This window comes from Gimesia chilikensis (assembly GCF_007744075.1).
GTDB classification, from domain to species: Bacteria; Planctomycetota; Planctomycetia; order Planctomycetales; family Planctomycetaceae; genus Gimesia; species Gimesia chilikensis_A.
Genome location: NZ_CP036266.1, coordinates 4,311,233 through 4,426,575 on the forward strand (window position 1 = coordinate 4,311,233; position 115,343 = coordinate 4,426,575).

General features: G+C 53.5%; 81 protein-coding genes and 1 tRNA gene (2 of these 82 running past the window's edge). 44 read left to right on the top strand and 38 right to left on the bottom strand.

What is annotated here, in order from left to right; all coding sequences use genetic code 11:
- From HG66A1_RS16215 to HG66A1_RS16250, 8 genes are all read right to left on the bottom strand, one after another.
- A protein-coding gene (locus tag HG66A1_RS16215; protein WP_232106589.1) for an efflux RND transporter permease subunit crosses the window boundary here: on the bottom strand, window positions 1–1,910 show its 5' portion. The gene continues 1,273 nt to the left of window position 1, outside the view; only the first 1,910 of its 3,183 coding nucleotides appear in the window; its start codon is at window positions 1,908–1,910; its stop codon lies off the left edge, out of view.
- Between the two features lie 67 nt (window positions 1,911–1,977).
- Window positions 1,978–3,234: an efflux RND transporter periplasmic adaptor subunit gene (locus HG66A1_RS16220; protein WP_197996619.1), complete on the bottom strand. Its 1,257-nt coding sequence runs from the start codon at window positions 3,232–3,234 to the stop codon at window positions 1,978–1,980.
- Window positions 3,235–3,310: 76 nt separating this feature from the next.
- Window positions 3,311–4,039, bottom strand: a complete 729-nt coding sequence (locus HG66A1_RS16225) for a TetR/AcrR family transcriptional regulator (RefSeq protein WP_145186035.1) — start codon at window positions 4,037–4,039, stop codon at window positions 3,311–3,313.
- Window positions 4,040–4,330: 291 nt separating this feature from the next.
- Window positions 4,331–5,767: a sigma-54-dependent transcriptional regulator gene (locus HG66A1_RS16230; RefSeq protein WP_145186037.1), complete on the bottom strand. Its 1,437-nt coding sequence runs from the start codon at window positions 5,765–5,767 to the stop codon at window positions 4,331–4,333.
- A gap of 161 nt (window positions 5,768–5,928) precedes the next feature.
- Complete coding sequence (locus HG66A1_RS16235; RefSeq protein ID WP_145186039.1) at window positions 5,929–6,663, bottom strand: sensor histidine kinase; 735 nt, start codon at window positions 6,661–6,663, stop codon at window positions 5,929–5,931.
- Window positions 6,664–6,927: 264 nt separating this feature from the next.
- Window positions 6,928–9,063, bottom strand: a complete 2,136-nt coding sequence (gene pnp, locus HG66A1_RS16240; RefSeq protein WP_145186042.1) for a polyribonucleotide nucleotidyltransferase — start codon at window positions 9,061–9,063, stop codon at window positions 6,928–6,930.
- A gap of 55 nt (window positions 9,064–9,118) precedes the next feature.
- Window positions 9,119–9,388 (bottom strand): 30S ribosomal protein S15, encoded by a 270-nt coding sequence (rpsO, locus tag HG66A1_RS16245; protein ID WP_145041487.1) that lies wholly within the window; start codon window positions 9,386–9,388, stop codon window positions 9,119–9,121.
- Window positions 9,389–9,698: 310 nt separating this feature from the next.
- A complete protein-coding gene (locus tag HG66A1_RS16250; RefSeq protein WP_145186045.1) occupies window positions 9,699–12,020 on the bottom strand; it encodes an NfeD family protein in 2,322 nt (773 codons plus the stop codon).
- A gap of 449 nt (window positions 12,021–12,469) precedes the next feature.
- Between HG66A1_RS16250 and HG66A1_RS16255 the strand changes: the two genes are divergently transcribed.
- The 13 genes from HG66A1_RS16255 to csrA all read left to right on the top strand — a co-directional run bounded on the left by HG66A1_RS16255 (window position 12,470) and on the right by csrA (window position 35,104).
- Window positions 12,470–17,041: a DEAD/DEAH box helicase gene (locus HG66A1_RS16255; protein WP_145186048.1), complete on the top strand. Its 4,572-nt coding sequence runs from the start codon at window positions 12,470–12,472 to the stop codon at window positions 17,039–17,041.
- Between the two features lie 39 nt (window positions 17,042–17,080).
- Complete coding sequence (locus HG66A1_RS16260) at window positions 17,081–20,032, top strand: tetratricopeptide repeat protein (protein WP_145186051.1); 2,952 nt, start codon at window positions 17,081–17,083, stop codon at window positions 20,030–20,032.
- A 164-nt stretch (window positions 20,033–20,196) separates the two neighbouring features.
- Window positions 20,197–20,463: a MazG nucleotide pyrophosphohydrolase domain-containing protein gene (locus HG66A1_RS16265; protein WP_145193808.1), complete on the top strand. Its 267-nt coding sequence runs from the start codon at window positions 20,197–20,199 to the stop codon at window positions 20,461–20,463.
- A gap of 146 nt (window positions 20,464–20,609) precedes the next feature.
- Window positions 20,610–22,388, top strand: a complete 1,779-nt coding sequence (locus HG66A1_RS16270) for a HEAT repeat domain-containing protein (protein ID WP_145186054.1) — start codon at window positions 20,610–20,612, stop codon at window positions 22,386–22,388.
- Between the two features lie 35 nt (window positions 22,389–22,423).
- The gene (locus HG66A1_RS16275) at window positions 22,424–23,323 is read left to right on the top strand and encodes a hypothetical protein (RefSeq protein WP_145041492.1); all 900 of its coding nucleotides are present in this window, start codon (window positions 22,424–22,426) and stop codon (window positions 23,321–23,323) included.
- Between the two features lie 20 nt (window positions 23,324–23,343).
- Window positions 23,344–24,000, top strand: coding sequence for a MotA/TolQ/ExbB proton channel family protein (locus HG66A1_RS16280; protein WP_145186057.1), 657 nt, complete (start codon window positions 23,344–23,346; stop codon window positions 23,998–24,000).
- A 20-nt stretch (window positions 24,001–24,020) separates the two neighbouring features.
- Window positions 24,021–24,497, top strand: coding sequence for an ExbD/TolR family protein (locus HG66A1_RS16285; RefSeq protein ID WP_145186060.1), 477 nt, complete (start codon window positions 24,021–24,023; stop codon window positions 24,495–24,497).
- A gap of 100 nt (window positions 24,498–24,597) precedes the next feature.
- On the top strand, window positions 24,598–25,818 hold the full coding sequence (locus HG66A1_RS16290) for an ExbD/TolR family protein (RefSeq protein WP_197996620.1): 1,221 nt from the start codon (window positions 24,598–24,600) through the stop codon (window positions 25,816–25,818).
- Between the two features lie 62 nt (window positions 25,819–25,880).
- Window positions 25,881–29,564 carry a PQQ-binding-like beta-propeller repeat protein gene (locus HG66A1_RS16295; RefSeq protein ID WP_145186067.1) on the top strand — a complete coding sequence of 1,228 codons (3,684 nt, stop codon included), beginning with the start codon at window positions 25,881–25,883 and terminating at the stop codon, window positions 29,562–29,564.
- Complete coding sequence (locus HG66A1_RS16300) at window positions 29,561–32,107, top strand: ABC transporter substrate-binding protein (protein ID WP_145186070.1); 2,547 nt, start codon at window positions 29,561–29,563, stop codon at window positions 32,105–32,107. Before HG66A1_RS16295 ends, HG66A1_RS16300 begins: the two co-directional genes overlap by 4 nt.
- A 22-nt stretch (window positions 32,108–32,129) precedes the next feature.
- On the top strand, window positions 32,130–33,833 hold the full coding sequence (locus tag HG66A1_RS16305) for a hypothetical protein (protein WP_145186073.1): 1,704 nt from the start codon (window positions 32,130–32,132) through the stop codon (window positions 33,831–33,833).
- Between the two features lie 34 nt (window positions 33,834–33,867).
- Window positions 33,868–34,662, top strand: coding sequence for an MOSC domain-containing protein (locus HG66A1_RS16310; RefSeq protein WP_145186076.1), 795 nt, complete (start codon window positions 33,868–33,870; stop codon window positions 34,660–34,662).
- A gap of 244 nt (window positions 34,663–34,906) precedes the next feature.
- Window positions 34,907–35,104 (top strand): carbon storage regulator CsrA, encoded by a 198-nt coding sequence (gene csrA, locus HG66A1_RS16315; RefSeq protein WP_145041500.1) that lies wholly within the window; start codon window positions 34,907–34,909, stop codon window positions 35,102–35,104.
- A gap of 38 nt (window positions 35,105–35,142) precedes the next feature.
- On the opposite strand, the gene HG66A1_RS16320 is transcribed toward csrA, so the two are convergent.
- On the bottom strand, window positions 35,143–36,033 hold the full coding sequence (locus HG66A1_RS16320; RefSeq protein ID WP_145186079.1) for a sugar phosphate isomerase/epimerase family protein: 891 nt from the start codon (window positions 36,031–36,033) through the stop codon (window positions 35,143–35,145).
- A 274-nt stretch (window positions 36,034–36,307) separates the two neighbouring features.
- Between HG66A1_RS16320 and htpG the strand changes: the two genes are divergently transcribed.
- Entirely contained in the window at window positions 36,308–38,218 is a 1,911-nt protein-coding gene (gene htpG, locus HG66A1_RS16325; protein ID WP_145186082.1) for a molecular chaperone HtpG, read from the top strand.
- A 17-nt stretch (window positions 38,219–38,235) separates the two neighbouring features.
- Here the strand turns inward: htpG and HG66A1_RS16330 are convergent, their stop codons facing one another.
- Window positions 38,236–39,708 carry an NAD(P)/FAD-dependent oxidoreductase gene (locus tag HG66A1_RS16330; protein WP_145186085.1) on the bottom strand — a complete coding sequence of 491 codons (1,473 nt, stop codon included), beginning with the start codon at window positions 39,706–39,708 and terminating at the stop codon, window positions 38,236–38,238.
- A gap of 102 nt (window positions 39,709–39,810) precedes the next feature.
- Here HG66A1_RS16330 and HG66A1_RS16335 point away from each other — a divergent pair, with 102 nt between their 5' ends.
- The 8 genes from HG66A1_RS16335 to HG66A1_RS16370 all read left to right on the top strand — a co-directional run bounded on the left by HG66A1_RS16335 (window position 39,811) and on the right by HG66A1_RS16370 (window position 50,439).
- The gene (locus tag HG66A1_RS16335) at window positions 39,811–41,394 is read left to right on the top strand and encodes an aldehyde dehydrogenase (NADP(+)) (protein ID WP_145186088.1); all 1,584 of its coding nucleotides are present in this window, start codon (window positions 39,811–39,813) and stop codon (window positions 41,392–41,394) included.
- 275 nt (window positions 41,395–41,669) lie between these two features.
- Window positions 41,670–41,742: transfer RNA gene (locus HG66A1_RS16340), tRNA-Lys, on the top strand.
- A gap of 202 nt (window positions 41,743–41,944) precedes the next feature.
- Window positions 41,945–43,432 carry a protein kinase domain-containing protein gene (locus HG66A1_RS32720; RefSeq protein WP_145186092.1) on the top strand — a complete coding sequence of 496 codons (1,488 nt, stop codon included), beginning with the start codon at window positions 41,945–41,947 and terminating at the stop codon, window positions 43,430–43,432.
- Between the two features lie 245 nt (window positions 43,433–43,677).
- Window positions 43,678–47,007 (top strand): hypothetical protein, encoded by a 3,330-nt coding sequence (locus tag HG66A1_RS16350; RefSeq protein ID WP_145186095.1) that lies wholly within the window; start codon window positions 43,678–43,680, stop codon window positions 47,005–47,007.
- Window positions 47,008–47,249: 242 nt separating this feature from the next.
- On the top strand, window positions 47,250–47,819 hold the full coding sequence (locus tag HG66A1_RS16355; RefSeq protein WP_145186098.1) for a hypothetical protein: 570 nt from the start codon (window positions 47,250–47,252) through the stop codon (window positions 47,817–47,819).
- 99 nt (window positions 47,820–47,918) lie between these two features.
- Complete coding sequence (locus HG66A1_RS32035) at window positions 47,919–48,104, top strand: hypothetical protein (protein ID WP_197996621.1); 186 nt, start codon at window positions 47,919–47,921, stop codon at window positions 48,102–48,104.
- A gap of 507 nt (window positions 48,105–48,611) precedes the next feature.
- A complete protein-coding gene (locus HG66A1_RS16365; RefSeq protein WP_145186101.1) occupies window positions 48,612–49,244 on the top strand; it encodes a sigma-70 family RNA polymerase sigma factor in 633 nt (210 codons plus the stop codon).
- Window positions 49,237–50,439 carry a hypothetical protein gene (locus HG66A1_RS16370; RefSeq protein ID WP_145186104.1) on the top strand — a complete coding sequence of 401 codons (1,203 nt, stop codon included), beginning with the start codon at window positions 49,237–49,239 and terminating at the stop codon, window positions 50,437–50,439. The genes HG66A1_RS16365 and HG66A1_RS16370 overlap by 8 nt, the downstream gene beginning before the upstream one ends.
- 25 nt (window positions 50,440–50,464) lie before the next feature.
- Here HG66A1_RS16370 and HG66A1_RS16375 read toward each other — a convergent pair whose 3' ends face one another.
- Both HG66A1_RS16375 and HG66A1_RS16380 read right to left on the bottom strand, forming a co-directional pair.
- The gene (locus HG66A1_RS16375; RefSeq protein WP_145186106.1) at window positions 50,465–50,923 is read right to left on the bottom strand and encodes a hypothetical protein; all 459 of its coding nucleotides are present in this window, start codon (window positions 50,921–50,923) and stop codon (window positions 50,465–50,467) included.
- A 294-nt stretch (window positions 50,924–51,217) separates the two neighbouring features.
- Complete coding sequence (locus HG66A1_RS16380; protein ID WP_145186109.1) at window positions 51,218–52,306, bottom strand: DUF1559 domain-containing protein; 1,089 nt, start codon at window positions 52,304–52,306, stop codon at window positions 51,218–51,220.
- 655 nt (window positions 52,307–52,961) lie between these two features.
- On the opposite strand from HG66A1_RS16380, the gene HG66A1_RS16385 reads away from it, so the two are divergent.
- From HG66A1_RS16385 to HG66A1_RS16395, 3 genes are all read left to right on the top strand, one after another.
- A complete protein-coding gene (locus tag HG66A1_RS16385) occupies window positions 52,962–53,231 on the top strand; it encodes a hypothetical protein (protein ID WP_145186112.1) in 270 nt (89 codons plus the stop codon).
- A gap of 17 nt (window positions 53,232–53,248) precedes the next feature.
- Complete coding sequence (locus HG66A1_RS16390) at window positions 53,249–53,500, top strand: hypothetical protein (RefSeq protein WP_145186115.1); 252 nt, start codon at window positions 53,249–53,251, stop codon at window positions 53,498–53,500.
- A gap of 132 nt (window positions 53,501–53,632) precedes the next feature.
- A complete protein-coding gene (locus tag HG66A1_RS16395; RefSeq protein WP_145186120.1) occupies window positions 53,633–55,978 on the top strand; it encodes an arylsulfatase in 2,346 nt (781 codons plus the stop codon).
- Window positions 55,979–56,144: 166 nt separating this feature from the next.
- Here HG66A1_RS16395 and HG66A1_RS16400 read toward each other — a convergent pair whose 3' ends face one another.
- On the bottom strand, window positions 56,145–57,188 hold the full coding sequence (locus HG66A1_RS16400; RefSeq protein WP_145186123.1) for a DUF1559 domain-containing protein: 1,044 nt from the start codon (window positions 57,186–57,188) through the stop codon (window positions 56,145–56,147).
- A 604-nt stretch (window positions 57,189–57,792) separates the two neighbouring features.
- On the opposite strand from HG66A1_RS16400, the gene HG66A1_RS16405 reads away from it, so the two are divergent.
- Window positions 57,793–59,421, top strand: a complete 1,629-nt coding sequence (locus HG66A1_RS16405; protein ID WP_145186126.1) for a sialidase family protein — start codon at window positions 57,793–57,795, stop codon at window positions 59,419–59,421.
- A gap of 103 nt (window positions 59,422–59,524) precedes the next feature.
- Here the strand turns inward: HG66A1_RS16405 and HG66A1_RS16410 are convergent, their stop codons facing one another.
- The 3 genes from HG66A1_RS16410 to HG66A1_RS16420 all read right to left on the bottom strand — a co-directional run bounded on the left by HG66A1_RS16410 (window position 59,525) and on the right by HG66A1_RS16420 (window position 64,970).
- Window positions 59,525–60,163, bottom strand: coding sequence for a hypothetical protein (locus tag HG66A1_RS16410; protein ID WP_145186129.1), 639 nt, complete (start codon window positions 60,161–60,163; stop codon window positions 59,525–59,527).
- Between the two features lie 34 nt (window positions 60,164–60,197).
- Entirely contained in the window at window positions 60,198–61,535 is a 1,338-nt protein-coding gene (locus tag HG66A1_RS16415) for a Gfo/Idh/MocA family protein (protein WP_145186132.1), read from the bottom strand.
- Window positions 61,536–61,859: 324 nt separating this feature from the next.
- Entirely contained in the window at window positions 61,860–64,970 is a 3,111-nt protein-coding gene (locus HG66A1_RS16420) for a tetratricopeptide repeat protein (protein WP_145186134.1), read from the bottom strand.
- Window positions 64,971–65,215: 245 nt separating this feature from the next.
- Between HG66A1_RS16420 and HG66A1_RS16425 the strand changes: the two genes are divergently transcribed.
- Window positions 65,216–66,652 carry a sulfatase-like hydrolase/transferase gene (locus tag HG66A1_RS16425; protein ID WP_145193809.1) on the top strand — a complete coding sequence of 479 codons (1,437 nt, stop codon included), beginning with the start codon at window positions 65,216–65,218 and terminating at the stop codon, window positions 66,650–66,652.
- A gap of 348 nt (window positions 66,653–67,000) precedes the next feature.
- Here the strand turns inward: HG66A1_RS16425 and HG66A1_RS16430 are convergent, their stop codons facing one another.
- The 6 genes from HG66A1_RS16430 to HG66A1_RS16455 form a co-directional block, all read right to left on the bottom strand.
- Window positions 67,001–68,575 (bottom strand): hypothetical protein, encoded by a 1,575-nt coding sequence (locus tag HG66A1_RS16430; RefSeq protein WP_145186137.1) that lies wholly within the window; start codon window positions 68,573–68,575, stop codon window positions 67,001–67,003.
- Between the two features lie 332 nt (window positions 68,576–68,907).
- Complete coding sequence (locus tag HG66A1_RS16435) at window positions 68,908–70,869, bottom strand: protein kinase domain-containing protein (protein ID WP_145186140.1); 1,962 nt, start codon at window positions 70,867–70,869, stop codon at window positions 68,908–68,910.
- The gene (locus HG66A1_RS16440) at window positions 70,850–71,656 is read right to left on the bottom strand and encodes a PP2C family serine/threonine-protein phosphatase (RefSeq protein ID WP_145186143.1); all 807 of its coding nucleotides are present in this window, start codon (window positions 71,654–71,656) and stop codon (window positions 70,850–70,852) included. The genes HG66A1_RS16435 and HG66A1_RS16440 overlap by 20 nt, the downstream gene beginning before the upstream one ends.
- A complete protein-coding gene (locus HG66A1_RS16445; RefSeq protein WP_145193810.1) occupies window positions 71,638–72,336 on the bottom strand; it encodes a VWA domain-containing protein in 699 nt (232 codons plus the stop codon). The genes HG66A1_RS16440 and HG66A1_RS16445 overlap by 19 nt, the downstream gene beginning before the upstream one ends.
- Window positions 72,337–72,525: 189 nt before the next feature.
- On the bottom strand, window positions 72,526–73,062 hold the full coding sequence (locus tag HG66A1_RS16450; RefSeq protein WP_145186146.1) for a hypothetical protein: 537 nt from the start codon (window positions 73,060–73,062) through the stop codon (window positions 72,526–72,528).
- 252 nt (window positions 73,063–73,314) lie between these two features.
- Window positions 73,315–75,735: a fatty acid cis/trans isomerase gene (locus HG66A1_RS16455; protein WP_145186149.1), complete on the bottom strand. Its 2,421-nt coding sequence runs from the start codon at window positions 75,733–75,735 to the stop codon at window positions 73,315–73,317.
- A 650-nt stretch (window positions 75,736–76,385) separates the two neighbouring features.
- Here HG66A1_RS16455 and HG66A1_RS16460 point away from each other — a divergent pair.
- Complete coding sequence (locus tag HG66A1_RS16460) at window positions 76,386–77,858, top strand: aldehyde dehydrogenase family protein (RefSeq protein WP_145186152.1); 1,473 nt, start codon at window positions 76,386–76,388, stop codon at window positions 77,856–77,858.
- A 354-nt stretch (window positions 77,859–78,212) separates the two neighbouring features.
- Window positions 78,213–79,589: a sialidase family protein gene (locus HG66A1_RS16465; protein ID WP_145186155.1), complete on the top strand. Its 1,377-nt coding sequence runs from the start codon at window positions 78,213–78,215 to the stop codon at window positions 79,587–79,589.
- Between the two features lie 230 nt (window positions 79,590–79,819).
- Here the strand turns inward: HG66A1_RS16465 and HG66A1_RS16470 are convergent, their stop codons facing one another.
- Window positions 79,820–80,092 (bottom strand): hypothetical protein, encoded by a 273-nt coding sequence (locus HG66A1_RS16470; RefSeq protein WP_145186157.1) that lies wholly within the window; start codon window positions 80,090–80,092, stop codon window positions 79,820–79,822.
- Between the two features lie 322 nt (window positions 80,093–80,414).
- Here HG66A1_RS16470 and HG66A1_RS16475 point away from each other — a divergent pair, with 322 nt between their 5' ends.
- From HG66A1_RS16475 to HG66A1_RS16485, 3 genes are all read left to right on the top strand, one after another.
- Window positions 80,415–81,299, top strand: a complete 885-nt coding sequence (locus HG66A1_RS16475) for an RNA polymerase sigma factor (RefSeq protein WP_145186160.1) — start codon at window positions 80,415–80,417, stop codon at window positions 81,297–81,299.
- An 89-nt stretch (window positions 81,300–81,388) separates the two neighbouring features.
- On the top strand, window positions 81,389–82,144 hold the full coding sequence (locus HG66A1_RS16480) for an SDR family NAD(P)-dependent oxidoreductase (protein ID WP_145186164.1): 756 nt from the start codon (window positions 81,389–81,391) through the stop codon (window positions 82,142–82,144).
- Between the two features lie 65 nt (window positions 82,145–82,209).
- The gene (locus HG66A1_RS16485) at window positions 82,210–82,692 is read left to right on the top strand and encodes a TIGR03067 domain-containing protein (protein ID WP_145186166.1); all 483 of its coding nucleotides are present in this window, start codon (window positions 82,210–82,212) and stop codon (window positions 82,690–82,692) included.
- 35 nt (window positions 82,693–82,727) lie between these two features.
- Here the strand turns inward: HG66A1_RS16485 and HG66A1_RS16490 are convergent, their stop codons facing one another.
- Window positions 82,728–83,753 (bottom strand): WD40 repeat domain-containing protein, encoded by a 1,026-nt coding sequence (locus HG66A1_RS16490; protein ID WP_145186169.1) that lies wholly within the window; start codon window positions 83,751–83,753, stop codon window positions 82,728–82,730.
- 99 nt (window positions 83,754–83,852) lie between these two features.
- On the opposite strand from HG66A1_RS16490, the gene HG66A1_RS16495 reads away from it, so the two are divergent.
- From HG66A1_RS16495 to HG66A1_RS16510, 4 genes are all read left to right on the top strand, one after another.
- Complete coding sequence (locus HG66A1_RS16495; RefSeq protein WP_145186172.1) at window positions 83,853–84,167, top strand: hypothetical protein; 315 nt, start codon at window positions 83,853–83,855, stop codon at window positions 84,165–84,167.
- A gap of 25 nt (window positions 84,168–84,192) precedes the next feature.
- Window positions 84,193–84,690, top strand: coding sequence for a DUF1877 family protein (locus HG66A1_RS16500; protein WP_145186174.1), 498 nt, complete (start codon window positions 84,193–84,195; stop codon window positions 84,688–84,690).
- A 232-nt stretch (window positions 84,691–84,922) separates the two neighbouring features.
- On the top strand, window positions 84,923–85,270 hold the full coding sequence (locus HG66A1_RS16505) for a hypothetical protein (protein ID WP_145186177.1): 348 nt from the start codon (window positions 84,923–84,925) through the stop codon (window positions 85,268–85,270).
- Window positions 85,271–85,540: 270 nt separating this feature from the next.
- The gene (locus HG66A1_RS16510; protein ID WP_145186180.1) at window positions 85,541–86,074 is read left to right on the top strand and encodes a hypothetical protein; all 534 of its coding nucleotides are present in this window, start codon (window positions 85,541–85,543) and stop codon (window positions 86,072–86,074) included.
- A gap of 74 nt (window positions 86,075–86,148) precedes the next feature.
- Here HG66A1_RS16510 and HG66A1_RS16515 read toward each other — a convergent pair whose 3' ends face one another.
- A complete protein-coding gene (locus HG66A1_RS16515) occupies window positions 86,149–86,541 on the bottom strand; it encodes a hypothetical protein (RefSeq protein ID WP_145186183.1) in 393 nt (130 codons plus the stop codon).
- A gap of 731 nt (window positions 86,542–87,272) precedes the next feature.
- On the opposite strand from HG66A1_RS16515, the gene HG66A1_RS16520 reads away from it, so the two are divergent.
- Entirely contained in the window at window positions 87,273–88,265 is a 993-nt protein-coding gene (locus tag HG66A1_RS16520) for a S1/P1 nuclease (RefSeq protein ID WP_197996624.1), read from the top strand.
- Between the two features lie 7 nt (window positions 88,266–88,272).
- Here the strand turns inward: HG66A1_RS16520 and HG66A1_RS16525 are convergent, their stop codons facing one another.
- From HG66A1_RS16525 to HG66A1_RS16555, 7 genes are all read right to left on the bottom strand, one after another.
- Complete coding sequence (locus tag HG66A1_RS16525; protein ID WP_145186190.1) at window positions 88,273–88,728, bottom strand: hypothetical protein; 456 nt, start codon at window positions 88,726–88,728, stop codon at window positions 88,273–88,275.
- Window positions 88,729–88,879: 151 nt separating this feature from the next.
- Window positions 88,880–89,203 (bottom strand): hypothetical protein, encoded by a 324-nt coding sequence (locus tag HG66A1_RS16530; RefSeq protein ID WP_145186192.1) that lies wholly within the window; start codon window positions 89,201–89,203, stop codon window positions 88,880–88,882.
- 95 nt (window positions 89,204–89,298) lie between these two features.
- Window positions 89,299–89,634: a hypothetical protein gene (locus tag HG66A1_RS16535; protein WP_145186195.1), complete on the bottom strand. Its 336-nt coding sequence runs from the start codon at window positions 89,632–89,634 to the stop codon at window positions 89,299–89,301.
- A gap of 172 nt (window positions 89,635–89,806) precedes the next feature.
- On the bottom strand, window positions 89,807–92,083 hold the full coding sequence (gene eutB / locus HG66A1_RS16540; RefSeq protein ID WP_145193811.1) for an ethanolamine ammonia-lyase subunit EutB: 2,277 nt from the start codon (window positions 92,081–92,083) through the stop codon (window positions 89,807–89,809).
- Between the two features lie 144 nt (window positions 92,084–92,227).
- Complete coding sequence (locus HG66A1_RS16545; RefSeq protein WP_145186198.1) at window positions 92,228–93,646, bottom strand: DUF1501 domain-containing protein; 1,419 nt, start codon at window positions 93,644–93,646, stop codon at window positions 92,228–92,230.
- A gap of 3 nt (window positions 93,647–93,649) precedes the next feature.
- Window positions 93,650–96,610: a PSD1 and planctomycete cytochrome C domain-containing protein gene (locus HG66A1_RS16550; protein WP_145186201.1), complete on the bottom strand. Its 2,961-nt coding sequence runs from the start codon at window positions 96,608–96,610 to the stop codon at window positions 93,650–93,652.
- Window positions 96,607–97,371 carry an IclR family transcriptional regulator gene (locus HG66A1_RS16555; protein WP_145186204.1) on the bottom strand — a complete coding sequence of 255 codons (765 nt, stop codon included), beginning with the start codon at window positions 97,369–97,371 and terminating at the stop codon, window positions 96,607–96,609. Before HG66A1_RS16555 ends, HG66A1_RS16550 begins: the two co-directional genes overlap by 4 nt.
- Window positions 97,372–97,813: 442 nt before the next feature.
- Here HG66A1_RS16555 and HG66A1_RS16560 point away from each other — a divergent pair, with 442 nt between their 5' ends.
- The 3 genes from HG66A1_RS16560 to HG66A1_RS16570 all read left to right on the top strand — a co-directional run bounded on the left by HG66A1_RS16560 (window position 97,814) and on the right by HG66A1_RS16570 (window position 99,957).
- The gene (locus HG66A1_RS16560; protein WP_145186207.1) at window positions 97,814–97,996 is read left to right on the top strand and encodes a hypothetical protein; all 183 of its coding nucleotides are present in this window, start codon (window positions 97,814–97,816) and stop codon (window positions 97,994–97,996) included.
- A gap of 141 nt (window positions 97,997–98,137) precedes the next feature.
- Window positions 98,138–98,425, top strand: coding sequence for a transcriptional regulator (locus tag HG66A1_RS16565; RefSeq protein WP_145041565.1), 288 nt, complete (start codon window positions 98,138–98,140; stop codon window positions 98,423–98,425).
- Between the two features lie 839 nt (window positions 98,426–99,264).
- Complete coding sequence (locus HG66A1_RS16570; RefSeq protein WP_145186210.1) at window positions 99,265–99,957, top strand: response regulator transcription factor; 693 nt, start codon at window positions 99,265–99,267, stop codon at window positions 99,955–99,957.
- A gap of 49 nt (window positions 99,958–100,006) precedes the next feature.
- Here the strand turns inward: HG66A1_RS16570 and HG66A1_RS16575 are convergent, their stop codons facing one another.
- The 3 genes from HG66A1_RS16575 to HG66A1_RS16585 form a co-directional block, all read right to left on the bottom strand.
- The gene (locus HG66A1_RS16575) at window positions 100,007–103,102 is read right to left on the bottom strand and encodes an efflux RND transporter permease subunit (RefSeq protein ID WP_145186213.1); all 3,096 of its coding nucleotides are present in this window, start codon (window positions 103,100–103,102) and stop codon (window positions 100,007–100,009) included.
- A 61-nt stretch (window positions 103,103–103,163) separates the two neighbouring features.
- Window positions 103,164–104,624, bottom strand: a complete 1,461-nt coding sequence (locus HG66A1_RS16580; RefSeq protein ID WP_145186216.1) for an efflux RND transporter periplasmic adaptor subunit — start codon at window positions 104,622–104,624, stop codon at window positions 103,164–103,166.
- Window positions 104,625–104,748: 124 nt separating this feature from the next.
- Window positions 104,749–105,198 (bottom strand): hypothetical protein, encoded by a 450-nt coding sequence (locus HG66A1_RS16585; protein WP_145186219.1) that lies wholly within the window; start codon window positions 105,196–105,198, stop codon window positions 104,749–104,751.
- A 468-nt stretch (window positions 105,199–105,666) separates the two neighbouring features.
- On the opposite strand from HG66A1_RS16585, the gene HG66A1_RS16590 reads away from it, so the two are divergent.
- On the top strand, window positions 105,667–109,182 hold the full coding sequence (locus HG66A1_RS16590; RefSeq protein WP_145186222.1) for a mechanosensitive ion channel domain-containing protein: 3,516 nt from the start codon (window positions 105,667–105,669) through the stop codon (window positions 109,180–109,182).
- Between the two features lie 6 nt (window positions 109,183–109,188).
- Here HG66A1_RS16590 and HG66A1_RS16595 read toward each other — a convergent pair whose 3' ends face one another.
- Complete coding sequence (locus HG66A1_RS16595) at window positions 109,189–109,650, bottom strand: YiiD C-terminal domain-containing protein (protein ID WP_145186225.1); 462 nt, start codon at window positions 109,648–109,650, stop codon at window positions 109,189–109,191.
- A gap of 110 nt (window positions 109,651–109,760) precedes the next feature.
- Entirely contained in the window at window positions 109,761–110,552 is a 792-nt protein-coding gene (locus tag HG66A1_RS16600) for a hypothetical protein (protein WP_145186228.1), read from the bottom strand.
- Between the two features lie 356 nt (window positions 110,553–110,908).
- Between HG66A1_RS16600 and HG66A1_RS16605 the strand changes: the two genes are divergently transcribed.
- The 3 genes from HG66A1_RS16605 (at window position 110,909) to HG66A1_RS16615 (ending at window position 115,095) form a co-directional block, all read left to right on the top strand.
- The gene (locus HG66A1_RS16605; protein ID WP_145186231.1) at window positions 110,909–111,649 is read left to right on the top strand and encodes an alpha/beta hydrolase; all 741 of its coding nucleotides are present in this window, start codon (window positions 110,909–110,911) and stop codon (window positions 111,647–111,649) included.
- A 201-nt stretch (window positions 111,650–111,850) separates the two neighbouring features.
- Window positions 111,851–114,172, top strand: coding sequence for a hypothetical protein (locus HG66A1_RS16610; protein WP_145186234.1), 2,322 nt, complete (start codon window positions 111,851–111,853; stop codon window positions 114,170–114,172).
- Window positions 114,169–115,095 carry an ABC transporter ATP-binding protein gene (locus tag HG66A1_RS16615; protein WP_145186237.1) on the top strand — a complete coding sequence of 309 codons (927 nt, stop codon included), beginning with the start codon at window positions 114,169–114,171 and terminating at the stop codon, window positions 115,093–115,095. The genes HG66A1_RS16610 and HG66A1_RS16615 overlap by 4 nt, the downstream gene beginning before the upstream one ends.
- Before the next feature lie 66 nt (window positions 115,096–115,161).
- Here HG66A1_RS16615 and HG66A1_RS16620 read toward each other — a convergent pair whose 3' ends face one another.
- Window positions 115,162–115,343, bottom strand: partial view of a prolyl oligopeptidase family serine peptidase gene (locus tag HG66A1_RS16620; RefSeq protein ID WP_197996625.1) — the 3' end only. The gene runs 625 nt beyond the window's last position; 182 of the gene's 807 nt are visible here — the last part of the coding sequence; its start codon lies beyond the right edge, outside the window — the gene reads right to left on this strand; it ends in the stop codon at window positions 115,162–115,164.

Consider the following 115,343-nt stretch of genomic DNA (forward strand, 5'->3'; position numbering starts at 1 on the left):
TGCGCTGAGTTGAGTTGCACCAGTGCCTGGGCGAAATTGGAACTGTTCTCCCGCTTGGCGATGATGTTGTAATAGAACTGAGGAGCACTCTCGCCCAGAAACCATTCAATCCCTCTGACCTGGGGATGTTCGAGCACGACCTCACGAATGGCCGCGATGGTCTCCCGTGTTTCCGCCAGTGAAGCATGAGCGCTGAGTTCCAGCTCAATGTTGATCTGATCTCGGTCGGCGGGGGGAAAGAACTGTTCGGGCAATGAACCAGCCACGATGAAACCACTGATCGGCAGGATGCAGCCCAGCCCCACGCCAAGTAACGGTTTAGAAAACAGAAAATCGAGTGATTTGGAATAGGCGTTCCGCAGACCTGCATGGCTGAACCCCACCTGCCACCAGTGACCGGTCTCCGGATCTTCTTCAGGATCAGCAAACAGGGCCGCGATCGCGGGAATGACTGTCATCGCGAGGAAAAACGAACTGCAGATCGCCAGAATCACGCTGATCGCGATTGAGCCCACAAATTCCCCCGCCGGTCCGGGCATGAGTGCGATTGGCGCAAATGCCAGAGCGGTGGTCAGGGTGGAACCCAGCAGGGGAACCGCCAGATGCCGGACCGTCGAAATCACGGCATCCTCGGGAGCCATGCGAGCATGCAGCTTGGTACGGACTTCATCGACCACTACAATCGCGTTGTCGATCAAAAGTCCCAGCGCGATAATCAGCCCGGTCACTGACATCTGGTGAATGGGAATGTCAAGCATCCGCAGCCCTGCGAGAACCATGAAGGCTGACAGGGGCAATGCGGTGCCAATCACCAGGGCATTCCGCCAGCCCATCATGAAGACGATCACCACGATCACAGCCAGTCCGCCAAACAGCAGGTTCCAGATCAGTCCACTCAAACGGGCTTCAACGTAGCGGTTCTGGTCGAACAGCATCTGTACCTGCACATCGTCGGCAAGTGACTGTTCAAACTCGCGAATGACGTTTTTTGCATCCTGGCTCCAGTGATCGATGCGCATGCTGTCCCGAACGAACATTCCCAGGGTCACCGCGGGTTTCCCATCAGCGACCACCAGGCTGCTCAAGGGCTGCGCCACCCCTTTGTGGATCGTGGCGATATCTCCCAGTTGAACCGAATGTCCTTCCGAGCCGAACTGCACCGGGGTCCGGGCGATTCGCGCCAGGGAATCGAGTTCGGAATCGACGTCGATCAGCAGATCGCTTTTCTGTCCCCTGAGTAGTCCTGCTGTCAGTTTGGCGTCCGAGGCTTCCACCTGCCGGGCAATTTGCTCAACACTCAAACCAAGCGTCGCCACCCGGTCCGGTTGAATCTCAACCAGGATCTCTTCATCGGGATCACCAAAGGTATCGATGTCTTCGGTACCGGAAACCGCCCGCAGGCGGTCTTCCAGCTGTTTCGCCGACCGACGGAGTACGGCGTAATTAACCGGGTTTGGATTATCCCAGACCAGCGCTACGATCAGGGCATAAGCTTTGACGTCCATCTCTTCGAAGTCGGGCTCTTTCGCTCCCGAGGGGAACTCGACGCGGGCATCATCGATTTTATCGCGAATCCGCGACCAGACTTCGTCTACCTCGTAGACATCATCGCGGAGTTCGATGGTAATCGTGGACATTCCCGAGCGGGAGATGGACCGCAGTTCTTTGATTTCGTCGATCTCGCGGAGTTCTTCCTCGATCTTCTCAGAGACCAGCGATTCGACGCGTGTGGCATCGGCACCGGGGAAGCGGGTCTGCACCAAGGCCGAACGTTTGGTGAGCACGGGATCTTCCATACGGGGCAGTATATAGAAGCTCGACAGTCCGGCGACGGCAATCAGGGCCATCAACAGAATCAGTAAGCGGCGGTTACGATAGAATAAGCCTTCCAGCATTTCTGATTTTCCCATTCTGTCCTGAAAGGTTACAGGCTACGGCACAACGTGCGCTATTGAACTGGATCAGTGATTCCGTGAATCAGGAATCGGACTTGATCACCACCCGTTGATTATTCGCCAGTTTATGAATTCCATCTACGACCATCCGGTCTCCTGATTTCAATGTCCCCCGGACGAGGACCCGGTCACCTTCCGTGTGCAGAACTTCGATCTGCCGTTTCTCCAGAATCAATTCCCCTTCCACTTTCCCCGGTACGACAGCATACGCCGACCAGAGGCCGCGTTCTCCCCGTGCCAGGGCACTGAGTGGCAGCCAGAAGCCCCGCATTTCCACAGGCTCTTCCATCGCAAGACGAATCACCTGCCCGGGAATCAACTGTTCGGCAGCCTGTTTATCGAGTGCCAGTACGACTTCACGGGTGCGGGTCACCGGATCAAGTTCGGGCAGGACCGCTTTCAGAGTTGACTGGAAAGTCTTGCCATTGAGTTGTACCTGCTGACGGGCACCACGCTTCAGACCTGGTGTCATTTCGACCGGCACACCGATGTGGGCTTCAAGCTGTTGATCTTCTACCAGTCGCAGCAGTGGCGTCTCGGGAGAAATCACGGTTCCTTCATCTGCATAGCGTTTCGAGATGCGTCCGGAGAACGGTGCCTTGAGTACCGTGTCTTCCAGATCAATCTGGTTATCTGCCAGCTGAGCGTCCAGGTTGGCGACGACTGCTTTTTGAGCAGCGAGCTGTTCCTTGCGCGTCCCTTCCTTCAGTTCCGAGAGTTGACTCTTCGCCGCATCGAGCTGTGCCTGCTGCTGCTGGACATCGTATTGCGAAGCTTCATACACAGACTTGGAGATTGCATTGCGTTCCAATAGTTGTTCGTTGCGGGCATGGTCCGACTGCAGATTTTTCAGCCTGGCTATCAGCTGCCTGACAGCTGCCTCGGCGGCGGCAATGGTCTGGGGACGGGGACCTGCCAGGAGTTCATTCAGCCTGGCCTGAGCCGCATCCCGCTCTGCCTGGAGCTTCTGACGGACAATCTTCAGGTGACGGGTATCGAGTCGGGCCAGGATCATATCGGCTTTGACCGGATCTCCTTCGTCCACATTGATCTCAATCAGCTTGCCGCTGCGTTCCAGAGAGAGTTCGCTGGTGCGTGCAGCTTCAACTTTACCGGTATAGGTGCGTTTCCGCGCAAATGAATCGACGGGTTTCAGCTCTAAAACTTCAACGGGAATCCCCTGCTCCTGAGACTGCTGTTTCGCGGTGACTTCTGTGGAGAAGGCCTGCTTATGAAACAACCAGTAGCCGCCGGTCAGACAGACCATCAGCGCGAGCATCAACGGGAGTCTCAGTCGCCTGAACAGGTGTGAGACAAATTGACGATTCGTCAACTTTGGAACAAAAAAAAGCGTTTCAGACAGAGATCTGCTGGAGTTCATTTCCAAACACCTCCTCGCTGACACGATCAAAGACCGCATCGTAGTCGACGGTAGAACTGAGCGGCTGCCAATCGATTCCATCCAGAAAACGATTGAAATTACGACGCAGCATTTCGAAGGGTGCAGAAATTCCGATTTCATCCAGCGAATTACTGGTAGCGATGATCGAGTAGCCTCCGAAAGAGAGCGACCAGAGCCCGAAGACGATTTCTTCGGGAGTTGCGTGGTCATCCAAAACAAGATCATCCCGGGCGATGGCATCACGAACGATGCCTCCCACAACACCCATGCAACGATGTTCACAATTGGCCATAATCTTCCGCCGTTCCTCTGAGGTCTTTTCCCAGATGGAATCGAGTCGAATCGTCTGCTCGACCCGGAAGTGATCGGGGTAGAGTTTCACAAACAGTTCAGCAGCGGTTCCGATGGCGGCAATCCGCTCACGCGAGGTCCCCTGGAAGAGAGACGCCTTTTCGAACATCGCCAGTCGCTTTTCCAGCGTCTGGATCGCGAGGGTGATAATGATCTCTTCTTTGCAGGAGAAGTGATTGTAGATCGTCCCCTTGGAGTACTCGAGCATGCTGGTCAGGCGGTCCATATTCAGACCGTTATAGCCACCCTCAATGAACATGGGACGGGCGCATTCGAGGATTTTGGCCTCGCGTTCCTGTATTTCACGTTGTTTGCGTTCTCGTGTACTCATAGCGTTCTTATTTTGACGGATCGTCAATATTTGTCAAGATGTCGCAGGAAATTATTCATTTTCCCGCCGAAGCTGGGCAGAAACTGGGCTCATCTACTGCGGTGAGAACGGAGCAACACAATTCCTATAATATTACTATGAATACACTTACAACCACATCAACCAAGCAGGCACTCGGAAGACGGACAAATAAGAATTGGGGGGCTACTGAATAGGAAGACAGGAACAAGGTCTGTTCACTGCGTCAATTCGAGCGCGAAACAGGGCTGTTGGAGAGGCTGGCAGCGAGGGTCAGACGCCCCCCTGCTCCTCTTTCTGCTTCTGATACTCTTTGAGCTTCCGATAGAGGGTCCGCTCACCGATGCCCAGCATCTTGGCTGCTTCTTCCCGCTTGCCGTCCGCCAGATCGAGGGCCCGCTCAATGTAGTAGCGTTCTACCTCAGAGAAAGGGCGACCAATGAGAAAATCGGCTCCGGAACGATCCGAGGTATAGCTGCTGTCTCCATCCGGTCCCGCGACAGGTACGATCTCTTCAGGCAGGTCGTCCAGATCCAGAATGCCATCGGTGTCCAGCACCAGCATTCGCTCAGCGGCATTGCGGAGTTGACGGATATTGCCAGGCCAGTCGTATGACATCAGCGCGCGACGGGCGGCCCGCGAAACACCCTCGTAAGGCTTGTCGTACTGGGCGGAAAGTTCTTTCAGGAAATGATCGGTCAGCAGCGGTATGTCCCCCCGCCGCTCCCGCAGTGGGGGCAGCTCGATTTTTACCACTGACAACCGGTAGTACAGATCCTGTCGGAAAGTGCCCGTCTTCACCATTTCGAGCAGATCCGCATTCGTTGCAGCCACCAGGCGAACGTTGAGACTGATCTCTTCATTGGTTCCCAGGCGGGCGATCTTACGGTCTTCGAGAACACGCAGCAGCTTGATCTGAGTCTGCATGGGCATTTCGCCAACTTCATCCAGAAAGAGTGTTCCCCCGTTGGCATGCTCGAACTTACCAATCCGCTTTCCGACGGCACCGGTAAATGCCCCCTGCTCGTGTCCGAAGAGTTCACTCTCCAGAATACTGTCCGGCAGTGCCGAGATGTTGAGAGGGACGAAAGGCTTGCTCTTACGCTCACTGTTCTGATGAATGGCTCGGGCAACGAGTTCTTTCCCGGTACCGCTCTCGCCTTCGATCAGCACGGTGCTGTTCGTGGAAGCGACATTCTTCAGCTTTTCGACAATCTTGTGCATCTGGGGCGTGTTGCCGATCACTCCTTCGAAGCCGAATTTTTCATCCAGGCGGCGATGCAATTCAGCATTGCGTCGCATGAGACGGACACGTGTGGACGCCTTTTCGACCGCGTTGCGGAGTTCGCTGATATCCAGTGGCTTGGTGAGATAGGTGTAGGCCCCGAGCTGCATCGCAGTCACAGCGGAGTTGATCGAACCGTGCCCGGTCAACACGATGACTTCGGCATCGGGAAGTTCTTCCTTGGCAGTGCGGAGGATTGAGAGACCATCGACGCCATCCATGCGGAGATCGGTGATCACGATATCTGCCGTTTCGCGTTCGATCAGCTTGGCACCCTGCTCCCCTGATGTGGCGATTTTACACTCGCAGCCAACCCGCTCCAGGCTTTCTGCCACCGCCTGGGCATGTGCTTCATCGTCATCAATGATCAGGACACGAATCACGATTGATTCAAGATCAGTTTCCGGGGCGTCTTTCGCGCTCATCGAGCAGACTTTCTGCCTTCTATCAGTTACGAACCTATAATATTGTTATCAGGGGCTGACCGCCGTAGCCATGTTTTCCTGCAGGAAAGTACACAGCCGGACGGACAGAATACATCTTATTCAAGTCGAAAATGTAATGAAATTGTGCAGGGAACCATTCTTCAGCAAACGGGGAAGGAAATGGTAAACCGCGTCCCGCGACCGGGTTCACTGTCACATTCAATCGTGCCGTGATGGGCGTCGACGATCTTTTTGACCGTGGGCAGCCCCAGGCCACTGCCTCCCGCTTTCGTGGAAAAGAAGGCGTCGAACATCCGCGACTTCACTTTTTCATCGATGCCTTTACCGTTATCGATGATATCCAGATAGACGGTGCCATCCCGATGCGATGTCTGTAATTCGATCAGACCGCCATCGGGCATTGCCTGAACCACGTTCAACGCCAGGTTCATCAACACCTGCCGAAACAAGGCTGGATCAATCTGGACCGCAGGCAGGTCCGCGTCGAAGTGCGGGCTGATTTCAATGCAGGCTTCATTGGCCTGAGGACGGAAGAAGTCGATGAAGTCGCTCACCAGGGAATTCAGGTTGGCGGTGGTCAGTGCCAGCTTCCCTACCCGGGCGAACTGCAGGAAGGCATCCAGGATCTCCTGCAGGTGCTTGCATTCCCGCTGCACGCTTTCAACTTTTTTCAGCATGCGATGACGGGAAGGGACATCCAGTGTCTCCAGATCTTCAGTGAGCAGTTCGAGGTTCATGCTCATCGTGGAGAGCGGGTTTTTGATTTCATGCGCCAGGCCACCGGCCAGCGTTGCGATTTCGGAATACTGGGCTTCCAGCTTTTCCCGTTCAGCAACACTCAGCGGGCTCTCGTTGACTGCGGATGGTCTCTGCATGGTTACTTCCCAACCGGACGGACAAAATAGTGGAGCACGATGGTCTGCTGCTCCACTCTTGTATCAGAAACTGCTGTTTCAAAAATAAAACGATGAAGTCATCTCAAATCGAGCTCCTTCATCGTTTTATATTTATCTCAGATCAAAAAGAGTGACTGAGCCATTGTCTGTCAGACCTGGAATGACGGGGGTTTCAGCAGTTCAACACACTCGCTGGTGTGTGGTTTGCTTTGCCCCCCGGTCAATTCAGGTGATCGATGGCCCTTACTCTTCTTCCGCTGCAACAGCGTCGCCATTTCCTTCCGCACCAGCCTGTTCAGCCAGAACGGCTTTGCGGGAGAGTTTAACGCGGTTCTGATCATCAACGGCGATGACCTTCACCTGCAGACGGTCGCCCATTTTACAGATGTCACTGACCGATTTCACGAACCCATCCGACAGTTCGCTGATGTGGCAGAGTCCATCTTTACCGGGAGCAATCTCAATGAATGCACCGAATTCTTTGATCGAACTGACCACACCATCGTAAATCCGTCCGACACGAATTTCTTCGGTCAGGGCTTCGATGTGAGCCAGAGCTTTCTCAACGATTTCTACATTGCCACCAGAGATGGTAACGGTTCCGTCGTCCTGAATGTCGATAGTCGCACCAGTGTCTTCCTGGATCGCACGGATTGTCTTACCACCCGGACCGATGAGCAGACCAATCTTTTCAGGATTGATCTTGGTCTGGTGCAGACGTGGTGCGTAGGCAGAGATTTCTGCCCGGGGACGACGAATGGCGGTAAGCATGGTTCGCAGCAGTTCCAGACGGGCCTTTTTGGCGGCTTCCAGAGTTGCTTTGATAATGTCTTCACCAATACCATCGTTTTTCAGGTCGAGCTGAATCCCGGTAATCCCTTTCTGGGTACCGGCGACTTTGAAGTCCATATCGCAGAAGTGGTCTTCATCGCCAATGATGTCAGTCAGAACTTTGAAGTCGTCTCCCTGAGTCACCAGACCGATTGAGATCCCGGCAACGGGCTGACGCAGCGGGACGCCAGCATCCATCAGCGAGAGAGTCGCCGAGCAGACAGAGGCCATCGAGCTACTACCGTTGGATTCCAGAATATCGGAGATCACGCGGATGGTGTAAGGGAAGTCTTCTTCGCTGGGCAGTACCGGTGCAACGGAACGTTCTGCCAGACAGCCGTGACCAATTTCACGACGTCCTGGTCCACGAATCGGGCGACATTCACCCACGGAGAACGAAGGGAAGTAGTAGTGCAGCATGAACCGCTGCAGTTCTTCTTCAAACAGACCGTCGACCCGCTGCTGGTCACGTGATGTGCCCAGGGTAACGGTTGCCATCGACTGAGTTTCGCCACGTGTGAAGACGGCAGAACCGTGCACGCGAGGGAGTGTCGATGTCTCACAGGCGACATCCCGCAGCTGATCGGGAGTACGACCGTCCAGACGACGACCGCTCATAGCCAGTTCGCGAACGGCCCGTTGTTCCAGATCATGGAAGGCTTCTTCGAACTGAGCGCGAGTTGCACCGTCTGCTGTTTCTTTTGCTTCTTCGGGGAAGAACTTTTCTACCAGTTCGTTGTGAATGACTTTGGTGCCTTCACGACGTTCTGCTTTGACCGTGCTCTGCATGGCAGCGGCCAGTTTCTGGTAGATGGGATCATCCAGTTTCGCGATGAAGGGATTTTCCGGAGGTGCTTCGTACTGGAAGGGCTCAATACCGGCCTTTTCACGCAGTTCCAGCTGCAGATCAATGATCTTCTTCAGCTCAGAATGAGCGTGCATGATTGCTGCAGACATTTCGTCTTCAGGAATCTGGCTTCCGAAACCTTCGATCATCAGAACCGATTTGCTTGAGCCGGCAACGATCAGGTCCAGGTCGCTTTCAGCGATCTGTTCCCGAGTCGGCAAGGTAATCAGTTCGCCATTGATGCGTCCCAGGCGAACGGCGGCGATTGGTCCCTGGAAGGGAACCGGAGAGAGGCACAGTGCCGCACTGGCCGCGTTGATTGACAGCACGTCAGGATCGTTAAATCCATCGCAGGACATGACGTTAGACATGACCTGCAGTTCATCTTTAAATTCTTTGGGAAACAGGGGACGAATCGGACGGTCGGTCAAGCGTGCCGTCAGGATTTCCTTGGTGGTAGGACGTCCTTCCCGTTTCAAAAATCCACCGGGGAACTTGCCTGCAGCAGCAGCCCGTTCCCGATAATCAACTGTCAGAGGGAAAAAGTCAGTCCCCTCTCTTGCAGGGCCTGTCGCCGTTGCGACAAAGACGACAGTTTCACCATACTGAATAAGAACAGACCCTGCGGCCTGCTTCGCTAACTGACCAGTTGTAAGACTAAGTTTCTGTCCGCCAACCTCACATTCAACAACTACTTTCACAATAATTTCCTAATTCTTTTCCGACAAACCGACAAAGATCAGCGAACAACCGAAATTACTTTCGGATATTCAGCCGATCGAGAATTTCCCTATAGCTTTCTGCATTCTTTTTGTGCAAATAATCCAGCAGACCACGGCGGCGGCTGACCATCTGCAGCAGGCCACGACGACTCGCGTGATCTTTAACGTTGGACCGGAGGTGCTCGGTTAAATTTACAATCCGTTCGGTAAGCACAGCAATCTGCACTTCAGCAGATCCGGTATCCCCTTGTTTCGACTGATACTCTTGAATCAATTCTGCTCTTCGTTCCTGAGTGACTGACATTCTTTCACTTAAACCTTTACAACAAACAACTTGACAAACAGAGAAGATCGGGGACTTCCCCATGCAAAGACAGCCACTACGATCCTTGTCTGGACTTTCTGAGACGGGTAATGGCGAGAGAAAACAAAGCTATTACGCTAGCTTTCAGGGTATTTAAGGTACTTAATGTAGCAATTTGAATAGATTATTCAATGGATACACTACACGGTTTATAAAAACGTTTCTGAATCAATTTAAACCGTCAGCATACCCTGACAACCGGAAAAGCATACACATAAGCCCACCTTTACCAGCAAGAAACCGCATTACCCTAAGCAGTTTCCTCATCGGGACTTACTTCACGCACCACAATTTCATTCCCTTGAATCTGGGAAATTTCTACCGGTACACCGACCTGAATATAGGGGCCTTCGCTGATCACATCGATCCAGACTCCCTCAATTTCAACCCGTCCAGCGGGTCGTAAAACGGATGTGGTGACCCCCTGCATGCCCACTTTTAACTCCAAGCCGTGGCGCTGGACACTGTCAAAGTTGCCGAGCAGTTCGGGGTCCAGCCGGATCTCGTGACCACCAGGACGTTGATTGTCGCCCGGGGGTGCGAGAATAATCGAACTCATCAGCCGCGACTCGGGCAGAAATCGATTCAGAATCAACGCCAGCACAATAACCGTTACCAACGACGCACTCATGGTGCCGACCGTGTTGGTCATGTTGGTGAAATCGGAACCGGGGCGCAATGTATTGAAATCCCCGAAGGTCTGGCTGGCAAGAATAATCGAAGAGACGATCAGCAGCCCTCCGGAAACGCCGAAGATCCCGAAACCGGGAATGACGAAGATCTCCATCAGAATGCAGATCATGCCGATCACGAACAGGACGATCTCGAGGTATCCAGCCGTCCCTCCCAGGAATTTGCTCCAGAAAAACAAGCCGAAACAGACGGCTGACATAATTCCGAACATCCCGGTCAGCGTATAAAGTTCGAGGTAGATGAACAGGGCACCCATAAAGAATAGCAGAAAGGTCACCGCTCCCGTGTTAAGGTAAAAAACGAGGGTATCGACCCAGGTACGCCCAACCGCTTTCAAGTTGACACCAGCGGCAATTCCCAGTCGCTGCTTGAGTTCATCCATGTCACGCACGGGAGGTTCCGCGAGCTTGAGTTCGTGAGCCCGGACGCCATTAACGGTCAGCAGGTTGCCTTTCTTCGACTCGGGAATCATCGGGCCTTTGATCCATTCCCCATTCGATTCATGAATTTCAGTATCGGACATGAACCAGAGCTGACCGGTTTTGCTGTTGGTGACTTCAAAGACTTCCAGGTCTTTATCCATCATCGCTTCACAGACCGCTGGTGGCCGGCCTTTCTTTTCTGCGAGATCGCGAATCGTCACCCGGATCGGACTCAGAATTTTTTCCGGTACGAATTCGAACTGCCCATTTTTGTTCTCATGCATGACCCCCGCGTCGCCAATCTGGCCGTTGGGTTTGAGAAAAATCTCGTCACAGCCCAGGGCAATAATCGCCGCACTGCTCATGGCACGTTCGGGAATATACGCAACGGTGCGAACCTTACTGGATTCGAGATCGGCAATCCGATTCGCCAGATTCATCCCGGAAAGCAGGTATCCACCGCCAGAATCGATTTCAAACACCAGCATATTGGCCCCGGAATTGACGGCCCGATTGATCTGCCGTTCGATGAATGTTTCCAGAATGGGTGAAATCATCCCGTCGACCTTGATCAACATTACTTTAGGTGCTTCTCCCACCGTCGGATCGTCGCGCAGCTTTTCCCGTGGAATGCCGTAGAATTCGGAAAGATCTCCCCGGGAATGGGCCAGTTGCTGGACCAGAACATCGACGGCCCGGGCTTTGCTGCCCGAAAAAACGCCCAGCGAACCGACTTCTTTGATGGTTTCCACATCGGTGATCACAGCCTGATTGTCCCGCAGTCGCTTCAGTTCTTCGGGAGTGACCACCCGCGATTCGACCTGCTTATTCTTGCCTTCGCCCTGCTGGATTTTCACTTTCAGCACGGCCTGCTGCGGATCCATCATGCCCAGAGCCAGTGCCCGGCTCAGTTTGGGATTGTGCCGTTTTTCCACGATCGAGAGCACAAACTGCTGTTCGTCCCGATCCAGTGCTTTACCGTATCCGATATCACCCAGTTCCGCATCGGGGTGCATCACGATTTCATCACAGGCCAGCGCCAGAACCACGTTGTTACCAATGACCGTTTCCGGGATCCACGCAATTGTTTTCAAGCTGGATAATTTAGACGAGGCCAGAAATTTCGCCAGCCCCTGCACCTGGTGAAAGGGGCTCGAACCGGGTGTGATTTTAAGCACCAGATAGCCTGTCTCTCCGGCTTGAGCGGCTTCGTTCTGCAGTGCCAGGGCGGCATTGGTCACGCGTCCGTAGGTGACCTCACCCACGGGACTTTCGATTGACATAAACTGTGCGGGAATCGATGGGGGCCCGTCGGGCTCGGCTTTCTTCGCAGGTGGATCCGCTGGTTTATCGGATTTGGGAGCCTGTTTGGCAGGATCAGCCTGGAGTGCAGAATTTCCGTTGAGCACTAAAAGTCCCAGAATCAAGGCCAGGAACATCTGGTTGACGTGTTTCATGATGTGACTTTCAATCAGGTCTGAACTGCAAAGGCTGAAAACAAAATCGCGTTCTCAGCTGTCGGCCTCAAGATGGGACAGCGCCCCGGCTCTACTACTATAATCAGTTTCGGAAGAGGGGGTGTACTCATTTAACGGTATTTTATCCCACAGGGATCATTTCCTGCACAAAAATTATAGATGATTTTCCCATTCGAAATAAGGCCCTGCTTTTCATTCCAGCCCGAACAGAATGAATCTTCACAAATCGTGACGTTTCTCTATAGACAGATGGGAGACACTTCATGTTCATCGCAAAAGCCTCGATTACGTTCACTGGTGAGAGACGCGTGCGGCTCAACAATCCTGACCTGTGAAACCGTAAGAATTTCGGAGAAAACAGGTTAAATTTTCAGCGGTCACTCCTTACAATACTGGGACGAATCGTATCAGCACCCTAAAGGGCAACCATGTCATTCTACGGCTATCACCCCATCATCGAAAAGTGGTTTCGCAAACGCTTTGCGGGCCCTACCGAACCGCAGCAGCAGGGCTGGCCCTGCATCAACCGGGGTGAGCACACACTGATTTCCGCCCCTACCGGTAGTGGTAAGACATTGACGGCGTTCCTGTCAGTGATCGATCGCATCGTGAAACGCTCACTGGAAGGCGACCTCGATGATGAGACCGTGGTCGTCTACGTCTCCCCCTTACGGGCGCTCTCCAATGACATGCATCGGAACCTGACCGAGCCGCTGGAAGAAATTTCCGCACTGCTCGAAGAAGAAGGCTACCTGTTCACACCGATCCGCATCGGATTGCGCACCGGCGACACCCCTTCCTCACAGCGGACTGCGCTGGTCCGGCGTCCGCCCCATATTCTTGTGACGACTCCTGAATCGCTGTACCTGATGCTGACCGGCACCAAAAGCCGGGAGACATTGAAAACCGTCGAGACTGTAATCGTCGACGAAATCCATGCTCTGCTCCGCGACAAACGGGGATCGCACTGGTCGTTGACCCTCGAACGACTCGAAACACTGGTCGAGCATCCGTTGCAGCGAATTGGGCTGTCAGCGACGCAGAAGCCGCTGGAACGGGTCGCACAATACCTGGTAGGAAACCGTCCCGAGATAGAGATCACGAGTTCTGCTCCTCCGGAACAGGAGAATGCTCACCCCGAACAGACCTGCCGGATTGTGAATATCGGCCACTCCCGCACACTGGATGTGGCAATCCAGGTTCCCCCTTCGGAACTGAGTGCGATCTGCACTCACGAACAATGGGCGGAAGTGCTGGACCAGATCGTCGCGTTGATTGAATCGCATCACAGTACGCTGATCTTTGTCAACACACGGCGTCTGGCCGAACGGATTACCCATCAGTTGACCGAGCGACTGGGAGAAGAAGTCGTCGGCAGCCATCACGGATCGTTGTCCGCCAAAATCCGGCATCGTACCGAGCAGAAGCTGAAAACGGGGGAACTGAAGGCGGTCATCGCTACCGCGTCACTTGAGCTGGGAATCGACGTCGGCTACATCGACCTGGTGGTACAGATTGGTTCGCCACGGGGCATCGCGACCTTCCTGCAACGGATCGGTCGCTCGGGGCACTCACTGGGACTGGTGCCTAAAGGACGGATCTTCGCGCTCTCCCGCGATGAATTAATGGAAAGCATGGCCCTGGTTCGGTCGATCAAGCAGGGAATCCTGGATACGGTCCGCATGCCGGAAGCCCCGATCGATATTCTGGCCCAGCAGATCGTGGCGGAAGTCTCCAGCCAGGAATGGAACACCGAGGAACTGTTTGCAGCGGTCACACGGTCGTATTCCTATCGCAATCTGAAGCGGACCGACTTCGACAGCACGATTCAATTTCTGAGTGAAGGCATCAGCAGCACAGCCGGCCGCAGTCGCGTCTATCTGCACCACGACCAGGTACAGAAACGAGTCCGCAGTCGCAAGAATGCGCGTCTCGTCTCGACGATGAACGGCGGTGCGATTCCGGAAATCGCCTCGTACCGTGTCGTCACCGAAGACGATCAGACGGTGGTCGGATCGGTGGATGAAGAATTCGCCGTGGAAAGCATGGCCGGGGATGTCTTCCTGCTGGGCAACACGTCCTGGCAGATCCGCTACGTGCGTGGCGGCGATGTGACTGTCGTCGATGCCCACGGTGCGCCGCCGTCAATTCCCTTCTGGTTTGGTGAAGCACCGGGACGTTCGCTGGAGCTCTCGACCGAGATCTCGCATCTGCGGGAAGAACTTTCGCAGCGGATTGAAGATCCCGAACAGGCGATTCTCTGGCTGACGACCGAATGCAATGTCGATGAGTGGGCGGCTAAACAGACGGTGGAATACATTCAGGCCCAGAAAGCGGCCCTGGGAATGGTGCCCACGCAGAAACGAATTGTCTTCGAGCGGTTCTTTGATGAATCCGGGGGCATGCAGCTGGTGATTCACGCCCCTTTTGGTGGCGACATCAACCGGGCCTGGGGTTATACAATGCGCAAGCGGTTCTGCCGCTCTTACAATTTTGAGCTGCAGGCGACCGCCGACGATAACGGTATCATTCTCTCGCTCGGGCCGCAGCACAGCTTTCCGCTGGAAAGCCTGTTTTCGATGCTCAATACCAGCAACGTGCAACAGCTGTCCGAACAGGCCATTCTGGATCATCCCATGTTCCACGTCCGCTGGCGGTGGAATGTGACCCGCTCCCTGCTCGTCTCCCGCATGCAGAACGGAAAAAAAGTTCCACCTCCGCTGCAGCGGTTTCGCGCCGAAGACCTTTTGACCGCCGTTTTCCCCCGACTGACCGGCTGTCCGGAGAACGAGATCGGCGAGATTGTCCGCCCCGATCATATTCTCGTCGACCAGACACTCTATGACTGTCTTAACGAACAACTCGATATCGACGGGCTCAAACAGGTCTTACTGGAAATTGAGCAGGACCAGATCAAGCTGATCCCCCGCGATACCCGGGAGCCGTCCCCCTTTTGTTATGAGCTTTTGAATTCCAGCCCCTATACCTTCCTGGACGGGGGCGAAGCCCAGGAACGACGCGCCCGAGCCGTGGCAACGCGGCACACACTGTCTGTGGAAAGCGTGGAAGATCTGGGACGTTTGTCGCCCGAGGCGATCGCGCAGGTCTGTCAGGAAGCGCAGCCCCTGGTTCGCAATGCAGACGAATTCCACGATGTCCTGCTGGGACGGATTCATCTTCCCATCAACCAGTGTCCCGACTGGGCCGACTGGTATCGGGAACTTGAAGCCACAGGACGCGCGACGACACTCACACGTGCGATTGACAATACAATTCCAAGTTGGGTAGCGACCGAACGACTGCCTGCAGCCCTGGCCGCTTTCCCCGATTCCTCACATGCACCGGCAGTCGAAGTTCCTGCAGGCGTACAGCAGGAATGGGAGTCGACCGAGGCCCGCACGGCCATCATTCGGGGACTGCTGGATACCTGCGGCCCCCTGTCGGTGGCGGAGCTTGCGGATCTGGCTGGCATGACCGAATCGCAAACCGAAGCGGCCCTGTATGCACTCGAAGGCGAAGGCTCTGCCATGCAGGGTTACTTCCGCGTTAAAGATCCAAACTGGGATCAGAGTGCAGCTGAGGGTCAGGAGCAGGCGGAAGTGAAAGAGTCAGACAACGTCGTCCCGCCCAAAGAATGGTGTCATCGCCGGCTGCTGTCCCGTATTCATCGTCTGACGCTGCAGGGACTAAGGGCCCAGGTACAGCCTGTTGATCCCAGTGTGTTTATTCGTTATCTCACGCATCATCATGGACTGGCTGGCGGCGAGAAACGGACCGGCACGAATGGTCTGTTCGAAGTACTCTCGATGCTGCAGGGGATCGACATCCCGGCGGTCTGCTGGGAACGGGATATCCTGCCGGCACGCCTTTCGAACTATCAGAGCAGTCAGTTGGACGAACTCTGTTTCACCGGCGAGATTGGCTGGGGGCGACTCTATCCTCCCAAGCGCAACCCGGATCAGGGGAAACCGATGACCGGCATCACCCGCAATGCGCCGGTGTCGTTCTTTCTCCGCGAGGATATCCCCTGGCTGACCTGTTTTAACCTGGTGCAGTCAGAGAGTGAATCAGAAGAATCCTGCCTGAGCAGCCCGGCACAGGAAGTACAGGAACTGTTGACCCAGCGTGGTGCCCTGTTTGCCACCGATCTGATGACGGCGACCGAGTCACTCCCTTCGCAGATCGCTGATTCACTAGGCGAACTGATTGCCCGCGGTCTGGTCACTTCAGACAGTTTTTCCGGCATGCGACAGTTTACGCAGGACCGCGCTACACAGAAACGGCGTTCTTCGCGGAAATCGCGGATCGGTCTGGTCCGCAAACGTTCGACTCCCAACAACACCGGACGTTGGTCAATCTGGCGACGCGAGCCTGAGGAACCAATTGAAGAACGGGGACTCAAGCATTACGAAAATGTCGAACAGTGGGCGTGGCAGCTGCTCAGGCGGTGGGGCGTGGTATTCCGCGACCTGCTGATTCGTGAACCCGGTGCGCCGCGGTGGTTTGAACTGCTGCAGATCTTTCGTCGGCTCGAAGCCCGCGGTGAAATCCGCGGGGGGCGTTTTGTGACGGGCGTAGCTGGCGAGCAGTTTGCCATGTCGGGTACGATTCAGGAACTGAGAAAGTTACGGGATGAATCGGGCTGTGATGAACTGACGATTCTGTCCGCAGCCGACCCTCTGAACCTGGTGGGCATTCTGACCAAAGACGCACGCGTTCCCAGCACGGCTCACAATCGCCTGGCTTACTGGAACGGAAACCTGATCGCCTACTCGAAGAGCGAAGAACTGTTCCTGGTAACCAAGGTCAACGACAAAATTAAACGGGAACTCGTGCTCGGCTTCGGGCTCCCCTTGCCCGCAGGATCCAGTCCGGAACAGAACACAGTCGAAGATGAAACGGACTCCTCAGACGAGTTGCAGACAGTCGAAGCAACAGAAACCGAGAGCCCGGTTGAAGAGTCGACGCCACGAAAATCACCTCGCCCCTCATTTCTCTAAACGCAGGAATGTCCCGGGGATTTTAATACGGAAGAGCGCATGCGGAAATATGTCATCTACTTTGCCCTGATTTACCTCATCACGGGACTGCTGCTCCCTGCTTCCCTGCCTGTCAGCCTTGTGCGTGCTGCGGAAACAGAGAAACCATCTGCGGTCGACGAACAGTTACAAACCGCTTACGAGCACCTGCAGCATGGGCGATACGCAGAGGCACGTGAATCTTATGTAGAGGTGGAGAAGAAGCTGGCTGACGTCTCTCCCCCAACCAGCGAGGCGCATTGGAAGCTGATGCAGGGCCTGATGCGGATTGACCTGGAGACGGGCGACACAGCAGCTGCATTCCGTCGCCTGGAAACCGCGTTGAAACAGGATCCGCGTCGCGCAGAACTGCAAGCCTGGGCCGCGAAACTTTATTTTGAGGCGGGGCAATATGAAGAGGCCGAAAAGCACGTCGCGACGGCGTTGACTCTGGACGCCGATCAACCGCGGGCGCATCTGATACAGGCACACCTGCTCACCGAGGCAGGTAAGATTGAAGAAGCCAACGAAGCCTTCCGCTGGTTTGTCCGCTATTATAATCGTGCTCAGCCGGAAGATGCCGAGACGCTGCTGATCATCGCGGACGGCGCAACGCAGTACGCACGCTGGAACAGCGTTTCGCAGATCTTTAATTTCGTGGTCAACACGCTCTGTCCGGATGCACTTAAAGATGATCCTCTGGCCTGGGAGGCGTCTTTCCTGAGCGGTTCCATCCTGCAGGAAAAGTACAATCGACCACAGTCAGCCGAAGAATTTCAGGCGGCACTGACGACGAATTCGCAGGCTGCGCCGGTTTACGTCGCACTGGCAGAGACCGCGGTTGAAATTCGGGAGTTCGACACCAGCAGCGAACTGCTGGAAAAGGCCTTGAAGATCAACCCGCGTCTGCTCTCCGCTCTGTTGCTGAAATGTGACCTGGAACTGATCAACGGACAGTACCCACAGGCTCTGAAAACAGTTGCAGAAGCGGAAAAGGTTAATGCCCGCAGTCAGCTGGTGCTGGCACGGAAGGCGGCCTGCTTTCTGCTGCTGGATGGTGTTCCCACCACCGACGAACTCAAGCCCTTCTTCGACAATACTGAAACGAAAACAAAACCAGCGGGAAAATCTTCCCGGTTTAATCAGCTATTGACTGACCTGCTGGCAGAGAATCCCAAACCGGGCTACTTTCTGTTTGAGCTGGGGAACCTGCTCGAATTCAAACGGCAGTTCGCGTTTGCAGAATTTGCGTACCTGAAAACCAGGGAACTGATGCCGCAACTTTCCGGTCCTCAGACGTCCCTGGGAATGCTCTACATGCAGATGGGCCGGACAGATCTTGCTCAGGAAACCCTCAACGCTGCTTTCCAGGCCGACCCCTATCATGTACGGGTCAGCAACATGCGCAAGGTCCTGGGCGTACTGGAGTCATATGGCTCGATCGTGACCGATCATTTTGTAATCCGCTATGATTCGAAAGCCGATTATATCCTCGGACAGTACATGGCGGACTATCTGGAAGAGATCTACCCGGAGATGGTAGCGCAGTTTGGCTACGAACCGCCGGGCAAAACGCAGTTTGAGATCTACCACGACGCCAAAGGGCTCTCAGCCCATCAGTGGTTCAGTGCGCGGATGATCGGTCTGCCCTGGATTCAGACGATTGGTGCCTCAACCGGTGCTGTCGTCGCGCTGACTTCTCCAACGGCCATGCAGGAACCGTTCAACTGGGCCAGTGTCCTGAAACACGAACTGGTGCATGTATTCACGCTGCAGCAGACGAAGTACAAAATCCCGCACTGGTTTACCGAAGCCCTGGCTGTTCGCAGTGAGAATTCAGCCCGACCGCAGAAGTTCAATCAACTGCTGGTCGAACGGGTTCCTAAAAATGAAATCTACAGTCTGGATGAACTGGACGGCGTCTTCGTCCGTCCTAAATCGTCCTCAAACTGGAACTTCGCGTACTGCCAAAGTCTGCTTTGTGCTGACTTCATGGTGGCCGAATTCGGAGACGACGCACTGAAAAAGCTGCTGCTCTCCTATCAGGAGCAGGGATCGACAGCGACCGCCATCCAGGATTGCTTCGGGATCAGTCAGGAAGAGTTCGAAAAACGTTACCATGCTTACCTCAAGAAGATTACTGCCTCGCTGAAGGGGTATCAGTCCGAGGAAGCAGACCTGAGCTTTCGCGAGCTTCAGAAGCAGTACGAAGCCAATCAGAGTGATCCGGATCTCGCGGGGAAATACGCGTATCGCCTGCTCCGCCTGCGTAAGAAAGGGGAAGCCCGCAGCATTGCCAGGAAAGTGCTGGAGACGCATCCCACTCAGGCCCAGGCGGCACTGACCATCGCGCAGCTGGAACTGCTGTCCGAAGATCTGGACTCGGCACTCGACGTTCTACAGAAACCGCTCTCCGTCAAAACACCAGACGTCGATGTGCTGAGTCTGGCCGGAAAGATCCTGCTGAAACAGACGAAGTTCGACGAAGCGCTGCCCGTTTACGAACAGGCTCATCAAACCTATCCTTACCAGACCGAATGGTTACAGGGGCTGTCGATTATTTATCAGCAACAGAAGAAAGAGAAACAGCTGCAGGAGGCGCTGCTGAAGCTGGTGCACCTGGATCCCAACGATGAAACCAGTATGAAGCTGCTGATGGAAGGCTACCGGAAACAGGGTGACCTGGAACAGGCACTGCGCTGGGGACAGGCGGCTTTACAGGTAGACGTGCTGGATCCGGAAACGCATCAGCAGCTTTCCGAAATCGCTTTGAAGCTGGACCGAATATCGGTTGCCATTCGCGAACTCAAGATGCTGCTGCACCTGCAGGAAGACAACGCTGAACAGCGTTACCTGCTTGCTAAAACACTGCTGGATGCAGGACAACGAGAGGCAGCCCGGACTGAGCTGGATCTGCTCTTAAAACAGAACCCCACACACGCCGAGGGGCTCAAACTGAAACAGAAACTGTAACACGCCCGACACGCATGGCGTATGATGATCATCATTTGAACTGACGCAGACAAGGAACCATTGTGACCAACGACCTCCCCCCCGCTTCGGAAACTTCCTCGACAGACGCAAACCCGCGGCAACCAGGCTTATCGGTTTCCCAGTTCCAGGCGGTGATTCATAAAATGTTTTTCGAGAAGGACCAGTCACGGGGGATCGAAGGCACGTTTATGTGGTTTATGGAAGAGGTCGGCGAACTCTCTTCTGCGCTGCGTGAAAACGACGATCCACAGAACCTGGAAGAGGAATTTGCAGATGTTCTGGCCTGGCTGGCGACCATGGCGAATGTGGCGGGTGTCGATCTGGAACAGGCCGTCAGTCGTAAATATGTCCAGGGATGTCCACGGTGCAATCAGGCAGTGTGTACTTGTGATCTCTCCTGGAAGCCCTGAATCGTAAATGTGAATATCGTAATGATTTGGGGCATAAAGATTGACACTGCTTTATATCTGAATTTAGACTGGAGAGATGCGGAGAAGTTTCGGCTTCTTTCTCCTGTCAGCAATATTCTCTCATCTCAGATTGCTAACGCATCAACATGGAAAATCATTGCGCCTTAATCAGACGGAATGCGAGCCCGCACCGTACCAGCCTGACTGGTATCTGGTGCCTCTGTACTTTCCTTCTGCTCGCGTGCTTTGCCGAGCAGGCAGCAGCCCAACCTCCTCAGGCGGAGATTGACGCCGCCATCAAACGCGGAGTTGCTTTCCTCAAAAAGAAGCCCGACTATGGCCGGAGCGGCATGAATGCCTTTGTGGCATACACGCTGTTGAAAACGGGTGAATCCCCCGACTCCCCTTACATCCAGAACTGCCTGAAAAACATCATGGCAGATCATAACCAGAAGAATTCCGACGGCGAAATCGTTTATACTCCGGGCGGAGATTACAATTACACTGCCGGCGTGCAGCTGATGGTGTTCGAAGCGATCAGCCCGGAAAAGTATCATAATGAAATCAAGACCACGGTTGATTTTCTGATCAAGACCCAGCAGCCAGCCGGCAGCTGGTATTATCCACAGCAGGAACCCAATAATGGCGACACCAGTATCACGCAGTATGCGATTCTGGGGCTCTGGGCTGCGGAACGGGCCGGGGTAATGATTCCCACCCGCGTCTGGGACAATGCCGCCCGCTGGCATCTGACAACCCAACTGCCAAATGGCGGATTTGGATATCATCCCGGGGGCCAGACAGACCGGGGTGCCAAACACACGATGGGTGTGGCGGGGACCGGCAGTATGTATGTGATTTCCCGCCAGTTGTATCCCAACGGACAGCCCCGCACCGCGCCGACCACCGGTAAGGAAGGCGAGCCTAAAAAGAAATTCGGTTTCCTGGAAAAAGTGAACCTCACCGAAAAAGATAAAGAGGGTGAGGAGAACCTGTTCACAAAACCGACCATTGCCCTGTCAGCGCTTGAGACCGGCAAAACTCGAGGCGCGAACTGGGTCGTCAACAATTACAATTATCGTAACCCGACCGGCTGGCCCAACTATTATCTGTACGGGATCGAACGTCTGGCCGCTTTGGCCGATGCGAAAAAACTGGGGCCTCACGACTGGTACGCCGACGGTGCACGACACCTGTTGATGATGCAACTGGAGGATGGTAGCTGGAAAGGTTCGGGAAATATCGATGCAGCGACCTGCCTGGCAATCATATTTCTGGCCAAGGCAACCGTGAAAACCATTGACCGCAAGTATAAGCCCGATCCGGTAGGCTCCGGTCTGCTGGCCGGGGGACGGGGACTGCCCAAGAACCTGGCCGAGGTTCAGATGCGGAATGGTAAGGTGGAAAGCAAAACCCTGTCTGGAGATCTCAGCGAACTGCTGGCCCAGCTCGAAGATCCGGCAACTGCGGATCTGGACACAACCCAGGAAACGCTGGTCGAAACAATTACCATCGGGAACCGGGAAGATCTGATCAAACAGAAAGACCGGGTCTTGAAACTGATTGATGCCCGCTCTCCGGATGTCAGGCGGACTGCTGTCTGGGCACTGGCACGAACCAATGACTTTCGTATGGCTCCCTATCTGATTCGATCATTGAAAGATCCGGATCTGAGTGTGCGGATCGAGGCGAGGAACGGTCTCTGCACCCTCAGCCGAAAAATCCGGGGACTGGGGATGCCCGAAGATCCCCTGGCCGATGTGCCGGAAGACCTGACAAAAGAAGAACGCGTGATCATCGCCGATCAATGGGCCGATGAAGCCACCCGACGCTGGCAGAAATGGTACAACAGCGTGAAACCCTTTGATGAAATATTCAACCTCTACGAAGTTCTCGACCAGCTCCCCAAGTCAAAGTCCAAATAACCACCAATAGAAAACTCAGAGGATACTTTAGTACGATGGCCCAGAGCACATCACAAACCGATCACCGTAAATCGCCGGTCATGCGGGTCACCCAGTATGACCAGGTGAGTTCATCGTTGATCGCGGTTGTGCTGGCGTTGATCGTGGCGGTCCTCTGGCTCTCGATTGTCTGGTTTACCAATCGCCTCCCCCAGACAGAAAACGAGGTCGCCTTGGAAATGGTGGACCTGGCGGGTGGAGCCGAGGATGGATCGCCGGATGAAGAGCTGCTGGTGGAATCCCCGGAAGACCCCGTGGATGATCCCTCACAGATCGACACGCCGACCGAAGAGAACCAGGTCGAGGAAATGCTGGACAGTGTAGTCGAACTGTCTGACAAGGCGACTCAGCAGGTACAGCAACAGATGCAGACCGACCTGACCAACTCCGGGAAAGTCGGTAGTGCCGCGGGTACGGGAAAGCGGGCCCTGGGTTTCGGTCCGGGCAAGAAGGGATTACCCCGCGAACAGCGCTGGTTCATCAAGTTTTCCGACCGAGGATCTCTAATCGATTACGCCAGCCAGCTGGACTACTTCAAAATCGAGCTTGGCGCCCTGCTGCGTAATGGCAAGATGGTCTATCTCTCAAATGTTTCTTCCGAAAAACCGACCAGCCGAACGGCCACTTCGGGTGAAGATGAGAAGCGACTGTATATGACCTGGCAGGGAGGCGAACGTCGCACCAGTGACCTGAGCCTGTTCAAAAAAGCGGGCTACGATGTGACCGGGGCGATCCTGTTTCATTTCTACCCCAAAGAGGCCGAAAACCGACTCCTGCTCCTGGAGAAAAAATACCGAGATAAAAAATTCGACGAAATCCGGCGTACCTATTTTACTGTACGTGGTAATCGTGGCAGCTACGATTTTGAAGTGACCCGTCAAACTTATTTCCGATAACGAGTGCAAAGCAGGCATCCATGAACTACTCACTAGCTCCGATTTTAAACGCAGCCGGGATCGCCATCTATGTCGCCCTGGGTCTAACGGCCCTGTATGGCGTCTTCTGTGTGATTCTACTCGTCCGCCAGATCGCGCAGAAGCGATTCCTGACCCAGAACGCGGCCAATGAATTCCTCGACCAGGTCCATGAAGACATCGAACGGAAAGATTACGAAGCGGTTGTGAATCTCTGCGATTCGCCTCCTTACTGGAGCAAAGCGGTACCCCAGCTGATTCTGGTTGCCATGGCGAATATGGAACGCCCGGCCAAAAAGCTGCGACAGCTGCTCGCGGAGAAATTCGAACGTGACATTCTGGCCGACCTCGAATACCGCATGTCCTGGATCAGCACGATCGTCAAGAGTGCCCCGATGCTCGGGCTGCTGGGAACCGTGATCGGGATGATCAACGCCTTCGACAAGATCGGCAACATGCAGGAATCGGGGGGCGATCCGAGCCAGCTGGCGGGCGAGATCAGCTTCGCGCTGTTCACAACCGCCGCGGGTCTGTCGGTCGCGATTCCGCTGGTGATGGCCGGCGCTTTAATCCATATCCGCATCGCTAAACTGCAAGACTCGGTGCAGGAACACACGGGTGAGTTTCTGGATATTCTGGAAGCCTCACGTAAGTCCTGAATCGAGAAGGTGACGGGCGCATGGCACGTAAAAAATCATTATTCAATTCTGACGATAGCGGCTGGAAGAAACGTCCCGCCTCCGGTGGAGGCGACGATCTGGACATCACCCCCATGATCGACGTGACTTTCCTGTTGCTCATCTTCTTCATGGTCACATCGACGATGCAGGCAACACAGGACTCGGATGTTCCGATCGCCCGGCATGGCGTCGGTGTGGATACCCGCAGTTCTACGATTGTACTTGTCCATAATGACGGTAACGGTCTGAATGGCCAGAGTGTTGTCGAGATCAAAGAATCGGGCGGGGCTACTGAAGTCACCCTGGATGAACTGACCGCACGCGTCCGCGAACGGGTTCAGGGAGGTGTAATGGATGTCATTATTAAAGCAGACCGGAATGTGCCGCACGGGTTCGTCCAGGAAGTCACCCGGGCCGTTACCGATGTGGATGGTGTGAAGTTCTATATTGGAATTGAAGAAAAGAAAAACAGGTAATTATTTTCAACTGGTGCATTGCCGCCTGCTGATATTTAAGACTGAATACTGAATTATGCCGATCAAGTTTTACTGTAAACACTGTGGCCAGAGATTGAGCGTGGCCAGCAAGAAAGCCGGGAAGAAAGTTGCCTGCCCGGCCTGCAAGGGTCGCATTACGATCCCAGTGGAGAGTGAAGCCCGGCGAATGGAGAAAACACCAGATCCGAGTGAAACACCTGGCAAGAAAGCATCTTCATCAACAAAAAAGAAAAAACCAGCCAAAGCCGCTCCACCCACAGAAGCGATGCTGGATGCGGACCAGAACCAGTTCCTGGAAGATCTGGACGACATGGGTCCGCTGGGCGAGAGCTGGGATGAACTGCTGGATGGGGACTGGGACGCCGCCGCATCCGCAGAAACAGAAGAGCCAGCGATCGAAGAGGAGGAATCGGCCCCTGAACCAGCGCCCCAGCCGGAGAAACAACCGACAAAAGCGAAGAGCTCTCCCCCACCGAAACCGGCGATTGAACCTGCTCCCGAACCCGAACCTGAGCCAGAGCCCTCTTCTCCTGTGACACCAGCTGCAGAAACAGAGGTTACAGCTGAAACGAGTCCTGATCCCGAGACTCCTGAAGATGACGACCTGCTGGCAGCCTCGGAGTGGCTTGAAGAGATTGAATCGACCGAAGCTGATGAAGACCTCGCGACAGAACCGGTCTCAGAGCAATCAGCCGAACCTGAGCAAGACGACTCGGCAGAACTTGAGGAAGTTGCGAGCACAGAAGAACCAGGACCGGAACCAGAAACAGCTCCGAAACCGGTAGTAGCATCTGCCCCCAGCCCCCGCTTTGTTGTGGAAGAGGAAGAAGACGACGAAGATGATGACGACGAAGGGTTTTCCATTCGCTCGGCCGAGTCGGAGTTTGAGGAGATGGATCTGACGCCGATGGTCGACGTGACCTTCCTGCTGCTGATCTTCTTCATGATCACCGCTTCCTTCAGTCTGCAGAAAAGTATTCAGGTTCCTCCGCCCAATCCGGATGAAGACGGCGTTTCACAGTCGTTGCAGACGCTGGATGATTTCCGGGAGGAATCCATTATCGTTGAGATCGACAGTAATAACGGCATTTATGTCGATGACACCAAGCTGTCCAACCCTTCGGAGATCGTACAGGCGATCCTGGATCGACGTGATGAGGGAGGCAGACCCAAATCAGAACTCGTTCTCAGTGCACACAAAGCGGCGCGGCATGAGACGGTCGTTGCCGTTGTGGATGCGGCGAACGAGGTTGGCATGCAGAAAATCAGACTCGCATCGTACAAAGGACCTGATGACTGACAGTAGCACTCGTGATTGTGTCTTCACCGCGTTCTACAGTCCTGAAAAGATAAGTAAGCTTCATGGCCAGATTAGAAATTTCATTCTTATCCGGAAAAACTCAAAACATCGAGCTCTCCAAGCAGCAGCCGATCTCGATTGGCAGCCATTCGTCCAATGACCTGCAGGTGGACGATGTGGCTTCCATGCAGTGCCGGATCAGCTGGAACAAAAAAGGGTACGAATTGATCGCCGCGACCAGCGATGGCGTGGAGATTAACGGCGTGATGTCGGGGCGTTCTCAACTGAATGACGGGGACCTGATCCGAATCGGTGAAGCCGACATTCTGTTTACCGACGAAGTCGATCTGCTCGATCTGGACGCCCCCCTGCCCGATGTCACGGGTGGTGAAGCAAGCTCGATGTACGACCTTAAGCCGGTCAGTTCGGAACAACTGGATTTCAACCGTCCCCAACCGGAACCTGTGATCCCCGATAAATCAGGGCCAGAAAAGTCGTCTTCTAAAACAGGTTCGAAAAAGAAAAACGGTTCCAAATCCAGCAAGCAGAAATCGTCCAGGTCTTCAAAAGCACCCACAGCAGCTCCCGAAGAGAAACCAGAGGATGATTTTCTGGAAGATGACGACCTGGACCTCGCCTCTGCCGCAGAGCTGCTCACGGAAGCCGAACCCGAGGCAGACAGTTCACCCGCTCCGAAACACTTTTTATCCCGTACCAACGAGAATTCCGCGGCGACCAGCGAGGAAGAAGACTCCGCCGACAAAGAGAAAGCGGAGTCGCTCTCACTGAAAGATCGGATCCGCCATCGATCCTCACGTAACGCTGTCCGTCCTGGCGAGCGTCAGATTGTGCGTTCGCCTATGATTCTCTCCCTGGTCGGCGGTAGCGTTCTGCTTGCACTGACGGCCCTGGTCTTCTGGTTTATCATTGGCCGCGATACGGCAAAACGGCACTATGATGCTGCCGTCCAGGAAATGGAAGCGGGCAAGTATTCACAGGCGATCCAGCTTTTCGAGTACTTCCTGGAAAATTACAACAAGAGTGACTACGCCGAGGAAGCCCGGATTTTACTCAGCAAATCTTTCGTCGAAAAAGAGATCTCCGGTTCAACCCCCGCCTGGCAGGCCGGACTCGAAGCCACCCAGGGCTTTATCAAGAAACACCGCGATGATTCCGACTTCAAAGAGCTCTACCCGACACTGACCGATTACGGACAGCGGATCGCACTGGGAGCGGTTGAAACCGCGAGTCGCACCAAGGAGCGTGAACTGCTGGACGTCTCTACGGAAGCCGAAAAGATTCTCACCCGCTACAGTCCACCAGATGCACCGCCGACCGAAGCACTGGCAAAAATCAAAGCTGGCTACGAAAAAGCAGAAGCGGAGATTCTGCGGAAAGAGGTCTTCGATGTAGCCGTCAAGGAGATCGAAGAAGCGATCAAACAGAAGCAGACCTTGAAGGCACTCGAACAGCGCAGACACCTGCTCGACCGCTATCCCTATTATCAGAACGATCGTAAGATGTCGACGGTACTGACCCGCATCCTGGAAGCGGAACAGGCGCTGATCCAGTCCAGCAATGAAGCGATCGCCGGTTCAACGAAAGATTATCCGGATGCCTTTCCGCAGGCGGTCACTCTGTCGCTGCACACCCGCTCAAGGTCCAATGAAGTTTCTGACGGACGCAATGTTTTCGCGCTGGCCAACGGCAGCTGTTTCGGCATTGACTCTGTGACCGGCGATCCTATCTGGAAACGCCCCATCGGCCTCGATTCGCCGTTTCCCCCCGAGACGGTCACCGTGAAAGAGCCATCGCTGCTCCTGTATGACACGCGCCACAACGACCTGCTCTGCGTCACCCAGAAAAGTGGCGAACTGGTCTGGCGACAGCAGATGCCTTCACGGCCCACGGGCCCTCCCCTGGTCAACCAGGGCACGATCGTCGTTTCCTGCCAGGGTGGCCAATTGCTGAACCTGGATCTCCAGACGGGATCCATAGCCGCACAACTCAAGTTTGCCCAGCCCCTGGTGGGGGCTCCCGGCCTGGTTTACGGCGAACAGTCCGTTGCGGTCGCCGGTTATGAGGGGATGCTGTACCTCGTCTCGCTGCGTCCCTTTGAATGCACGAAGGTCGCAGCTCTCGGACATCGTCCCGGCACCATTCAGATTCCGATTATCCCCATGGGTAAGCTACTGATGGTCTGCGAAAATGACCAGGCTGACGCCGCCCTGCTCCACGTACTGGACGGCGATGGTCAAAACGCAACTTTGAAAGAGCTCGAACAGTTCCGCATTAAAGGTCAGGTTCACAGTCAGCCGATCATGCGCGGGAAGCAACTGTTTTTCCCAACCGTTCCCGAACGAATCACTGCCTTCACCGTCACTGATGAGGAAGGAAAACGAAAGCTCACGGAGATCGGCTCTTACCAGCTGCAGGATCCCCTCTCCTGTCAGATCTATCTGTCCGCTGGTTCTGGTGGGCAGCTCTGGATGAGCAGTTCGGCCCTCCGTAAATTCACCCTGCTCAGTACCGGCATCAAAATGGATGACCAGAAAATCGCCGACGGACTGGGATCACAGCCGATGCAGCTGATCGGAAACAACCTGTACCTCGGACGGCGGTTGCTCTCTTCTAATTCGGTCATTTTCACGATCGCGAACCGGAATGAGATGACCAGCACCTGGAAATCGATTCTGGGAACCGACATTCTGGCCGTTTACCCTTATGGTGACGACAAGGAGCCGCAACCTGGTCTGCTCTGTATTACTTCTGATGGCGATGTATTTCGATTGCGGGCCAATGACTTCGAATCCTCTCCCGCTGGTTTCATGGAACGATCACTGACGCAGCTCAAGCTGCCGGAGAACCTGAAAGCACCGCTGCAGACAACTCGTCTGACCGATGGTAAAATCGCCGTGAGCTGTGGCGCACCACAACCGACTTTGTGGATTCTGAACAGATTTGGTCAGCTGGAACAGACTATCGAGCTGTCAGAGCCTCTCGAGGCACTGCCCATTCAAATCGGCGATGGCATTGCGTTACCGTTAAAACGCAAGGTGGCTGTCTTCCGGAAAGGGCGCGGTTTGAATACGGTTCAGGAATTTGCCCTGCCCGGAAATGTGGACGAGGATGTTCGCTGGCGTCAACTGATCCCGACTGGCAAAGATCAGTGTCTGGCCATCACCACTGCTGGGCAGATTATTACACTCCAATATCGCAACAACCCGGTTCGTCATCTGGCGGCCCTCTCGACCATCGACCTGAAGCAACCAGTCGATGTGGACGCCGGTATCAGCCAGACTGACATCGCGGTTACAGATGCCTCAGGTCAACTGCAGGTGTTGGATGCAAAAACGGGCCAGTTGAAAACCAAGCTGCAACTCTCTGCCCCTGCCTCCAATGACCTCTGGATTACAGACAACCTGCTGTTTGTTGAATCTCGACAGACGCTGACCTGCTACGAACTCAAAGACAGCCTGCAGCAGCTATGGCAATTGAAACTGCCGGGCCACTCCCTGGCTGGTTCTCCATCGAAAGATGGCAGCCGCCTGTTCCTGTCACTGCAGAATGGCAGCGTCCTGGCAGTCGATCCCCAAACGGGCCAGGTCCAGTCCGAAACCACGGCACCGCTTCCCAGCAGTGGTTCCGTCGTCACCCTTGAGAAACTGTTACTGGTACCAAGCGTGGATGGCAGTCTGTATCGCATCGATCAGGGTCTGCAGCAGAAAGGACAGGCTTCGCTATGATGAAATGCGGCAAGTTCCTGATTCTGCTGATGTGCGTCATCGGCCTCACCTGTTCCGTGGGGCTGTCCGACAGCTTTGCGCAAAATGAGAACAAGACAGATCCCCCGAAAGCGAAGCAGGATGGAAAAACCGAAACCGAAGAAGAATCGGCAGAGTCATCACTGCCCAAAATCGAGGAGATGCAACTCCCGTCCGTGGAAGACTTGTTAAAAAAGCGTCCCGTCGACTGGATCGTCCTGGAAAATGATTATGTGCTGATCGTCGATCCCGTCTATCCCCGACCCGATACGCTGGGACAACTCGAAGCATCCATGAAAGAGAGTTTCAGCTGGCCGCGTCCCAAGAATAAAAAAGAAGCTGATGAGCAGCGTCAGAAACGGGCGACATTCAATTTCATCAACCTGACGCTGGTCGGCGAAAAAGAAGATCCAGAGTACCGGGTCCAACGACAGAACATCAAACAGATCGTGCATTACGAAGATCAGATCCTGCAGCGAATCGATCTACTGCTGAAAGACGGTGATCTGAAAACGGCGTTTGAAATGCTGCTCTTCCTCGACCGCAGACACCGGGACTGGCCCGGCTTTGAACAGCGACAGCATCGGCTGCTGTTTCTGGAAGCCCAGGATAAACAGAAGGCAGAACAGTACGTGAATGCACTGGCATTCGTCGAGGACCTGCAAAGTCGTGTCCCCGATTACCCGGGACTGAGTAAACTTGCCGGTGAAATCATCAACAGCATGATCACCCGGGCCGTAAAAGTGGAGGATTATCGCGAGGCCCATCACTACCTGAATCGACTGGCAGCGATCTACCCCCGACAGGAAACCGTCGCGAAGTGGCGAGAGACGTTTCTGAAACAGTCCAATGAGATCCTGCAGAAAGCGAATCAGAGTGCCAAAGCTGATCAGTATCAGCAGGCGTTCGACCTGGTGATGGAAGCCTCAACTGTCTGGCCCGCTAATCCCCGTTTAAGGGATGACCTGCGGCGGTATCAGGCGCGATACCCGGTCATCAATGTCGGAGTGCTGGGAACGGCTCTCGATCAGAGCCCCTATTTCCTCGAACACAATGCGACCCGCCGTCATAAAAAGCTGACGCAGATCCCCCTGTTCGAAGTCGGAAAAGTAGACCAGACACCTCAGTACCAGAGTCGTTTCTTTGAACAATGGGAACCGACCGACCTGGGCCGACGGGCCGACTTCGTCCTGCGTCAGTCGTATGCCACCTGGGAGTCGCATCCGATGCTGCTGGCTGCCGACATTGCCCAGGCGGTCCGGGCCAGACTGACTCCCGGTTCGAGCACTTATGACGAACGTTTCGACAGTTACGTGCATTCGGTCACATCCACAGCCCCGTTTGAATTTCGCATTCATTTTGACCGGGTCCCCTTGAGCACCGAATGGCTGCTCTCATTCCCGATTACTTCCCCACCCGCATTCAGCGCAGTCGTTGCTAATCCTGAAGACGTACGCCTGGAGACGGAACAGAAAATCGGTGCGACCAGCCGCTTCGTTGTGGATGAACAGGAATCAAAGGACTCTGATCAGGTCAGTTATGTGCGGGCCGTCCCCGAACCAAAGGGACTGCGTGACTATAATGTCGCCCAGATCAACGAGGTTCATTATTCCAACTTTGAAAAATCCTTCCAGGCCCTGCTGCGTGGTGAAGTCGCGGTGCTTCCGTTCCTGCCGGCCGGTCTGGTCTCCTATTTCAAAGAACAGGATGAGTTCAATGTCGTCCAAAGTGCGATTCCGCTGACTCATGTGCTGCAGTTCAACCCGGAAAGTAAACCGCTGCAGATTCTCGAACTTCGCCGGGCGTTGGCCTATGCCATCGATCGCCAGAAGATTCTCAACGAGAAACTGCTGCATGAAAACAACCTGTTAAACGGTCGCCTGGTGACGGCCCCGTATTACACGGGTCTCCAGGTCTACAATCAGCAGGTGCCTCAACGCGAATACAATTTTCCGCTGGCGGTGGCCCTCGCGGTGGCATCGCAGAAGAAACTGGGAGGACAATTCCCGCGTCTGCATATGCTGTGTGATCCTAATCCCGAAGCACAGGACGCTGCCCAAGAGCTGATCAGGGCCTGGCAACGGATTGGCGTCAACGTCACGCTGATTCCCAATACGCCTGAAGAAGCAAAAAAAGAGAAACTGGAATGGGACATCGTCTATCGCACGACCGCGATGACCGAACCAATTATGGAACTCTGGCCTTTCCTGACCGTGGGGAGAGGCGCTGAGATTAAATCACTGGAAATCTTCCCGGACTGGATGCGTCAGAAACTGATTGAGCTCGATGAAGCGACCGACTGGGAAACTGCAACCGCGCTCTTGAAGAAGCTGCAACAGCAGTTGTACTCCATGGCGCATATCGTTCCGCTTTGGGAAATCGACCAGTTTCACGTGTTTCGCACGAATATCAAAGGGTACGCCGACCGGCCCCTGAATTTTTATGATAATGTCGAACAGTGGATCACAACCCCCGTCTACCCGCGGGTGGAAACACTGACGTCGACACAGACCACCTCACCCTAGACTCAGGAATCAGAATTACTCCATGCGTTGGTTTGATGCTTTCATATTTGGTTGCTGCCTGACATTGATCGGGATGTTCTGCCTGCCGACAGAGAACGCCTACGGTGCGCAGGCAGAGACTACGACCACGGAGCAACCTGAAACCGAACCAGATTCAGAGCCGAAATCTGAACCAGAGACCAAACCCGAAACCGAACAGAAAGCCAAGCCAGAATCTAAGCCCGAATCAAAGCCAACTGCCCAGCCTGACACGCGACACATCAGCTTACGGCCTTACCGAATCCGCATCGAACTGGCTTTTGCGTCTGACTGTCGTCTGACCGATTTCGACCGCCGGCAGATATTCACACGCTTGCCCCAGATTATTGAACGCTCCGCTGGTGAGAAATGGGAATTGACCGTCCTCAAACCGGGTGACAACACTGCCGGTATCTTTGAGAATGCCTGGCTCACACTCCCCACCAGTGCCGGTCTGAACCGCCTGTCTGCAGCGCAGGTTCTGCAACAGTATCCCACACAGGCTTTTGACAAGCTGTTTCTGCTGACCGTGGAATCTGCGGGAATCGGATACCAAATCGCGGGCCGGGAATTCGATATCGATTCCCAGCAGTTAGGGCCACTGGTCGAACAGACGACCTATGCACGACCGTTTCTGGCAGAGACCAGTTTTCAGATTCTCCGCGACCTGTTTTCCGCTGTTGTCACAATAGAAGCGGTCGAAGGTGACCAGGCGATCGTCAGCGAACAGGGGAGCCAGTACCTGACACCTGACCCCGCGATCGGCACACTGCAGAAACGGGACTTCTTTGTACCGTTCTTTCGCTATCTGAATCGGGATCGTGAAGTCAAAGACATTCAGATGATTCCCTGGACCTATCTTATTCTGGAAGAGGTCGACCGCAAGCATGCCCGCTGTTCGATTTCTTCCGGCTTGCGAGGCATTCTGAGCAGCAGTCGGCGGCGGGTCGAAATGCAGGCCATCCGGGTCGTCCCGCGTTTTCCCGAGACGGAACTCGCCTTGGTTCCACGGGGGACTTCGACTCAGTCTTACGCCGGGATGCGTGTCCAGATTTCTCCGCTGAATCCGCAGGAAGTCCGTCAGTTGCAGGTCGCAGCGCAGAAAGAAAGCGAAGAAACCGGCAAAAAAGTTTCTTTCGAGAAGGAATACATCACTGAGGAACTGCTGACCAACCGGGAAGGAACGATCACCGTCAAAGCCGATCCGTCCGATCCGTTAATCTGGCTCTATGTCCGCAGTGGTAAAGCACTGGTGGCGAATGTGCCTTATATTCCCGGCATCGCACCGCGTACTGCGATCCAGGTTCCCGATGACCGGATTCGTCTGGGCGTCGAAGGGGAACTGGCAGTACTCAACGGGGAATTAATCGAAGAGGTCGCTTCCCTCTCGATGCAGATGTCCCGCATCCGTAGTTGGGCGAAAAAGAATGACTGGAAGAAAGTGGACGGCGGAATTCGCGAACTGGAGAGCGGTATTTCTCCAAGACAGATCTTCCAGGACAAGTTAACCGTGATCCGCGTAACCGCGACCGAAGCCGCCCAGGAACAACGGAACCGGGCCGCCGAATCCCGGATCGCCACTCTGTGTCGGGAAGCGGAAACCCGCATCAACCGTTTTCTGGATCCCACGGGGATTATTGATTTCAAAGCCGAGATCAAAGACCTGCGTGATCTCCAGGAACAGGAACGTCCGAAACGTCGCAGATGAAATCCCCTGTCCCCGCTCAGGATAAACTTACCTAATGTGGACTCTCTCTCGTATCGCCTTGTATCCGGTGAAATCTCTTGATCCGGTGTTTGTTGAACAGGCCGAAGTACTCCCCGGAGGAGGCCTGGCCTGGGATCGGCAGTATGCTCTGTTTGATGCGGACGGAAAGGTCATCAATGCGAAGAAGCAGGCCACTATTCAACAGATCCGGGCCCGTTTCGATCTCGCCGGGCAGACGATCACTGTTTCCGCCCCTGACCGTGATCTCGCCGCGGAGCAGTTCGTGCTCTCAGAAAACCAGCCCGGGCTTGCAGCGTGGTTCAGCGATTATTTCGATCAGCGCGTGACGCTGAAATCAAACACATCTACCGGCTTTCCCGACGATCTCGAAGCCTCGGGGCCGACGATCATCAGCACGCAGACGTATGAAGAACTTGCCCGCTGGTTTCCAGGGATCTCGGTCGATGAGTTGCGGTTGCGATTCCGGGCCAACCTGGAATTCGCGGGGGACCTCCCTTTCTGTGAAGACCGGCTCTACAATCAACTGGATCCGCCGGTGCTGTTCCGGGCAGGAGCGGTGACGTTCGCCGGTTCGAACCCCTGCAAGCGGTGCGTGGTTCCCTCGCGTGTGCCGACGACAGGCCAGACCGATGCCCAGTTCATGAAAACGTTCATTCGGAAACGGGAGGAAACATTTCCCTCCTGGGGCGTGCTGTCACTGTTCCGGAACATGTATCGACTGGCGGTCAACACGCGTCTGCATGAGCTGCCCGAGGGTCAACCGCCGCGAATTCAGTGCGGTGACACACTGGAAATTCTTTCCCGATAGTACGGGCTGCAGCGAAAAATCAACAAAAATGTCCAGGTGCAGAATCGCGCTAACCGTTATATCCCTGTGCGGGAGACAGGTGGTTAGAGGATTCCCCTGCTTTTTTTGAAGATCCAGGCAGACTGTTCAAAAACAGTACGCTAAGTTTCAAGTGTCGCTTTTCAGAAACAGCTGCGAAAAAAACACGCGCTGTTTCCCAAAGAAAGCTTTGAAAAACCTCCCAACTTATTCGCAGGGAATCGCGATGCTTGTTCTCAGCCGTAAAAAAGACGAAAAAATTATGATTGGTGATTCAATCACATTGATGGTGATTGAAATCAAGAACGACAAAGTCCGCCTTGGAATCGAAGCACCGAAAGACGTTACCGTCCATCGGGAAGAAGTCTATGCTGCGATCAAGGAACAGTCTGCACACGACAGTAAAGACTTTACATCTCACTAGTCGTTTCTGACCGTCTTTCTACCAGCCGCCCGCAGGAATCAGCTGTCTTGTGCCTGCGCCCACATTTTGTCGAACAGTTTACTCTGTTCTGCCAGGGCCTTCACGGGATCACCTTTGGGTAGCACGCCCTCTTCCAGCATCAGCCAGCCGGTATAGTTCGCTCCCGCCATCAGTTCGAAGAACCGTTTGTGCGGATAGGGATTATGAATCAGGTCGTGAATGTGTGTCGTATCGCCCAGGCGATCTTTCACCATCGCGAAGTTCGCATCCAGGCCCGCCCCTTCGAGATCCTGCTTGTTGCAGTTCCAGCAGATCGCCACATTGGGATGATCGGCTACATCCAGAATTTTTCGGATCGTAGGCAGATGAGCACATTTGCCGTGCACTTCCAGACGAATCTGCTGTCCATAGTCGGCACCGAAGGCTCCCATTTCATTCAGTGACTTGCCGATCTGTTCGATGGTCACTTCTTCGGGAACGTTCTTGTGAAATGAATCGGGCTTAACCTTAACGCCAGTTCCCCCGACATCGTGGCTGAGTTTGATGAACTCTTTCGTCGCTTCTTTGGCCTGCTTCAGCACGTCAGCATCCGGGTTGTCGTAACGCTCGTTGCTGCCGATTCCGACCAGGGTGACTGGGCTGTCCATGAATTTCTTCGCGACTTCGCGACGTTCGGTTTTGTTCAGATCGCGTTCGACGCCGTGCTTGTGTGTGGTCCGCAGTTCGACGCCGAGGACGTTCGCGGTTTCACAGTTTTTCAGCAGGGTAGGCAGATCCCAGTCTTTGGCCCACTGATAGGTGACCAGACCGTATTGTGCCTGGGCTTTCTTTTCTTCGGCACGAGCGAGGGCCGGCAGGCCTCCCCCCATTGCCAGCATTCCCCCCAGTGCACTTGTTTTCAAAAAGTCGCGGCGGGAGTAAAATACCATATCAGTGTTCTCCGTTGTGTAGGAATGCTGTGTCAAACGCCTCACTGTCGCGGGCTGCCTCTATTATTACGCAGGTCGCTCACAGATTACAAACGTCTTTTGAGCGGTTTTCTGAGTTAAGTCAGCCTGCAGCCGATTGGGGCAACTTTACAAGTCATTCCGTTCCCTTTATAAACGGAGCACGATCTGTCCGGCTGCCGTCTGTTGACCAGCAGGACATCAATGTTGATTGATTCGTTACTCTATTTGTCTGTTTTCGATTCAGAGAAAGATCATGAACGAAAAAACCGCACCAGAAAAATTCACGTTTCAGGCAGAAATCAAAAAACTTCTCGATCTGCTTTCCCACTCACTGTACCAGAATCGGGAAATCGCCATCCGGGAGCTGATCTCAAACGCCTCGGATGCCCTGGACAAGTACCGGTTCCTTTCGTTGACGGATGAATCCCTCAAAGATGAGCAGCCTCTTGAGATTCGTCTTGAGCCGGACAAAGAAAACCGCGTACTGGCCATCTGTGACAACGGCGTCGGGATGACTCACGATGAGTTGATCGAGAACATCGGTACGATTGCCCACAGTGGTTCGCTCGACTTTCTGAAAAACGCCCAGGGGAATGAAAAGGAAGAAGTCTCGCTGATCGGTAAATTCGGCGTCGGGTTCTACTCCGCCTTCATGCTGGCCGACAAGGTCGAAGTCCTGACTCGCAGCTGCCGGGAAGAAAAAGGCTGGAAATGGGAATCGGACGGTTCCGGCGATTTCACCATCGAACCGCAGGAAGACATCGGCCGGGGAACATCCATTCGCCTACATCTCCGCAAAGATCTGGATGAATACACCCAGGACACGCGGCTCAAATACATCCTCAATAAATATTCGACCTTCGTCCCCTACCCGATCAAGCTGGGTGACGAACTGGTTAACGATCAGAAGCCGATCTGGATCGAGCCAAAAACGCAGCTCACACAGGAGCAGTACGACGGCTTCTACCAGTACCTGGCTCACAATGGGGAAGAATCGGCCCGTTGGCACCTGCATCTCAGCAGCGATTCACCGTTCCAGTTCCACGCCATCCTCTATTGCCCGCAGACCAACCTGGAACTGATGGGCTTTGGCCGGACCGAGCACGGCATCAGCCTGTGTGCCAAACGGATCCTGGTACAGAATGATAACCGGGACCTGCTCCCCGAATACCTGCGGTTCCTGTATGGCCTGGTCGACTCAGCCGACCTGCCGTTGAATATTTCACGCGAATCACTGCAGGACAACACCGTATTTCGCAAAATTAAAAAGGTACTCACCAAACGAGTGCTCTCTCACCTGGCGTCGATGGCCAAGGACGACGAAGATAAGTATCTCGAGTTCTATCGCCAGTTCGGCAGTGCCCTGCGGGAAGGCATCGGCACCGATTTCGAGAACCGCGACACCCTTGCCAAACTGCTGCGGTTCCCCTCGTCACGAGGGACCTCTGAAAACGAGCTCGTTTCGCTGGAAGCCTATCTCGAAAAGGCCGACGAGAACCAGAAGCAGATCTATTACCTGGGCGGTAACGATTTCCATACGATTTCCCGCAATCCGAACCTGGAAATCTTCCGCAAGAAGGGGATCGAAGTCTTCTACCTGCCTGACCCGATGGATGAGATCGTCCTCTCGAACCTGGCGAAGTTCGAAGACTTTGATATCGTCTCGATCGACTCTGCCGAGGTAAAACTGCCGGGCGACGAGAAAGCCGAAACGGACAGCGAAGAAAAAGAGGACGAGAAGAAGGAAGAACAGGAAGCGCTGACTCCCGAGTTTGAAAAGGTCCTCTCTCTGTTCCAGGAAGAACTCAAGGACGACGTGGAATCGGTGACCAAATCGGATCGTCTGACTGACAGCCCCTGCTGCCTGGTGATGCCGGAAGGGGCCATCAGTTCGCAGCTGCAGAAAGTCCTGAGCATGAACAACAAGGACTTCCCGACCAGCAAGCGGATTCTGGAAATCAACCCGGACGCCGAGCTGATCAAGCGGCTCTGCACGCTCTCGTCGAACGCAGATCAGCATGCCTTCATTAAGCAATGCGGTCGGCAGCTGTTCTGGAACGCTTCCCTGATGACGGGGATCGCAACCAGCCCGGAAGAGATCACGTCCAATATCCAGAGCATGATGGAAGAGCTGGCACAGAAACGCTCGCCCATCATTACTTAATTTAGTCGATCTATTGCTCACCGCGGTTCCGCTTCCGGGGCCGCGGTGTAGTAATACATGTGAGGCACCGCTGGCTCGAACAGCCCCACGCGATCCCAGGGCGCGAGCAGTTCACGCGCTGTCTGCAGCCAGTCAGTTTTGTGTCCTGCAGAATGATCTTGGCGGGAAACGAGCTGATACCAGTCAGTGACCGCCTGTCGAAAACGTTCATCGTCGGCACAGAGGAGCCAGGGCCGCTGCTGTTCGTGAAAGCGGAGGTGCTCATAGCTCGTCGCGGCGGCAAAATAGAAGAGCGTACTCAGCCAGAACCGTTCGAAATCGTGCCGACTGCGATAACAGCAGGCGACCAGTGTATCGATCAGCGAGCGCTCGGTCTGCAGTGAGTGCGAATATGTGGCGAGAGCTTCGGTCAGCGTCCCCTGCCCTGTATGCTGTTCCAGGACGGTAACGAGCCGTTCGATGCCACACAGCGTGTGAGCGATGCCTGTGCTGTGTAACGGGTCGATGAAACCGACAGTGTGAGGCAGCAGCGCCCAGTCCGGCCCGGCACACTCTTTCCAGCCCCGCTGCAGGCGGCCGGTGGTCTGCAGTCCGTCTTCCGGATCTACACATTCTGCAGAAACGAATTGAGCCTGGATCGAGGGATAACGGTCCAGCAGTGTTTCCCAGTTCTGCTGCCCTGTTTCTCCGTCGAGAACGAAGCCGGCGCTGGTGATGCCGTTATTGAACCGCAGCTGCCACATCCAGCCTTCATCGAGGACATGATGCAGTGCGCTATGGTCGCAGTAGAACGGATAATTGTTCTGCGAGATGCCCTGCCCGTTCAGGATGGTCTGCCAGGGAGCGACATTGCGAAAATGCCCGAAAATCGCGGACGAGTGGGTTTTGAATTCGGTTTCCGCTTCGATGCCCAGCGCGCGGGCAACGATACCCGCGGCCCCGGTGGCATCGATCAGAAAGTTTGCCTGTAGGTCGATGCACTCGCCAAGTCGGGTCCCCTGGATCTGCCAGCCCGGGGCGTTGTGCTGTAATTCAACTTCGGTCTGATCGCGATAGACGATGCCGGACGCTGCCACCTGCCGGGCGAACCAGTGATCGACGTCGGCCCGGTACCAGTGTGTGTCGGCGAGGGTGTCACTGAGGTTGGCGGTCACCAGCAGTTCGCTGCCATGCGCGGGCTGCGTCTGAAAGGGCTGATGCGGCGTGTGGGCAAAGTAACTGAAGCCCCGCTTGATACCGCAGCTGATGTCGGGATGGGCCTGCTGCCAGGTCCCATACTTGCAAAATGGCTCAAATTGTGGAAGATCGTACTGTGCAGCCAGTGACTGGAGCAGATAGCCGGCGGCGGGCGTGGAGGATTCCCCAATCGCGAAACGGGGATGGGTGCCGCGGTCGAACAGGGCGACGGAGAGGCCAATGCGATCGAGCAACAGGGCCGTCAGACTGCCGCCGAAACCGGCTCCCAGGATCACCACATCAAATTGCTGCATCAGAGCGGACTGCCTCTGCTCAAATCGAAAGACAAACGAAAACACACGCTTCACATACTAACTGATTGCCCCGCAAAAAAGCAGGTTGAAAAAGGATAGATCATGGAAACACAACCGGTTCTGATTAACGGAGAATGGACGACCTCGACAGGGTCTCAGACGTTTCAGGGAGTGAACCCCGCGACCGGCGAAACGCTGGCCCCGCTGTTCCCCGTCAGCCCCTGGGATGAAATCGAATCTGCCATCATCGCGGCCGCCGAAGCGTCCAAGGCGATGCGAGGCTGGCCGGGCGAACGGTTTGCCGCCTTCCTGGAAGCGTACGCGAATGAGATCGAAGCCCGCGCCGACGCCCTGGTGGACGCCGCCCATGCGGAGACTGGCTATCCCGAATCACCGCGGCTGCGTGACGGCGAGCTGCCGCGAACGACAAATCAGCTGCGTCAGGCCGCCAATCATGCCCGCGAAGGTTCCTGGGCGCAGCCGACCATCGACACCGCCGCCGGCATTAGTTCGATGTTCGGGCCGATTGGTCCCGTGACCGTGTTTGGCCCGAACAACTTCCCGTTTGCGTTCAACAGCATCGCCGGGGGTGACTTCGCCGCCGCGGTTGCCGCGGGGAACCCGGTAATCGCCAAAGGACATTCTTCGCACCCGGAAACCACACGCATCTTCGGAGAGGCCGCCGACGCAGCTGCTAAAGCAACTGACATGCCGGCCGGTTTCGTGCAGCTGATCTACCGAACGAGCCACTCGGACGGCTGCCGTCTCGTGTCGCACCCGCTGATGGGGGCCATCGGTTATACCGGCGGACGGAGTGCGGGGCTGACCATCAAGGAAGCGGCCGACAAGGCGGGCAAGCCGGTCTACCTGGAACTCTCCAGCATCAACCCGGTCTTCGTTCTGCCGGGTGCACTGGCCGAGCGGAGCGCGGAGATCGCGGAGGAATTCAAGGGGAGCTGCCTGATGGGAACCGGTCAGTTCTGTACGAATCCGGGGCTGGTGGTCCTCAAAGGGGGCGAAACCGCGGAGACCTTCATCGATCAGGTCAAACAGCAGTTCGAAGCGGCCCCGGCCGGCGTGCTGCTGAGCGAAGGAGTGCAGCGTGGCTTCCTGTCCGGTATTACCGCGATTCAGGAAGCAGGGGCGACACTCGTCACCGGCGGGACTTCCACTGAGGGCGACGGGTTCTCCTGTGCGAACACACTGCTGCGGGTCTCGGGGAGTGCCTTCCTGAAAGATCCCGAAGCTTTGCAGGCCGAGGCGTTCGGCAACAGTTCGCTGTTTGTCGTCGCGGAGAGTGATGAGGAGCTGGTTCAGATCGCCGAGTGCCTGGAAGGGAACCTGACCGGCTGCATTTACAGTCAGACCACAGGTGAGGATGACGGGTTGTACGATCTGGTCGCCCCGGCCCTGCGTCAGAAGGTGGGCCGACTGCTGAACGACAAGATGCCCACCGGCGTGGCCGTCAGCCCGGCGATGAATCATGGCGGCCCCTTCCCTTCGACGGGACATCCGGTCTTCACATCAGTCGGAATTCCGGCAGCGATCCACCGGTTCTCGATGCTGCAGTGCTACGATAACGTCCGCCCCGGGCGTCTGCCGGCAGCTCTGCAGCCAAAGAATTCAAACCCGGCCCAGTGGCGTTATATTGATGGAATGTACACACAGGGCGATTACAGTGCGTAGTCAGGGGACGAAACGGGCCGTGGACGGCGGCCCTGCAGTCACTTTAAAAACGTTCAGAGGCGGGAATAAGCGAACCTGTCAGGGAGCAGAGGCGTCTGAACGACTAAGGGTTGAGAAAATATGAATTTAGAGAGATTTTTTTTGCCCGTAACGTTGTGAAGTGATTGTGGTTGTTGCTATTATCCTGACTCAGTCATCAAACGGCCTGTCGAGCAGCGGACACCAACCACGCCGCAATAAATGCTCCGGCCGATCAAAATACAGTGAGAACAAATGAGGGCGTAGCTCAGTTGGTAGAGCAACGGACTTTTAATCCGTAGGTCCAGGGTTCGAATCCCTGCGCCCTCATTCTTAAGAGCCTTAAGCTTCTATAGCTTAAGGCTTTTTTGTTTTACGGCCTGCTGGTTTCATTTGACCTCGCTGGTTATGACGAGAGTTAAAGGCATTGCTCTGAGACTGGCTGATGGCAGTCAGTAATGGATTTGCCTGTTAAATTGGAGTGCCTGCGTTCGTGTCGCGTCTTTGAGTCTGAAGTGTCAGGGGAGATTGAATGAACTCCGTACAAAACTGTGTCGTTGGTTCACAGGTTCGACCATTTCAATTGAGCGTGGTTACCCCCGACCTGCAACACGCGCAGATCCAGTCCGCAGATTACCAGGGACGCTGGCTGGCGTTGATCTTCTATCCGCATGACTTCTCCTTTGTCTGCCCCACCGAACTCACCGGATTCAGTGCTGAGAAACCGCAGTTTGATCAACTCAACTGCGATCTCTTGGGGGTGAGCATCGACTCCCTCGAGACTCACGCGCAGTGGCTGAAAACTCCTGCGAACGATGGAGGTGTCGAAGGACTCCGCTTTCCCCTGGCCTCTGATCCCCAGGCCACGCTATGCCAGTATTTTGGTGTCTGGCGGGAGTCCGACGGTCTGCCGAATCGCGGATTGTTTCTGATTGACCCGGAAGGGATCCTGCGCTTTGCCGCGAGTTATGACTTGAGCGTGGGTCGGAATGTACAAGACGTCCTGCGTATCTTGGATGCTTTACAGTCCGGAGGACTCTGTCCGGCCAACTGGAAACGTGCCGATGGTGTGCTGGATACCGTGTCGCTTTTGATGCCGGGCCGGGTTCTCGGCCATTACCGCATTGAACGCGAGCTGGGCCGGGGTGCTTTCGGGCAGGTTTTTGCAGCCGAAGACTTGCGTCTCGGTCGTAAAGTTGCGCTCAAAATCATCGTGAAACAGGATGATCAGACTGAAAAACAACTCCTGCGTGAGGCACGGTCGGCAGCCGGCATCCAGCACCCCAATGTCTGCACGATTTATTCTGTGGATACGATTGACACCATACCGACGATTGTCATGGAGTACATCGATGGTGGCTCACTTGCAGATCTGATTGGCGACGGATTCGATGACCGTCAGTTCCGCAGGATCGCGCAGCAGATTGCTTCAGGACTGGCTGCCGCTCACGAAAAGGGAATCGTACACGGTGACCTGAAGCCGGCCAATATTCTGCTGCGGGGAGGAGACGAACCGGTGATTGTCGACTTCGGGCTGGCTCGTTCTTTTCGACACCAGGAGGTCGTCACCAGAGCCGGCTCCGATACCGGACCGCAGTTTACGGTCACGACGAACGCAGATGTCGCTACGGAACCGGAAGCAGCAGAGCTGGAGTTGGATGAAACCGTGGTACTCAATTCCAATCCCGTCGATGCTGCCACCGTCTCGGCCGCGGACTCCAACGGGATCTCTGGTACCCCGGCTTATATGTCCCCCGAACAGGCCCGCGGTGATCGATTGACTGCAGCCAGCGACATTTTCTCCTTGGGATTAATTCTCGTCGAGATGCTGTGTGGTGCATCAGTAATGCGCGACATGTCGGCTCTGGAAATCATCTCTGCTTTATGGAGATCGGATTTCGTCGAATCACTGACCGAGAAGATTCCCCCTGAGTTCCGCAGCGAGCTGATTGATCTGTTGGCGATGGAGCCTGATAAACGTCCTAGTGCGAAAGAAGTGAGCAGACGGATGGGAAGCTAAAATGGGGCGGGACTCATATCTAATTGAGTCGCTGCCCCCTTAACTCACTACCAACGAAGTGAGGTGATTTGGACGAGTTGAAGTTCGCTTTAAAAAAATAGAATGCGGGAAGACAACCCGCGTCTTGTGTCGAGATAAGTCGCATTCAAGAAGAGCTTGACGAATCGAAAGGGAACTATACAATTGCTCAACCCTGAATCTGTTCTCTCTCACTCAAACTCCCTCATAGGGACATGAGGTCCGCGATGCGCACGAACACTCTCCGTTTTTTTCTGAGCCTGATTATTTCGTGTTTCTTTTTGGTGCCACTTGCCTTCATTTTTGCTTTTCAGGACAAAGAAGAGTCTGCTGTGCGAATTGAGCAGGGAGCCATTGATATTGAGGTTCAATTTACTCAACAACAATATTTGAACACTTCGTTTCGCGTTGCTTATACGCTGCATAACCCGTCAGACAAACCTGACAGGTTTACGCGAACCTTTCCCGTGTCTGCTCCATTAAGCGCGCTGTATAATACCAAAAAGCCGTGGTGCCGTATCCTGGTTGATGGTAAGCCAGTGAAGTATGAAACTCAGCCGGTCTTAAAAGCAGCAACTCCTTTTACTGGATATCGGCAATTTAAAAACCAGGACGAGTGGGGGGATCGGCTTGAAGCCCTGATTCAGCAAGATGCGGAACTACTTGGTTTAGTTACCAAATATCGGCAACTCATCAGAGACCCCGAAAATCTCAGGGAAATTTCCACGACATTTGAGAGTCGTGTTAAGAATCATTTGATTTATAAAAGTGCTGATAATGTATCTGCTGCGTATCATCTTGCCAGGGGAGATGCTTCTCTTCTCGATCTAATCGAGTTGATGCCTGAGATCGATCCGAAGTTTAGAATTGACTTACCCGATACTCAAAGGAAATACGTTTCGATTCTTGCTCAAAGTTATAGTTTCGCTCCCTATGATAAGGAATGGCGTGCGCAGGCTGACCAGTGGTTAGCCTCTAAGCCAGATCTCGCAGAACTTGTACCGAAGTTACGTCAGGCCTGGGATATGCAGCGTGAGCCAGAGGAACTGCTCAATGGTCCGCTGCTAAAATACGTTCACGACCATATGGGCTTAAGCCTGCAACTGTCAAAGCAGTTTGTCGGATATATCCAGGCCGATTCTTACCATCCGCAACCCCATCTCCCGAGTGTATCGCTCATGAGAACCTTGTTTCCTGATATCGATCAAGAAATAAAAACAGAGGATATCGAAAGATCAAAAAAACTCGCTCAATGGGGATTCAATGAGTCACTGGTGAGCCCCTACACGGGGAAATTGATAAAGTATGACACTGAGCCGCGCAGGGAAAGTAACGATTTTTATTCTGACCCAACTGTGCTGGATGCAATTGGTCGGCCACAGCAGGCGGAATTTTTATCGCGCAGATACCGTTTAAATCACAATTGTCAGCCAGTATTAATTTCCTTTGCCGCACCATTACAGGCCAAAAGTCATAGTAAAATCGTCGTTGAGTATGATTGTCACACGGATTCATTTCCCAATCCGTGGAGCTCTATCCAGCCCAATGACATAACTGAACTATCGGCTGTATTTCCGGCGCTTCAAACTGTACCTGTGACAGTTACATGTCCTGCAACCGTCCAGCCAATTATTGCTCCTGCTCCCCAATCAGTTACAAAACTAGAAAATGGTGGCTGTCGCTTTGAGACTCGGCTCACCAATAAGGCAACGATGCTGCATTTTATTGCGGTCAATTTAAGTCCTAATGGTAACGGCTATTCTCTTGGCAATAACCCTGTTGATTTGGCTGACATTGAGACCGTTCTTGAGAAAACCATAAATATAACGGTCAGACCACTGTTAATGACTAAGTTGTTTTCCAGGCTAAGAGAAAAACAGGCCTATCAATTAGTAGTTAAGATCCAGCAGGAATACCCTGACTTCCAGTCCAAACTTTCGCGATTACTGAATAGCAAACCTGGTCGTGATGCAGAAACCGATGAATGGATTGAGGCTAAGGTGAAGTCGCCTAAAATCATATCCGACAGTGACTTCGAAAGATTTAGAATAATCTACAACTACAGGGGGATTGAGGCAAGATTAGAGTTGATCAAGCGACTCGATCAACTTGATGTCGCGAAGCTTGATGTGCAGGAGCAAATGGGCCGCCTGTTTATGCTGTGTACTGCTGGAGTTGACTCAAAGCAAAACTTCGCCACGTTGTTGAAGCTCGCTGAATCGAACCCAAAACGAGTTAATGAATCGCTGAGGTTCATTCGAGAATTGCAAATGGATAAGTCAGCCGCATTACCGTTTGTGCTCAACCAATTTGATCCCGATCTTCCTAAAAAAATGCGTGCTAAGAAACTCACTGCTCCAGCAGAAGTCTGGCAACGACGAAACCAGGCTCTCCGCACACTTGGTTCCTTTCGATCCCCCCAGACTGCAACACGGATTATTGCATTGATTCAGTCGACCGATGATTCATTATCGATCCAGGAAGCCATGGAAGCTTTATCTCAGATGACTCTCCCTAAGCATTTTGAGGAACTCGCTCGCATTTCTGATCATATTGCAGAATCTTCAGCAAGTGATTTGATTCGGTATCTCGAGTTATTAGTTCGGTCAGATGATCAAAAAAAGGCACCACCGGTATTAAATCGCCTGCGCAAACAATATCCTGAACTGGCAGCACGTATTACCCCGTTTCTTGCTCATTATCAGCCGTCTGAGGAACTCGCTCGTGCTCAAACTGTCTATCAGAATACCAAAGCTCAGGAAGAGGATCTGCAAGCAGCCATTAATGTTTTATTCAAGTATGCTGAACCGACTGATATAGTAAAACTTGCTTATAGAAAAGGATTACCCCAACGGATGAACCAACGGCTCGTCAGGGCCATTGCGGAAAAAGGGGGGGATGAATCCGCCTATCCATTTGTTGAAGCTTATTATCTGGAGTTTATCCAAGGACAGAAAGCAGACAATGACTTGACCTGTGTTTCAGCTTTCGAAGAGATAGGAGATCAACGCGCCATTCCCTACTTGAGAGAGATTGTCAAGAAATCAGAACGAAAAGAAGATGCAGCACACGCCATTGGTAATATTATCTTTGACAAGCGAATCAAAAAGAAAATTGATTACCATAAGTTGGAAAAGTTGGATGAGAATATTCGCACACTCTTTCGAGATCCCGCATACATAACTGAGAAGGAACGCACTCAGGCACTCGATGTTTTGCTCAAAGACCCTGGTGAATCTATCGAACGCATGTTTCAGCGTGGAGATTTGCAATCAATCATTGATAGCCCCGACTCTCAAAGGTATATGATGGATCGCCGGGTATTTTCCATCCTCAATCGATTTGGCGATTTGCCGACCCTTCTGATTCTGGAAAAAAGCGATGGTTGTTCATTGGAGAAGCGATACAAGATTGCAGAGATACTCGCGGTCTTGCTGCCCGAATCTCGTCCGCTGATCGAGGCAGCTGCCCTCGACAAAACTGCTGACATCGATCGCAGAGCAACGGCTCGGCTTGCTTTGAAAATGTATCAAGACCGCTTGAAACTGGCGCACTGAGAATATCAAGAGTCTGATTTCTTTGGACGCCTTCGGTGATCGTTTAAAAATTCGTTTTTTCGAACTGCTACTGAAACGCTCGACATCCGCCCTGAAAACCACGAACAGAGTCCGACTTTGTCGTGTGCGATATCATAATTCCCGAGAAGATAAAAAGGGGCAGCGACTCATGTCGAATTGAATCCTGCCCTCTTAACTGACTGTCCTTAATTTCAATCATCATTCTCAATGGGAGACTACAGTTGTCATATTTTAAAACAGCCATTCGTGCTGCGACTGAGGGGGTCATTGAGAGACTGAAAACAGCTCACAGTAATAACGAGGTTTATGCCCTGGTTTTTTATCCGACATCAGGCTTTGGTGATATTGATGTTTTATACGCAACCAAAGGTTGGTTGAGCAAACAGCCAGTTGGAAAAGGTCCGCAACCTGACGAAGAAATGCTCGAGTTGCTTAAATCACATCCGGACTTGTTACAGCAGGTAAAATCCCATCGGACATCGGAATATTACTTCGAAGTGAATGCGTATGAATGGGATTCCCCCATCTCTTTCTTCGACCTTTTTACTGCTGTGAATGAGATACTCCATGAAATGGAAGAGAACGACTCAATTGAATCAATACTGACTGAGGTTTTGCAGGATCTGCGAAGCTCTGGTCAATTCGAAAGTGATGCGTTTGCCAATGATGTGTTACTGGGGGTTCAGTTTTCTGATCCCAGTCCCAACGAAGTTGATCTGGTCACAAGAATCTCGCTGGCGGTCAACTCAGCAGAGACGCATGCAAAAATCTGTGACGGCTATGGTATCTAGGTTACTATTATTCACCGGCTACGGTAGTCCCTACCAACCCAATACATAAACCTCATTCCCATGCTTTTAGAGAATGAAGAAATTGTATAGAACAAGAAGATGGCGATACTTTCAGAAAATGATAAGCAGCTGATACTTGATCTGGCAGTTAACAAGATCGAGCTTGATGAATTTTACGAACGGTACTCGGTTAATATTTCAGATGATCACAGTTACGTTCTGCGGATGCTTGAGCTGGCAGAACAGGCACAGGATGCAGAAACAATCTGGAGCGAGATTTCTTGATCACCCGTGCTCACTCTGGCATAGCCAATCAAACGCAGTTGTTGAAATTCATGAGATACCATTTTGAATGTTCCTCTACAAATAGAGGAGTCTGGCAACATGTAATTGTTCCATAGCTGATGTTAAAATTTTCTGGAGTTGAAAAATAACTAAATGTGCCGAGTATTCTTGTTAAACTGTTGAACTTTAGACTGAACAATCCGACCATACAGTGTCAACGCGTAGAGGCGCAATGGACCGACGCACTTTACGGGTTTTCCGAAACTGCGTCTGCTTCATCGTACGACGTTACTTTGAGAGTAGCCTCAAATCTCCAAAACGCCGCCTTTTCTAAGATTTCATAATTGGCGAATTAGAAACATAAATAAAGCCAGACAACGCAACTTAGTATTATCTATTTTTCACAATTGTGTCACTGACAACCGTTTTGCCTTCTGTTAATATAATTTGTCCTGCAATAGAGGAGAAACGCAAAGTTACACTTATTGATCGGATGTCAGTGCCAGTATGAATATTCCTGAGGATTCAGAGCGATTTCAAAGCCCCTCTTCCCATCCATCAGGGGAAGTTGACACGGAGTCTTCGCCTCCCACGCTGGCGCGTCATCTGTCGCGAGAGGACTCGCGAGAACTGTTGACCGTGAACTGGTCCAAAGCCCAGCCTTCACTGATGGCATTTCTTCTCGCTTCAACCCCTCAGTTCTCGGATGCGGAAGATCTCCTTCAGGAAGTCGCCATCGAAATCTCCCGGCGTTTTGATGACTACGATACCGCCCGTCCGTTTCTGCCCTGGGCGCTGTGGGTCGTCAAAATAAAAATTGCCGACTTTTATCGCACACGGGAAAGGCGTCCTGTCAAATTCATTGGTGAGTCAATTGATGCCCTGGCCCTCGCCTGCGATCGAATTCAGGAAAATCTGACTGATGAGAAGTGGGCACTTGAATCATGTCTTAAAAAACTGACAGGTCGATCTCATCAGCTACTTCGATTGCGTTACTACGAAGGCCTGAAACCTCAGGAAATCAGTCATCGACTTGACATTCCTGCAGGGACGGTACGAACGGCTTTGTCGCGTGTACGTTCTGCACTGATTTCGTGTGTTAAAACCACCCTGGCGAATGAATCTCGATCTCATGGATGACACTAAGGCATACGAACTGATCGATGCGCACCTTGATCATCTGGAACTGACAGAGGAACAGTCAGACGAACTGTCGGCCTGGATCAAGGCCTGCCCTGAGAATACAGATGATGCTTTTTATCGGATTTTCCTGCACTCCTACCTGCGGATGCGATATCAGACAGGAGCCCCCGACCTGGGCTACGATCAGAATACATTAAACAACGCCAACATGGATTATGCTGACGAGGCGCTTGCTTTACCACCTCCGCCGCAAAAGTCCAAATCTGGATTACGTAATAAAATCATTCTTGGCGTTGTGATAACCTGCCTGTTATTAAACATCATTATTGCCGGAGTTCAGTTCGCCTTCAATCAGCCTCCGGTGCCTGAAGAAGTGGTACCTGACCTGCTGGCGTATGAACCCTTTGACTATCCGGCGACACCGTATACTGTCACTCGCGAAGGTGACATTATCTGGCCTGTAAGCGGGGGGCTGCATGGTCTGAATGGCGGACGAGGGTGGTCTGAACCGTGGCGGGAAACCAATTCGAAAGTAGCCATCATCGCCAGCTACGATGAAATAGACTTTCCCTGGGATTCCAATGATATGCGAAAGTTTGGTCCTTTGTCGTTCACCGACGAAACAGGACATTCACTGAAGATCCGGGGGAATCTGATGCGAACTGCAACCAGTCCCCGATCGATCACCGCCAGACGCTTTGATTTCCAGAATTTCCCTGCTTCTATCAAGGACAAGGCCGGCTTAGGACGTGACGGCAGTGTGGTCTGGTTCAGTTTTCTGGCTCAATCTTCCAAGAGCTCCGCGTTTCATAATTATTATTCGTACCTGGTAATTGGTTCAAAAGAAGTCTCTGGACTTCGGATTGGTAAACTGGGAGCCGCCCCCACTGGAAACTGGACTGCAGTTGGCCTGCTGACAGGAGCCGAGGTGAATCTGCAAACCAGCAATATCCCCTCTGGTCAGCCGGTCTTTCTGGTGGCCCGTATTAATTTCGAAAAAGGTCCGGAAGATTGCTTCATCTGGATCAATCCGTCCCTCGAAACCGAACCTTCAGAGGATTCCGCAACGATGCACCTGAAAGTTCCCGACTTTCGGTTCGATGGTCTGGCAATTCATGCCAACCATTCTTCCGACTTCGATGAGATCCGGTTTGGCACCACCTTTAAGGCGGTTGCCCCCATCTCCCAATAAGCCAGCCTGAACAGGTACTGTTCCTTTAAGGAGTCAGCTCGAAGTCAAAGTCCTTACTTGAGCTTTCATCGGTTACAGTAGCTCGCAGCGGAGACTTCAAGCGATTGCTGTACTGTTCCGGCAAAAGATGTTGACTCAGATTTTTTGCGCCTGGGTATCCGGAGTCCTCCGCCCCCTCCGGCGTCTTTTGGGGTACCTTTATCTTGGTTACTAACACGACATATTCCCCCAGTCCTGCTCCATCGTCCGCATCATAGGTAGTCAGCGAATATGTTCCTGTCGAGTCTGTTTTACCGGTTGCAACCGGATTGCCATCCTCTGAAACAAAATTGACAATCGCACCTTCGACCGGATTTCCTTTAAATGAAATTGTGCCGGATACTGGTGAAACCGGAACTCTCCCTTTCAGGTGTTCTGAAGAAGAACACCCCATCACCAGTAATATCAGGGAAAAGGCAATCCAGCGGATTCGGATTTGAAACATCGATAGAAGATCCTGCGCTTTTGTGAGTGTATTACGTGTTCAATCTGAAACGGGGACAAGCTCCCTTTTCAGATTGGGCAGATTGGAGGTAACGTCGGCGACTGCAAATCATTAACAGAAAAGAAGCAGTGTCGGGTAAACGGTCATTCGTTTGCTCTACAGCCCCTGAAATGACTGGTTCGACTTCTATAGCAGTCTCTAAATCGCCTCTCATGAACCATCGCGTTTTCGTTCTGAAGATGCTGAATCCCAATGGCTCTGGAGACGGACGCATTCGTTAACCCGGATCCCAGTCTAGTATTCTGCTATGACTTCACTTCCGGAAATGGAACCTAATGCGCCCCAGATCCCATAAGGACTTTTTCCAGCAGTCACAGAGCCAGACGTTGTATTGCCGGTATCAATGTTTTCACTGACAAAACGAACGGCTCCGTCTCCCATCAGGCAGTGGACACCGCCGGTGTGTCGACTGGACGGATCAAAAACACCATCAGCCTGGTCGCTGCTGCTGTTCAGGGCATTGGGAGTATTGGGGCCCAGAGTAGTGGTACAGCCGGTATAAGCTGGGGCACCATCTGCCCAGCGGGTTCCTGAAACGCGAGCAACACTGCCAATAATATTCCCGCTGGAATCGACCTGACCATAAATCAGAGAGGGATTGCCGCGAAATGCATCTCCAAAATTCATGGGCATGGCACCATCGCGAATGTTAGTAGAATTTGGTTGGGCCTTGACCCGTTCCGACATGGAGATGGTATTGCTCAATCCATCCAGCACATCCCGAAATCTGACGCAACGACCAAAAGTACCATCGTTCCCGCTATCGCCGATGGAGGAAAACATTCCCCTCAGGCCCCGACCTCCGTTGCCGGCCCAGCGATTGTTATCCTGTATGGAATCTCCCCTGCTGAAAACATAATTTGTGTCGGCCAGTTCTGCGGTCTGACTGGATTCCGGATCGGAGGGGCACAAAAACATGGGAATCTGTTGCCGAAATGGCAGATAATTCGTGTCCCAGGGGTTACCACCAAATGCAGCGTAGTTGGTCGTCCCATTGACGGCCGTTGCCGTTCCGCCACCTGCGATTAAGTTAAACAACGGAGCTTGTTCAAAGAAAGGAAGTAACGAAACATTGGCGCTGTAACGTCGTGAATAAGTCCCTGCGTCTGAAAGATTTGCGGCCATGGGCAGCACTCCGTATGTTTCGTGATAATTATGTAAAGCAATTCCGAACTGTTTCAAATTGTTTTTACACTGAGAACGGCGGGCTGCCTCACGAGCCTGCTGAACAGCAGGCAACAGCAATGCAATCAGGATCGCAATAATCGCAATCACAACCAGTAGTTCAATTAAAGTAAATCCAGATTTCCTGTAACTCAGCATCGAATCGAAACTCCACAAACAAAAATAAAGGCAGATTGATGTGTATCAGGAATTTCCCCTGAATCCGCCCGGGATAATCGCAGGTTCCCTCATGACCCAACATTCCATTCACTTACCTGGAGTGTTCCTGTAACACCCCCCTAATGGTATGTCGCTCTCACTTCCCGAACGTTACAGACTCGGGGTACTATTAATCTAAATTTAACAATAGTAAAGTTAAGAAAATCAGGCCTAGTGTTGCGCGCCAGGAGTCGTATCAAACTCACCCTGGCATGTCCTATCACACGAGTAACCCTGCTGTTATTTCCAATTGAAAACCACTTTGAGTCAGTAGTGTATCTGAATATTCTCCGATCATTTCAACGCGCGTAAGAATCATGGGTACAAGTCTGGTCAGTAGAAGATATCCACTCTTGACAGGCACGCGGTACACTCGGCGGACCGAAAAGGGGGCAGTATCCGAATCTAATCAGTTTACCTGAGTCAACAGGCGAGGCTGCCATTCTCAGTATGGCGGTTCGTGCTGCGTTAGGTGAGGAGCGGAGGACGACGATGAGCACAGAGCAACCGCGCAGGAACGTGAAGAATCTGCTTTCATTCTGCTTCGCTTCAGGTAAACTGAAGTTGTTGCTTCCCTGCTGATTGAGGTTGTTTTATGGCAGAAAAAAAGAAGGCCAGGCTCCTGCGGGCGATCTCGTATTTCGTGCTGCTGTTGCTGGTGATCTATGTATTAAGCATCGGACCTGTCGTTGCATTTTTGATTGATGCAAAGGGCAACGTGATCCACCCGGAATATGTGAATGGCTATTCCGCCTTCTATGCCCCGGTGCTTCTGCTGATTGATCATGTTGGATTCATACAGCGGTATTACTGGTGGTACGTCAATCTTTGTAATGGCTCAGAGATTCACATTGTCTATCAATAGCCAGGGTAAACGTGCACATGGCTGACAAGAAAGAGTCTAAAACCATCCGCTTTCCCGTATTCGTGGTACTGCTCCTGCCGTTGGGTTATGTTCTCAGCATAGGGCCTGTTGTTGCATTAATGACCGATTCCCAATGGAACATTACGTATCCTGAATATTACAGACTGGTAGAAGCTTTCTACACGCCTGTTGGTCTGATTGAAAACAGCAATGAAATGTTGCGATCCTGTTTTTCTGCTTACATTGATTTCTTCGTCCAGCGATTCTGAATGTCTTCCACTTCTCAACTGTTAAGATCATGCAGTTAGCGGGTATTTCTGCTGGACATTTCGTTTCCCATGGCTGACAATTGACTGACGTTCTCTTACCGCAGGCACTGTCTCTAATCAGGAGGTTCCTCCATGAGACCTTGGTTATCGTTCCTCGCTGTTGTCGTGCTGTCACTTCCCGTCTCTGCGATTTGTTCTGCACAGCAGATTGATCGTTCCCAGCTTCCGCTGCCCGATGCTCCCTTTAAAGGCAAAATCAATAAAACCTTCGAGGGTTCCGAGCAGGACTACCCGCAACCGGTCGCGCCTCCGCAGGGGGCACCGAATGTGTTGTTGATCCTGATCGACGACCTGGGTTTTGGACATCCTGCGACGTTTGGCGGGGCCATTCCGACCCCTGCCCTGGATCGACTGGCGGCCTCGGGAATTAAGTACAACCGCTTTCACACCACCGCCATCTGTTCGCCCACCCGGGCTGCGCTACTGACGGGGCGGAACCATCATCAAAGTGGCTTCGGCACAATCACGGAACTGTCGACGGGCTACCCCGGGTATCACAGCATCTGGCCGCGGAGCTGTGCGACGATTGCCGAGGTGCTGAAGGACAATGGCTACAGCACCGCCGCGTGGGGGAAGTGGCACAATACACCGGATTGGGAAACCAGTCCCATTGGTCCGTTTGACCGCTGGCCCACAGGGCTCGGCTTTGAATATTTCTATGGCTTTCAGGGGGGCGAAACCAGCCAGTTCTATCCCCAGTTGTTCCGCAACACCGTGCCGGTGGAACCGCCAGAAACTCCTGCAGAAGGGTATCATCTGACGGCAGACCTGGCAGACGACGCGATCGCGTGGATCAATCAGCAGCAGTCGATCAGTCCCGACAAACCGTTCTTTGTCTACTTCGCGACGGGGGCGACGCACGCACCGCTGCACGCCCCGGAAGAGTGGATCGACAAGTTTAAGGGGCAGTTCGATCAGGGCTGGGACAAGGTTCGTGAAGAAACGCTGGCCCGCCAGAAAAAGATGGGGGTCGTTCCCGAGAATACGAAACTCACCCCGCGCCCCCAGGAAATTCCCGGCTGGGACAGTCTGCCAGCCGACGCCCGTCGGCTCTACGCCCGTCACCAGGAGGCCTTTGCCGGTTTCCTGGCGCACACCGACCATCACGTCGGTCGCCTGATTGACGCCGTGCGTAAGTTGCCCGACGGCGATAATACGTTGATCATTTACATAGCCGGTGATAACGGCCCCAGCGCCGAAGGCAGTTTGACGGGAACCACCAACAACATGATGACTCAAAATGGCATCCCCGATACGGTCGAAGGGCAGCTGCATGAGATCAAAGAAATTGGTGGACCAAAACACGAGAATCATTACCCGGTCGGCTGGGCCTGGGCCGGCTCATCGCCGTTCCAGTGGATGAAGCGCGTTCCCTCGCACTTCGGAGGTACCCGCAACGGTCTGGTGATCTCGTGGCCTGCCAAAGTGAAGGACGCTGGTACGGTGCGGAGTCAGTTTCACCATGTCATCGACATCGCTCCGACCATCTATGAGGCGGCTGGAATTCCAGAGCCCAAGACAGTCGCTGGAGTCAAGCAGACGCCGATCGCCGGTACCAGTATGGCTTACACCATTTCCGATCCCAGTGCCGAAGGGCGACGCAAGACGCAGTACTTCGAGACCGGCGGGCACCGCGCCATCTATCACAATGGCTGGGTCGCAGCCGCCTTTCAGGGGGTTCCCTGGGAACTGACCGGTTCGAAAGGTTTCGACAATACGAAATGGGAACTTTATAACATCGAAGAGGACTTCTCCGAGGCGGTCGACCTGGCGCAAAAGCACCCCGAAAAGGTCAAGGAACTGCAGGCGATTTTCGATCAGGAAGCAGAAAAGTACAACGTCTATCCTCTGGATGACCGCTTTTCCGAGCGGGCCCTCAATCTCGAACGTCCCTCGGTCACTCGTGGGCGAACTATTTTCAGCTACGCGCCAGGCACCAATCGCATTCCCGAGGGGAGCGCCCCTCCGATCTATCAGCGGACCCACAGCATCACCGCGTCGATCGATGACGGTGATGACGCAGCCCAGGGCGTGATCGTGGCCGAAGGGGGTAGCGCGGGCGGTTATTCGCTGTACGTGGAAGAGGGCAAGCTGGTCTACGAGTACAATTTCTTCGGCAAAGAACGAACGAAGATCGTGTCCGCAGCGAAACTTCCCTCTGGTAAAGTCAAAGTCGAAATGGATTACCAGCAGAAACCGGTCACCAAAACGAATCCGGCAGTCGGCGGGACCGTGACGCTCTCCGTCAACGGCAAACAGGTGGCCCGGGGCGAAGTGCCACACGTTGTGCCTTCTCGCTTCTCCGCTACTGAAACGCTGGATATCGGGGCGGACCTTGGTTCGACGGTTTCAGAAGGCTACACGGCGCCACACGCCTTTAATGGCAAAATTGAAAAGGTGGACATTGAGCTCAAGTAAAAGTGCCTCGCTTAGCATGCGATCTCCTGCTTAGTCGTTGCGATGTTTTGTGGCGAGATTCCTTGCCAGGTGTATCTCGTGAAACCCGCTAGAAAAACAGCCTTCAGCTGGAGGTCCGCTGAAGGCTGTGAGTCTTTGGGATTAGCAAGTGAGTTGCTGTTGAGGATTAATACTCGCCGACGACTTCGCCGTCTTTGGGGTTGCAGAGGCGGCGGATGATGTGGACGTCGATGTTTTCCGACAGGAAGTGGACGCTGCCATCACCCAGCAGAGCGTGGCAACCGCCGACATGGGCACTGAAGGGTTCATCGTTGGGTCCGCAGTTATTGGTGGCCCAGGGACAACCTGAAGGGCCGTTAATCGGCGAACTGTTGTTATTGATGATGTTCTTGCGATTTCCGGCCGTCATGTTCGGAGGACCGGATACGCCACTGCCGTTATCGGGGTCAGCCCAGCGGTTGGGGGCACCGTAAGGTCCACCAAAGGTTCCGGGAACCACGTCGGCCGTAGCGAACAACTGTGTTGTATCCAGGCCGTTAGCACCGTTGACGATTTTCTGGGTCTGGTTGTAGTGTCCGGCGGTCTGGGTCGGGCGGTTGCCGTCTTCGATCACCAGAATGGTGTTACTTAACCCGTCGATGGAGGTCGTGATGGGATTGTAGGGTCCCAAAGCACCACAGCGGTCCGCGTTCAAGGCACCACTGCCACTCGGGTTTCGCAATCCGGTGGTCGGGTCGAGGTCGGTATAGGCAATCGGCATGTAGTCGGTGATTCCATAACCGAGGGAGTCGACCTGAGTCAGCGAACTGGAAGGACAGACATAGACCGGCAGCTTTGTCTTACACAACGGAGCATTGACGGCATTGGTATAGTGGAAGTTGAAGTTCCACTTCTGAGCCAGCGGCGCCTGGTCGGTGTAAGGCAGAATTGCGACGTGCATCGACACCGGCATCATGCGACGGGTAACGGCGCGTTCGTCGGTGTATTCACCTGATGTGGGAAACCGGGTATAGCTTGACTCGTAGTTTGCGATCGCGAGACCGATCTGCTTCAAATTATTTTTGCACTGTGAACGACGGGCGGCTTCCCGTGCCTGCTGAACAGCGGGGAGCAACAGTGCGATCAGAATAGCGATAATGGCAATTACCACCAGCAATTCAATCAACGTAAAACCTCTGTGGCTGACGCGCAGCCCGGACTGTGAACGCATAATCTTCCTTTCATTGGATGTAAAACCACCGCCCTCAATTAAAACGAATCGTCCAAGGGCAGATAAAACCTACGGCGTGTATAGACCGTGGGCGTCCAGGTGGCGGGTAGCAATGGCCGATGACGTACGTAAGGCGGGTGATCGAGGACCAGGTAGTCCCATGGCGGGCAGCTAAAGCCGAAAATGTACGGATGGCGGGTGATAAAGTTATTGGGCGTACCAGCGGCGGGTGGCAAGGACGGAAGGTGTCCAGGTGGCGGAAGCGAGTACCTTTTGGCGGGAAATTGAAAAGCCGGAGTCGCGGATTGATAATCCACGATTTCCGAATTTTTCCTCATTGTACGAGCCGAAATGAAGTCTTAATGTGCAATATGTGAATATTGGGTGAAGCAACTAGATGGGATAAGGGCACTCTGAATCCCTCTTAAAACGTGTTGTAAACACCATGCACGGTGCGGCTTTGTGGAAACTCGTGCACCGTGACTGTACCATGGACTGATGTTGTCGGGAGTGTTTGAGTACCTGTTTCCAGTTGGATATTTATAAATGACTTCCTGCCCCCTCCCAGGCGACACGATTTTTACATTTTCCAAAGGTTGCCACCATGAGACTTTCCCTGACGCTCACCTGCCTGCTGCTGTTGATGACCTGCGGTTCTCTTCATGCGGAATCGAAGGACACTCCCGTTGACACTGGAGAGTTGCTGAAGGATTTCGTTCATCCGCCGGTCAATTTCCATCCGGGTGCGGAATCAAATTCGGAGGCACGCAAATATCAGGGAATCCCCACGATTGAACGGACGCCCGGCGGTCGCCTGTGGGCGGGCTGGTACGCCGGACCGATTCATGAAGACCGCTTCAACTATGTGATGGCGGCGACCAGTGACGATGATGGCAAGACCTGGAGCGATTTGAAATTCGTCATCAACCCCGACGGAGACGGGCCTCGTCGGGCTTCGGATCCCTGTTTCTGGCTGGATCCCTCGGGCAAGCTGTGGCTGTTCTGGTGGATGAACGGGGGCGATCTGAACGTGACGATGTCGATCACGACCGAGAACCCCGATGCGGAAAATCCCACCTGGACCAAACCGCGGGCGTTGTTCCCCGGTGTGATGATCAATAAGCCGATCGTGACGAAGAATGGGGAGTGGCTCATGCCGGCTGCGATCTGGCATCAGGATGACAGCGATCGCGTTATGGTTTCAAAGGATCAGGGACGCACGTGGGCATTGCGGGGTGCCGCCAACGTTCCGAAGGACCGCCGGAACTGCGATGAACCGATGCTCGTCGAACGGAAGGATGGCTCTTTGTGGCTGCTGGTTCGCACCGCTGGTCACGGGATTGGTGAAGCGGTCTCTACCGATGGCGGCCGTACCTGGACCGAGGTGAAAGATCATCTGCAGCAGACAACGTCCCGTTTTCATATCCAGCGTCTGGCATCCGGTAATCTGTTGATGATCAAGCACAATGGAATCGATGAACGGGCCCGCGGGCGGAATCATCTGACTGCTTATCTCTCCGATGATGACGGCAAGTCGTGGAAAGGCGGGTTGCTGCTGGACGCACGGGACACGGTTTCTTACCCGGATGCCACCCAGGCCCCGGACGGTACGATCTACGTGATTTATGACTGGAACCGTGCGGATGAGAAACATATTCTGCTGACGACATTCACGGAAGCCGATGTGCTGGCCGGGAAGTATCAGAGTTCTGCGGCGCGTGAGCGGGTGCTCATCAACCATGCGACGGGCGTTAATCCGAAGCCCTGGCGGAAGAAGCAGCGAGTCACATCTTTGAAAAAGAATGAAAAAGGTGCCGCACTGCTTGAGGAGTCGGGTGCACAGTTGAAACCTGTGAAAGGCGAAATGCGCAACGTGAAGCTGGGCGAGGTGATCTTCAGTAACCGCAGCTATGCCTTTCACGACAAGCTGCCTCGTTTTCTGCAAGGCGGGCAGTTTGTCTTCAGCCCGATGGAGCAGACCGAAGTCGTCTGTACCTCACCGGGCGTGGTTTACGCAGTAACTCCGCTTCCGGACCGTAACCAGGATAACGTGACGGACGAATTACAAAAGCAGGGATTCGAACTGGCGGCGGTTCCTGAATTCGTACTGTTCCTGATGCCGGGCGGACGCGAGATTCCCGGGAATGTCTGTTCGGTCTATCAACGCCGGGTGGCGGCCGGTGATCGGATCAAGTTCGGTAAATGGGGCGTCGTGATCACAAAACCGGAATGATCGTAGAGATTATTGGTCTCACAACGCGAACCTGATCAGCCCCTGGCGGCCGGCGGGGATCACGTCTCCGATCACATCCTGGCGACTAAAGTCACTTTCTGTGTTATCGAGAGAGATTGCGATAGAATGTGTCGCGGATGTTTTGCATTGACTGCCAGATGTTGGCTTTCATCTCCTGCGGCGAAACGCAGGCGAACAGATAGCCGGTCCCGGTTGATTTGTCGGTCCAGGTCTGGATGCTCAGATTCAACGTTTGCGGTTTCTGGGTAACGAACGGTTCCGTCCAGTCAACCTGTGCCGCATATTCTGTGAGACCCTGCGGGTAAATCTTCTGAGGATCGACGGGGGTGGCTTTGGTCAGTTTGCAGGTAAAGCCGCTGGTATCGATTTCCTTCTTCCGGCTTTTGAAGATGGCACTCGACAGTCCCTGATAATAGGTGAGTAATTCGCGTTCGATGTTTTTTTGTGTCAGCTCTGTGCCGGGGTCGAGTTTAAATACGAAGAAGTAGGAGAAAAACGAATTCGATTTTTCCTGAAACATGCCCGGCGAAAAGCGGGCTTCTTCGATTCCCTTGAACTGCATTTCCCTGGCGAAGGAAGGGGGCAGCGGAATCTGCTCCCCCCTCCAGCCAGCTGGTACTGTGATATTCTTCGCCAACTCGGTATCAGCGGCCAGCACGGCGCTGGCTCCAGACAGAATTACCATTAAAACAGCAAGACGGCGGAGATTAAAAAACTGCATACGAGGCGTTTTCTATCTTGAGGAATACAGGAGTCTAGATCGAAGCGATTTCGAAGCCGGTGCGGTAGTCCCGTGTCAGGTATTTGTTGGCAGCCGAGTTGTTGGTGATTTTGAGGGCTTTGCCATCGAATTCGAGGGTTTCGCCCGGGAAGTATGCGGCTACGTTGCCTAACTGCACGGCTTCGGTCAGATGGCCGCCGTATTCAAACCCGTCGCTGGGCTGTTTTCCGGACAGGCAGCCATCGACCCAGCCGTGATAATGATCGAGACCTTCTACCGGCTCGATAGTCATACCTTCGATGTTGACGAACGGCATGCCGACGTGGGGCAGAATCAAGTTGCCTTTTTCACCGACAAAGATCGAACCGCCGCCTGGCAGCGACTGGCCGGGTAACAGTTTGGCGATTCCATTCGCAGGACGCCGACCACCATCGTACCAGTTAATAGGCAGACTGCGACCAGCGGTATACTGCGTACCGGGGATGATGTATTTGATGGTTTCCTGGGCGGGCCAGACTTCATCATTCATGCCGGTGTGTTCCGAGTGGACGCTGATCGGGTCACCTGTAATTTTGAGGGCCGTGTAGACCGGATCGAGCAAGTGACAACCGAAATCGCCGATGGCTCCGGAACCGAAGTCCTGCCAGTCTCTCCAGGTGAAGGGATGGTAGACCCGGTTTCCGCCATAGGGACGCATCGGGGCGACGCTGACCCAGAGGTTCCAGTCGAGTGTTTTGGGGACGGCTTCATTTGTCTTAGGCGGTTCGAGCAGACCACTGCGTCCGTGTCCGGTGGTGCCGACCCAGGAATGCACGGCTGATACTTTACCGATGACGCCATCCTGAATCGCTTTCACTCCGGTGCGATAAGCGGAGTGCGAATGGATCTGGTTCCCCATCCGTGTGATGACGCCTGATTTTTTGGCCTGCAGTCGCATCTGGCGGGCTTCCCACACTGTACGTGTCAGCGGTTTCTGGCAATAAACGTGCTTTCCGCGTTGCATGGCGTCCATGCTGATGATGGCGTGGGTATGGTCGGGAGTAGAAACCGAGACGGCATCGATTTTATCACCCAGCTCATCCAGCATTGCTTTGTAATCCTGGTAGATGGGAGCCTCAGGTGCCAACGGTTTGACTTTTTCTGTTCGCGCCAAATCGACATCGCAGAAGGCGACGCATTTCACTTTATCGTGGCTGGCGATGAGCTTGATATCAGAATACCCTTTGCCATCGGTGCCGATGCCCGCAAACTGCAATTGCGAGTTCAAATTCTGTCCGCGGACAAATGCCGGTGCGGCGAAAGTGGATGCGGCTGCAGCAGCAACGGTTGTTTTCAAAAAATCGCGACGGGTCGTCTCTTTGGAGGAGGTCATGATTGCGGGCTTCCTGTTGATTCAAGTCGTGGGATGTATTGGGGGTCAGAATCAGATTCTGATTAGTGTAGAATAATGATTATAGCATAAACTGCTTGTGATACGTCAATTGAGTCTGCATCATGAAGTGTGAGCAAATTTGGATTTCGTTCTGGATCATTTTAGATCAGTAAGTTGCGTCCACCATGCGATTGATTCACTTTGATGATGAGCGTGAAATCAATGGACTGTCAGAACCATTTTGAATCGCAGTTGAGTTGAGCCGATTCCTGGGGAGTCTCAAGCCCGGGTGCGCGGTTAGCAGTACTCGATTAGAGCATTGAATCAATTGAGTTCATCAGCGCTGGTGACTGCTTGCCGATTGAGAGATTCCTCTCGGCCGGTGAGTGTCTGGATACGGGACAGCTCTTCACTCCAATCTGATTTCGAATCATCGGTCAGCAGGGGAAGCAATTTTTTGATGGTTCTCTCAGCCGCTGGATAATTTCTGACACTGATCAAGGCGGTCGCCAGGACGGAAAGCGATTCTTCCTGCATGACGGGAGACGCGTTGGCAATTCGTGCGTGCTGCAATGCCTGTTTGGCCAAAGCGGGTTCTGATTCATCGGCTGTATCGAGCAGTAAACGCGCCAGTTCGCGGTGGGCATCCGGATAAGATGCATTTTTAGCGATGGATTGTTCGAGATCTGTTCTGGCGGAGTCCAGCTCATTCAATTTGAGAGAGGCCATGGCCCGATCAAATAAGGCGTCGGGAGAATCGGGAAACAGTTCGAGTGCCTGGGTGAAGTCCTGAATCGCTTCCGCATATTGATTTAACTCTGCCCGCACACGGCCGCGTGTCATCCAGGCACAAAACACGGTTTCATCCTGCTTGATGGCTTCTGTAAAGGCCTGTTCCGCTGCTGCATATTCTTCAGCGTTTTGATAACACTCGCCTAATAAGAAGTACGTTCCAAAACTGACCGAGTCGGGGAATTGTTCCATCGCGACTTTCAAGACCTGCGCTGCCTTGTGATAGTCTTTCATCGCTTTATAGACGACTGCTTTGCCGTAAAAGGCGGACTCTTTTTCGGGGGCACATTCGATTGCGGTTTTGTAATCATTCAGTGCCGCCTGGTGGGCTCCACAAATCAGATGCAGATGAGCGCGTTCCTCATACAGTTCAGCGGCTTTGGAATTCCTCGCACACTGGCCGTTCAGATAGGCGATGTTCATTTTATTCAGCCCATCAGAATAAGAGGCCTCCTCATTCAGCAACGTAAGCAGCCCCGTTGACAATTCATCGTAGATTTTGCTTTTGTTTTTAAAGAGCTGCCAGACCATGCCCTGCCTGGAATCAGCATTTCCCTGTTCCATTTTTCTAGTATAAGTAAACCGGTCAATGTCGCTGGGATGGGTGTCTGATTCGTCAGTGGGTCGGTTGATGATTTGAACCAGCATATACTCGATCTGATCCAGGGCCTTTAAAGACGGGCGTGCATTCACCGGCCCGAAACATTTCGATGCCTGTTGTGCCTGAAGTACTTCGGAGACACCGCGATTCATCCAGTAGTCATATTCGACTGAGCGACGGACGACATGGCGTAAACCTTTTTCAAATGAGGCGGCTCCATAGGCTTTGACGGCCACCCGATCGGCCAGTATCTCCTGCAGTCTGCTGGCACCGAAGGTGATTCGGGAAAAGACGCGGTAGTAAAATCTCAAAAATTGAAAGGCGATGTGCCACCAGCGAATCTGGCGTCGACTGGCCACGGATTGAGCAAAGCGTTGCATCGCAATATCAACGCGCATCGCTGTTGCGCCGCCTGCTGTATCCCGGTTGAGGAAGTGCCCATATTCATGAGCCAGAATGCAGGAAAAGGCATCGACTGAGAGACCGTCGAGAACGCCCACTCCTAAATAGAGAATCCGGGTGCCCTTGTCTCTGAATCGTTTCAGGACATTCCCCTGCTCTGAAACTGCGATGGTCGTTGACTGCAGGAGACGAATCTGATCGACGGGCCGGGTGCCAACTTTCTCGGCGACTTCTTCGACCAGCGCCCAGAGACCGGGCTGCTCTTCTTTCGAAATGATTTTGCCCGGGATTTCCCGATTGATGCCGACAAAGCAGGTCCAGATCCCGCTGCAGGCAGTCCAGATCGATCCCAGACTCAGGATAAAGACGAGGGCCACCAGCCACAGGTTCAAGTAAGGGACATTGAGCAGGGCATAACCCAGGGTGAGAGGGACGGCGAGGGAAACGACGACCAGCAGTGGTAAGGAAATATAGTAATAGACGCTGGCGATTTGCACTAACAGCCGATAGGCGGAACGTAAACTTTGATGCCCTTCCAGCGCCTGGATTATGTTTTCCTTTTGCAGAATGCGTACGATTCTGGATGACATGAATTTGCCTGCTACGTACAAGAAGGCTAAACCAACGAGCCAGGCGAGGACCACGTATAATGTGAACCAGGCGTATTCCCAGATCCAGCGTTGCTGATCAATTGCCATTTTCAGCCACTTCGCAATGCTCGCTTCAGGAACTCCCATTTCTTTGGCTTTCAGGAACTGCTGCTCAGCGGCTTTCCAGTTTTCATCCTTGAGGTCAGCAATTCCCTGAAAATAGTAAGTGTGTTTATCGTTGGGAAACTTCTGTCCCATCGAGGAGACCACACTGCGAAATTCGGTATTGTTCTTGTCTTCTAACGAAAATTTGGCAAGCGCAATCCAGGGAGTCGGATTATTCACGTTTTTCAACGTTTCAGCGCGTGCCAGATTCTGGGCACGTCTCCGGTAGGGTTGCAGCACACTGAAGGGCGCATTCCCCTGCTCTAACGTGGAAACGGCAGACATCAAATTTGACAGCGAGGGGTTCTGCTGTAATTGGGAATCTATAATGGCCTGCGCCTGACTGGTATTTCCTTTCTGGAGCAGTTGTTGTGCATTCTGCCATTGGCCTGTCGGGGCGGGAGAGATCCCCGCATAGACGCGCGTGGCGGGAGTCTTGCCAAATTCGACTCTGGGAGGAGCAGGATTCGTATTTCGAAAGAGCGGGTTTTTATAATGCGAAATTTGATTTGCAGAGCGATTCGTTGAAACGGCGGGGTTTTGCCCAGAGTAGTTGGGCCGCCCCATGTTCGGATTTGCTGGATTTCCCGGGCGCGTCACGGTCCTGGAATTATAGCCTGAACGATTGCCTCCCGGATTGGGAGTGCCCGGTCGATTGACCCGCGGACTGGGAGTGCCGGGACGATTACCGTAACTCGGTCTGGGAGAAGAGGGGCGATAACTTCTGCCTCCCGGACTCGGTGCAGAAGGTCGCGAGAACCCGCCCCCGGAAGGGCCTGACGGAGCAGATGGAGCAGACGGGCCAAACTGAGCATGGCCCACATTATTCAGTCCCAGCAAGAGAGCTGTTGCTAGCGGGATGATGATCTTGAACGAATGAACCACGCTGTTTCTCCCAACCAGTAAGATAGCAGTAATGAATCAATGTCCCCTTATACTACTGGCGAAATATATACACGTCTACACGATGTCGTGTATTTGATTCGATTTTTTGAAACTGGAAAAATGGCCTGCTCTGTTAATCTGATAATGTGAATCAGGGTCGGGCACTGATATGATCGAAGCAGGCGATCCTGATTTCCAAGGGACGTCTCTTCACCACACAGCCACCAGACAGAAAAGAGTTAATGATGGGGAATCGACGTGTTTTTTCAGCAGTCATCGGAGCCGTTTTTTGCCTGTTCGTGTCAGGAGTCTCCCTGGCGGCGAAGGCGGATAGTTCCGAAAAACCGAACATCATTCTGGTGATGGCTGATGATCAGGGCTGGGGCGATACCGGCTATAATGGCCACCCGTTTGTCAAGACGCCTGAACTCGATGCCATGGCGAAAGAGGGATTCGTGTTTGACCGCTTCTATGCTGGCGCGCCGGTCTGTTCACCGACCCGGGCCAGCGTGATGACCGGGCGGAATCCGAATCGGGCCAAAGTCACCAACCATGGTCGCTACATGCGTCCGCACGAGCAGACCATTGCCGAAACGTTGAAAGCGGCTGGATACGTCACCGGTATTTTCGGCAAAGTGCACCTGGGTTCGGGACAGCCCGACTCGCCCTGCAATCCGAGTGGCATGGGATTCGATGAATGGGTGATTGGTCTTAACTTTTTCGACAACGATCCCTACCTGAGCCGGATGGGAAAGATTGAACATCGCAAGGGGAAGGGTTCGGTCATCCTGATGGATGATACGCTCGAATTCCTCAAAAAACACAAGGATGGTAAACAGCCGATCTTCACGGTCGTCTGGTTCCCTTCTCCGCACTCCCCTCACGCGGAAGTGCCGGATGGCCCCAGCCTTTACAAAGGCAAACCGCAGGCGGGGTACTACCGCGAGATTACGCTGCTGGATCAGCAGGTCGGCCGTCTGCGACGCGCGCTGCGGGAGATGGACATGGCGGAGAATACCATCGTCTGGTACTGCAGCGATAACGGCGGGCTGAACAAAGCGACTTCCGGGGGCCGTGAGAAAAAGGGGAGCATCTACGAAGGGGGACTGCGGGTACCGGGGATCATCGAGTGGCCCGCTAAGAAACTCAAGGGGCGGACTGCGGTCCCTGTGGCGACCTTTGATATCTACCCAACCCTGCTGGCGATGGCCGGCGTAGAGTTGTATGCCCCACATCCGCTGGATGGTATGGATGTGAGCGGCATCATTGCGGGTTCGGTGACCGAACGGAAGAAGCCGATGGGGTTCTGGCACCATTTACAGGGCGGGCAAGGGACGCGGAGCGACCAGATTCAGAAAGCGATCATGGAGAAGCAGCAGGCCGGTGCCCCCTTACCCCATGATCCGGTCCGCATGCGGAAAGACGTGGACGAATTCCCCCAGTTTCCCGAAGAGACCACGACCGGGCACGCTGCCTGGACGGACTGGCCCTGGAAACTGCATCGGATCAAAGGGACGAGATTCGAACTCTACAATCTGAGCGATGACCCAATGGAGCAGACCGATCTTTCCAAAGATCCAGAACAGGCCGAACGGGTGAAGCAGATGAAACAGGAGCTGAATGCCTGGATGCGGTCTGTGATTCGCAGCATTAATGGGAAGGATTATCAGGAACAGGATTAAACAGGGGAAAGACCTGATTTCAGACTAACAGGGATCTGAGGAGGAAGATCGTATGTCGCAAAATAAAGAATCAAGAATAATTCGTGTTTTGTGTTATACTGTTCCAACTTTGTTGATGGCTTATATATTAAGTATTGGGCCTGTGGTGGTGTTAGTAGAAGATTCAGCAGGGAATCTCCCACCGCAATATCATGCACCACTAAGATCTTTCTATGCTCCTGTAGTCTGGGTGATTGAACGGAATCAATATTGCAAAAAACTCTATGCAGAGTATCACAGGATGTGCAGTCCCCATTATTAAAGTCCCTACGCATTTCGTATTGTAAATCTACGGTGGGTCCTTTTTGCTCAGAGCGGTTTATAAATCATGCGTGCGCCGTAGAGGTACCAGCGTCTGGTGTCTGTCTGCCAGCCGCGGAGGGTGAATAAACCGCAGCGCCAGTAGTGATCGAATCCGCCACCGTGCACGTAGCAGGTGGCGCTCTTACTCAGGTAGTAGTAGTCGCCGAAATTGTGGTGCCGCAGTGTGTCGCTGCCGAGACGCGAAGTTTTCTGTGCATGCGGCACTGAGTCCACTCCCTGATTGACATAATCCTGGGGGAGTGCCAGCAGTGGATGCGCCGGATCGAAGGTCAGATTCTTCATATAATTCCGTTCGCGATCACCGCCGACGGTGCCGTTATCGGTCTGAATCTCCTGCGTGATACCGGTCGGTCGATACGTGCCGCTGGTCACGTCGCTGGCGTAATCACGCAGGTTGTCGCAGACGTACGCCTGACCGTTTTTGAAGTTCAGCCCATCGATATAATGCCAGACATTGCCCCACAGATTCTCCATGTAACGGTATCGCACGGCACAGCGGTAACTGGCGTCCGCTCCGCCGCCGTTAGGTGGGGTGTGGCCCGACGGGGTCTGCAGGCTGTCGGCCCAGCCGGTTTTCTGGGCGGCGCCGCCGAGCATCATGTCCATGGTCGTGTCGAGCGATGGTCCATCGAAGTAGATGGATGTCATGCCCTTGCGGGGCATATCCGACTCCACTCGCATAATCGTCCGTTCGTTCGCCAGCACGGAATGCTGATCATTCCAGTCCACCATTTGGATTGCCGACCCGACGAACAGTTTCTGAGACAGGTACGAACTCCAGTCGCTGACGACGAACCGGTTGGTGTTTTTCTCTGCCAGCGCGCAGCGCAGCCGGGCACCACGTGAGGGCTGCAGGATCTTTCCCCAGCCGCCGCCCACCGCGGCCTGACTGTCGCGGGTGGCATATTCGACCAGGAACAGGTTATGCAGCAGATTCAACGTGCGGAGATCGAGAATTCCATACCCTGGCCCGTTGGCCCGCGCAAAGCTGCGATATTCGGGCCGTGTGCCATCCGCGGTAGGATAGACGCCCGAGATACTCAGCATTTTCCCATCGCGGACGTGGGCTTCATAGGCACTGACATAGATCGCCGGCAGCTCTCGCCCCTCTTCTACGAAGGCTGGATCAACGACAAAGCCGGGTAGTGGCTTATCACTGACAAAACGGTATTCATACCCGTCCTTCACATACCGCAGGGCATAGTGCCGGGGGATTTCCACGAAGACATTCCCATTGCTGCCCGTCAGGGAGAAGTCGGATTCGCCGGCATAGGTCACCGTGGTGCCCCCCTGTTCCCGTTGCAGGACATTACAGAGCCGCATCTGGCTGAAGGGCGGAATCTGATCGAAGTCGGTCGGCTGGAGGCCCCTGGCTAATCCGATCCGTTCGCAGGGTGCGAGATAGTCTTTGACTTCGTCGTCGATGAGTTTCCACCGGACGCCGTATGCGGCGGGGATGGCAGGGCCGGCAGTGTCATCGGCCGGGCACCTTGATTGCTCGGTAGATATCACGAGCAGTATGAGAGAAAACAACAGGTGTAAGCAGTTTTGTCTAGTCATCTAATATATCTGTTGGTTGGAGAGTATTCTGAGGCGTCGTTGATGGATTTCTGTCCGGTAATGTGCCGCCGGAGGTAATCGTGATTTATTCTAGGGATCACGTGATAATCAATCCAGTGTGCTGGTGGTACACGTTAGTGTTGAGAACCAGCGATTTCTGAGGTATATGATTTCTGTCGATTGCCTGCTCGCTGCTGGCTTCCCCGTTAAAATGTACCCCTTAATCATACTCACACAGTTAGGTAGTGCGACAGGTGGTGCACGGGGGCCAATGTTATGTTCTGTCCCCCTGGTGGAGCATTGACCGTTTTTTTGACTGAAAGAGTGGGTAGTTACGCATCGATCAGCGAGTCCAAATCGATTTGTGCCTGCGCGACGGCCAATTCGAATTTACCTAACTGACTGCGCAACTGGTTCATTTCCTCTTCCGTCTCTCTGCAGATCTGTCTGAGATCATTGGGTCCGGCTTCCAAAAACATCTGTAATTGAATCCGTTTCTGCAGATATTTGAGATTCAACGCCTGCACAATGGAATCGGGGGCTCCCTTTTTTACATCGAATCGAAACTGCGACTCTGTAAACGCGCGCCAGCCGAGTAATTCACTGGTCTTTACAGGTCCAATTCCCGGGACAGCCATCACCCGGTCGTAGGTGATATCCCCGGCAGTCTCAATTCCATAGGACTCAAGTGTCATTAACAGGGAAGGACCGATCCCGGGAATCTTCGCCTGACTGAGAAAGCAATGCTCGAGGTATTCGTCCAGTTGCCTGTCTCTGGCATGAGATTGAAGCTGATGATATTCGCGTTCGCAGGCAGAATTAAGATTTTCATATTGTGCTTTGGCCTGCCTGAGTTGCTCCAGTTTCTCTTGAAAGATCTTGCGCTGCTCATGGCCCACCTGCGAAATATCCCGCACTACCAGTTTCAGTTTTCCTTTACAGTCAGCCAGCTTCCGTTTTTGGCTGCGAATCAGCTTTCGTCGCGGGCTCTGCATCCAGAGAATGGTCCACCAGACAGAAAATACCAGGAGGATGGGAATTGAAAACAACGCGAGACGGGGTATCAGAATTCCCAGAAGCGACAATACCGCGGCGCCGAGCCCGATTAAGGCGATGGTATTATGCAGACCTTTCATCGACCGGACTTCCTCGGGAACGGGACGTGGCGTCAGGGAACCGGTGCGTGGTGGGGCCAGTTTGAATTCAGCATTTTCTGGAGCTTTCACCAGGCTGATTTCAAACCACACTTTTTTCAGATCAAATTTTACGCTACGTGCTTCTGTGGCTTTGATGGAAACGGAGATGAAAAAGTTAGGGCCTCCCTGACTGATAATCCGACACCAGGGACAAGTATGCCCACCCAGATGAAAATGCCCTGCATCACGACTGCATTTGGTAATTTCCGTTTCCAGTTTCTGGAGAACCGTTCCCCACTGTTCTGCCGTTGGCCGCTGCAATCCCCTTCCGGGTGCGGCGAATGCCATTTCGAACAGCTTTGCGAGCTCAGCAGGGACATCGTCGAGAGTCAACGAATTGGGTGGTGGTGACATCTCGTAGCGGGCAGCACGGCTGCCATAGGCAAATCGATTTTCTTTGATCGCTTTTTCCAACGGCATGTCACCTGCACCGCTGAATCTGCCAGAAAACGGATGTCTTCCCATGAATAACAGATGAAAGATCATGACTGCCAGACCGAAATTGTCATGATTGCTCGTTCTCAACAGCTCGTATGAGTCGAGCTCCGGGGGAGTGAAATGTGCGACACCCACCTGGCATTTATAGGTGGTCTCATTACCGCTGATCTGAAATGAATCGCAATCAATCAGGTTCACAGTGGCGTTTTTTGAGACCAGGATATTCCCCTGGTTGACGTCACCAATCACGATATTTTTCGAATGAAACGAATCAAAGACAGCAGCACAGTTGCGGGCTGTCCTGACCAGAAACCGCCAGTCTGATGTTGGAAAATTAAATTTACGGCGTGCAGGACTATAGAGCTCGTGAATTTCAGTCGGGTTATCAATGCGGGGTAAAATCAGGCCCCGGGTCGGCCCTCCTACTCGATCATGCAGGGTGGCAAGCGGCCAGGCGGCGATCTTCTGTAAAGAATCGTCACCCAGTTCGAGCATCAACGCCAGTTTATTCTCTTTTTCAAGATCGACTGGATTGTGATAGATTTTGGCAACATGCCTGGGGCTGCCGGCAAGTTCGTATACGGCCCCTTCCCCACCTCTGCCAATTTCATTATCAATGACGACATGTCGTCCCCGATGATCAAAGAACTGGCTCTTCATTGTTCAGCCGTGTTGCAAGGACTAATGTTTTATCATCATCCGTTCGTTCATTGATATTTTTTGAATTTAAAAATGACCGCAGTGGATCAAAGAATTCATCGCCGGTTTCGCTGCTCCTCAATGCGTTTAACATGGGAACAACAGCAGGCTCATGGACGAATTGTTTCTCAAAATTTAATACCAGTCGTTCGAGCCCATCCGTAAAGGCAGCGAATTCATCGATCTGTTTCGTGATAATTTTCCATTCCACCTGTTCCTGATATTTCTCTGACGTCAGGAAATTCGTCATATTAATATACTCACCGGAGTGCGGCCAGAAAGCATATTGAAACTGTTCTGCTTCCTTATAGATCATGGCGCCGTCACCAATCTGGATAAACAATGCGCATTGGGGAGTAATGATGCACCCCAGAAAAGTTGAGGCCATCTGACTGAGCTCGGTTTGAAGCTGATCAGCTTCATTCAGCATCTCACTACGAATCTGTTCCAGCCAGTTGAGAATGATTTCCTGGGACACCTCTTCGATCGTATGCTGCTCATTCAGATAAGACTGACCGAGTTTAACAAACTCGTCACAGACGATACGCGCCCCTTCCGCGGAGTGAGTTGAACTGCCTGCCCCATCAGCACAGACCGCAATCAGGATCTCCTCTTCGGCAACCTGGTGTTTTACCACCCGCGAACAGTCCTGGCAGGGCTGGTTGTTCCTTTCGTGCGACGTGCCCTGAACAGAATCAAACACCACTTTCCAGCGCAACTGATTTCCGGTCATACAATTGACGCCCATCCATCAGGTGTTGTTGGATTGTCGAGCGGAACTTCATCGCCGGGAGTCGAACGGGACACGGACTGCTGTGAGCTGGATAACCATAAAAACAGATCCCGAAATCGCAGTCCTTTGAGTTTCAATGGTTCGCGGGGAGAGAATTTTTGCAGCGTCCCGAAATCTGCCCCTTCTACTCCGACGCAGAACATGGAAAATGATTTTGCCTTGTCACCAGCAACTGCGCGGCCGGCAGCCGCTTCCCAGTCAGGATCATTCGGTGCGCCATCTGTAATCAGAAAGATCCAGGGACGATAGTAGGAAATCCCGGCATTCTTGTATTCCTGCTTTCTGACTTCCAGGGAATCGATTGCCTGGTTGATGGCCTGTCCCATATAGGTCATGCCATTGGCTTCCAGTACTGGAGGGTAAAATCCGTCTGCGGTTGTGAACGGCACAGGAGTTTTGACTTCAGAACCGAAAGTAATGATAGAGACTTCAACTCGCTTTGAAGCGAGTGTATCGGCGCTCAATTCATCTTTATAACAAATCAGTCCATCATTCAATTGCTGAATCGGTGCGCCTGCCATGGAACTGGAAACATCCAATACCAGAATACACGGGACACGGGGTTCAGGATTCTCAGCAAAATCATTTGTGCCAAAGCCTGTTTCCTCATTAAGTATATTTTCACCAAAAGGCATTTGATCCATGATTTTCTCCCGTGTTGGATGGAAGCAAGATATTAAGCGTAACTGAAAACGAGTGAAGACGCGTATTGGACGGGTACTGCAACTACAGAGAATCTTTCTGTAATTGAAAGACAACCATTTAGTACACTAAAATGCTAACCCAAACCGAAAACACTATCCACTATTACACCACGGTTATTGTCATGAATCAAATGATTTGTAACCCGCACAAAAAGGAGGGACGGACCTGCTGTTTCTATCAGATCCTGTAGGAGTGGCTTTCATTTTGCGAAGATCGAACGCTTGCATGCCCTGCAGGTGCTTCATTCCTTCGTCTGTGATGTCGGGATTTCTCTGCGCAAACAGTTTTTTGAGCTTTGTCAGACCTGCGAGATGAGCCAGACCGGCGTCATCGATGTTAGCGCCGTCAGCGATATTCAGCGAGATAAGTGAATTCAGATTACCGATATTTGTGAGGCCGCCATTGGTGACTTTCGCACTTTCCAAATCGAGAGTCAGTAATTTGGTTAAGTTCTCCAGGTGATTCACTCCGTCTCCCGAAATTTTCGTTTTGGGTAGACTGAGAGTATGCAGCAGAGGGAATCCGCCGAAATACTGCAGTGCGGAATCGCTGATGGAATTCGCATCCAGACAAAGCGATTCGAGTTTTTGCAGATGAGCCAGTAGAGGCCAGCTCCTCCGCGGAAAGCACACCGCTATCGTCGAGTTGAGTTGCAAACTGTTCCAGAGTCATCGTCATGGCGGGTAGACTGGTCTATCTTCGAAGTGAACAGATGATTTGAGCATATTGGGTGATCAGTGTAAATTTAATCAATTTCTGAGAGATCACAAGCTCATATTCTGCGAAGAAACGAGTTACAGGATAAATATTTAGATCACGGAGACAGATTCCTGAATGCTGAGTTATCTGGTGGAGGAGAAACACTTTTTACTGGTGGTAGCATCTGACATGAATTGCTGCCGGGGCTCCTAGTATCTGGAGTCGAGGAGCATGTAGTATTTGAGGTCGAAATAGCCGGCGTCGGGCTGGCGGTTCTGGAAATTCCAGTCGGTCAACCAGTCGAGCAGGGGCCAGAAAGTGGCCGAGTTGCGGAGGGTGCCGAATTTGTTTTTCCAGGCGATCCATTCCGCAGTCGTACTGACAGCATTGAGTTCCGTGAGAAACGCGGAGGCGTCTTCGATTTTCAGATCGACGATCAGATTGGGGAAGTCTCCCACGAGACCGTGGTAGGCGCTCATCGTATCCAGTTCGGGTTGCCGGGCGCCGTTTTCATCGAAGACGACATTGTTGAAGGCATACGACCGGTTCGCGACCAGCGAGTAGACGCGGTGCTCTTCCCCTTTGGTCAGGCGGATGAAAGTGTTGCTGGGTAGAAACGGAGTGAACTTGAGTTGCGTGCGCATGGTGAGGGTGGAGAGCGCGGCCTCCCAGCCGTCGAAGTCGTTCACGGGGTCGGTCAGTTTGACGTCCGGTTTGTTTCCGGTGTTAAGCAGGTCGCGTGGGCCGCTGACTGCTTCTGTGAACTGACGTTGGATCTGGCTGAGCACACCGGAAATGGGGTCGGTGCCTTCTACTTCGAGTCCCTCGCCCACATTTTCGCCTGGGAATGGCATGCGGAAGAGAAGTTCCTGTCCGATGCCGCGGGTCCAGAGGTCGCGGTATTTCTTCCGCGCGTCGACCGGCAGCAGACGGAGAAAGTTGTCTTCGAATTCCTGCCGCAATCGGCTCATGAATTCCCAGGTATCGAGCTTCTGAGCGACGCTGCCATAGTATTCGTAGTTAACGACCAGGGAGTAGTACAGGCGTTCGAAGCCGCTGTAGTCGATCAGCCAGAAGGTGGGCGGAATGCCCCCCTGTCGTCCGCGGAGTACGGTCGCATTGGTTTCATTGCGGAGGATGGTGAGCCAGGCGTTCGAGTTCTGCTGATTCCCGTCCCAGACATCGTATATCTCATAACCGGTCGGCTTGTATTGATCGAGGACCTTGAAATAGGCGTCGTTATAGACGGCGTTCCCTTCGAGGCCGTAGTTCATGAAGTCTTCCCAGGACTGCAGACCGAGTTCCGGCTTGATAACCGAGGGATCATGTTCAGGGTCGACAAAGAAGACCCAGAAATTGTCTTTGATGGCGTAGGTTGCCAGGTTTCCCACACAGACGGGTCCGCGAATCATGCCGCTGACGATCAGGTGTGAATTCTCCACGAGAAACTGCGCCCGTGATCGGGCAGGAATCGCCTGGAAGACTTCAAAGGGGTTGTGGCTGCTGTAGCCGGGCTCCAGGCTTTTACCGGCGACCGGTTCGACCTGAAAGAAGAGCTCATCGAGGTGTTTCAGTTTGGCGTCGCTGAGCTGCCAGACGAAGAGTGACTTCTGAACCCGCGATTCGGTCACTTTTTTCAGCCGGTAATAGAGTTTGTCGACGCCCGGGAGGTATGGATTATTATAAGGTCGGGCCGTCTTGATTTCGTGCACCGGACTGGCGGTGACCACCTGCTTGCCATCGGCATCGGTTTTGACCTGGATCGGCGGTGTCGTGGAACGGACGAGGCGAAAGTATTCACCCGGGGATTCCTCGAAGTGTAATGTCGCGAGGAAAGCATGCTCGAAGATAAAGCGGCTGACCAGCGGGGAGATTGGTGCTTGTTGATTGAGAAAGGCTTCCCAGCGGGCGATGACTTCCGGCTGTTTCAGTTGCTGGACCTGGGCCATGACCTCGGCTGTGGGTCCGGGGGAACCGGCGGAAATCCATTCAGAAAAGCGCTGATTCTCGTCCGCAGTCAGGGCGGGCATTCCGAAAGGCATCCCTGCGGTAGGGCGTTGTTGCAGATAGGTGTCGATGCCCTGCTCGCACGGACAAAGGTGTTTGTTGACGGAATGGTAGATCGGTTCGAGTGGCTGCAGTTCGAAGGGGGGCTGGTTATGTTCGGTGCCGGCGACCAGCATGCGGAACAGGATGCTCTTCGCGGGGCGTTCTTCGGGAGGCCCCTGCTGTTCGACGACATTGCAGAACCCCTGCTCCCGCCAGGCAGCCACGGAAGGCTGGTCGAAGAGTCGGACCGGTTTTTCCGCGAACAGGTGCGTGGCATCGGGATTGACTTTGCGGGCACCACGGAGCAGTCCTTCGTAACAGGTAAGCTTGAGCAGGCAGGGTGAGTCGAGACAACCATGACAGACAATGCAGCGACGGTTGAAAATCGGTTGTATTTTGTCGAGATAGTAACTGCCGGCGAGCTCGGAGCCGGTGGTCTCCGGATACGTAGTGGGCTCTAGAACGAAAGGTTGCCAGTCAGCCTGTTCGCTTGCCTGCTGCCAGACAATGCCTCCGACAATCGCTCCGGCGGCCAGAAGAAAGAGCAGTACCCCAGCCGAATAGCGAACCCTGTTCTTCAATGCTCTATCCTCGCTTCATCTTGAATTAGATTTCCGGTCCATGTATTCTTTTCATCCGGCCCAAAATTGAAGATAGGCGTGGGGAAATAAGGTGTCAAGCCATGGGTGTGGGTTAAGTTACGTCTGATGCAGTGTCAGGATGCTCGCTCTCTGTTGTCTGAGTGCCCTGAGACTTCCTGCTCGCTCCACTCGGCCCGAATTACATTCGAGCCCACTCTTGGTTTTTTCTGAACCTTTGCTTTCCCTGTATGAACTGTGTCTGTATCTCGCCAGGCGGGCGGGCACACAGGCGCGGCCCCTACTTTTATCTCAATTGGGTGCCGTCTATTGTTCTGTCAGGTTTCGGCTTGTTATGATGGGGAAGTCCCCGTGGGATGGCATCGTCGCTGGTTGTGAAAGCGCAGCGTCGATTCGCCAAGCGCCTCGTTTGTTGATTGTTGCCTTCTGTTTGAAATTGATCTGGTCTACCGCACAGCGGGAATTCCGGGTTGCTCGCCCTGCCCCGCCTGTCAGTCCATACCAGCCAGGAAGATCGTTTCCTGTCTGGTGTCGAATCACCTTGCGGTTTCTTCTTTGAACCAGCCCCTGCAGATTGTCACTTTCAACAAACGACTTAAAGAATTGATTACTAAAGTTAAGGAACAGAGAGTATGCCAGCCTGGCCAGAAAAAATGTTTATTGATGGAAAATGGGTCGACGGTCATTCCAGCACGAGTTGGACAATTACCAACCCGGCGACACGGGAACCGCTGGCGGAGATTGCCATGGCGGATGCGAGCGACGTCGATCTGGCTGTGACTGCAGCTCGACGTGCGTTTGACGAAGGCGAATGGCGGCGGATGGATGGCCTGGAGCGCGGGCGACTGCTGTTCAAGCTGGCCGAACGGGTGCGGGAATCGGCGGAAGACCTGGCGATGACCGATACGCTCAACATCGGCAAGCCAATTCGGGATACGCTCGGGTTCGATATTCCCTGCGGTGCGGACATGCTGGAAAGCTACGCCGGTCTGCCAGACAAAATTGCCGGCCACTCCTTTGGCGGTCTGGCCGACAACGTAACCATGCAGTTTCGTGAGCCGATGGGGGTGATCGCGGCGATTGTCCCCTGGAATTATCCGTTGACCAACGCGGCGATCAAGCTGGCCCCGATTCTCGCCTGTGGCAATACGGTTGTGCTGAAGCCCTCTGAAGTCTCTCCCCTGTCGGCGTTGATGCTGGCGAAGCTGGCGGAAGAAGTCGGCTTTCCACCCGGCGTGATCAATGTGATTCACGGAACGGGGGCAGAAGCAGGTGCTGCTCTCGTAAAACATCCCGGGATCAACAAAATCGCTTTCACGGGTCGTCACGAAACCGGTGCCCAGTTGATGGAAGCTGCCAAAGAGGGCATGAAAGGGGTGCTGCTGGAACTGGGTGGCAAGACGCCGAGCGTGGTCTTCCCCGATGCTCCGCTGGATCACGTTGTGAACGGCGTGATCACCGGTATTTTCTGTCACCTGGGACAGATCTGCGTGGCCGGTTCCCGTTTGCTGGTGCATGAGAGCCAGCACGATGAACTGCTGGAACGAATCATTGCCAAAGCCCAGAGTCTGCGGCAGGGAGATCCAACCGATCCGGAAATGCATCTGGGTTGTCTGGCGACGCCCACGCACTGCGACTTCGTACGCAGCCGCGTCGAACAGGCGAAACAGGAAGGGGCCCGCATGGTTTTGTCGGGTGAGATATCAGATGATCCGCTGGACTGCTTCTTCCCGCCCACCATTTTCGACCAGGTCTCTCCGGACATGGCGGTGGCGAAGGAAGAAGTCTTTGGACCGGTCTTAAGCGTGATGACCTTCAAGACCGAGGAAGAAGCGATTCGGATTGCCAACGATTCCGACTTTGGTCTGATGGCCAATATCTGGTCGACCGACGGCACAAGGGCACTGCGGGTCGCACGCGAACTGCAGGCCGGCCGGATTTCCATCAATGGCGGCGGCTACCTGCGACCGAACGTGCCGATCTATGGATATAAGAAGAGCGGGTTTGGCGCAGAGCTGGGCTTCATCGAAGCGGCGCATGAACTCTGCAATTCCAAATCGGTGATTTACTCCCTGGCGACTGAGAAATCTCCGTGGCCTGAGTAAACGAACGATTCACTGAGAATGTAGCAGGGGCAGGATGCACATAGAGTGTGTCCTGCCCTTTTTTCGTCTGCTTCCCTGTAGATGGCCCCCATTCTCAGGATGATCGTTTTCTCTGTCAGTTTCCTGCTCGCTGCGCTCGGCCCGAATTTTATTCGGGCACACCCGCTGAATCGTGTTCTAGAGCTGATGGGCACTGTCGGGCAAGCCGACAGATGGCACCCGATAAGCGTTTATTAAATCGTAGACTGGCTTGTGACTGTAGGCACTCCCCATTCTGCATTAGTTGTTTGTGCCCTGGTGTGAGTGTAGGATGGGGCTGAACCCGTTTCGAGTCCAGCTATATTGAGAATCCCTATGCGCTATATCTTTCGTTCCTTTTTATTCCTGATTGCCTGCACGAGCTACGCAGCCGCCCAGGAGAAAACAGAGTCTCCACTCAAATTGACAATGGGGGAGCCGCATGTGATTGTGCGGGGGATTCGGCCGGAGGAACAGCTTTGGGGGCCGTATCAGTTTCCGCGGCCCTATCGGTTGAAAGACCGGTATGTGGTTTCTGTGCATGTGAAAAATGACGACATCAGTAACTACGGCTCAACGGCACTCTGGTTTGAAAGCCGCGATAAGGGTAAAACCTGGCAAGAGGTTGATGCATCGGTGGCGCAGGAGTGCGGTCTGTTGCTGGCGAACGGCGACCGGGTTTACATGCCGCCGGAATCGGGTGTGGATGTAAGCGAGTACAAGCAGATCCCCTGGAACAAATACACGCCCGCCTATGATTTTTCAAAGCAGGCAAAGGAAGGGACGCTGCCGATCCCGGATGGGATGACCTTCTGGATGGGGGGCACGACGATCAATGCCTATAACGCAGATCGCCTGCCGCCAAGTCTGTCTAAAAAGGAATGGACGCTATATCGCATCCCCGCGGGTCAAACACAGCCGGTACTGGAACAGGCCGGGGTGGACTGGCCTTACCTGACGCGGGTGGTTCATGTCAGCCGTAGCGGGAAGAAGGTCTTGAAGTCGATCTTTCCGCGGGGGAATCCGAAGCTGGGGCCGGACGGGGCGATCTGGGTGAGCGTGTTTTCGGGAGAGGGGCATCTGAATCCGGAAAATGGTCAATACAGCCCTTACTACTCGGCGGAGCTCTTTCGTTCCGAGGACAATGGGAAAACGTTTCAGCGACGGTCGCATCTGGAATATGAAGCCAACGGCCACGAGTTCCCCTATAAGAGTGGCGGATTCAGCGACAGCGATTTTGAGTTTATGCCGGACGGCTCGATTGTCTGGTTCCTGCGGTCGACCTGGTATTCTTCGACCGGCAAGGAATGGGACCCGATGTATATGACGCGTTCGACCGATATGGGGCGGACCTGGTCGAAACCGATCAAGTTCGACCGGGTTGGGATTCTGCCGCGATTGTGTCGACTGGAGAACGGCATGACGCTGCTGTGTTATGCCCGTCCCGGAACATTCGTGCGAGCCGCTCTCAACGACAGTGGCACCAAGTGGACCGAACCTTTGGTGGTAATGACGCCCGGTGATCGAAGCGGGCTGGCTAATAAGCCGGTGGCAGAGCCGACCTTTCATGACTGGGACGGTTCCTGTAATAATCCGGAGATTGTCCCCTTGGATGATAACAGTGCCCTGCTCTTCTACAGCGATTTTTACTATCCGGATGAGAATGGTGTGAAACGGAAGACGATTCTGTGCCGGAAGATTACGGTGGAGTGAACGGGTACAGGCTGTTTTGATCTACTGATAACTGTAGTTTCAAGGCAAACCTGCAGTTCCACAGATGCATCACTTACTCTGTGATGATAGTGTCCTCTGTCAGTTTCCTGCTCGCTGCGCTCGGCCCGAATTTTATTCGGGCCCACCCTGAGACGTGCTTTCATTTCCCATTGGTGTGTTTCATTGCTGATGCTACTCGCCAGGCGGGCGGACACGCAGGTCCGCCCCTACTATTCTATTAACACAGTTTCTTCACAAGCTATGTCCTGCTTCTGGTGTTCTTGTTTTTCCTGCTTCGAAATGTAACAGGATAGCAATACGGATGTGGCGATCATTCCCAGCACTGACAGCATCAACTTCAGGTACATGGGCCAGGGATAGATGGGGACCGTAAAAGCTTTTTCACTTGCGTCATAATATTTCAGATCAAAGGCCAGCAGCACTACCAACATACTTTGTGGAACCACCAGCATTAACATCATCAACTTATTCTGCAGTTTCATCTTTTCATTCCTGACGGGAAACGGAGATCGGCTTCTGTGTGGCTGATGGATTTAGCGCTGTTATTGTTGATTCGATTTTACCTGCCCCTCAGAAATGAAAAAAGCACTTTTCCATTTTTCCGCATTTTTTCAGACTCGAAATCGCTGTCGGCCCCTGTCATCAGACACTGATCTCTTATTTCGTTTTGTATCCGCGGGCGATCTGATAGAAAATATTGAATTCATCGGATTCCGTTGTCACAGTCATTCGTAGAATGTGTCTAATAGTCGGGGACCTCTACGTAGAGGTCGATTCAATAGACCAGATAACGTGGAAGATACGATGTATAATCCCTTTTTAGAAGCCGATGACGATGCCCGGCAGGATATCGAACTGGTCGAGCGGGCCAGGAACGGAGATCGTGCTGCGCTGGAAGCCCTGATTCTCAGACATCAGGCCTGGATTTACAATATCGCGGTGCGGATGGTTTTCCAGCCTCATGATGCCGAAGAAGTCACGCAGGAAGTGCTGCTCAAAGCCATCACGCGGTTGAGCACCTTTGAGGGTAAGAGTCAGTTCCGCACGTGGCTCTATCGGATCACGGTCAATCATATTCTGAACATGAAACGTCGTGGTGGTGAAACAGAGCCGCATACTTTTTCCAGTTATGCCGCCGCGATCAACAATATTCCCGACCTGGATCTGCCTGATCCCAAGACAGTGCCTGTGGAGATTCCCCTGCTGGTAGAAGAGGCGAAAATCGCCTGTATGACCGGCATGCTGCTCTGCCTGGATCGCCGACAGCGATTGATTTTCACGCTGGGTGAAATCTTCGGCGTCAGCGACAGAGTCGGTAGCGAAATCATGGAGATGTCAGCAGACAGTTTTCGGCAGAATCTCTCCCGCGCCCGTCGGGACCTTTACCAGTTCATGCAGAACCAGTGCGGCCTGGTGAATGAAAAGAATCCCTGTCGTTGCCCGAAAAAAACGAAAGGTTTCATCAACGAAGGCCACGTCGATCCCGAACACCTGTTGTTCGTGCCTGAGCACTTTGAACGGATCAATGAAGTCGCCTCCGGCACGGTACGCGAAATCGAAGATGCCGTCGACCGGCAATATGCGGCTCTGCAGCGCAGTTATCCGTTTCTGCAGCCGGACAATCCGGCACGGTGGCTGCAAGAGATTCTGGAACAACCGGGCATCCGCACGGCGCTGCATCTGAACTGATTTTTTGACGATAACTGTCACAGTCGGCTCCCGCATGTGTCTCAGTGGTAGAACAGTCTCTGTCACTTCCAGATACACAAGGAGCAAACATGTTGAAACTACAGAATCAGGTCGCCCTGGTGACCGGGGCTTCGAAAGGCATCGGGGCGGGAATCGCCCGGGAACTGGCATCGGCAGGAGCGGTGGTCGTCGTCAATTATGCGACCGACCAGGCTGGTGCGGAAGCCGTGGTTGAGGAGATCATAAAATCGAAAGGGCGCGCCGTCGCGGTTCAGGGAGATGTGTCAAACGCGGCCGATGCAGCACGCTTATGTAAAGCGGCGCATGCGATCTCGGGGCGGCTCGATATCCTGGTGAATAACGCCGGCGTCTATCAGCCGATGCCGCTGGAGGAGCTGACTGAGGCCGAGTTCCAGCGTGAGTTCACCATTAACGTTCTCGGACCTCTGCTGATGATTCGCGAATCGCTGCCGTACTTCAGTTCGGAAGGGGGCAATATCATTAACATCGGATCCGGTGCATCCCGGATGTGCCCTCCCGGATTTGCGCTCTATTCCGCCAGTAAAAGTGCCGTCGATGCGATTACCGGCGTGCTGTCGAAAGAGCTCGCCGGTCTGAAGATTCGGGTCAACTCCGTCAATCCCGGAGCCACACTCAGCGAGGGAACGCAGGCAGCCGGGCTGTACGGCACAGGAGCCGATTTCGAGAAGCAACTGGTGGCCATGACTCCCTTAAACCGAATCGGCACGCCGGAAGACATTGCCAGGGTGGTGGCGTTTCTCGCGTCGGATGATGCCCGCTGGCTGACCGGGGAGGTCATACTGGCTTCGGGGGGATTGCGTTAAGCAGGAATGGCATAAGACATTTCCTGGAGAGAACTCTTTAAATCAAATTAACAAGGATCAGACAGATGAAAACACTTATGGGATTGGCCGTGTTGTCCGGTTTGCTGTCAGTAGTAAACGTAAATAATCTGCAGGCAGAAGAAAAAATAAAACCAGAAGTCAGACAGGCTCTGCAGACGTTTGCCGGTACGTGGCAGATCAAGTCCGTAGAACCCAAAAGGGCCACGCAAGCTGCCAGGCGACTGGTCTTCCGTAAGGATCTGACTTACGCAGCTCTGGACGAAAACGGAAAGGAACTCTGGTCGGGAACCTTCGATCTGGACCCGACCGCAAGCCCCGGGATCTGGGATCATCGTTCCCATGAGGCCCGGAAGAAAGGGGGCGATGCGCTGGGGATCTATGAACTTGACGGTAACCGGTTGAAGGTCTGTTGTGCCGTGGGAACGTGGAACAACAAACAATGGATGGGCAAACCGCGTCCTACGAAATTTCAATTACCGACGGCAGATGTCGTGCTGCTGCTGGAACGCGTCACGTCAGCTCCTTAGCTTCAGGCTGGTTTCACTCTATAGAATGATGTCTCTTATTCGGTTGCTGCTGTCCGCCTGACAGCCTGCAACCGAATTCCCATTTCCCGATTTCCTGACCAGGCGAGCGTTTTGCCATCGGGACTGAGAGCGCAACTCAGAACCAGATCGCTCTGATTAAACTGTCGATCAAATATCACCTTTCGCACGGTAAGGTCGATGACCTGGACTGAGTCTTCAAAGCAGACAGCAAGCAGGTGTCCGTCCTGACTGAAACTGAGCCGACTCTGAAACGCTGCCAACGAATGGAAGCCTGTCGGTGAGATTCGTTTCTCAGCAAAATGGATAAGCCGTTTCGGTTCCTCAGCGGTTAGATTCCAGATTGACAGACCGGCGACGCCGAGCGTGGCCAGCTGCTGACCATCGTCACTGACTTTAATCCAACACTGCTTCAGATCGGGAAGTTGATAACGCAGACTGATATCGCCGTCCCGGTAGTCCCAGACTTCAACGGGACAGCCACCTGCATATGAAACGGCCACCGGTCCTTCCACCCGATGAGAAGTACTTACCCTGAAGACCGTACCAGCATCACATCCACCAAACTCCCGGGTAGAAGGCTGACCCTCGGGACAGAAGGCCTGCGTAATGACCGGGGGTTCTTTTGTTGGTTGAAAATCGGCAATCAGACAGGGTGCGACAATCAGTTCATTTTTGTTGAGCAGGCTGAGGGTCCCCTGGGGGAAGAAGTCACAGGGACAGCCGGAGGTTACTTTCTGCTGCTGCAGGTCGAAGAGATCGATGCGCGACTCATCCAGATTCAGATAGAAGATTTGTGTCCCGGCAGGACTCCAGATGGCTCCGCTTGCGCCTGTCGGGAGAGAGGTAAGCTGATTCAAGCTTCGCTCAGGAGTCAATTCATAAACGCGGGTGGCGGTGACATTGTCAAACCTTCCCCCTGCCAGCAGCTTGTCTCCCTGGGGAGAGAACGCGAGACTCCAGGCAGTCCCTGGGGATTTCAGGGGTTCAGCACAGGCCGAGAACAACAGGAAGATCAGGAGGAACAAACTTCGGGTGGACATCACGTTTCCTTTTGACTGACACTGTCTATCAGTATATGCTATCCTGAAGTTTTCTGATACTGCAGTGAGGGATGGTTATTGCGAAAGGACTTTGCGGGGATGTCGAAACGCCGGAAATCCAGGGTTTCCCAATGCATGGCAGGTACCGTCCTGTTTCTGCTGCTGGCTTATCTGTTAAGCGTCGGTCCTGTGCTTGCCTTAACGGTCAGGTTTCAGGAATCGGGATACACGCCCCGCTCGATTTGTGAGATTCGCCCCTGGTGGTCTCATTTTGAATTGTTTGCAGGTCGGAAATACGAATACGCAGACCGCCTGGAGCAATTTTACGCTCCTTTAATCTGGTGTGCAGAGAATAACGACTTGTTTAAAAGTGGAACTGATCGCTACATCAGCCTATTCAATCGTGGAGATTGAATACTAAATATGCAAGGAGCCAGAGATGGGTGTGACCAGCGGATTTCGTCGACTTTCAACAGAAGATCTTTCCCGGCTGACAGAAGATGCTGCCGCGTTTGAATCGGAGTGTCGCAACTATGATACCCCGGATTACCTGGATATGGACAAGGCGGGTATCGAGTTGATCTTCATTCTCGATCCGGTGAGTATGGAATTCGATACGACCGAGATTGAGGACACATTTCCCGGCCTGATGGATGTGCTGGCAGGTGGCGCGCCGGTACACGAGAAGATTGATCTGGGGTATGGCCCTGCCAGGGTGATCCCGGCGGAATCGCTGCGAGAATCGCTGGAGGAAATGGCATCCCTGACACAGGAGCAGTTTACCGAACTGGCCCTGAGCAATGAGATCCTTTCCGAGATGCTGATGTGCGAACTCGAAGAATCGATGATCCAGGAGTATCACTGGCCTTATCTGCAATCGCTGTCTGAATTCCTGCGTGAGTCGCTTGACCAGGGGATGACTGTGATTCGCTATTAACGTATTCAGTGTGAAGTATGACAGGCGGTGATCGGACTGTTTTTTGAGAAAAGATTGACAACCTGTTTCAATGGATTATGATCCGCTTGCGAGAAAGCACTAGCATGGCCTCCAGAAACAGCCCGGGCGGCAGGATACGCCCGGGCTGTTTCCCTTTGTTGCGTCAGGTTCCCTGAGGAATTCTTTGAGAAGACTTCTAGAGCTTTCGGTGCGCTGCGGCTAAACTACGGAGATGAAACAGAATCTGCTGACGAATGAGAGGTTTTACCTGACGCTGGTAACGATCGCCGCGGTGATCCTGTTTGTCGTCAGCCTGACTGTGGAGACGAAGGCGTTACCGCCAGAAGCTTCACTGTTTTTTCCGGGAATCGCCCTGTTCTGTCTGGGTGAACTGCTCAATGGGCGAGGCGGCGCGGCAACCAGGAAAACGACGGCGGGCTGCCTGTTCAGCCTGATCGGTTTCCTGCTGATTGTGAGTGGTGCCTGGCTGATGTTCTTTCCCTCACGCCCGATTGAGAAACCACCCGAGGAGAGTGTGTCATGCCTGATATGCCGAGAAGGTACATACGGCGTTACCTGATTGATTTCCTGCACTTTCTGCAACCGGCTTCTCTGCCACGTAGCGTTTCTTAATTCGGATGATATATACCAAAGACGTTTCAACCGGGGCTAACGCCCTGCGGCTAATTTTCTTTTCTGCTGTTGAAGTCCTGAAAACAAGAGTAACAGCATACCCTCGGCCACGGTGGATACTGACATAGCTAACGCTGTCGACCTTATGATCACGTAGAAAACTATTAAATAAACGCTACCTAGCTCTTCAGACTAGACGTCCTTGGGAAAAAGCTTCATGTCAAGAAGTAATAAAATAATCAGCTGCCGAACCATTGTACTGCCTCTAATCTATTTTCTAATCCTGACAGGGGCAGCAGTTCTGGTAGCCTGGCGATCCGGTGTCATCCAATTCACCGAAGAAGATTCACGACTCCCGGAAGAGGTCATCAACAGGCTTACGCCGGGGACGGTAGAACACCTCGAATATCAACTTCATCTTGCCGTGTTAGATCCATTCGAACTGACGGTCAATGGAACTGAGACGAAGATCATCATCAATTCCAGGGACTCCAGTCCTTCCTATTTCGAAGAGCTCATTTCCAGAGCGATGAGTGCAGTCTGTCAGTCCGGTTATCAGGACTTTGAAACAATATCACTGATTGTCATCCGAACTAACACAATGAGTTTCGAGCATAGTGAAAGGCAGATTACGGCTCGTGCAGTATTCTCACATTCTACAATTGATACGATCTGCCGTGATTCATCTTCAAAACAGAAAATGATAGAACTTGCGGATGAGTTTTCCACACAAAATGATGGTTCAGATTAATCATGAAGAAACTGGCTGCTCTTCCTGATTCAGCCCAGTGTATTATCTAAACAACGGCACGATCCATCTCCGCGTCAGGGTTCGAAGCTTGATCGGGGAGGCTCTAATTCCAGTTCTATCAATCGAAACTCAGCCGGATCGATCCGCATTGGAATGGGGGCGAAAGGAATGATGGGCATCTGGCCCGGGATGATTACCTGGGGCTCCACGTTTTCCAGGTCTTTGATGACTTCATAAATCTGATCGGGATCGATCTCCTCCCAGTCTGCGTCCCAGGGATTATTGGGTAAATCCTGCAGATCATCTATGCCAGGAATCATCTCGAAGGTCAGCCCCTCAAGTTCGCCCGTTGGTAACGGCATAACGTGGGGAACCGGTACGAACAGGGAAGCTGGCGGTTCTTCATTTCGCAAGTGACCGGGTCCGGCGGAGCAGAGTAACAGATTTATGATGATGAGTGTTTGCATACACGTTAGAGTTCCGCAGCGGTCGGGGAGTTCCCGAATTTTTATTTTTTTTTACTGCCCGGCAGTGATCAATCTTCAGCTTGGTAGTTGGGGGACGATCCGTACAATCGGTGGATTGTTTTTAGAAAGTATGCAGGATGTTTTTCTACCGTTACCGGCGGTTAGCGCATTGCCGCTCATTTATTCGAAGGTGTTTTCAAGTAGGTTCTGATTTTGTGGAAGGGCGTGGGGAGGTCAAGAGGATGTTGCGAAATCCTGCTGCTGAATCTGCTCTGATGTTCCCTGAGTTGTTGTTGAGATGTACTTCAAATGCTCTGAGTGTGCTGCGAAATGCTTTGAAAATGTACGAGACATGTGGCACTGGTTCTGAGTGTTCTGGTGAAAACCTTCGAAAATCGACGCCGATTCAGGTGCAGTTGACTCACTGGTGGAACAGGTTCCTGTGCACGCATCGTCCGCCTCGCGCGCGAAGCAGAATTTCACAAAATACGGATCGGGAACTGCGATTCAAGTTCAATTTATTCAGTGAGGTTCACCAGAGTGCACCGGTGTAAAATACGAAGTAGTCAACATGCTGCTGTTTTGGGGAGAGGCCCCGATCCGAAATGATGATTCTCAAATATGAATTTTGTATAAACGTGGGAGTCGCTTCCTTGTCCCGACAGAACCGATCCCGACAATTGAGGTCTGAATTTCATCCTTCGACTGAACCTGAAAAACGAGACCTGACTGTGAAACGATTTGCGCTACTATCTGTTTTTGTACTGTTCCTGTTCGTAACAGTTCGACCTGCCCAGGCCTGGAACTATGCGGGGCATCGGATCATCGCTGCGATCGCCTGGAATCAGTTGACGCCGGAACGGCGGACGGAACTGGTGCAGTTGCTCAAACAGCATCCCCGCTTCGAGCAGGATTTTCAGTCGCGGATGCCACAGATCATCAAGGATGCGACGCCGGAAATCCAGGCTCGCTGGCTGTTCATGCGGGCAGCGACCTGGCCGGATATTGCCCGGAGTTTCAAGGATGCGGACCGCGAGAAATATCATCATGGGACCTGGCATTACATCAACCAGCCGATCTATCTGGATGACGCTTCAAAAAACGCATTGAGTACGCAGCTCTCGGCGAACGTGGCGACGTCGATCAAAGCGGGAGACGATGTGCTGGGGTTTAATATTATTCAGGCCCTGGAATATTGTGTGGCGCAACTGAAAGACCCGCGTGTGAGTCAGGCGGATAAAGCCGTCTATTTCTGCTGGGTGATGCACCTGGTGGGTGACAGTCATCAGCCGCTGCATTCTTCGGCCCTGTTCAGCCGACGGATGTTTCCAGAGGGAGACCGGGGAGGCAATGATATTCGGATTGCAAAATCGAATCTGCATTCCCAGTGGGACGGCCTGCTGGGAAACAGCTTCAAGGATTCGGAGATTGTCAGCCAGGCGGTGGGGATCGAACGGGACCCCGCGAATAAGCGACTCGGCGAGAGCGCTGCCGGGGATTTGAATTATGTGACCTGGATCAATGAAAGCCACGAACTGGCGCGGGAGAAAGGATACAGCGTGGAAATACTGGAAGCAGCCCGCGTGAGTGAAGCTGAGAGTGGGAAGTTTCAGAAACTGTCATCGCTGCCTCAGAGTTATTATCGGCAGGCAGGTTCGATTGCGGTCAAGCGGGCGGCCCAGGCGGGCTGGCGACTGGCGGCGGTGCTGGAGGGTGTGAAGTAAGATAGACTCAGAGAGCGGATTCGGTCTGGGGTGGTTTGATTTTCCACCAGACGAGTATCAGTGGCGGAAAATTGTCTTCCTGAACGAGTCCCTCGGCGACAAACAGCCGATCTCCCTTGAGGCGGTAGATACAGGGTTGCTGTGTTTTTTGTTTGAACCCTTTACGCTGTCCGACAAGGACTTCGAGATCATAAAACACGAGTAACCTGACGTCTTCGAGCCGTTGCAGACGGTATTTGACGTTGTGCTGATAGATGAGTTCCCCGTTCCGATCGGTAAGTTTGACGACGATGTGTTTGGGAAAGACTTCCTGTTCTATCGTTACCGGCCCGGCTTTGGCGTCCTGGGTTTGACGAATCCATTTTCCCTGAAGTGCGTCGTAATCTTCCTGGGGAGCGGGATCAGCGGCACAGAGTGGTGCAGTTAGAATGAGGAAGACGAACAGAAACAGCTGACGGTACATGTTCTCGATCCCTGAAACAGTTAATGGAGCGAATACAGTTCAGATATAAAACCGATCAGCAGAGATCTTAGTTAGGATCAGCGGATTCGCCAATGCGAATTTAATTCATTGGCGTTAGTTTGAAGGGGGGAGAATAACGGAACTTTTTTGCTTAACGGAATGCTCTCAAAAATGGCAGAAAGAAGAAAACCAGCGACAGGAAAGATATCATCAGGAGCAGGTTAAGGCCTATCAAAACCAGGAGGAGCGTGCGACGTTTCGGATAGGGACCATCTGGTATTTCTTTGGCATCAAGATCTGTCAGGCACCCACAATTGCGACAGCGATAGCCGCCCTGTTTCCACTGTTGGATGGTTTTAGAAGCGGGATGTTGAAAGGGGATCAATGGTGTGCCGCAGGAAGGACAGCATTTCCCCTGGGCTTGTTTGACCTTGTACAAAAGATAAGCAATCAAGGGGGAGAGCAATATCAGCATTATCAACATCATCACGAGGATGGAAGTTACTTCCCTTAGGAGCATCGTTAGTTTCTGTTCTTTCTTCGCGCGACATGTATCAGTGACATCGGTAATCAGTTACGCATCAGGAGCATCATGAGAGGAATACAGGTCAGCAACAGGGAGATCACGATACAGAATACAAACAGCCCCATCCCAAGCAGTAAGGTTCCCTGTTCGGGAAGTGTTCTGGCTGCAACCTGCCTGCCTTTAAGGTCTGTTTCACAACCACAGTTTGGGCAGCGATACCCGCCGACAAGCCACTGACGTCGGGTCTTATTGAAAGGAGACTGAAAAACCGGCATCGGGCGGTGACAGGAAGGACAGTTAATACCGCGAGCATGGAGAAACAGGAATGCAAAGAAGAACAGAAAGGGGATGAGGGGCATCAACGTTAACGTGAAATCCATGGCTCATCTCCTGTGATTGTTCCCGTTTCCGTGTCAAATAGTACAGACTCTCTAGTGAATTATAACGGACAGGCGTTTGAAATAGATCAGGGATTGTTGCTTTAAATGTTCATATTTCTAATTTTGGCAGCAGAATGGAATGATAATTACTTATCGACTTGTTGATTTTGCATTATCCCAGATTCATCTGCTGCAGAATGCGGACGGTATCCCGGGCCGCTCTGGTTGGTTTGAGGGCGGTGGCGGCGATGCCCGAGACGACGCGGGTGATGTTATGATCGACCTGACCCGGCTGTCCCCAGACCGAACCTGGAGGCGAGGTCATGTAGACCGAGAAGGTATGATGGCCGGTACCCGGACGTTCGCCGATGATATGCAGCAGGGCACGGTTGCCATCCAGTCCGCCGAACAGTGTTTCCCCGATGCGATAGCCTGCCCGGACGCGACCGGACTGCACGAGGATGTTCTGTTCCGCGGGATGAAAGCCGGCCGTTTTGAGCTGCGAGCGGAGTTCTTTCAGGAATGGTTCGAGCTGGTCTTCGTCCATAATCGAAAGGGCGTTCAAGCCGTCGGAGATCACGATCTGCACGTTATACTGCGCGTCGTACTGCTGACGCAGCTGTTTAATGGCAGCCTGCGAGGCGGGCGCGAGTGCTTCGCCGGTGGCGGGGTGCAGAATATATTCGCTACGACTGGTCGACTGGGTTGTGATGGGTACCGAGGCGGGGAGCGTGGCGATGAAAGCGGGAGTCAGTTCGGCCCAGATGCTCTGTTTGGCATCGTGGTAGATGCGGTCGATCTGCTGTTGAAGATCAGGAGACAGTGCAGATGGTTTCTCGCCATAACCTGTCGCGAGGAAAACGCCGCGCGAACGAACTTCTGCCAGCTGGCGTCGGCCTTCGTCGAGAATGCGTTCCTCAGGACGACTGTCTCCTTTCTTACGGCGGTACTGCAGATAGACCCAGGTCGGATCGCCGAAGTGTTTTGTCGGTTTTCCCTGCGCGTCGATCACGCCGAGCTGCTGGAAGAATGCCCACATGGCGTCGTTGACGCGGTAGCCGAACTTCTCGCGGATGCGGACATGGTCCTGAAAACCGGTCGTCAGATAGCCGAGCATCGGATCGATTTTTGTCGGGAGTGCCATCAGGTAGCCGGGGTTGGCGGGCATGATCTGTTCGAGACACCAGTCGAGATCGTCGAGCGAGACATCCATGTGCAGGGTCGAGCAGACATCCAGGCCGATCATCAGACCGTGCAGTTTACCCATGACGATATCTTCCAGGCAGCAGCGGACGAGCTGTTCCCGGGTGCGGAAGACTTCGGGACCGATGAAGCCGGCGACGTCGTTCAAATGGACCCAGGGGGCGGCTGTCTGGCCTGCCTGCATTTGGGCAAGGGCAACTTCGCGGGTCAAGGCACGAGCGAAGCCATACTTCCGCGATTCGTGCAGGACCATGTCGAAGCCGTGACTGTGCCCGTTGGTGAAGTCGGCCCCCTGCCCCGTTTCGAAATAGAGCGCATACTTGCCGGTACGGGAACGAGCGTAGTCGCGCATCTTTTTGAGATCGATATCAAACGTCTGGTTGGCGGCATCACATCCAGCGATACTCTGGAACCAGAGGGCCGTACTTTCAGGCGAACGGCGTTCGACTTCGGCCTGGACGTCGATATGCGACAGCACGCAGTGCGGAAGGACATCTGCAATACCGAAGGTCTCGAGGATCTCGCGAAGCTGCAATTCGACCGCCTGCACCGATTCGGGTTCGCTGGAAACCGGATTGGTGCCGAGAACGACGTCGCCGACCGCATACGACCAGCCATCCAGGACCTGCCAGAAGATGTCGTCCAGATTGTCGGTCGGCGAGTTGGGTTGAATGCGGGCACCGAGATAGCCTTTCGCACCGAGCTGGCTGCCGGGGAGCGGATTGAAGACTTTCGTGCCGACGGTAATCAGCTCGTCGTTAGACATGAGTTTAACGACGCAGCCGATGACATCGCTGGAGAGTGTGCCGGCAATCTGCTTGATCGTCGCTTCACTGCCTTCGAGCAGCAGTTGTTTCAATTCACCGAGCGTCAGGTTGACGGGGCGCGAGTCGGCATCCGCCAGATTCTCGTTGATGTAGCGGTTCAGGTCATCTTCGTAGATGGGATGACGTTCCAGGTCGACAATCCGGGTGGCGGCGAGCAGCTGGCGGGCGTTGTGACGGGATTGGTCATCGACGGCGGCGACGCCGATGAACTGATCGCCTTCCTTGAATTCATTGGCGGCTCCGAGCAGCTGACGATAGAACTTGGGATCGTGTTTACCTTTGACCCGCTGGATGTAGTCAAACAGCGTTTCACCTGCATTGACGTCAGGGATGGTGACGCCTGCTGCCGGGCTTTCAGCTGCGGGGAGGCGCCGAGCCTGGGACAGAGAAACGGTGAGCGCGAAGGGAGCTCCCAGCATAGCCTGTACGAAATCACGACGGTTCCACTGCACGGTAGTGTCCTTTCAAGTGAAGCCTGGAAGGGGGCTGACGGAGACTGCGCACTCTCGCTTTCATCGATGATACCACCGCTAAAAAACAATTATCAAGCGGGAATGGCGATCTCAAGCCAGAATGTCGTGCACCACGTGACCATGCACGTCCGTCAGACGGCGATCGATGCCGGCGGTGCGGAAGGTGAGGCGGGTGTGATCGATCCCCAGCAGATGCAGGATAGTTGCGTGCAGGTCGTAGCAGTAGGTTTTGTTTTCGGCGGTCTGGTAAGCGAGATCGTCACTTTTCCCGTAACTGGTGCCCGCTTTGACGCCGGCACCGCCGAGCCAGGTGACGAAGGTCCCCCGGTTATGATCGCGGCCTTCGCTCCCCTGGGCAAAGGGGGTGCGTCCGAATTCGGTGGTCCAGATGACGAGGGTATCTTCCAGCAGGCCGCGGGCTTTGAGATCGCGAAACAGCGCGGCGATCGGCTGGTCGGCACTGCGGGCGATGGCGGGGAGTTCGGTTTTGATGTTCCCATGATTGTCCCAATTGTTGACGGCGCCTTGAGGACCACTCCAGACTTGAACAAAGCGGGTACCGCGTTCCAGCAGACGGCGAGCAAGCAGTGCCCGGCGGCCGAAATCTTCCGTTTCTTTCTGGTCCAGACCGTAGGCGGCGTGGGTCTCTTTGGTTTCACGGGAGAGATCGAAGGCTTCCGGGGCACTGAGCTGCATCTTTGCCGCGAGTTCCCCTGCTGCGATACGGGCTTCGAGTCGGGAGTCATCGGGACGCGTGGTCGCGTGTTGACGATTGAACTGCTGCAGCAACGCGAAGGTCACTTTGTCAGCCTTCCCCTGTGCGAACTGGTATTGCGGATCGGCGAAGAGATCGGGAATGGGTGTTTTACTGGTCGCGTTAACCAGCGTGCCCTGATGTTTTGCGGGGAGGAACCCGCAGCTGAAGTTCCCCTTTTGATTGTAAGGCAGGCCGCGGGTATCGGGAAGGACGACGAACGTGGGCAGATTGTCGGCCAGATTTCCCAGTGCGTAGGAGATCCAGGCGCCCAGACAGGGAAAGCCCGGAAGCATGAAACCGGTATTCATCATGTAGCTGGCCGGGCCGTGCACGTTGGTTTTGGTTGTCATCGCCATCAGGAAGGCGAGGTCATCGACAATCTGTGCCTGATGGGGAAAGACCGAGCTGACCCACTGCCCGCATTCGCCATGCTGCTTGAATTCAAAGGGGCTCTGCATCACAGCACCGACGGCTCCGGTGAAGCCTTCCGGTTTCTCTTTGGGGCCCAGTTTCTGGCCATGCAGACGTTTGAGCTCTGGCTTATAGTCGAACGTATCCATCGGGCTGGCGCCGCCGTTCATGAAGAGTTGAACAACGCGTTTCGCTTTCGCACGGTGATGCAGGCCGCCATTCAAGTCTGGCGCGGAGGCTGCCTGCAGATGCTGTCCCAGCCACCAGGTGAGCGCAGCGGCTCCGAAGCTCCCGCCCGAGCGGGTCAGCAGTTCGCGTCTGGAGAGAGGTAATTCCAGCATGGTTCACTCCACAAAGAGAAATTCGTTACTGTTCAACATCAGTCGGGCGACGGACTCCAGTCCGTGCGATTCCGCAAGCGCGGTTAACTGGCGTTGTTCGTCAGACGTGGGTTCACGCAACCAGGTCCAGAGTGCGATCTGCCTGACCTGGTCTGAAATCACAGGTTTTGTTTTACGGGCACGCTCGGCCAGTTTCCGGGCATGATGGAGGACGAAGCGATTATTCCATAAGACAAGCGACTGTAGCGGCGAAGCAGAAAAGCCACGCACGGGTGAGAGCAGTCCCAGATCCGGGAAGTCGAGGGCATCCATCAACGGATCGGGAATGCCCCGCCAGACGACACGGTAGATGCTCCGCCGGTACGCACCGGGGCTGTCGAGATCAAACTGATCGTAGTGCAGCACGGGTGTCGCCTGGGGACCGGGAGTCTGGGTAAAGTTCTGTATCCCCGGGCCGCCCATGGTGAGGTCGAGAGTGCCATTGACGCGGAGGACGGCATCGCGATAACTGTCCGCATCGAGACGCTGCCGTGTCCAGCGGGCGAGGAGGCGATTCTCGGGATCGATCTTTGACAATTCGGAACGAAATGCAGAGGACTGCTGATAGGTCTGGCTGTTGCAGATCAGTCGATGCAGGTGCTTCAGAGAGCCGTTATGATCACGAAGTTCGCAGGCGAGCCAGTCGAGCAGTTCGGGATGAGAGGGAGTGCCCCCCATGCGACCAAAATCGTTGGGAGTGTCACAGAGACCTTGCCCGAAATGATAGTGCCAGACACGGTTGGCGATACTCCGCCAGGTTAAGGGATTCTGTGGATCGGTGAGCCAGTCCGCGAGAGCTGCACGCCGGGCGGATTCGGCATGCGGGTCGGGCAGATCGAAACGGGCTGGCAGAGAGGGGAGAACAGAGATCGCGCCCGGCGCGACAACGCCACGGGGCTTTTCCAGATTGCCCCGGATCAGCAGGCGGATTTCGCGGGGCTGAGTGAATTTTACCATGCCCCGTTCGTTAGCCGCTTCGGCGGCAGCAGCGTAGACTTTCGCCTGCTGTGGTAGTTGAGCCAGTTCCTGTTCGGCCCGGTACTTCAGGATGACGCCAGCTAACGCGGTCTGTTGTGCGGGTGTACGGTCTTTCGCGGGAATTTTGAGTGCGGCTGCTGCAGCTTCCGGGAGGGCAATCACATTCAACTGATCGGCAGCGGTGGCACTCAGTTTGAAACGGCCGATGAGATGCGCACCGCCATGCACCTGTTTGAGTGAGACAACCAGTCGGGTGCCTGGTTTCAGAGTCAGAGGAGACTGCAACTCGAAGACAGCGTAATGTCCCACACCTACCTTGGGATAGATACCCCAGGCGGTTTTGGGATTGCCATCCAAAGCGTGCTGTATCGTCCAGCCAGCCTGATCGAAGTCGGCGGTGGCGCGACTGATGGCGAGCTTCTGTCCTGCTTGAGCATCCGGCGGGAACACGCGGATTTCAACTTCGTTGAGATGCAGATTTCCGTTATGAGCGCGGCCTGGTCCCTGATGGGGAAGCGAGGCATCGGTCAGCAGATCCAGACGTACTGCGGTGATCGTTTTCAGTTCTGGCTGAACGGTCACCAGAATGGATTCCTGTTCGGGCGCCGGGCCGCTGGCCAGAATCGAATTATCCGGCTGTCGCTTCAGGTCGGCTCCTCCGTTGGAAACGAAGGTCTCTGGCGGAAGAACCTGCCATTGGGGTTCGGGGCCACGCTGTTGCTCCCACGCGGTGACCAGTTGCGTATATTCCGGTTGCAACAGGATCGAAGCATTGTTTTCAAGGGCAGCCTGCCGGAGTGCTTCCCATTTTATTCGTTGGGCCGCGACTGCGGAGTCTGCATCAAAGCTGACGTCCCCCTTCCCAATACCGGCGAAGACGGCCTGCAGGGCGAAGTAATCAGACTGAGTAATGGGGTCGAACTTGTGCGTATGACAGCGGGCACAGTTGGCGGTCGTACTGACGAACGCTCCCATGGTCTGCGTGACCAGGTCGTCACGGTCGAGATATTCGAACGATTTGGGCGCGGTGGCCGCGGCACTCTGATCGTAGGGGCCGGCTCCCAGAAAGCCGAGCGCGACGGTGAGCTCAGACTGTTCGGGATAAAAATAGTCAGCGGCCAATTGTTCCCTGATGAAACGGGTCCAGGAGATGTCCTGATTCAAGCGGTCGATGACATAATCGCGGAACCGCCAGGCATGGGGGCGAAAGACATCGTGTTCGAAGCCGTGCGAATCGGCGAAGTGGATCGTATCCAGCCAGTGGCGGGCCCAGCGTTCTCCGTAGCGGGGGGAGGCGAGCAGTTGATCGACGAGTCGAGCCCAGGCATCCGGACGCTGGTCCTTGATAAAGGCTTCCAGTTCTACGGGAGTGGGATGCAGGCCATGGAGATCGTACATCAACCTGCGAAGCAGTGTGCGTTGATCGGCCTGGGGAGCGGGTTTGAGCTGCTGCTCACTCAGTCGCTCCTGAATAAAGGCATCGATGGGATTTAAATGTCCTGCGCCGGGGACCGCGGGACGGATCAGCGGTTTGAGAGACCACCAGTCGAGTGCCTGGCTCGTGTCGGCCTGTGGCTGACTGATGCGCGGATCGGGGGCTCCCTGCCCGACCCATTTTGTGAGAATCGCGATCTGCTGATCGGACAGTTTTACATCCGGCATTTTCAAATCGGGGTCGGTGTGTCGAATCGCTTTGATCAGCAGACTCTGTTCCGGTTGGCCTGGAACGATGGCGGCCCCGCGCGATCCGCCTGTCTTCCAGCCACTCTGCCAGTCGAGGGTTAGCTCCCCTTCCATCACACCCGCTGAGTGGGAATGACAGTCGTAGCAGTGTGCTTTCAGAATGGGTTCGACAGACTCGCGGAAAAACTGATCGCCGTCAGCCGGGAGTGATTGATGAGTATAGAGCAGGATCAACAGTAGACTCGTGAGTCGAATTCCATTCATGGCTGCAGGCCTCCGCTGATCTGTGCGGCACTGTCGATAACTTGAGCTCCCATGCTGGCAAACATGCTTTTGGGCAGGCGTTTCGCTGGAGCCGAGACCCAGAGTACGGCGATCAGCTTTCCTTCAGGACCGGTCACGGGAGCGGCGACACAGTGAATGCCTTCGTCTGCCTCTGCATGATCGGTGGCATAACCGCGGTTCAAGACCTTCGTGCATTCGGTTTGTAAGGTCGCGGGTTTGGTCAGGGTGCGAGGGGTATCGGCGGTGAGCGGAATCCGGTTCAAAGTCGCTGTCCGCTCACGCGGCGACTGATTCGCCAGCAGAACTTTACCGGGGGCGTTATTATGCAGGGGAAAGCGGAGCCCGATATCGACGGCAATGCGGAGTGGATGCAGGCCGCTGACCTGTTCGATAATCACGCCTTCATCGCCGACCTGAATTCCCAGCTGAACGGTTTCCCGTGTGAGGTCGCGGAGCTCACGCATTAGCGGGAGGGCGACTTCCACCAGGCTGACATCACCGGCTTGAGGCAAGCCCAGAGAAAGCAGACGGGGAGAGAGTCGGAACTTTTTGGTAAGCGGATCGCGTTCGAGATAGTTGCGGTCCGTCAGCGTGTGGGTAATGCGAAACACCGCGTTTTTATTCAGCGACAAGCGTGTTGCCAGCTCGCTGATCCCCAGCCCGTCGGGTTCCTGATTCAGCAGTTCCAGGATATCGAGTCCCCGTTCCAGGGCGGGAACACTCGTGGCAGCAGTACTCATTGTTGGCCCTCGGTTAACAGCAGACCTTCGTTACATATACATAACGCGTTCTACCAGAGTAATTCAGATTGATTTGGAAATCAAACTAATTATTTCTTTTCCCCTGCTTTACTGCTGGGGTAACCAGGAGAATCTATTCTTAAAAGCCTGTTTTAAAGCAGACAAATCGATCAATTTAGTGAATATCAACGACGTAAAATGTGTTGAATTCTTTATCAGTGAAGTAATTTGAGATGAGATTGCACCTGGGCGCAATTCTGCTGCTTCGTTTTTCATTTCAAGGAAATGGCGTCTCTTTTCTGTGCAGTCTCGTTGCCTGAGTTTGCATTTGATTCACGATGAAGAATTGCAAATGGGGTTTAAACTTTACCCAGAGTCAAATCAATAACACTTCTCACTTGAATTTGATTTCAGACAACGAACCCTGTCCAAGGAGCACTTCATGCATCACTTTCTGATTGAAAAGCTGTCTGAAAAGATCCCAATTGTCCGCAACGAACTCTGGAGTGTGTATGTGGATCATAAGCCACGCTTCACCGGCACACTTCAGGAATGTTGTCAATGGGTCGCAGCGACACAAAGCCAGCCGCGCGGTATTTTGAGCTCACTGTTCAGCAGCAGTTGAAGAACTGAAAACGTTTATCCCATCAGTAACCCTGCACTTCATCAGACCGGGCCTGCAGTAAGACTGATTTTATCTCGGAAATAAAATCTGCACTTCAGCAACGACACTTCAAGAAAACTGGCCGGAAAGGGGTATTCTGACATGTATCAGAAAACACTTCGCTTTAATCAGCAGACACCAGAGCATTTACCCATTGAGCTTGTCGCATTGGGAGACAAGCTGCGGGCGATCAAGCATCCCGAACAGCAGAACCTGCTCGAGAGTTATCATAAAGTCGTGAACTATTCCCGACAACGGGTCAAGATTGTCAACCTGATGTCGGATACTCTGGCCCAGTTGAGGCTGGATGTGAAATATCTGCTCTTTGATCTGGAGGTCACACAGTCGGAACGGGATTCCGCGATCGCCCAGTTAAAGGAACTGCAGTAACAGTTGGAAGGAACGATTCAGACTATCCTCTCGTCTAATTAATCCTGTTCAGGAATTTCAAGCTGATGTCAGGTCGACCGTTAATCTGGATCACAGGCATTGATATGCTTTTCTGTTCTGGGGAGGTATATCACTGCCCTGTGCGATCAGTATCAAACCATAAGAGTCTAAATACTTCTACTATTTTGGTTTGGACAACGCATCAACCCACCAACATGCGACTGGACACAAATATCGTACAGTCGTCAAAGGTGGACTGAATCGGTTGCAGAAAATGAAAGTCTTTTATTTCTCTGACTGAAAAACCGGATTGTAACGAGATACGTGGTAGAATTGTTTCGTATGTGAATCATGATGTCTGGTGCAGGTGTTAAGATGTATGCCAAAGACGAATTGTTGAATTCAGACAAAGACCGGCGACAACTTGCCCCGACTGTAACTTTGGATCTGTGCGTTTTATCCCAGGGTTACAGTCAACTCACCTTTACCGGAGATCAGATTCAACTGAGCTCTCTGTCCCAGAACTCCTCCAAGATTTTAGCTAAGCTGCAGTTAATGCAACGGATGTTAAAACCTTCTCTCATTCTCAAGCTCAGTAACATGATTCTATCCAGATGCGGCGCCCTGGTTTCATTTCAGAGACCAGCCGGAAACAGAAGGAACAGGGCCAGCAAAGATTGATCACGTTATGAACCATTTCACTGAGAAACCAGACCAGTCGTCTTTATCAGACCGGGATCGTTCCGATTTCAGCCTGAAAGCGCGACAGGTGTGTCTCATTCATCTCGGAAATGAATGCGGTGAATGTTCGAGTTTGAGAGCTAGAGAGTACACGAGACATGAAACACCAGTTAGATTTACCAACCGATTATGAGCCTCGCGTCTTCGTAGTCGATGACGACGAATCCGTGAGTGCCTCCATAGCCGAGCTCATCGGCAGCATGGGCTTCAGAGCGACTACCTATACGTCCGCTGAAGAATTTCTGTCTGATACCGATAATCGGATCTGTGGCTGTGTCATCGCAGACCTGCGTCTGATGGGGTGTAACGCCATCGAGATGCTGCGGAAGATGAAAGCAGCCGGCTATGAAATTCCGCTCATCATTCTTTCCGCCTTTGTGGATGTGACGACGACCGTTTCAGCCATGTCGGAGGGAGCCTTGACGGTTCTCGAAAAACCGTACGCCGAACAGGAACTCTGGGACCAGATCATAGCTGCGATCCTGCTGGACTCAGAGCAACGATTCGCCCGGCGCTGGCTGATGGAGTTTCACGAAAAAGAGCATCGCCTGACCGAGGGAGAAACCGAAGTCATGCGAATGCTGTTGAAGGGGCTTTCCAACAAAACCATCAGTCACCAGCTGGATCTGTCTGCTCGAACTGTGGTCATGCGGAGAAAGTCCATTCTCAACAAACTGGAAGTGGATAATGTGATTGATCTGGCCAAGCTGATTACCAAGGCACAGATCATTGAACAGCACCTGACGACGGATAATGTCGTCTCAGAGATCAAATGCCAGCTGCAGGAGTAGCGTCTGACGCGAGAACAGAGCACCACTCCTGCCGCTGACGGCCTGCTTCCTAGTCGTCAGTAACAGGTTCTTCCCCTTCCTTGATTTTGGGAGCAAACCAGGGATAGATTGCCGGCACCACCATGGATGTCAACAGGGTAGAGGTAATCAGACCTCCAATCACCACACTGGCCAGCGGACGCTGCATTTCGGCTCCGTCACTGGTCGAGAGCGCCATCGGCAGAAAGCCGAGGCTGGCCACCAGCGCCGTCATCAGAACGGGACGCAATCGTGCCATCGCAGCCTGAAAGGTCGCATCCTGCATCGGAACCCGCTGTTTAAGCCGCAGGTTTTCAGCCGCAGAGACCCATACCAGACCGTTCAATACCGCCACACCAAACAGCGCGATGAACCCGACCCCGGCAGAGATACTGAAAGGCATCTCACGTAATGCGAGCGCGTAAATTCCGCCGGAAGCTGCCATGGGAACCGCGAGAAAGATTAACAGCGCCAGTCGAACAGAACGAAACGTCGTATGCAGCAACAGGAAAATCAGCATCAGGACGATGGGGGTAATGATCACCAGACGCTTACTGGCTGACTGCAGGTTTTCAAAATCGCCTCCCCAGCGAATCTCGTAGCCATCGGGAAGTTGAACCTGCGTTTCCACAGCATGCTGGGCATTAGCGACGAAACTGGCCACGTCCACCCCTCTGACATTCGCCTGGATGAAGGTACGTCTGCGGTTAGATTCGTGTTCGACCGTGGGTGGAGTTTCTTCAAAAGTGATGTCTGCCAGCTCACGCAACGGAACCGGCTTTCCGGTGCCATCGGCGACAGGAATCTGTTCCAGCAGGCTCACCTGTTCCCGCCATTTTTGAGGAATACGGACGATAATCGGGAATCGGGCACGTCCTTCGAAGATCAAACCGATCGGATGACCTCCCAGTGAGGAGACAACGTCCATCACATCCCGGGCATCCATGCCGTAACGTGCCAGCGCATCCCAGCGGGGCTGGATGCTGATCGTGGGCAGGCTGGACTGGATATCGGCTTTGACATCCACAGCGCCAGGAACTTTTTTCAGAACCCGTTCGATTTCCTTGCCTTTGCTGCTTAGCACCTCCAGCTCATCGCCATAGAGCAGAACCGCGACGTCAGCCTTAACACCTGCCACGAGTTCATCCACGCGCATTTCGATCGGCTGGGTAAATCCGAATGCTACGCCAGGCACTTGAGAATTCAGCGCATCCGACATTTCTTCGATCAGTTCATCGCGAGTTTTCGGTTCGGGCCAGTCCAGCGGAGACTTGAGAATCACCCAGACGTCGGTCTGGTGGACCCCCATCACATCGTTAGCGATTTCGGGACGTCCGGTTTTACAGAAGACTGTTTTGACTTCAGGGAATTTGACCAGTACCTTCTCGATCTGAGTCGACATTTCCACGGAGCCTTCAATGGTGGCACTGGGGAGGCGAACGGCTTCGACCAGCAGGTCCCCTTCTTCGAGGCGAGGCATGAATTCCGCTCCCAGATTCCAGCCTACAGGCAGGCTGACCAGAAAGACCAGCAGTGCGATCGCCACGGTGAGAATGGGGCGACGAATCGTCCAACTGACCATGGGACGATAGATCCATTTCACCCAGCGGATGAGCCAGATTTCTTTCTCGGACATTTTCTTCGGCAGAGCCAGTGAAGCCAGGGCTGGCATCAGAGTCAGCGAGAGCACCAGTGATCCCGCCAGGGCGAACAACACCGTCAGTGCCATGGGACGGAACAGTTTTCCTTCCGTTCCCTGCAGGGCGAGAATCGGCAGATAGACGACGGCAATGATCAGTTCACCAAACATGGTTGGTTTCCGCACTTCAATGGCGGCATCCCGAATGACTTCCCGGAAGGGCTTGCCTGACTGATTCATCGAGAGTCGGCGAATACAGTTTTCGACCATGATCACGGAACTGTCGACGATCAAACCAAAGTCGATCGCCCCCAGACTCATCAGGCTGGCAGTAATGCCTGTCGCCGCCATCAGGTTGGTTGCGAACAGCATCGATAGAGGAATCGCCAGTGCCACGATCACACCGGCCCGGAAGCTCCCCAGCATGAAGAGCAGAACCACGATCACAAGGATGCCCCCCTCAATGAGGTTCGTGAGCACGGTTTTCAAAGTACGACTGATCAGAGCAGATCGGTCGTAGGTAATTTCCAGAGTGACTCCTTTAGGCAGACTTTTCTCAATATCTTCCAGACGTGCCTTGGAGGCAGTAACGACCTCGCGCGAGTTCTCACCGATCAACATCATTACCAGCCCGGTCACCGCTTCTCCACGTCCATCCCGGGTAACAGCCCCCTGGCGGGTCATCGGAGCAATTTTGACTTCGGCAATATCGCGTACCAGAATCGGCGTGCTGTTGGGATCGTGCTTGACGACCAGGTTTTCAATATCTTTCTCATTTTTCAGCAGCGCCTGCCCCCGAATGAATCGCTGTTCGTGATTGTGCACCACGTAACCGCCGCCGGCGATCATATTGTTATTTTCCAGCCGCTGAAAAAGCTGGGCCATGGAAATCCCATAGCTGTTCAATCGATCGGGATTGGGTTGGACTTCAAATGTCTTGTAGTACCCGCCGTGGGTGTTGATTTCGGTCACACCCTGCACTTCGCGCATACGGGGTGCGATCTCCCATTCCAGCAGGGTGCGGAGCTGCATGGGCGTGTAATCTGCACCGCGGACTTCAAACTGCAGAATCTCGCCCAAAGCTGTTGTCAGCGGGCCCAGTAAGGGAGTGCCGTAACCTGGAGGAATATCGGCAGCCGCGATTGCGATGCGTTCAGTCACCAGTTGCCGGGCCCAGTAGATGTCGGTTCCTTCTTCGAAGACAATGGTGACGACCGAGATGCCGAATTTGGATACACTGCGTACCTCTTCCACAGCGGGCAAGCCCCCCATGGCGATTTCGACCGGATAAGTCACATAGCGTTCGACTTCCACCGGCGACAGAAAACCGGCATCGGTGACGACCTGCACCTGCACGTTGGTCATGTCGGGAACAGCGTCGATGGGTAAGTGGATTGCGGAATAGATCCCCCCGGCTGCCATCAGTAAGGTCAGCACGAGAATGATAAACCGGTTCTCCAGCGAAAATTCAATCAGGCGGGACAGCATTCAGAAACTCCCTCAACGAAAAACTTAGATGGTAGATGAAAGTGTGATGAGCGCGGGAGTGTTATTCTTCCCGTTCCAGCAGCAGTTCGGACTTGAGGGTAAACGCCCCCTCATCCACAACCTGCTCACCTTCCGTAAGACCATTCTGAACTTCCACCCAGTCTTCTGTTTTCAAGCCCGACTGAATATCAACACGTCGAAATGAACGATCGGATGTTTTGACGAAGACAAATTCCTGTTGCGCGTCATCCAGAACTGCCCGGGCCGGGACTGTAATCACATCGGACTTCTGCTTGCCGGGAATCAGAACATGAACGAACATGCCGGGACGCAGTTTGCCATCCGGATTTTTGATCTCTGCGATCAACGGAACCGAATTGGTCACCGGTGAAACCGAACGTCCCAGGTAGTACAGTCGCGCCGGGAATGTCTCATCGGGATACGAATTGACTTTCACCTGCAGTTCCTGGCTGCCCGTCAGTGAAATCGCTGCCCAGTCTGATTCACGGATGTCGGCGGCCACCCAGAGAGTGTCGGTCTGGGCCAGTGTAAACAGTGCATCGGACCGATTCACCCGTTCGGACTTGCTGAAAGTACGGTCCTCAATGGTTCCACTGAAGGGGGCGATGACTTCCAGCCGGGAGAGCTTCTCTGCTGCTTTGAGCTCTTTACTACCGAGATTCACGGACGATCCCATCAGGGCTTCCAGGTTCTGACGACTGATGGTCATGCGATGTTCGGCATCGTTGACGCGTGCCTGTTCTCGATCGCGTTCCAGTTTGACATCGTAGATCGACTGTTCGCACAGAGATTTCAGATCGGCCCGTGCATCCTGCATTTCAGTTTCGCGCCGCTTCAGTGACTGCAGAGAAATTGCTCCTGATTTCGCCAGGGGAGCGGATTTCGAATTGATCATTTCAGCCAGCAGGTAGCGTGAATAAGCGGGGAGCAGTTGGGACCGGTAGTCTCCCAGTTTCTCGTTTGCAAACTCTTTTTCGATCTCCGGCATAGGCTGCTTACTGAGTAGAGCATCGACCAGTTTCTGCACATTGCTCTGAATTTCATTTTTCCAGCCGAACTGTTTCTGGGCCAGTTCGTACTCAGCTGTCCGCTGCAACAGGTCGGCTCGCGCGGTTCCAATTTCGGGACTGTTCAGGACTGCCAGCACCTGACCTTCCTTGACCTTATCTCCGGTTTTCACACGAACTTCCACCAGCACACCATCAGCGGGTGCTTTGACTGAAACATGTTTGCGGTCGTCATACTGCAACCGCCCGGGAACCATGCGAATCTGACTCAGTGGCTGTCGTTTCACAGGGGCCACAGTCAGTTGAATGTTTTTCATCTTCTCTTCAGAGAGGGCCACTTCCGAGGGCGCCTCCTCGTTTGCAGTTTCGACTGCAGAACCGATGTCAGGAGCAGTTGTTTCTGCCACTGTGTTTGACTGATTTTGTTTCCAGTAAATTCCGATCCCGGCGAACAGAATCAGAATGACCATGATGGTAATAACTCGCGATTTCATGAATTTTTCTCCCGAATCGTCGGAAATGAGAGAGGAGAATCATGCGCAGCGCAGTTTCAAACTGCATTCAACTGTGCATAACCCTGAGCGCAAAACGAAACTCGTTCACACAGGGAGCACAAACTCAGCAGCGCGAAACGCAGGTCAGGTCGCGAGGAGATCCCGTAGAGCAGGCCTGGGAGACAGGGGGACCATATTGCTGGTCACCAGTCCCGGCGGGGGTCATCCGGAGGGAGCAGGAGTTAGCGGAAAAGGCAGCACAAATCAGGAATTGTTCGACAGCACTCAGTGTCCCTGATTTCCCGGCAGAAGATGTGCTGGCGGTTTCGATGAGAATCAGTTGATTCTGCTGCGAGGGCAGGTTCTGTTTCAGCGGATCTTCGCTTTGCTCTCTGCCCAGATAAACGAAGTGCAGATGCCAGCCGGTTTCGGGTGATTCCAGACCATCGTGAAATTGATTCAGGTGAGCGGGCAGTTGTGCGCTGCTGCTCTCTGCGGCGGCATAAGCTTCGTGATTGTGCAGCCAGGGAAATGGCAAATTCCACAACGACAGCAGCAGGCAGGCACGGATCATAACACGTGCTGTCCAATGCAGTTGTGATTCATATTCGATGAATGTGGAATGAATTTGCACAGGTCGGAGCCCACTCAGGCATTAAAATACGAACAGGACTACAGGCGGGAAATTGTCCGTAAACAACTCTATGAGTATTATTTACCCCTACGTGTGAAAGTGTCAAGGACTTATTCCTGGAGACTTCCCAAGTTCTTTAACTCGACATCAGATCTCAGATAGAGCTGAGATTGTATCTCGCCGGTCTGTAGTTAAACGTTTCTGTATGTGGTCTCTGACCAGAGTCGGTGCCCTCCCAGGCATACTTGACGGTCTCATCCAGATGCGCATTCCTGTCCAGACTACCGGATCACACCTTGCCCTGGCCCCCTCTCAGTTACTAAACTGTGCCGCGAAAGCGCAATCCCTGACTGGGATTGAAACTCCTCAGCTAATTCGAATTGATTCAAAAAAGAAAATAGACGTCTCATGTTCTGTCGTTCTCGTTTGCGGACATCCTGCCTGCCTGTTGCCATCGTTCTGTTAGTGCTGACTGGATTTATCTCCAGTTCCTATTCCCAGGTGCCCAAGAAACCGGCTCCTGCCAATGGCAGCGACACCCCCACTACGACCGAAACCCCACAGATCACCAGTGAGTCGATCCAGAAACGGATCGACCAGATCAAAAATATCAAAGATCTGACGGAAGATAACCAGAAAAAAGCCGGGGACTTCTACAGCCAGGCACTGGCGAACCTCAAAAAAACAGAGGAACTCAAGGGGAATACTGCGCGCTACGAAGAAGATGCCAAGAATGCGATGCAGCGGTTGGAGCAGGTCAAGCAGCAGATTGACAACCTCAATAAACTACCCGCAGCTTCGTTTGATCACATGCAGGATTTGCCTAAGCTGCAGCAAACGCTGGTGGAAGAGGAAGCCAATCTTGAGCAGTTCAAACAGCAACAGTCCAACTGGGATGAACAGATTACCGGCCGAGTGAATCGGCAGAAAGAGATTCTGACCCGGATCGCAGAGATCGATAACAAGGTCAGCGATCTGGATAAACAGTTGGCGCTCCCCGCACCAGCGGACGAACCAGCTGTTGTGACTGACGCCCGCAAAACAGAGCTGAAGACGCGGATCAGTCTGTTGAAAACCGAAAAGCCGGCATTGAGAAGCGAGCTGAATTCCTATGAGGCTGAGGAAGCCGTTGGTTATCCCCGCGTCAGGCAGGACTTTCTGAAACTGCAGACTCAGAAGCAATCTGAAAAAGTAGAGGCCCTCAAGAAACAGATTGCCAAACGCCGCAACATCGAATCGGAAATGCGTGTACAGGAAGCCCGGGATGAAGTCTTCGCGACCAATCCGTTGCTGCAACCCCTGGCCGAAAAGAACCAGCAGTATGCCGAAGCCATTCAGGCCCTGAATCACAAAATTCAGTCGGCCGATCAGAAATACTCCCAGACCAGTAAAATACTGGATGAGCTCAAAAAGCAGTTTACCCAAACCAAGGAGAAAGAAACATCCATCGGTCTGACCGGACCGATTGGGTTACTCCTGCGAAACCAGCAGTCTTCCCTGCCCGATATAGAGACGCGGAAACTGAGCATCGAGAAGCGCGCCAAGGAAATCGACGAAGTTCACCTGCGGCTGTTTGAGCTGGATGATGAATGGTCAGAATTTCCCTCTGCTGAAACCGTCACAGACAACATCATCAAGGACAGCAAGCGAAAGCTGTCTGATATCGAAAAAGCGAATCTCAAGAGCATTGTCGAAGAAACACTGGGCAAACAGAAAGAATACCTGGATACGCTGATTCGCAGCAATAACGCGTATTTCAACAAACTGATGGACCTCGACGTTGCAGAAACGCAACTGGTCAAGCAGACGGAAGAATATGCAGATTACATCCAGGAACGTGTCTTCTGGATCAAAAGTTCGCCTCCGATCTCGTTTGCCGAAGCGAAACAGATTCCGAACTCCCTGAGCTGGTTACTTTCCCCCACACACTGGAAGCAGTTACTCGAAGCCATCCAGCAGGATATCATCACCAATCCCATCATCTACGTGACCGGGATTTTCTGTTTTATGAGCCTGCTTTATCTGGCTTATAATGTGCGACAGCAGTTGCGGATCATCAATAAGGAAATCATTCGCAGCAGTTTTCGCAAGTTTGGAATCACCGCGCGCGTCGCATTCCTGACCTTGTTCATCGCGATCGTCTGGCCGGGATTCATCTGGTTTTTCGCCTGGCGTCTGGGAAGTGGCCTCGAGACGCCCCCCTTTGTCAAAGCAGTGGATTCCAGCTTGCGGCAGGTCGCCTGGCTGCTGTTTTTCTGGGAATTGATCCGCCAGATCTGTCGTCCACTGGGACTGGGAGAATCGCACTTTGGCTGGTATAAGCAGACCGTGCTCTATGTCAGGAAAAATATTCGCTGGGTGATTCCCATCTCTGTTCCGCTCCTGTTTGTGACGCTGGTCCTGCATGGCAAAGAAGTCGATCGCACTCAGGATCTGCTGGAGCGGCTGTTCTTCGTCGCGTTACTGGTAACGTATACAATCTTTGCCCGCCGGGTATTCCATCCCCGCTCCGGTCTCTTCCAGTCGATTATGAACTACAATCAGGAAGTCTGGTATGACCGACTGAAATATCTGGTCTATTTCCTGGCGCTGGCCGTTCCCTGCGGCCTGATCATTTTATCTCTGATCGGCTTCTATTTTACGGCGATGAGCCTGTTCCATCTGATCTTCCTGACGCTCTGGCTCTTCCTGGGCGTGATCCTGTTCCGCGCGATCCTGTTGCGCTGGATCCTGATCCATCATCGCCAGTTAAGCCACAAGCTGAATCAGGAACGACTGGAAGCACTGCGTAAGGAGAACCAGGAATCCTCGACGCCCGAGTCCAACATTGCCGGGATTACAACCGAAGAAGAAAACCCGGCCGACCTGACGAAGATTTCCGCTCAGATCAAGCGACTGGTCAATGCATGTATGCTGGTGATTCTGCTGCTGGGTGCCTTCGGGATCTGGGGGGACGTAATGCCCGCCTTCAATCGTCTCGACTCGTTCAAGCTCTGGTCCACCCAGGTCCAGACCGAAGAGGAAGTCAAAGATGCCGACGGTAATGTCACAACGAAAGTCACAGAACGACTGGAACCGGTCACCTATCTGGATATCGCCCTGGCACTGATATATGCTCTGTTTGCCGTGATCGCCACCCGGAACATTCCGGGACTTTTGGAGTTCCTGGTGCTGCAAAGGCTCCCCCTGGACTCCTCTGTGAAATATGCGACGACAAGTCTGGCCCGCTACGTCGTGGCGTTGATCGGTATTTTTGTTGTCTTCAACGCACTCGGCCTGGGCTGGTCGAAACTGCAATGGCTGGCGACTGCCCTGACCTTCGGCCTAGGTTTTGGTCTGCAGGAAATCTTCGCCAACTTTGTTTCGGGTTTGATTCTGCTGATCGAGCGGCCGATTCGAGTGGGTGATATTATCACCGTGGATGAGATTACGGGCATCGTTTCTCGAATCCGCATGCGTGCGACCACCATTACCAACTGGGACCGCAAGGAATACATCGTACCCAACCGGGACTTCATTACCGGCAAACTCCTGAACTGGACCCTGACCGATTCTGTCAACCGTGTGACCATTACCGTCGGGGTCGCCTACGGTACCGATACGAACCAGGCCACCGATCTGGCTATGAAGATTCTGATGGATCATCCACAGATCCTGGAGGATCCAGCTCCGAGTATCACCTTTGAATCATTCGGCGACAGTACGCTGAATCTGATCCTGAGAGCCTACCTGCCTGACCTTGATAACAGGCTGCTGGCGATTCACCAGATTCATACCGCCATCCACGAGCAGTTCAATGCCGCCGACATTGAAATCGCCTTCCCACAACGGGACGTGCATCTGTTCTACGGTGATAAACCGGTGATGATTCCTCCGCCGGAATTACCGGGTCCTGAAACCACTGAGAACACGGAAACCAGCTGATCGGTTTCAGAAGTCTGACAATTCCCGAATGACGAAGTTCCCCTTAATGGTCGCGGCAACCTTGCCGTTGACCATTACCTGGGGGTTAAGTTCTATCCGGGCTCTGCCTTTCCGTTGCAGAGACGCCAGGAATGTTTCCCATACGGGCTCCTCCGGGAACAGGCAGGTCCCTTCAAAGTCGGCCTCGATGGGGCGCTGGAACTCGATTTCGCTTTTGTGAATCACGATTTTATATCTGCGTTCAGAACTATGCAGACGCAGATGGATCAGCGTCCAGCCGGCCAGGATTCCGAGACTGGCAATGCTGCCTCCAAAGGCGGTCTCCTGGTGATTCAGGTTCGGCTTCAACCGGGCCGTTAGTCGCAGGCGATCCGGTTCAGGAGGCATGACTTCCAGCTGCATGGCGCGGGTGATTGGAATATGCTCATGCAAATAAACGGTCACTTCCTCAGCATCATAGTCAAGCATACTTCCCGTTCCTGATTAAACGTCACGTCAGTCAGGAACATGTTGACGCATCCTCTCCGAAAAGACAAGTGGCTGAAAATACACATCCACTCTGGCTGAAGTGCAGATCCTTATTCCGGCATCGGCAGTGGTGGCAGAAATTCGGGTCCTTCCAGAGCCGGTGGCGTGGACTTCTGCTGCGGAGCAGGAAACACCGGTGCGGTCTTGCGAGACGGCTTCCAGTCGGAATCGCGCTCTGGCTGACGTGGCTGGAGCGGTTGGGACCGCTGCGGTGTCCGGTTGGCAGGAAACTCAGATTGCAGGTCTGAATCGGTTCCCGGCACCGGCGCCGGAAACGTCCGTTTCCCCGGCACCGAAACAGGAGGTGCATAATGAGCCTGTAACTGTCGAATTGAAAACTGCATCCCCTGCAAGGTTCCGTAGACTTCATTGAGACTCTGTTCCGGAATCATCTGGTAAGGAAATCCCTGACAGCGAAAACAGGGATCCGGGTACCCGTTACCGCCATAGAAGACATATCCGTTCGGTCCGGTCGGCTTGATTACCGGACTGGTCAAGACCGGTAACCGGGCCGATTTCAGCGTCTGCTCCAGATCCGTAACCAGCAGTTCCAGATCGACCAATGCCTGATCCATCCCCTGGACCGGTGCCTTCAGAATGATCATCCGCTGAATATCATCCGCCAGCGCATGAATCTCACGTGCCTTCGAATAGTACACGCGCTGCCCACGAATCCCCTGAAACCGACTGCGGATCTCCCTGCAGAGCTGAAACGAATCACGATTCAACTGGCTTCCCAACACTTCCGGCCCCGGCGACTGGGCATACAGGCCCCTCTCCTGCATGAACCACAGTCCCAGTAAGAGAACGATCAGGCCGAATTGTCTGGTGCGCTGAAACATCGTGATTCTCCTTCGCTCAGATGCCAGAGAGTCTGATCCCCTGGCATACTCCTGCATCAATCAGTGTGCGTGCCTCAAGAAGGTCGCAAACCATGTTCCAGAATGAGCTGAGAAGCTTCAGAACTGCAGTAACTCTTGAATTATCAGGGTTTTAATCAAACCCGTTTCTTTGAGAGCTCATCACAGCCGCTACCAGCTGACGACAGAGTGGCGCGGTTTCGATGACAATCGCCACAAATTGATTCAGACGGCTGGCTGCGCGATTGATAAAATGGCTCTGCGCAGACACAATCAGTGCTGTAAATCAATAACTCATAACTCTTTTAGCGTTTTCATACTGAATCGACGGTAATCTCATGGCTCTCACAACTCGTACCTTCGGTCCTCTCAGCTGCCAGATCTATGATCAACTTCCCGCTGAGACGAAACCTCAAATCATCGCGGTCGTCTCACACGGATTTGGTGCCCCCGGCGACGACCTGGTTCCCCTGGGTCCGGAAATTCTTCGACAGAATGCGGAACTCGCGGACAAAGTTCAATTCGTCTTTCCCGCAGCCCCCCTCTCTCTGATTGAGATGGGAATCCCCGGTGGACGTGCCTGGTGGATGCTGGATGTCGCCGCTTTGAATGAAGCAATCGCAACCGGAAAAATCCGGGATCAGCGCGGTCAGACTCCAGATGGACTGCTGGAAGCGGGTCAACAGTATCGTGCGATGCTCGATGCACTGCTGCAGGAAACAGGCGTCCCACTGTCTCAGTGTGTGCTTGCCGGGTTTTCACAGGGTTCCATGGTATCCACTGAAGTGGCTCTGCAGTTACCCGAGCCCCCAGCCGCACTGGCGATCTGGTCAGGCACTCTGCTTTGTGAAGAACGCTGGGGTGCCCTGGCGGATCAATCAGCCCGGTTTCCGGTTCAGCAGAGTCATGGCACTCAGGACCCGATTCTGCCTTTCGATGGGGCGATCTGGCTGAAAGAGCTGCTGGAACAACGGGATTATGCGGTCGATTTCACGGAATTCGTGGGTCCCCACACCATCCCACAGCCCGCACTGGACAAATTCGGCAGTCTACTTGCTGATCTGACGAGCAGTCTTTGAGTGAAGATCAGGTTAATCCGCGGAAACCCTTTATTTGTCAAGGCCTTGTATTGAGACTGATCTCCACTCAGGACATAATAACAACAGCGAATTCACGTGATACATTCCATTTGACTTTTGAGTTCTTCAGATGACTCAAATCCATTACCAGAACTGTTTTCGGGCCTCTGTCCCGGCTTCCGGGGACAGAATTAAGATAGCATGAAATCACCTCTCGTATTCCGAACCCCACTCATTTCCATGCTGCTGTTACTGCTGTTCTGGGCACAGCCTTCCCTGTCGCCTGCAGCGGAACAGTCTGGTGCTGTTGAAGTCGAGCAGGTCCAGGTCGGTTTTGGCGGCATCTACAAGGTAGGACGCTGGGTTCCCGTGACACTCAAAGTCGCGACGAAAGAAGCCACCAGTCTGCAATTCACAGTTACCGCCCTCTCCCCGGACGGAAACCCCACGGAAGTCCCCTCGCAGGTCTTTGAATGTCCGCAACCAGGTGAGTACCAGTTACGCTCCCTGTTCAAAGCAGGTCTGCTGGACTGCCCCTTACGGATCCGATTGAAAGAAGCGAAATCACAGGCGGTTCTGCAGGAGTTCGCTTACACGCCCCGGTCTGCCCAAAATCAGTTCGCAGGCATGGGAATCAAACAGTCAGTGGAACTCTGGGCGACCATCGGTGAGGTAGCCGGTTACGATACGATTTCAGAATCAGAACTGGAGACACTCGACCCGAATCTGGATCAGTACAGCGTTCAGATTTCCGATCAGGCACTCTTGCCCGAAGACGCCTATGGCTACGACACGCTTGACACTCTGATTGTCGACAGCGACTACAGTGTGAGTGGGGTGAAAAACAGAGCGATTCGAGACTGGGTCGCCAGCGGCGGTCACCTCGTGATCTGCGTGGGTACTGACCAGGAGGCGTACCAGCAGAGTGATTTCGCCAAATGGATTCCAGTCAAGATTCTGGGAACCAGCCGCGTACGTGAGCTGAGCAGCCTTGAACTGTATGCAACTGTCCGCTCGCGAATTCGCGGAGTCGCCACTGCTTCTCGCATTCAAATTGACGCCGGCGAAGTGCTGGCCACCTCTCTGGATGGCCCGCTGCTCGTCCGTGTTCCTTACGGACTGGGTGTGGTCACATTCCTGGCACTGGATCTGAATACCAGCCCGCTGTCTGGCTGGGACGGACTGGAAAACCTTTGCCCCAAACTGGCACTCCGTGGAAATCAGGTCACCGCCACGCGCAGCAAAAATGCCGAGCTGGGTAAACGGATTTCACAGACCGGAATTTCCGAACTCGAAACACAGATGTTTCATTCACAGCAGAATTTCCTGGGTGTCAAACGTGCTTCACACTGGTGGGTCATGGGATTGATCCTGGTCTATCTGCTGATCATCGGCCCCCTCGATTACCTGGTCGTGCATCGGATCCTGAAGAAACCGCATATCACCTGGTTCACTTTTCCCACAATGGTCCTGCTGGCTGCCGGCTGGGGTGTGTTGACCGCCAAACAGAACAACGGCTCCCAGTTGCATTCGACTCAATTGAATCTGACAGACTACGATGCCACCACCGGGCAACTCCGCGGGCGGTTTTACCTGAATCTCTACAGCCCGGAAACGCGGCGTTACCAGGTTCAGGTGATGTCTGAAATTCCCACAACCACAGCCCAGTCTGACAAGTTTCCAACACACCTCTGCTGGAATGGCCTGCCGGAAACCACGTTTGCCGGCATGTATCGCTCTGCCGAAGGAACGATTACGGGACCCACGTATGCGTTCACGCCGGATTCCACCGAAATCAAAAATCTGCCTCTGCTGAAATGGGGCACCAAGAGTCTGCTGGGAGACTGGTCACAGCAGCAGCCTGAGCTGCTCACTTCGAATCTGACAGGGAACAGCCTGGGACAGCTCTCCGGGAATCTGACGCAGCATTTTTCCGGTCCTCTGAAAGACTGGGTGCTGGCGTATGGCAACCGGATTTATCTGCCTCTCGTCAATCCGGAGCAGCTGGAAGACTCGTACATTCCCGCCGACGAGGCTTGGGACATCAACGGTCCATTGGTCGAATCGCGTAACATCAAAGGTTATCTTACTGGTTCGGTTTCGCGACGGATCGCCGCCCGCGGCGCGAATGCGGGCAATGTCGTTACCGAACAGACAGAATACGATGCCTTCTCCAAAAACGCTTACCAGATCCTGAAGATTCTGACATTCCATGAAAGCTCAGGGGGCTTCGGCTATACAGGACTCTCCAATATTGCAGCCGAGCAACTGGATCTCACCGAACAATTGCGGCTGGGACGAGCCGTGCTGTTCGCTCGACTGGATCAGCCCCTCAGCCAGGTAAAGCTGGACGACACCGAGTTGCCCCAGGATCAGCAGGACACCTATCTGCGTGTCGTAATCCCCGTGAAACGCTCGCGGGAGATTCAATACGAGTTACCTTCGCTGGACGAAAAAGAGAACAAAGAAAAAGAAGAACTGCCCCAGCAGCAGGACACACCTACCGGGAGTGATCAAGAGTGATTGAAACACGTAATTTAACCAAACGCTACGGTAACCTGGTTGCCGTGAATAATATCAATCTGAACCTGGGTGAAGGTGATGTCTTCGGTTTTATCGGCCCCAACGGTTCGGGCAAGACCACGACCATGCGGATGATCGCCACGCTGCTCAGTCCGGACTATGGCGAAGCCTATGTCTGCGGGAAATCGATCTACACGCATCCCGAAGAAATCCGTCGTCTGGTCGGCTTCATGCCCGACTTCTTCGGCGTCTATGACGACATGACCGTGATCGAATACCTCGAGTTTTTCGCCTCGGCTTATCGCATCAAAGGGCCGCAGCGCCGTAAGGTCTGCGAAGAGAAACTGGAACTGGTCGATATGACCTTCAAACGGGACGCCATGGTCAATCAGCTGTCCCGCGGCCAGACTCAGCGAATCGGGCTGGCACGTGTGCTGCTGCATGAACCGCAGGTGCTGCTCCTCGACGAACCTGCCAGCGGTCTCGACCCCCGTGCCCGTATCGAGATCCGTAACCTGCTCAAACGACTGGGGGAAATGAAGAAGACCGTGATCGTATCCAGTCACATTCTCCCCGAACTGGCAGACGTCTGTACGCGGGTCGGCATGATCGAAAAAGGAAACCTGATCGTCGATGACAACGTCGATGAGGTCATGAAGAAGGCACGTCAGCGGATCCTGCTGCATGTTGCGGTGACTGAGAACACCGACAAGGCAGCAGCCCTGCTGGAAAAGAATCCCCAGGTTTCCCAGCTGGAAATCAAGAAAGATGAGATGCTGGTGACGCTGCAGAATGATGTGAAGGATTACACCTTCATTCCCTCTCTGCTGATCGGAGAAGGCTTCCAGCTCAAGTTGTTCCGCGAAGAGGAAATCAACCTGGAAACCGCCTTTATGGAACTGACCAAAGGTCTCGTTCAATAAATCATTTGTTTCAGCGGTCAGGTTGACGCAGCAGTCTACGTCAACCTGATTCACTGATCGTGATGACTACTTCTTCTTTTTCGCTGCTTCACGCTTTGCTTTGCGTTCTGCTTCTGCTTTGGCTTCCGCGGCTCTGACTTCCTTTTCGGGTTTGCGTTTCTGCTTCAGCAGCCATTCGTAAACCTCGGGGTTGTTGTAGGTTTCCGTCCAGGAATCGTGACCGGCTTCCGGATAGATCGTAAACGAAA

Bases quoted from the DNA above. Each gene is read 5' to 3' on its own strand.
- HG66A1_RS16365 (WP_145186101.1), top strand. From the start codon at position 48,612: ATGAATATTCCTGAGGATTCAGAGCGATTTCAAAGCCCCTCTTCCCAT.
- HG66A1_RS16590 (WP_145186222.1), top strand. From the start codon at position 105,667: ATGTTCTGTCGTTCTCGTTTGCGGACATCCTGCCTGCCTGTTGCCATC.
- HG66A1_RS16435 (WP_145186140.1), bottom strand. From the start codon at position 70,869: ATGAAGAGCCAGTTCTTTGATCATCGGGGACGACATGTCGTCATTGAT.
- HG66A1_RS16430 (WP_145186137.1), bottom strand. From the start codon at position 68,575: ATGACTAGACAAAACTGCTTACACCTGTTGTTTTCTCTCATACTGCTC.
- HG66A1_RS16585 (WP_145186219.1), bottom strand. From the start codon at position 105,198: ATGATCCGTGCCTGCCTGCTGCTGTCGTTGTGGAATTTGCCATTTCCC.
- HG66A1_RS16275 (WP_145041492.1), top strand. From the start codon at position 22,424: ATGGCCCAGAGCACATCACAAACCGATCACCGTAAATCGCCGGTCATG.
- HG66A1_RS16550 (WP_145186201.1), bottom strand. From the start codon at position 96,610: ATGAATGGAATTCGACTCACGAGTCTACTGTTGATCCTGCTCTATACT.
- csrA (WP_145041500.1), top strand. From the start codon at position 34,907: ATGCTTGTTCTCAGCCGTAAAAAAGACGAAAAAATTATGATTGGTGAT.
- HG66A1_RS16555 (WP_145186204.1), bottom strand. From the start codon at position 97,371: ATGAGTACTGCTGCCACGAGTGTTCCCGCCCTGGAACGGGGACTCGAT.
- HG66A1_RS16515 (WP_145186183.1), bottom strand. From the start codon at position 86,541: ATGCAAACACTCATCATCATAAATCTGTTACTCTGCTCCGCCGGACCC.
- HG66A1_RS16330 (WP_145186085.1), bottom strand. From the start codon at position 39,708: ATGCAGCAATTTGATGTGGTGATCCTGGGAGCCGGTTTCGGCGGCAGT.
- HG66A1_RS16470 (WP_145186157.1), bottom strand. From the start codon at position 80,092: ATGAAACTGCAGAATAAGTTGATGATGTTAATGCTGGTGGTTCCACAA.
- HG66A1_RS16485 (WP_145186166.1), top strand. From the start codon at position 82,210: ATGAAAACACTTATGGGATTGGCCGTGTTGTCCGGTTTGCTGTCAGTA.
- HG66A1_RS16270 (WP_145186054.1), top strand. From the start codon at position 20,610: ATGGAAAATCATTGCGCCTTAATCAGACGGAATGCGAGCCCGCACCGT.
- eutB (WP_145193811.1), bottom strand. From the start codon at position 92,083: ATGCTGGGAGCTCCCTTCGCGCTCACCGTTTCTCTGTCCCAGGCTCGG.
- HG66A1_RS16305 (WP_145186073.1), top strand. From the start codon at position 32,130: ATGCGTTGGTTTGATGCTTTCATATTTGGTTGCTGCCTGACATTGATC.
- HG66A1_RS16460 (WP_145186152.1), top strand. From the start codon at position 76,386: ATGCCAGCCTGGCCAGAAAAAATGTTTATTGATGGAAAATGGGTCGAC.
- HG66A1_RS16580 (WP_145186216.1), bottom strand. From the start codon at position 104,624: ATGAAATCGCGAGTTATTACCATCATGGTCATTCTGATTCTGTTCGCC.
- HG66A1_RS32720 (WP_145186092.1), top strand. From the start codon at position 41,945: ATGAACTCCGTACAAAACTGTGTCGTTGGTTCACAGGTTCGACCATTT.
- HG66A1_RS16265 (WP_145193808.1), top strand. From the start codon at position 20,197: ATGTTTTTCGAGAAGGACCAGTCACGGGGGATCGAAGGCACGTTTATG.
- HG66A1_RS16440 (WP_145186143.1), bottom strand. From the start codon at position 71,656: ATGGGCGTCAATTGTATGACCGGAAATCAGTTGCGCTGGAAAGTGGTG.
- HG66A1_RS16475 (WP_145186160.1), top strand. From the start codon at position 80,415: ATGTATAATCCCTTTTTAGAAGCCGATGACGATGCCCGGCAGGATATC.
- HG66A1_RS16370 (WP_145186104.1), top strand. From the start codon at position 49,237: ATGGATGACACTAAGGCATACGAACTGATCGATGCGCACCTTGATCAT.
- HG66A1_RS32035 (WP_197996621.1), top strand. From the start codon at position 47,919: ATGGCGATACTTTCAGAAAATGATAAGCAGCTGATACTTGATCTGGCA.
- HG66A1_RS16445 (WP_145193810.1), bottom strand. From the start codon at position 72,336: ATGCCTTTTGGTGAAAATATACTTAATGAGGAAACAGGCTTTGGCACA.
- HG66A1_RS16295 (WP_145186067.1), top strand. From the start codon at position 25,881: ATGGCCAGATTAGAAATTTCATTCTTATCCGGAAAAACTCAAAACATC.
- HG66A1_RS16570 (WP_145186210.1), top strand. From the start codon at position 99,265: ATGAAACACCAGTTAGATTTACCAACCGATTATGAGCCTCGCGTCTTC.
- HG66A1_RS16410 (WP_145186129.1), bottom strand. From the start codon at position 60,163: ATGCAGTTTTTTAATCTCCGCCGTCTTGCTGTTTTAATGGTAATTCTG.
- HG66A1_RS16235 (WP_145186039.1), bottom strand. From the start codon at position 6,663: ATGCAGAGACCATCCGCAGTCAACGAGAGCCCGCTGAGTGTTGCTGAA.
- HG66A1_RS16250 (WP_145186045.1), bottom strand. From the start codon at position 12,020: ATGAAACACGTCAACCAGATGTTCCTGGCCTTGATTCTGGGACTTTTA.
- HG66A1_RS16260 (WP_145186051.1), top strand. From the start codon at position 17,081: ATGCGGAAATATGTCATCTACTTTGCCCTGATTTACCTCATCACGGGA.
- HG66A1_RS16375 (WP_145186106.1), bottom strand. From the start codon at position 50,923: ATGTTTCAAATCCGAATCCGCTGGATTGCCTTTTCCCTGATATTACTG.
- HG66A1_RS16285 (WP_145186060.1), top strand. From the start codon at position 24,021: ATGGCACGTAAAAAATCATTATTCAATTCTGACGATAGCGGCTGGAAG.
- HG66A1_RS16510 (WP_145186180.1), top strand. From the start codon at position 85,541: ATGTCAAGAAGTAATAAAATAATCAGCTGCCGAACCATTGTACTGCCT.
- HG66A1_RS16300 (WP_145186070.1), top strand. From the start codon at position 29,561: ATGATGAAATGCGGCAAGTTCCTGATTCTGCTGATGTGCGTCATCGGC.
- HG66A1_RS16350 (WP_145186095.1), top strand. From the start codon at position 43,678: ATGCGCACGAACACTCTCCGTTTTTTTCTGAGCCTGATTATTTCGTGT.
- HG66A1_RS16395 (WP_145186120.1), top strand. From the start codon at position 53,633: ATGAGACCTTGGTTATCGTTCCTCGCTGTTGTCGTGCTGTCACTTCCC.
- HG66A1_RS16495 (WP_145186172.1), top strand. From the start codon at position 83,853: ATGTCGAAACGCCGGAAATCCAGGGTTTCCCAATGCATGGCAGGTACC.
- HG66A1_RS16320 (WP_145186079.1), bottom strand. From the start codon at position 36,033: ATGGTATTTTACTCCCGCCGCGACTTTTTGAAAACAAGTGCACTGGGG.
- rpsO (WP_145041487.1), bottom strand. From the start codon at position 9,388: ATGTCAGTCACTCAGGAACGAAGAGCAGAATTGATTCAAGAGTATCAG.
- HG66A1_RS16610 (WP_145186234.1), top strand. From the start codon at position 111,851: ATGAAATCACCTCTCGTATTCCGAACCCCACTCATTTCCATGCTGCTG.
- HG66A1_RS16605 (WP_145186231.1), top strand. From the start codon at position 110,909: ATGGCTCTCACAACTCGTACCTTCGGTCCTCTCAGCTGCCAGATCTAT.
- HG66A1_RS16465 (WP_145186155.1), top strand. From the start codon at position 78,213: ATGCGCTATATCTTTCGTTCCTTTTTATTCCTGATTGCCTGCACGAGC.
- HG66A1_RS16480 (WP_145186164.1), top strand. From the start codon at position 81,389: ATGTTGAAACTACAGAATCAGGTCGCCCTGGTGACCGGGGCTTCGAAA.
- HG66A1_RS16560 (WP_145186207.1), top strand. From the start codon at position 97,814: ATGCATCACTTTCTGATTGAAAAGCTGTCTGAAAAGATCCCAATTGTC.
- HG66A1_RS16390 (WP_145186115.1), top strand. From the start codon at position 53,249: ATGGCTGACAAGAAAGAGTCTAAAACCATCCGCTTTCCCGTATTCGTG.
- HG66A1_RS16415 (WP_145186132.1), bottom strand. From the start codon at position 61,535: ATGACCTCCTCCAAAGAGACGACCCGTCGCGATTTTTTGAAAACAACC.
- HG66A1_RS16310 (WP_145186076.1), top strand. From the start codon at position 33,868: ATGTGGACTCTCTCTCGTATCGCCTTGTATCCGGTGAAATCTCTTGAT.
- HG66A1_RS16565 (WP_145041565.1), top strand. From the start codon at position 98,138: ATGTATCAGAAAACACTTCGCTTTAATCAGCAGACACCAGAGCATTTA.
- HG66A1_RS16535 (WP_145186195.1), bottom strand. From the start codon at position 89,634: ATGGATTTCACGTTAACGTTGATGCCCCTCATCCCCTTTCTGTTCTTC.
- HG66A1_RS16225 (WP_145186035.1), bottom strand. From the start codon at position 4,039: ATGAGTACACGAGAACGCAAACAACGTGAAATACAGGAACGCGAGGCC.
- HG66A1_RS16220 (WP_197996619.1), bottom strand. From the start codon at position 3,234: ATGCTCGCGCTGATGGTCTGTCTGACCGGCGGCTACTGGTTGTTTCAT.
- HG66A1_RS16400 (WP_145186123.1), bottom strand. From the start codon at position 57,188: ATGCGTTCACAGTCCGGGCTGCGCGTCAGCCACAGAGGTTTTACGTTG.
- HG66A1_RS16405 (WP_145186126.1), top strand. From the start codon at position 57,793: ATGAGACTTTCCCTGACGCTCACCTGCCTGCTGCTGTTGATGACCTGC.
- HG66A1_RS16505 (WP_145186177.1), top strand. From the start codon at position 84,923: ATGAAACAGAATCTGCTGACGAATGAGAGGTTTTACCTGACGCTGGTA.
- htpG (WP_145186082.1), top strand. From the start codon at position 36,308: ATGAACGAAAAAACCGCACCAGAAAAATTCACGTTTCAGGCAGAAATC.
- HG66A1_RS16385 (WP_145186112.1), top strand. From the start codon at position 52,962: ATGGCAGAAAAAAAGAAGGCCAGGCTCCTGCGGGCGATCTCGTATTTC.
- HG66A1_RS16335 (WP_145186088.1), top strand. From the start codon at position 39,811: ATGGAAACACAACCGGTTCTGATTAACGGAGAATGGACGACCTCGACA.
- HG66A1_RS16600 (WP_145186228.1), bottom strand. From the start codon at position 110,552: ATGTTTCAGCGCACCAGACAATTCGGCCTGATCGTTCTCTTACTGGGA.
- HG66A1_RS16595 (WP_145186225.1), bottom strand. From the start codon at position 109,650: ATGCTTGACTATGATGCTGAGGAAGTGACCGTTTATTTGCATGAGCAT.
- HG66A1_RS16490 (WP_145186169.1), bottom strand. From the start codon at position 83,753: ATGTCCACCCGAAGTTTGTTCCTCCTGATCTTCCTGTTGTTCTCGGCC.
- HG66A1_RS16380 (WP_145186109.1), bottom strand. From the start codon at position 52,306: ATGCTGAGTTACAGGAAATCTGGATTTACTTTAATTGAACTACTGGTT.
- HG66A1_RS16545 (WP_145186198.1), bottom strand. From the start codon at position 93,646: ATGCTGGAATTACCTCTCTCCAGACGCGAACTGCTGACCCGCTCGGGC.
- HG66A1_RS16230 (WP_145186037.1), bottom strand. From the start codon at position 5,767: ATGAGCGCGAAAGACGCCCCGGAAACTGATCTTGAATCAATCGTGATT.
- HG66A1_RS16280 (WP_145186057.1), top strand. From the start codon at position 23,344: ATGAACTACTCACTAGCTCCGATTTTAAACGCAGCCGGGATCGCCATC.
- HG66A1_RS16575 (WP_145186213.1), bottom strand. From the start codon at position 103,102: ATGCTGTCCCGCCTGATTGAATTTTCGCTGGAGAACCGGTTTATCATT.
- HG66A1_RS16255 (WP_145186048.1), top strand. From the start codon at position 12,470: ATGTCATTCTACGGCTATCACCCCATCATCGAAAAGTGGTTTCGCAAA.
- HG66A1_RS16530 (WP_145186192.1), bottom strand. From the start codon at position 89,203: ATGCTGATATTGCTCTCCCCCTTGATTGCTTATCTTTTGTACAAGGTC.
- HG66A1_RS16525 (WP_145186190.1), bottom strand. From the start codon at position 88,728: ATGTACCGTCAGCTGTTTCTGTTCGTCTTCCTCATTCTAACTGCACCA.
- HG66A1_RS16500 (WP_145186174.1), top strand. From the start codon at position 84,193: ATGGGTGTGACCAGCGGATTTCGTCGACTTTCAACAGAAGATCTTTCC.
- HG66A1_RS16425 (WP_145193809.1), top strand. From the start codon at position 65,216: ATGGGGAATCGACGTGTTTTTTCAGCAGTCATCGGAGCCGTTTTTTGC.